The sequence below is a fragment of the Veillonella montpellierensis DSM 17217 genome, assembly GCF_000426745.1.
Lineage (GTDB): Bacteria > Bacillota > Negativicutes > Veillonellales > Veillonellaceae > Veillonella > Veillonella montpellierensis.
In genome coordinates this window covers 17,246-123,391 of sequence record NZ_KE384564.1, presented here as the reverse complement: position 1 = coordinate 123,391, position 106,146 = coordinate 17,246, and the positions used below count along the sequence as shown (strand labels likewise).

Below are 106,146 nucleotides of genomic sequence, written 5' to 3'. Positions count from 1 at the left end.
TGGATACGGTAGGACGATATGAAGGAGCAATAAAAGAGTATATTCGCAATCAACTACAAGAAGATATAGCACAAGATACATTAAACTTTAAAGAGTATACCGACCCGTTTACGGGTGAGCCAGTAAAATAGGCAAAAGAAAAGCCCCCGAGTAGGGGGCAGCCAGTGGTAATAGAGTGGTTGTCAGATCATTCAATGCCCTCTTTAGAGGGCTACCACTAGAGAAAGACCCTTATAGGGTCAGAGCAAACCACCCGTTCTACGGGTGGTTATGATTGAAAGAAATACTTAAGGTTATGCCGACCAATAAAAGTATCTTTGATATATATAATACCATGATTATACAATCCATGTTAGACAACTCGATCCCAACATGGGGAGATACCATTGTATGGCGTGATTTGAATAATTATGATTGTTCTTGTGTAGACGAAGATATGAATAGGATGATAATCAACTGCTACTGGTATATGCTGACTGGTATATTTTGACGGTTATTAGGGATAGGATCCCTCAGTCATTCGGCTTAATCATGGAATAGAATGTCCATAGGATGATGAACCATACGGGCGTAAAGAGTAGAGCGATACGTGTTTCCTCGCTGATAGCTAGAATGATGAGAATGCCCACAAAAAATGCTAGAATCAGATAATTCATAATCGGATAGAAAGGCATTTTGAACGGATTTGTCCGTGCTAATTCAGGGCGTTGCCATCGGTATTTGAGATGGCAAATTACCATCATGGCCCAAATGAACATAAAGCAGAACGTGGAAATACTAGTAATCATGACAAATACAGCTTCTGGCATGACGTAGTTTAATATGACGGTCATCAATAGAATGGAGGCAGAAAAAATAGTAGCTTGAAAAGGTACGTGACTATTCGTCAATCGTTGCATGCCACTAGGTGCATATCCTTTCTTTGCCAAGGCGTAAATCATGCGCCCTGTACTAAAAATACCGCTATTACAAGCCGATGCAGCCGATGTGAGAACTACAAAATTTACAATAGCTGCGGCGGATACGATGCCCACTGCTTTAAATACTTCTACAAAGGGACTTCTGGCAGGATCAACAGCCGTCCAAGGGTAGATACTCATAATGATCGCCAAGGAACCAATATAGAATAGGATGATACGTAGGGGAATGTTGTTGATCGCTTGTGGAATGACTTTCATAGGATCTTTGGTTTCCCCAGCGGTTAAGCCGACCAATTCGATGCCGGTGAAAGCAAATACGACCATTTGAAAGGATAAAATAAATCCTTCATACCCATTGGGAAACCATCCACCATAGCTCCATAGATTGACGAAAGAAGAAGGGCCAACATTGGTGGAAAAACCTTGACCAATCATAAGTAGGCCGATGACGATGAGGGCGATAATGGCAATGACCTTGATGAGGGCAAACCAGAATTCCATTTCTCCAAAATTTTTAACGGCGCGCAAGTTCATGGTTACCAATAGAATGAGTACGACTAAACTAGGGATCCATTGCGGTATGGACGGATACCAAAACTGAAAGTATAAACCGGTGGCGGTTAAATCGGCCATGGCGAGAGAAATCCAACAAAACCAATAGGTCCAACCAGTGATAAAGGCGGCCCGATCGCCTAAATACATTTCTACAAAGTCGATGAAAGAATGTTTACTCACATCGGATAGTAGAAGCTCGCCTAAGGCGCGCATGACAAAAAAACAGATAAGACCAGTTATGACATAGGCGAGTAAAATGGAAGGCCCTGCTAAGTGGATGGCGCGACCAGCACCTAAAAATAAACCAGTTCCGATGGCACCACCAATGGCGAGTAGTTGCACGTGCCGATTTTTTAAACCCCGTTGTAACGTTTCTTCTTCTGACATATTAGAGACCTCTCTTTACTATGAAGTATATGACTATATTGTTTTATGATAAAGTATCCACCGATAAAAGTCAAATGTATTTTTGAGAAATACAAATTTATATTTTCTCATAGGTATTACGGCGATAGGCCTTATAAGAAAATATCACCGCTTCGTGCTACTAATGGGTATAGTGGCACGGGGCGGTGATATGTAGTTCCTACATAGGCAATCAGACATGTACTATGATTGTAATGGATACGAGGCGGTCAGAGCCTATTTGACGATTCAATCGCGCCATAGGACATCACTCAATCATAACTTGTATCATAGCCTATGGTACGAGTATGTAAAAGTGTGAATAGGTGTGTGATACGTGCACTTGTCATAGATGATACTTGTATAAAGGGATGAACGGTAGCATCTATAACAGGAGAGTACGGTAGGCTCTATTGTGCTTTGATATCTAAGGCGTGTAATGCGTGAGCTTTTAAAAGGCAATATAACGAATTAACACCAAGATGGCGAGTACGTACATAATCCAGTTGACTTCCTTAGCGCGTCCAGTGATGAGCTTAACAAGTGGATAGATAACGAGCCCTGCAGAGATACCGTTAGCAATGCTGTAGGTGAATGGCATTAAGGTAATGACTAGGAATGCAGGGAACCCTTCTGTCCAATCGTCAAAGTCGATATCGCGAATGGCACCAATCATTAAGGCACCGACGATGATTAAAATTGGTGATGTAGCACAACTTGGTACGATGGTGATTAATGGGGTAAAGAAGAGACATAATAGAAATAGAATACCAGTAGTCACTGCGGTTAAACCCGTGCGTCCTCCGGCACCAACACCTGCCGTACTTTCCACAAAGGCGGTAATCGTACTAGCACCGAGTAAAGAACCGACACTGACACCGATAGCGTCTACGGTCATAGCTTTGCCAAGGCCTGGGAAAGAACCCGTTTTAGGATCGGCAATCTTCGCCTTGGTAGCGGTGCCGATTAATGTTCCCATGGAATCGAATAATTCCACAAAGGTGAAAGAAAAGATGATGGTGATTAAGCCCATATGAAAGGCGTTCGGTATATCCAATTCAAAAAACGCCGCTTTGCTCATGTCGGGGATAGCGAGGCAAGTAAAGTTGTCAGGAATGGTAGCATTTCCGGTTACATGCGCCACGATAGTGGTAACGATGACACCGATGAGTAAGGATCCTTGTACGTTGCGTGCCATTAATAAACCGGTAATAATAACGCCAAATAAGGATAGCAATGTATGAGGATCGTGAAAGTTACCGAGCGTTAGCAAGGTTTCAGACGCTGGTGGCACTAGGGAACCGTGGGATTGACTGAGTGCGGCCATTGATTCTGGACTTAACGATAGGGATACGGTCATCAGTCCTGATAATTTTAATCCAATAATCGTGATAAATAAGCCGATACCTACGGTGATGGCTATTTTCATGGAAGCGGGAATGCCTTTTACGATCATTTGTCGAATGGAAGTGAGCGTTAATACGAGAAAGACCATGCCCGATATAAAAACGGCACCTAGGGCAGTTTGCCATGGAATATGCATGCCTAATACTACGGTAAATGCGTAGAATGCTAATAGACCTACGCCAGGGGCTAAGGCGATGGGATAATTGACGATGAGTCCCATAGCGATGGTTACTAGACCGCCGCCGAGTGCAGTAGCGATTAAGACCGCATCTTTGTCCATGCCGGCAATACCTAAGATGTTAGGCGCTAAGAATAAAATATAGGCCATTGTGATAAATGTTGTTAATCCAGCAATGATTTCTGTTTTAACAGTCGTATTTCTTTCTCGTAACGAGAAAAGTTTTTCTAACATTTTTTACCCTCCTAGCAAAATTGTTCGTAAATATATCTTATTGTAGCATGCTTACCCTATTTCGTATATAGTAAATTATGGTTTACTAAGGATTCTTCGATACGACCCATACAGTGATGGAGGGGAATTTATTTTATAAATACATATCTAACTTGTTGGAATTTATGCTATAATAGAACAGTAACGAATGAATGATTGTATTGCGCATCGTTCAGGATATGGATGGGAATGATACCGATTCAGCCCCATATCGATATACTGTATATTAGCTGATTGTGAATAGAGGTTTAGATTATGAAGATTTCCACAAAGGGACGGTATGCATTGCGTGTCTTGGCGGACATCGCAGAGCATGGAACAGATAAAAATGTATCCATTCGTGAAATGGCAGAACGTCAAGAAATTTCAGATAAATATTTAGAAGGCATTGTAGCTCGGTTGAGTGCTGCGGGATTTGTAAAGAGTGGTCGCGGCAAGTATGGTGGCTATCGCTTAACGCGGGAACCAAAAGATTACAACGTTTACGAAATACTAAATGCGGCGGAAGACTCCATCGCCTTAGTGGCTTGTTTAGAAGATGATGCAGATATATGTCCTCGTGCAGATAGCTGTTTAACGATGCCACTTTGGACACATTTGCAGCTTCGTTTTCGTGAATGTATGGAAGAAATTAGTTTGCAAGATGTGATGGATCGCAAATTTTCTGTATAGTGCGAGTGCCTACAAATTAATATGTGAATAGGCCCTGTTGCAATCTATGCAATCTAGAGGAAGAAAGCAGTTTAACTGTTACCCTTGCAGGTTTCATGTGAATAGTGGTATACGTCTATAAGATAGTATATCACTGTTTTTTATTCACATATTCCTAGGATAGGTTATACATCTCTTATAGTGTAATGCGATTAGATAGAAATAAAGTGTGATAGATGTAGTGGATAGAAGGAGAGATTGTATGAACAAAGACTATTTAGAAGATAAAGAATTAGGGGGCATGAAAAACGTTTGGATATTAACCATTTCCATGTCGGCGTTGGCTGTGTGCTATACCATGCTAGTGCCATTTTTGCCAGTGTACTTGTTAGAATTAGGCGTATCACAAGGCAGTGTGGCCATGTGGTCAGGTGTTGTCTTTTCCATCACCTTTTTAATCGCTGGGATTATGGCACCGATTTGGGGCAAAATGGCGGATGCACGAGGCAAAAAAATGATGGCCATTCGTGCAGGCATTGCGATCGGTATTTCCTACGTACTCATCGGCCTCGTTACCAACCCATGGCAACTACTCTTGGGGCGTGCTTTTCAAGGATTTGCTAACGGATTCATGCCAGCGGCGATGACCCTCGTATCGCTTAGCGTTAGTGAAAGACGGGTAGGAAAGGCGCTCGGCATCTTTCAGACGGGGCTTATACTGGGGAATGTCATTGGCCCATTTCTAGGTGGTTTTGTAGAAAGTTTAGTGGGCATGCGCCCCGTATTTTATGTGTCGGGTGTTATTGTCATTCTATCCACCTTGGCGGTGGCGTTTTGGGTAAAGGAACCGAATGTGGCGTCGAAAGCGTTACAATCGAATCAGACTGATGAGGAAGCATCTGCCACTAAGAAACACTCCACATCCTTGTTAGACGACTGGAAACAGATTCGCAGTAACCATATACTGGTGCGGTTATTATGGGTATATTTTGCCATGCAATGTGCCATTTTGATGTTGCAACCAATTTTGGCCTTGTTCGTAGGCGAAATGGAAGGATCCATGGAACATGCGGCGATGATTTCCGGTACCATTTTGAGTGTTGGCGGTTTAGCAGGTTCTGTTACTACTAGTTTCTGGGTTCGTTTAGGAGAACATAAAGGCTATTTCCAAGTTATCTCTTGGTGCTTAGCTGGTACGGGGGTCGTACTTTTATTACAAGCGTTGCCACTAGGTATTTATTGGTTCGGCGCCTTACAAATTTTAGTAGGCTGTTGTATTGTAGGCATTAACCCATCCTTGAGTACGGCGGTTACGCTCCATACAGAGGCGAGTTTCCGCGGTCGTATGTTTGGCATGGCGACGATGGCACAACAATTTGGTAGCATGATAGGGCCATTATTTGCCAGCGTCATTACTACGTTGTTAGGATTTTCACCAATGTTCGCCATTACTGGGGCCTTATTGCTCTACATGTCGTTCATGACGAAACAATTAATTACCTATGAAACGTGTACTCGTGAAAGTAGTAGTCGCTAAATCATTGCTACGTAATGTATGTTAGACGTTTCTCGGCTAGACTCACGTTGTGACATGGTGGCACAGTAAGAGGCGCCACAAGAGAGAACATGCCTAGGCGTGTTCAAGTTTCCTCATTTGACGGTGATTATGATATAACCGTTTGCGATGTAAGAGTACAGACTTAGGTGAAGGGGCGTACTTTTAGAATCTAACGGTGGCCGTGATAGCACGTAAGGGTTAATCATAGGTCATAATAGAACATAAGGGCAATCATTAAGGAGAAAATTTCTAGGACCTAATGGCACGTTTCAGTAACCGGTATGCATGATGGCGATGGTGTGATGATGCATGGCAATCTATGCTTAGATTCATTCGTATATGCGTAGGTGAGCATGAAAGGGTGATAGGATGCGTGTTGTATGTATCGGCGACAGTTTAACGCATGGATATGGCGTTACATTTGGTTGTGGCTGGGTCGAATTATTAAGTGCAGCGTACGAGGGGAGGATACAATTCGTTAATGCCGGTATCGATGGAGATACCTTAGAAGGCATGTTGTATCGCGTTCATAGGCTCATAACTGATGCGGATATGGTCATTCTCATGGGCGGCACAAACAATGTGCTCATGGGGCGGGATGCGACGAGTTGTCTCACCCTATTAGACCGTATCATTCGAGTGGTACAAGAAGAAGAGATCCCATTGATGGTATGCTTAGCGCCGCCTATTGATGGGGAAATAGCAGAGGAAGACAGTGTGCTACGTGATTATAATGAATTAGTTAGAAACTATTGTGAGGACCGCCACATTCATACGATTGATTTCTATCATCTTATCGATACCCATAGAAAAAAAGGCGAAGCTCTATATGTGGGCGATGTGCATGTGAATGAGCGGGGCCATCAATACATGGCAAACCTAGCACAAGCGGCTATTGATGCCTATGGTGACCTACGTTAATAGAGACATCATCTGCACCTACTATCGTACTGTCTAGTACCTATAGAAACCTATTCGCCTAATTCTACAATATTATCAAATAGTAATCTACATTGTAAGGAATTAGAATTTTTATCGCCATGGTAATGACCGAAATACCACTTTTTATAGGTTAGACGATTGTGTAACTCTGTTAGATACGCCTGTGTGGGACAGGCGAGTAATAATTTATTGAAAGCTAGCTCTTGGTAGACGGAGAAAAATTGTTCTGGCGCCGTATGAGTAATCACATAATCTACGTGCCAATTAGCATGTTCTAACACGTCTATACCATGAGCTTTTTCCGAGGAAGAAGCATTTTCTTCGGGCCACCAAGAAATGTGTTCCGTGCGAGATGCTTTGTCGACACTCGTTGCACCGCCAAAGGCAAATATAGAATGCCCCCCTAAAGTGAATAATTCACCACGGCATAAGTGATAGATGTGGGGGGCAATTTTTTGTACCCTACCGCCCCATCGCTCCTCGTAGGGGAATGTTTGTAGCAAATCAAAATTTTCGTGATTACCATCGATAAAGCAAGTGGTAAATTCATAGTCTGACAATAGGCGGAGTAATTTAGTATCATTTTTAGATCGGTCGCTTCCCGGTTGCCACCAAGGGATTCCAAAATCGCCAGCTACAAGTAACACATCCCCTTTCCCTAATTGGGGACAACGCTCTGATATCGATGTAATCACAGGTTCTTCACCATGTAGATCGCCAGTTATAAAAATACGCATAAGACACCTCTCCTCTATGACGATGATTTAAAGAATATACATTATATAAGAAATACATTATGATACAATACTATGGCTACGCATACAATCATGAAACTATCGATAAGCTATATAGGCTATATCGAGTAACATACGTGGAATTGGTAAGACAATAGCGTGTATAGGCTAGTACCGACCAGTATCTATCGTTCGCTATAAGTTACGTATAGCATACTATAAGCGGACTATAAAGTATAGACAGAGGATAGGGTCTCATACGCTAGGATAGAATCTATAGATAAGGGATACAGCGATAACCTAGATACACAGGAGCATTCTTACTCTTGTATGGTCGTCATTTTCACCATTGTAGTTTATGCAATACTTATTAGATATACGATCGTGACGTGGTTGTTAGTAATGTATCATGTGGTGAGCAGTGTTTTAACGTCCACGTCATGTGCATGGCAATCCTTATGGGTGATTCGGACAATTTGATAGGGCTACTACGATTTTTGTTAGATGAACTATAGCAACTACGTTTGAAGGATTCACGCAATTTGATAGAAATCATAAGCAGATTCTTTTACATAGCGCCACCTTTCAGAATATAGGGAATGAAAGGAGGTGAGATGTATGAAAAAAGAAATGGAGTCTACGAAATTGATCCTTCGTTTAGAAAACGGTTTGAATACAGCAGGCAAGATGACGTATAAACAGGTTACGTTTTCACGTGTTGTAGATAGTGCTAGTGATGAAGCGGTGCAAGCTGTGGGCGCAGCCTTAGCCACATTGCAAGATAAAGCGTTACAGGCGGTGATTCGTTTGGATCAACAAAAATTATCTGCTGAGTAGCGGATAGGGTGTAGGACCTATGCTCGTGATGAGTGATAGGGTTTGATGATGATAGTAAGGGAGATGTTAGTATGGTAGAACGTCAAGTGTTATATTTAAAATTTGCCACACCGAGTGGTAAAGAGTCTTCGGTAACAGTAGCACATCCTAAAGCAGGGTTAACATTAGCCGATGTGACGAAGGTAGCCTCTGTGATTACCGATAAACAAGCATTAGAAAGTGCTAATAAAGAACCGTTGGTATCTTTTAAAAAGCATATATTGTAACGACCACCACACAAGAGTTGGTGTAATATATAGGGTAGATTAGTATAACGGACCAGGCAGTTCGTAATTGGTGAAAGCCCCTCACCATAGGCAATGAGTGTATTGCCTATATAAAAGCCCCTATCATAGCCGTAGTGCATTAGTAATGTATTGATTACTAACACGCCGTGACTATGATAGGGACTTTTTTTTGTCATAGGAACGTGATGTATATTCTTTATGCCTATGATGGCATAGGCGTCTTCGTTTATGGAAGAGGAAAGCTAAAATTATCAATCAAACGCGTTTGTCCGATGTATACGGCCATAGCGACTAGCACAGGGCGATCGATGACCGATACGGTTTCCATGGTGCATGCATCGACAACTTCTATGTATTCAGTACGGGCCAACGGTTCTTTGTCGATGATGGCATGCATGGCTTGTAGTAATTCGTCGGATTTCATTCCCTGGTGAATGATGTGTTGACCGTGAAAGATTGCTTTTGATAGACAAAGCGCCGCTGTTCGTTCCTCTGGCGATAAATAGGTATTACGAGATGATTTAGCTAATCCATCTGCTTCACGAACGATAGGGCAACCGATAATTTCTACGGGGGTGTTAAGATCTTCCACCATCTTTTTAATAATCGCTAATTGTTGTGCATCTTTTTGACCAAAATAGGCGCGGTCAGGGGTTACGATGTTGAATAGTTTAGTCACCACCGTACAGACACCGTGAAAGTGAATCGGGCGACTTAGGCCGCATAAATGCTCATTGAGGCCATTGACGATGACGGATACATGAGGGTCATGATACATGTCGCTAGGATCTGGGAAAAATACGATATCTGCCCCCAGACTTTCACAAAGAGCCTGATCACGTTCGGGATCACGAGGGTAGGTAGATAAGTCTTCCGTAGGTCCAAATTGAGTAGGATTGACAAAGACGGATACAACGGTATGATCATTATCGGCGACGGAGCGCTGAATCAAAGAAGCGTGACCTTCGTGTAAATACCCCATAGTGGGAACGAAACCAATGGAGCTGTTTTGGCGTTTCCATTCCCTTACGGCGTGGCGCATATCTTGAATCGTAGTTATTATTTGCATAGATGTCATCCTTTCTTGGTGTAGATAGAGAAGATAGCTCTGTTCTGACAAATAGATTACTTCATATCGGCTAATAAGCCATGTGTTTCATAATGAGTGAGTCTTGTAATATGGTTATTGTCATCTACAAATACGACAGATGGTGCATGATGCTTACATTCTGTGCTATCCACATGAGCGTAAGCCATAATAATTACTTTGTCGCCAGTGCAAGCACATCGAGCGGCAGCGCCATTTAAACAGATAACGCCGCTATGTGCCTTGCCGGCAATGGTATAGGTTTGAAAGCGTTCGCCATTATTGACATTGACAATGTCTACTTTTTGATATTCTTGTATACCGGCTGATTCTAGTAAGTGCGCATCAACTGTAATGCTACCTACATAATCGAGTTCGGCTTGTGTTACGGTGGCACGATGAATTTTGCCAGCTAATAATTCTATGGTCATAATAGATGGGTACCGATGATGATTACCGTGTAGAAAATTTCTACATGGTATGAAAGTACCGTAGACTCCTTTCTGGGATATGTACAAAAAAAGTCCGATGGAGATATTCCATCGGACACAGTAATATTACGATGATACAGAAGATGATATAGACTGGGCGGTCATTATATACTAAGCATGCTAGTTTCATAGGACTTCTCTTGCATAGAAGGCACATACGGCAGTACATGTGTGGAATCTAACATAGGCATCCATCAGCCAAGCATGTAGCAATCTAGTTAGTAAGAAGATGTTTCTGGTTCATCCTAGAAACACCTACAATCGACCTATCTATTGCCATGCCGTAGGTAACTATGACAGCATAGTGGCCTACGGCGGTGTGTATATCTTTGTATACTCTATGAGAGAAGCGATCTTGTTCACATCGTGTAGATTGTGCAAGGGCGACTCTGTTTGTAAATTGGTATAAAGTAATGTGTCAGATAGAGTATAGTTTCACAGAATACTATCTCCGCTAGTAGTATACCACAGATTCAGCGAGGGCGGTATAACAAGTAGCAGTTTTTATCAATGGGGCCTATGGTGAAAGCTAGCGATAGAGGGTTAGAAAATTAGTTTTTTATGAATGTTAGGATATACTTATACTACATGGTAAGGGGATAGGGAGTGACCACCTATGGGTTCAGCGAGGGCGGTATAACAACTAGAAATGTTTTAATCAATGGGGCCTATGGTGCAAGTTATCGATAAGGGGTTAGACATGGAGAGTTTTTATGCATGTAAGGATATCCTTGTAATCGATTCATGCGGTAGTTAACCGCATATCATGGTGGTGAGTTGAAGCCTCAACATTTTAAGCTACCTATGCGGTAGTTAACGGCGCATTTTATTTCTAAGCTACCTATGCGGTAGTTAACGATATAACGCGTACTGCTATAAATATGGCTTTTCTAAGTACCTTTGCGATACATGATACGGGTACACATCGAATGGTTACGTATGGATATAGGAACGTTAGCATAGAGCGTTCACTTTCACTTGTCTCTAGTGTATACTATAACTATATAGGGGTATAGGACAAAACGTGCTATACATCTAACCCCATGAATTGTTAAAAGAATAATCATATTATGCGCACCAATCCATACAATGGCATCTTTCCATGTGGGGTCGAGTTGTCTAACCTGGATTGTACAATCATGGTAATATATATAGCAGAGATAGTAGCATAGGTGTTCCTAAGGAGGTTCTTATGAGACAACCATTTTTATCGAAAAAATCGTTAGCTAATAGCCTTGCTGTTTGCGCTAGTACGGCGGTAGGGTATTGGGCGAAAGACAAGTCGCATCGCACAGTAGGCGATCATGTAGCACTCGGCGCCAGTGTGCTTGGTGTAGGTGTCACTGCTTTGGGGGCCGCGGCGTTGGTGCTTGGTAAGATTAAAAAAGTGGCGAAATAGTACGTGTGTGGGATGGACTTTCAATACGTGAGTAGCCATGATATACTATATGGACGTATGTAGTTAGTGTAAAAGGTGGAAATTATGAGAATTACCTATTGGTCAGATTTTGCAGATCCTTATTGTTATATTGGAAGAAAGCGTATGCTACAAGCAATCCGCGAGATTGGTGAAGAAGATCGTATTGAATTGGAAATGCGTTGTTTCGAAATTGATAAAGAATCGCCGATAGAAACTACGGAAACGATGGTAGAATCGTTGATGAGACGTTTTCATGCGTCGCAAGAGGAATGTGAAGCTAAGGTAGCAGAAATTGATGCGATGGGGCAAGGCGAAGATAGCCGTTTTAGTTATCGTAAGGCGACGCGCACCAATACGATGGATGCACATTGTTTGGTAAAGTATGCCTGGTTTATTCGTGATGAACAGCGATTTGAGCGCATGGAACGAATCGTAGATGCCTTATTTGAGGCTAATTATATTCATCATGAAAATCTAGCGGACCATGAAGTATTACTTCGCATTGCTCATGAGGTAGGTCTTGCGGTGGATGATGTTCGCCATATGTTGGAAACAGGCGACAATCAAGTTGATGTGCGTGATGATGAAGCGATTGCTAAGGATTTAGAAATCAGTCGTGTACCATTTTTTGTGCTAGATTATCAACAAGGGTTTTCTGGCGTAGGGACAGTAGAAGATTATAAAGAGGCGTTACAAAATTCTTTATGGGAACGAGAAGAACCACATCAATGATGTGTTCGATACGGCGTGTGTAACGATGTATTGCAGTGAACATGGGGACTTTACAAGAGAGGTAATAGGTGATGAGAATTTCAACGAAGGGGCGCTATGCATTGCGAATCTTGCTGGATTTAGCACAACAAGATACAAAGAAACCAGTTTCCTTGCAATCCATTGCAGATCGTCAACACATTTCAGAAAAATATTTAGAAGGCATTGTATCACGGTTGAGCGCGGCTCAATTGGTGCGTAGCATCCGCGGAAAATATGGGGGTTATACACTATCGAGAGCGCCATCAGACTATACCATATTGGATATTTTATTAGCTACGGAAGACTCGATGGCCATCATTGCTAGCCTCGATGAAGGCGTTGCCACAGAAACTGCCGTGACGGATATAGCCGTCGGCTTTTGGGCGGGCTTACAAAATTATATTCATGACTATTTACAAAGCGTTACCCTAGAAGATATATTACAAGGTACCTATGCAAAGCTAGATGACAAATACGATCACTACTATGGGTTAATTTAGATGGCACTAGCAGTGGTGATCTGGTCGATATCGTTGTTGGCAGTCATGCTCCCTATATAGTTGATTTATTACCGATTGGCAATGATTGTTTTTGGTATTGATATGAGCCATCTATTTTTTATAGCATATGTATACCTATATATCTATTACTCGCGATACCAGGTTGGGCAGTGTCCGTACGTCGGTTGCATGATATTAATAAATCGGGTTGGTGGGTATTAATTTCACTTATTCTATCTATTTTAGGAACCTTAGGGTTTATATACAATTTTATGCATGAAAATTGGTGGATGTTAACGCAATTCATGTCCGGTATTTTATCGTTATATTTGAGTTATTGTATTTTGCGTCGTGGCGATCCTCAAGCCAATCGATTTGGGCCGAATCCAGTTCCAGAGGAATAGCAAGATAGGATATGAGTGCCATCGTTGCGTTATTAGATGCTGAGTTACTATAGAAATACATGCATGTTGCTGATGTTGAAAGTCGGCAATGTGCATGTTTTTTATTGCTCTTTATTAGATTATAAATAGTCATAATTGTATATCATCATAGGTATAGTTTTTCATCCTATGATGGTGGAATAAAAAATCACCTACCGCATCGTGAGTATGTAATGTCACGATGCGGTAGGTGATTTTGGGGTTATAGGATACATGGCTATACATCTAATCCTATGACTGTTAGATAACTATAGGCGTATTATTTTTTATGATCCGGTACATAGTTATCAGTTTGGTTGTCGCCCCACCAAAAGATACCGCTTTGGTCGGGTAGTACGGATTTATTAAATTGTGGTTCTTTAATACCTGCGCGTTTTTGCGCGATATAATCGTTTAGAGCTACGACGGCTTGCTTACCAAGTAAGACGATAGCCGTTACGTTTGTCAATATGAGGCACGCCATGAATAAGTCGGCCATGTTCCATACGAGTTCTAACGATGAGATACAGCCAATGAATACCATGGCTACTACGAGAAGACGGAAAATGTTTAATACGTATTTTTTATCGGTCATATGAGTAATGTTTACTTCTCCATAGTAGTAGTTACCGATGAGAGAGCTAAAGCAGAACATCATGATGAACACGGCTAACGCGTAGGGAGCCCATGGTCCTAGTTCTTGGGCTAGGTTATGTTGTACGAGGGCCACACCAGTCAAACCAGTGGTGGAATAATCACCGATGACTAATACGATGAATGCGGAAGAGGTACAAATAAACATGGTATCCACGAATACGCCGAAAGCTTGTACGAGGCCTTGTTTTACTGGGTGGGATACATTGGCAGTAGCGGCCGCATTTGGCACAGACCCTTCACCGGCTTCGTTGGTAAATAAGCCACGCTTGATGCCGTTAATCATGGTAGCACCTAGGAAACCGCCACCAGCAGCGTAGGGATCGAGGGCGGAAGCGAAAATGCTATAAATGACATGCGGAAAATGATCGATGTTGGCAATGATGACATATAAAGCGGTGCCGATATAGAGCAAGGCCATGATAGGTACGATGACTTCACAGGCTTTGGCAACACGAGTGATACTACCAAATACGATGATGCCGGTTAAGATGGCCGCTATGATGCCAGTATAGGCTACGTCGATGTGGAATGTTTCGAGTGACAAGGCTAATGTATTGGCTTGTACGGAGTTATAGATAAGACCGTAGGTAATTGAAATGAGTACAGCGAACAATACGGCGAACCATTTGCTTTTAAGGCCATAGCGAATGTAGTAAGCTGGACCACCGTAGAAACCGCCATTAGGCAAAGGTTCTTTATAGATTTGGGCTAGCGTACTTTCAATAAAGCCAGTAGCCGCACCGATTAAGGCAATCACCCACATCCAAAATATCGCACCAGGACCGCCTAGCACTACGGCAATGGCGATGCCTGCAATGTTCCCTACCCCTACGCGAGAGGCGGTACTTACGCAAAAGGCTTGGAACGAGGATACGTGATTGTTTTTTGTTTTCGTACCGACCCCATCACCTAATAGACGAATCATTTCAGGAATTTGACGAAGTTGTACGAGTTTTGTGGTACAGGTAAACCAAAGACCGGCACCAATTAAAATAAAGATGATTAAATAATTCCATAGGTATCCGTTAATGTCGGATACAAGATTGTTGAGTGCAGATTCCAATGCAAACATTCCTTTCTCTTGAAAATATAACATAAAGCATATATAAAGGTATCTTTACCAATTATATCAATCTAAACTATATACGGTGAGTGACAGGATTGGTGAAGGTGTTGTCACTACTGATAATTATAAGGGTGTTGTGAATATATTCTAATAAGAGATTCACTATTGTCCCATGATTATAGTTGTAAGGACGCTTCTACATCATGGGCTGTTTCTCTATCTTCCATACCCGTTAATAGGGCTTGTTCGGAATGTTCCATGTGAATGCGAGCTATTTTTCTAGCTTGTAAGGCGTTGTGAGCACCGATGGCCTCTACAAGCTGGCGATGCTCTTCCCAGGTTTTTGCCAAACGCCCAGGCTGGTTCATGGATACAGAACGGAAACGAATGATTTGTTCGCGCAGATTATGCACAATTTCTGCTAATCGATCATTGCGCGATGCCTTGTATAAGACTTCGTGAAATTTTATGTCCGCGTCTACGATGCGGTCCATATCTTTGCTCTCTATATGGTCGCTAATTTCTACCAACATGCGCTCTAGTTCTTCAATTTCTTCTTCCGTAATGCGTTCGGCTGCGAGCCCTGCCGCCAATTCTTCTAGGGCCGATCGAATTTCAAAGACTTGTGTAATGTCTTTGAGGGAAATGTTGGCCACATAGGTGCCGCGGCGCGGAATCATAACGACGAAACCTTCCAGTTCAAGTTTGCGAATGGCCTCGCGAATCGGTGTGCGACTGACGCCGAGTTCTTCAGCCAAGGGGATTTCCATCAACCGTTCACCCGGTTGTAACACGCCATCTTGAATGGCTTGACGCAAGGTTTCGCTTACCACTTCACGCAGTGGTTTATAGGCATCTAATTTGATGGGTTGTAATCGTGTATCTTTCATGATTGCTCTAGATCCTCCTCTGTACAAGTTTTCGTAATGAGTGTTAGCCAATCGTGATTCGCGGCCTTAACTTCTTCTTGTAAGGCGAGGGCATCACGGGCCGTATCTAATAGAACGATCATCGTAGGTCCGCTACCCGTCATGATAGTATCATACCCTCTGGTGGTAAAGAATTCTTTACAAATTCGTAATTCATCATGAATGGGGAATAGCAACTCTTCAAAGGTATTGGCACTGGCTTTGAAAGCCCCTATAAAGTCTTGGTTTTGATAATGATTGACGACGGTGTCAATGGTGCCAGTAGAGATTTGACTGGACCCATCAAAGCGATGGTACGCTTGTGCCGTTGATACCGATAGAGTCGGTTTGACTACTAATAGCCAATGCGCCTTTGGTACGGGTAAGGCTTCTAGTACGTCGCCACGACTGGTGCCACGGGCCGCGCCACCTTTTACTAGGAAGGGTACGTCCGCCCCTAAGGTGCTAGCAATGGATAGCAATTCGTCGTCGGTAAGTCGTAGGTCCCAAAAGCGATTTAATCCGAGTAGCATTGCCGCCGCATCGGCGCTGCCACCGCCAAGACCAGCCGCAGGCGGTACTCGTTTTAGTAGATGAATGGCTGCACCCAATTGGCAACCTGTATAGTCTTGGATGGCACGGAGTGCTTTCATAGCCAGGTTGCTTTCATCATAGGGAATCATGTTTGCCATATAGGCAGGTAGTTCTGGGGCCATTCCTGAAAATACGACGGAATGGTGACGGGCAAAATAAATAGAATCGCCTAATCGTATGGATTGAAAGATGGTATCAATGGCGTGGTATCCATCATCGCGCTTGTGTAAGATGGCGAGACCAACATTAATTTTGCTATGGCTCAGTTGTTCCAAGACAATCTCCTTTACGTGTTCTTTATTGAAATAAAACATTAATTAGTATAAGATTAGCATATATAATGCCACATGTAAGGTGGCCGTATTGATGGAACCATAGTATATTGACTATGTTCTATAGAAAACAATGTGCATCTATGAATCTCGTGATGGTTCATACATTGACATATGTTATTAGTAGTATTATATAATATGGTAACGTATTAAGTATAGTCTATATGACATGTAAAATTCAATGTTTCTAGTAAAGTTATGTAACATAGATTGAAAAGAAAGGCGGTACGTATGGCACACGAATTAGCAGGTACAGTGGTGCGCGCAGAAGATATCATCGATGTGATGGCACTATACGAGGCCTATCAACAGAGAATGCCAGATGTGCATGATGCTTCGCAGTTGGTATCGTTTGGTACATCGGGTCATCGAGGAAAAGCCTTGGAGGGCAGTTTTAATGATTTACATGTGGCGGCGATTACACAAGCCATTTGTGATGGCCGTAATAAATTTGGTGCTACTGCTCAGTGCTTTGTGGGACAAGATACGCATGCTCTATCGCAAGTGGCACTAGTAACGGTGTTAGAAGTGTTAGCCGGTAATGGGGTAGTGGCGGCTGTCGATAAGGATGGCGGCTTTGTGCCAACTCCATCTATATCGCGTGCCATTCTTCGCTATAATGGAGCGCATGATGAAAAAGCGGATGGCATTATTATCACCCCTTCTCATAACTCGTCAGATTGTGGGGGCATTAAGTACAATCCGATTCATGGAGGCCCCGCTGATACGACGATTACACAATGGATTGAAACGCGTGCCAATGACTATTTACTAGCTGGCGGTGAAGGGATACAACGAATTTCCATCGATACTATGGCACCGTCTGTACAAATTCCTTATGACTATCAAGGATTATATGTGGAAGAGTTACAAGGGATTATTAATATGGACGCCATTAAAGCGGGCCAGTTACATATCCTCGTTAATGCGCTTGGTGGCAGTGGGAGCGCCTATTGGAAAGCAATTCGTGATCGCTATGGATTATCCTTAGACATCATTCACGACGAGTACGATCCTACATTTAGTTTTATGACCTATGACCATGATGGCGTGATTCGCATGGATTGCTCCTCTCCCTATGCGATGGCACCAGTGATTGCACAGATTGGTGACTATGACTTGGCAGTGGGAAATGATCCCGATTATGATCGATACGGTGTGGTAACCCATGAAGGGTTGCTAGCAGCCAATCATTTTTTAGTGGCCGCCAGTGCCTACTTGTTCACCACTCGCGGTTGGAAGGACAAAGGGATTGGAAAAACAGTAGTGGTTACATCTCTTGTAGATGCGTGGGCCACAAGTCATCATGTGCCAGTGTATGAAGTGCCTGTAGGGTTTAAATATTTTGCACCCCTATTGTTTGACGGGACCATTGGCATCGGCGGTGAAGAAAGTGCAGGCGCCAGTTTCTTACAAAAAGATGGCTCTGTGTGGACTACGGATAAAGATGGCATCGTGATGGCACTCTTGGCCATGGAAATGCTAGCCGTAACGGGCAAAACACCGGAACAAATGTATCGGTCACTAACAGAAGAATACGGGAAGCCGGTATATGGCCGTATGGATGCACCGTGCAGCAAAGAGGCTAAAACGCTATTACAATCCTTAGCACCTAGTGATGTAACCGCAACAGACCTAAATGGTGAACCAATTGTTACTATGCGCACCACATCCACCTATGATGATTTGCCGATTAAGGGACTCTACATTGCTACCAAACGAGGGTGGCTAGTGGCTAGACCGTCAGGTACGGAAGACCTTTATAAAGTGTACGGTGAAAGTCTAGATGGCAGAGAAGGCCTTACGGCCTTACTTCGGGCAGGGGAAGAACTTGTATCGACTGTGATTGGTGGATAGTGAAAGTAAAAGCGCCCCTGGTGATGGCGTGCATAATTATTTGTGAATAGTATGTGATAATGGGCAATCTATGCTATAATTAGAAAGAGTATTTTGAGAGACTAGGCTTAGAGAAAAGGTTGTGAAATCATGAAATTGGTAATTACGGTAGTCGGAATTGACCGCGTAGGCATTATTGCTGGCGTTAGCAATGTGTTGGCGGATAACAATATAAATATTGAGTCCATTAATCAAACAATTTTAGATGGATTTTTTAATATGATTATGATGTGCACCATGCAGGATACAGTGGACTTAGAAACGGTACAAACAAAATTAACTGAGTTAGGAACAACGTTAGGTGTAGAAATTCGTGCACAACATGCGGACATTTTTTTAAGCATGCATCGTGTAGGTTAGGTGGCAACTATGTTATCAATTGAGAATATTTTAGAAACGAACGCTATGATTCATGAGAATAAGTTAGACGTTCGTACGATTACTATGGGGATTAGCCTCTTAGAATGTGCCCATAGCGACGGGAAACAATTATGTGACCGCATCTATGACCGCATTACGAAAGAAGCAGAACAATTAGTGGCGACGGGCGAAGCGATTGAACGTGAGTTCGGGGTGCCCATCATCAATAAACGGGTATCCGTCACACCGATTTCGCTAGTAGCTGCTAGCAGTGATTTAACTACCTATGTACCAGTAGCACAGGCGCTAGATAGAGCGGCTAAAGCGGTGGGAATTAATTTTATCGGCGGCTTTTCTGCCTTAGTATCGAAAGGGTGTACGAAAGCGGATCGCATTTTGCTAGCCTCCATTCCAGAGACCTTGGCCTCTACCGATATCGTGTGCAGTTCTGTAGGCATCGGTTCTACGAAAGCGGGCATTAATATGAATGCTGTGCGCGACATGGGACAGATTGTAAAGCAAACGGCTGCATTAACAAAGGACAGCGATGCCCTAGGGTGCGCTAAATTAGTAGTCTTTTGTAACCCTGTAGAAGATAATCCATTTATGGCAGGCGCCTTTCACGGCGTAACAGAAGCGGATACTACGATTAGCGTCGGTGTTAGCGGGCCAGGGGTGGTAAAACACGCGTTAGAAAGTGTGCGTGGCGAAACCTTCGATGTCGTAGCGGAAACGATTAAGCGGACCGCTTTCAAAATTACCCGTGTGGGACAATTGGTGGCACAAGAGGCGTCACATCGCTTGGGTAAAAAGTTCGGTATCATCGATTTGTCCTTGGCACCAACGCCAGCAGTAGGCGATTCGGTGGCCCACGTACTCGAAGAAATGGGAATTACGTCCTGTGGGGCACATGGTACAACGGCGGCGCTAGCCTTATTAAATGATGCGGTGAAAAAAGGTGGCCTTATGGCGTCCTCTCATGTGGGCGGTTTGAGCGGTGCCTTTATTCCTGTCAGCGAAGACAGAGGTATGATTGACGCCGTATCGTGTGGTAGTTTATCACTCGAAAAATTGGAAGCCATGACCTGTGTATGCTCGGTAGGGCTTGATATGATTGCCGTACCAGGTGATACAACGGCAGAAACGATTTCGGCCATTATTGCCGATGAAGCAGCTATTGGCATGATTAATAATAAAACAACGGCGGTGCGCTTGATTCCAGTGCCAGGCAAAACGGTAGGTGATACCGTTGAATTTGGCGGTTTATTGGGATATTGTCCGATTGTGGAAGTCAGTCCATTCAGCTCGGAAGAATTTATTCGCCGCGGTGGTCGTATTCCAGCACCAATTCGCAGTTTGACAAATTGATGTATCCATTGCATCACAAGGAGGTGTGATAATGGCGATAACGGTGTATATAGTAGCGTTCTTAGTGGCATTGGCCATTACCTATGTGATCACACCGATAGTTAGTAAATTGGCCATAAAAATAGGTGCTATTGATAAACCAGATGCACGAAAAGTACATCACGGAGTGATTCCTCGACTAGGAGGATTGGCGATTTGTATCGGATATATGGCGTCGGTCCTATGGAATGTGCCGCATACGCATAGTTTATTCGGCTTACTGTTGGGGTCTACTATTTTGGTGGTTGTAGGTATTTGGGACGATGTGAAACAAATCGATCCGAAAACGAAATTGATGGGGCAAATCATTGCGGCCGCTGTACTGGTGGCCTATGGCATTCGCGTTGACTTCTTGGCAATTCCTTGGGGCGGCATGCTGTATCTGGAATATTGGTCGGTACCGCTTACCATTTTTTGGATTGTCGGATTTACCAATATTGTAAACCTCATCGATGGCCTTGATGGCTTGGCGGCTGGTATTTCTTTTATTGCCTGTATCGCTATCGGCATTGTAACGTTTCAAATGGGACAATATGAACTCACCTGTATTACGCTGGCCTTAGCAGGATCGGCGTGTGGATTTTTGCGATATAACTTTAATCCAGCAAAAATTTTTATGGGTGATACGGGGAGCATGTTGCTTGGTTATACGTTGGCAGCTATTTCTGTGATGGGCGCCGTGAAAACGGCGGCAGTAGCGGCATTGGTAGTGCCGGTTATCGTGTTGGGTTTACCTATATTGGATACTCTATTTGCCATCATTCGTCGTAAAATTAGTGGACGACCTATTTTCAAGCCTGATAAAAGTCATGTCCATCATAGATTGTTAGCACAAGGACTTACACAAAAGCAAACCGTACTATTGATGTATGTCATTACGGCACTGTTAGCCAGTGTAGCCGTTGTAACGGCGGAAGTAAATGCCATCGTTGGGACGATTCTCGTCATACTATTTATTGTGGTGGCGGTCATCGTGGCGCGACGCATCGGCGTTATTTCACGAACAGATGCGGCGGATAACCCCCTAGATACGAAAGGGCAGCCGATCGTTAACGTGCCGGCTACACCAAATTTACTAAAACCTAATGAATTTGAATTAACCCGTCCATTGCATACGATGGATGATATTGATGTATTAGATAAGCAGATTGATTCTGAACAAAAATAATACACACCTATAGGAGGAATGTAGGGTATGTTGAAAGTTATGACCATATTCGGTACACGGCCAGAGGCGATTAAAATGGCCCCTCTAGTGAAAGCATTAGAAGCAGCACCAGATATGGAATCGGTTGTAACCGTAACAGCACAACATCGTGACATGTTAGATCAGGTGTTACACGTATTTAAGATTACCCCTGATTATGATTTAAATATTATGAGTCAAGGACAAACCTTGTATGATGTAACAACGCGGGCTTTGATGGGCCTCAAAGATGTGTTAGAACAGGCACAGCCTGATGTGGTATTAGTCCATGGCGATACGACGACCACCTTTGCTGGTGCGTTAGCGGCATTCTATCAAGAAATTCCTGTAGGACATGTAGAAGCGGGACTTAGAACGGGTAATATTTACTCGCCTTTCCCAGAAGAAATGAATCGCAAATTAACAGGTTCCTTAGCAACCTACCATTTTGCACCAACTGATGGATCGAAGCAGAACTTGCTAACAGAAAATGTAAGCAACGAACATATCTATGTAACAGGTAATACCGTCATCGATGCGCTGCAAATGACGGTACAAGATGGATATCACTTTGAAGATGATGATCTGAATACCTTGGATTATGAAGGCAAACGCATTGTTCTTGTTACGACACATCGCCGAGAAAATTTAGGCGAACCAATGCGCCATGTGTACCGTGCGATTCGTCAATTGGTAGATGACTTTGACGATATTCAAGTCGTATTTCCAGTTCATAAAAATCCAAAAGTACGACAAGTGGTACAAGAAGAATTGGGATACGTCGATCGCGTTAGCTTAATTAATCCGTTAGATTATGAACCGTTTGCCAACTTGATGGCTCGTTCGTACTTGGTGTTAACTGATTCAGGAGGTATTCAAGAAGAAGCACCGTCCTTAGGTAAACCAGTGCTCGTATTGCGGAATACGACGGAGCGACCAGAAGCAGTCGTGGCAGGTACGGTACATTTAGTAGGAACCGATAGAGAACGCGTCTATGAAGAAGCCCACACCCTATTGGCGGACGAGAAGGCCTATAAACAGATGTCGAATGCAGTCAATCCGTATGGCGATGGCAAGGCGACACAGAGAATCTTACAAGCCTTGCGCCATGAGTTCTTAGGTACCGCTGCACGTCCCGACTATTTCGGAAATAATTGTAAGAAATAGGATAGGATACTATGAATAAAAGTTGCTACAACTACAACACTATTACATTTACTCATGACTTAATATTATGCGTATATTCTTAATTGAGATTATCCTTGATGGCCTAGAGACTGTAAAATTAGAAAAAATTGATACTGTTATTCATAGGATATATTAGAGTTTTTTTTCAAATGCGAGTATATTAAGCATGTAAGTATTACCTACGATAAGGGGGTGCTACTTGAGTGAATCAAAATGATACGCATGATGATACACGTGATGAACAAGTATCGCGCTTAAAAGCAATCGCCGTAGCCACGTCGGCAGGATTTACGATACTGTCCAGTATCGGTGGCTTTTTATGGCTCGGCTGGTGGTGTGATACAGAGTTTGATACGGCACCAGTAGGTATGTTAATAGGTGGGTTAGTAGGAGGATTCGGTGGACTCTATCTCATGTATAGACAACTGAATCAATAATATATAGCCTAAATTTACAGTGAAAAGAGGTCATATGAGAGAATATACACAATTTATGAAACATGTGCTATTGGCAACAATAGTCGTTACTCTCGCAGGTATGACCCTTTTTTTTATGACCCATCATATGACGTATATGGCTGGTTGGCTATGGGGATGCATGATTCATATCGTATACCTTGTGCTACTGGGCTTTCACATGAAACGCGTACAAGGTAGGCATACACGCGACATGGTGCGCCATGTGCGTGGACATATGGGCGTGCGTTTAGTGAGTGTTATGGCGCTAGTAGTAGTAGGCTTTCAATGGCCTATACTTGACCCAATAGGTATAGTACTAGGATTGGTAGTGAATCAGATTTTGTCATATGGTATATATTGGAAATTATCGTAAGGATACAACGGCTATTTATGAAAGGAGGTGAGATTGTGGAATTGCATGCAGGACACCATACAGTGGTACAATGGCTAGGATTGACATTTCATATGGATACCATCATTATGACGTGGATTACCATGGCGATTGTTATCATTATTACTGTAGCAGCCACAAGAAGGAGAGAATTGGTTCCATCTGGAATACAGAATGTTGTAGAATGGGCATTAGAAGAGCTAGAGGGACAATTAGCACCAGGATTAGGAAAACACTGGCCTCTAGTTAGCTCACTACTATTTACTTTCTTTTTCTTCATTCTGATTGGTAATGAGTTAGGCTTACTGCCAACGGGCGAGCTACTATTTTCACCAACGACTGACCTGAATACAACGTTAGGATTAGCGCTGGCCAGCTCCTTATCAGTGTGGGTTGTTAGTCTACGAGTGAAAGGATTATCCTATTTTAAACATTTCGTAGAACCATTTGCGGCTTTGTTCATACTCAACGTGTTTGAAGAAGTGGCAAAACCAATCACATTGAGTTTCCGTCTATTCGGTAATATATTAGCCGGAGAAATTTTATTAGAACTTATGTATAAATTATTACCTGGATATATCCCTCTTGAATGGGCATGGATTTTGTTTAGTTTATTTATCGGCCTTATTCAAGCCTTTGTTTTTACAGTCTTAACAGCTTCGTACTTAGGACAAGGTATTGGCGATAGTCACTAATATAGTTTTACATATAATGATTAATTATTATGGAGGTTTTAATTATGGAAGATGCAATTTTAAAAGGTTTATTAGGGATAGCAGCGGCGATTGCTATCGGTTTTGCAGCGATTGGTGCTGGTATCGGTGATGGTATGGTAGCTAGTAAATTATTGGAAGGTATGACTCGTCAACCTGAATTAGAAGGCAAATTGCGTTCTACTATGTTTATTGCCATTGGTTTGATCGAAGCGATGCCTATTATCGGTGCCGTTATTGCATTATATTTAGTATTTACAAAAATCTAATTAAGGGAGGGAGAACCGTTGGTAGATATAAACGGTACATTACTTGCTCAATTCCTTAACTTCTTCATCGTAGTGGCTATTTTAGCAAAATTTGCCTATAAACCATTAGTGTCGATTATGGAAGAACGTAAACAACGGATTGCCCATGATTTAGCAGCGGCAGAGGTTGCTAAAGAGGAAGCTCAAAAAGTACAAGAAGAATACAAAGCACAACTACTTGCAGCTCGTCAAGAAGCGCAAGATATCATTGATAAAGCAACGAAACAAGCGGAACGTACTACACAACAACAACTAGTAGAGTTACGAGCTCAAATTGCACGAGAAAAAGACAAAGCACAAAAAGAATTAGCTCAAGAACGTAAACGGGCTATGGAATCCTTGCGGAATGATGTGATTTCTTTGTCGGTGGCAATAGCTGGTAAAGTAGTTGCTAACGATATGAATAGCGAAATTAATGCCAAATTGATTGATGAAGCTATTGACAAGTTGAATAGTAAAACGATTGGGTTGTGATGATATGGGCGTAAGAATTGTAGCAGACAAATACAGTGAAGCCATGTTGGAACTAGCACAAGAATCAAATACCTTAGCACAACTAGAAGAAGAATTGACCTATGTGCAAGATGTGATGAAGGATCATGCAGAACTAACAATGGTATTAACACATCCTGTTATGGAAAATCATGTAAAAATTGAATTGATAGATAAAATTTTTTCACAAGCTATCAGTACAATGGCATTGAATTTTATGAAAGTTATGATACAGCGAAATCGTGCATCGTATATGCGAGAAGCCATTCAAGGCTTTATTACAAAGGCACGAGAGTTGCGTAATATTGTAGAGGCAGACGTGTTCGTAACAGAGCCACTTTCAGAGGCGGCGAAAGAGAAATTGCTAGCTAAATTGCAAGCTACATTGCAAAAAGAAGTGATTTTGAATGTAACGATACATCCTCATATTATGGGTGGTATGATCATTCAAATTGGGGATAAGCGCATTGATGCCAGTGTGGCACGTCGGTTAGAAGAATTAGAAAAAACGCTGCATAATGCAGGCTCTACACAGATAGGAGTGAATGGTTAAGTATGAAAATGAAGCCTGAAGAAATCACTGCCATTATTAAACAGCAGATTCAGGACTATGATGTACAACTTAACGTTGATGATGTAGGTACTGTCCTCGACGTAGGGGACGGAATTGCACATATATATGGTCTTGAAAAAGCGATGGCTGGTGAATTATTAGAATTGCCACATGGTGTATACGGCTTGGTACTCAATCTAGAATTAGATAATGTAGGGGCCGTATTACTAGGTGAAGGATCGCTTATCAAAGAAGGCGATGAAGTGCGCCGTACTGGTAAAATCATGCAAGTGCCAGTGGGTAATGAATTAATTGGTCGCGTTGTGAATGCCTTAGGACAACCGATTGATGGACAAGGGGCGATTAAAGCAGAAACCTATCGTCCTGTAGAATATCCAGCACCAGGTATTGCAGATCGAAAATCAGTATTTGAACCAATGCAAACGGGGCTTAAAGCGATTGATGCGATGGTACCGATTGGTCGTGGGCAACGTGAATTAATCATCGGCGACCGTGGTACGGGTAAAACGGCGATTGCCATTGATACAATTTTGAATCAAAAAGGGCAAGACGTGATTTGTATTTATGTAGCCATCGGTCAAAAAGAATCAACCGTAGCGCGTGTGGTACAACAATTGGAAAAAGCCGGCGCTATGGACTATACCATCGTCGTATCTGCCAGTGCATCTGAAGGGGCACCAATGCAATATATTGCACCGTATGCAGGGGTTGCTATGGGTGAACACTTTATGTACGAAGGCAAACATGTACTATGTGTCTATGATGATTTGACAAAGCAAGCGGCGGCGTATCGCGCGATGAGTTTGTTACTACGTCGTCCACCAGGACGTGAAGCGTATCCAGGGGACGTATTCTACTTACACTCTCGCTTACTTGAACGAGCAGCTAAACTATCCGATGAATTGGGTGGCGGTTCTATTACTGCCTTGCCTATCATTGAAACACAAGCGGGGGACGTATCCGCCTACATTCCAACCAATGTTATCTCCATTACAGATGGTCAAATTTTCTTGGGCACTGATATGTTCTATTCTGGCATTCGTCCTGCCATCGATGTTGGGTTATCCGTATCTCGTGTAGGTGGTAGTGCACAAATTAAAGCGATGAAACAAGTGGCTGGTAAATTGCGGTTGGACTTGGCGCAATATCGTGAATTGGCGGCGTTCTCTCAATTCGGTTCCGATTTAGATAAGTCGACGAAAGCACAATTAGATCGTGGGGAACGATTGACAGAAATGTTGAAACAACCACAATATTCTCCAATGCCCGTAGAAGAACAAGTCGTTTGTTTGTATGCCGGCATTAATGGTTATTTTGGGGCCATTCAAGTGGCGGATGTACCAGAGTTTCAAAATGCGTTGCTCCGTTTTGTAAAAGCTAGTTACAGCGAAGTGTTAACATCCATTCGAGATACGAAGAAATTAGAACCAGATACAGAAGAATTGTTGAAGAAGGCGATTACTGAATGTGTATCTGATTTTGGGGCTACTCATTCATTAGTCACAGAGGAGGCGTAACCTATGGCGAGTGCACAGGATTTGCGTAAGCGCATAAAAAGCGTTACCAATACACAGCAAATTACTAAAGCCATGAAAATGGTGGCTTCTGCTCGATTACGCCGTGCACAGTTGAAAGCACAGTCTACCCGTCCCTATGCATTGAAATTAGCGGATGTACTTCGTCATGTGGCAGGCAGTCCTACCTTTGAAAGAACGCATCCCATGTTGCGTCATGATACAGTGAAACGAACTGGGTATCTGATTATTGGCGCTGATAAAGGATTGGCTGGGGCCTATACAAGTAATCTCATCAAGTATATGGTCAATGAGCTAAGTGGTAAAACACCGGATCAATATACATTGGTAACGGTAGGGAGAAAACCACGGGATTACATGAAGAGTCGTGGCTATACTGTGAAGAAGTCATTTTATGGCTATTCTGATAAACCATCCTATGAACATGCCAAAGCATTGACAAAAGAAATCGCCCACGCTTTCTTACAGGAAGAAGTGGACGAAGTGATTATGGTATATACAGAATTTATCAATTCCTTAACGCAACAAGTACGCGAATGTCATTTGTTGCCATTCTCTACACCAGAAGCGCATGCCGCAGGAGAACGAGAATACTTCTTTATGCCTGATGGAGAAACTATTTTCAATGAATTGGTGCCTAAGTATTTGGAAATTACCATCTACAATGGGTTGTTACAATCTGCAGCGAGTGAGTTGGGCGCTAGAATGACGGCGATGACATCGTCTACGGATAATGCAGGAGAATTGATTAATAAGCTTAATTTGGAATACAATAAATTACGGCAAGCGGGCATTACTAACGAAATTTCTGAAATTGTTGGCGGTGCCAATGCGTTGCAATAGATAAGGAGGAGACATCTCTCCATGAATACTATAGGTAAAGTTGTTCAAGTTATCGGTCCAGTTATTGATGTGCAGTTTACACCTGGTTTCTTGCCAGCGATTTATAACGCCATTGAAATTGCTGTGACTGGTGAGGACAATAAAAAATCGAAAGTCGTGGCAGAAGTCATGCAACACTTAGGCGACGATACTGTTCGTTGCGTAGCGATGAGCTCCACAGATGGATTGACTCGTGGCATCGATGCAGTCGATACGGGTGCTGCGATTTCTGTACCTGTTGGGGATGGCGTATTAGGCCGTATTTTTAACGTTCTTGGTGAAACCGTGGATAACGATGATACACCTGTACAAGCAGATACAAAATGGCCAATTCATCGCGCTGCCCCTCAATTTGATGATTTAGCACCAGAAACAACCATTCTTGAAACAGGGATTAAGGTTGTTGATTTGATTGCCCCTTATGTAAAAGGCGGTAAAATTGGTTTGTTTGGTGGTGCCGGTGTAGGTAAAACCGTATTGATTATGGAATTGATCCATAACATTGCTACAGAACATGGTGGCTATTCTGTATTCTCCGGCGTAGGAGAACGTACCCGTGAAGGTAATGACCTTTGGAACGAAATGAAAGAATCGGGGGTTATCAACAAAACGGCCTTAGTCTATGGGCAAATGAATGAACCACCAGGAGCTCGTATGCGTGTGGCTTTAGCTGGATTAACCATGGCAGAATATTTCCGTGATGTGCAAAAACAAGACGTGTTGTTATTCGTAGATAATATTTTCCGCTTTATTCAAGCGGGATCGGAAGTATCCGCCTTGCTTGGTCGTATGCCATCAGCCGTAGGATACCAACCAACCTTGGCGAATGACGTAGGAGCGTTGCAAGAACGTATTACCTCTACCAAAGAAGGGTCCATTACATCGGTACAAGCCGTCTATGTGCCAGCCGATGACTTGACTGACCCAGCACCAGCGGCAACATTTGCCCATTTGGATGCGACCACCGTACTATCTCGCTCCATTGCAGAACTTGGGATTTATCCAGCGGTGGATCCATTGGACTCTACGAGCCGTATCCTAGACCCTAACGTATTAGGGGAAGAACATTACCACATTGCGCGTGGTGTACAAGAAGTGCTTCAAAAATATCGTGATTTACAAGATATTATCGCTATTTTAGGTATGGAAGAATTGTCGGAAGAAGATAAATTGACCGTAGCACGTGCGCGTAAAATTCAACGTTTCTTGAGCCAACCATTCTTCGTAGCCGAAGTATTTACTGGTTCACCTGGTAAATACGTTCCATTAGCAGAAACACTTCGCGGATTTAAGGAAATTTTAGAAGGCAAACATGATGACTTACCTGAAAGTGCTTTCTACATGGTAGGCACCATTGACGAAGCCATTGCAAAAGCAAAGGACATGGAAGAAAAGGGGGCATAATAAATGGACGGAGTTACATCCATGGACATAGAAGTTGTTACCCCTGATGCCATTGTCTATAGTGGTAAAGCTACCTTTCTTTCTGGTCGCGATAAAGACGGGTCATTTGGTATTTTACCAAATCATGCACCGGCTGTGATTGCCTTGGATATAGCGCCTATGCGGATTGATCGGCCTGATGAACCGCCGTACTATATTGCTGTCTTTGGCGGATTTATGGAAGTGTGTGATAATAAAGTAGATATTATTACACCAAACTGTGAACATCCCGATCAGATTGATGTGGGGCGAGCTACACGTGCAAAAGAACGGGCAGAACAGCGCTTGGCGGCCAATGACCCGGATATCGATATCGAACGGGCCCGACTCGCCTTGGCACGAGCTCTATTGCGTTTGCATGTGGTAAAAATTTGTAAATAATAGGACGTAACATGGATTGTAGATGACAGGCCTTAGTGGCGCCATTACGGATTCATTGAACGTGTAAGAATACATCCTGTTACATAGAGGAAAGTTGATTATGAATCAACTTTCCTCTATTTTATATGGTTACTCCGTAAAGGGGGACTTTTTATTGTTAGCTTGTAAGTATGGAAGTACTATATGATGCTTACAGCTAGGTAAATTGGAATGGAGGGGCCTATGTGTATGAACTACTATACGATGTCAACATCATGAGTCAATTAGAATGTTGGGTGTCTATTGGTATGAACGTAAGATCTGATGCTTAATGCGACTAGACTAAGCAGAAAAAAGAAACAAGAAAATTACAATAGACAATGCATGAGTAAGTGCGCCTATAGGGTAGTACATAGAAATACATGGAAGATTGAGCTTGTTTGATAGGAGCCATGCATATATTACTTTTAAGGGAGCGTTTACTAAGATATGTGGGAAGAAAATAAAACATTGAGCAAGTCGATTCGTCGGTTGTAGGTGCATGTGACTAGCGTAGATATCGCCCGTTGTAGAATTTACATAATTGGTATGGTATACTTAATCTGTATAATTATACGTGTAGTTATAGATGGTAGAGGAATATAGGATGTATCATTATTTTATTGTAGACGTAGATAATAAAGAAAGAATGGCGAATGTACAAAGAGAGGCAGAAAAAATACAATTAACACCACATATATTTCCAGCGATTATGGCTAAGACTATGAGCAAAGAAGAATTACAAAAGGTAACAATACCTAACAGTTATCTCATGCCAGGTGAAATTGGTTGTGCTTTAAGTCATTTAGCTATTTATAAAGAATTTCTTGCCACGGATGAACAATCAGTTATCATCTTTGAAGATGACGTTACATTTACACCAGATTGTTCCTTAAAGACCCTTCAAACATGTCGTGAGTTTGTAGAAAACCTTGCTAGACCGAGTGTATTGCTATTGAATCCAGTAGATACGTATTATAAAAAAGTACATCAAATAGATAGTATTTCTATTTATTCTTCTTTTCATGGATGGTGTACGTATGCGTATATTCTCAATCGAGAAGCAGCACGAAATATTTTGCAATACCAAACACCGATTCAAGATGTTATTGATCATTTTAGACATTATTACTATTTAGGAATTAGTGACTTATATTTTACCGACCCTTCATTGGCAATTTCTTCTACTGAAATTGAATCAACGATTGATATGACAGAAGGTAATAGATATGAGGAAGGTAGATATAAGAAAGAGAGAAATCGAAAAGAACGGGATAATTTTAAAAGTGCATTATGGCAGCTACCTATGTCTCAAAAAATCTGTTATATAAAACGTCGACTGTATAAACATATATTTGGTAAGTATGAGTTTAATAAACGATGTAAATAGTTAGCTCGTTCCTAGTACTTACAAAAAGAGGAAAGTTGATTATGAATCAACTTTCCTCTTTTTTATATACGCTCCGAGCAACATAGAGAACATTTTGACTCTAGTCTATGCGTATGAATTACTATACGATGTAAACATCATGAGTCAATTAGAATGTTGGGTGCTTATTAGTATGAACGTAAGATACGATGCTTAATGCAAATAGACTAAGCAGAAAAAAGAAACAAGAAAATTACAATAGACAATGCATGAGTAAGTGCGCCTATAGGTAGTACATAGAAATACATGGAAGACTGACTTGTTTGATAGAAGCCATGCATATATTACTTTTGAGGGAGCGTTTACTAAGATATGTGGGAAGAAAATAAAACATTGAGCAAGTCGATTCGTCGGTTGTAGGTGTGCGACATGTAGACAATGCCATAGACGTGTAGTATTTGCATAATGGGTATGGTATACTTAGTCTGTGTAGTTGTGCGTAGTGAGTATAGGTGACGTGTAAAAGGTGGAAAATAGACGATGTATCATTATTTTATTGTAAATGTAGATGATAAAAAAAGAATGGCAAATGTACAAAGAGAGGCAGAAAAAATACAATTAACACCCCACATATTCCCAGCGATTATGGCTAAGACTATGAGTAAAGAAGAATTAGAAAGGGCAACGATTCCTAACACCTATCTCGTGCCAGGTGAAATTGGTTGTGCCTTAAGCCATTTAGCGATTTATAAAGAATTTCTTGCTACAGATAAACAATCAGTTCTCATCTTTGAAGATGATGTTACATTTACACCAGACTGTTCCTTAAAGGCCCTGCAAGCATGTCGTGAGTTTGTAGAAAGTTTTGCTAGACCGAGCGTGTTATTGTTGAGTCCCGTAAATACATATTATAAAAAAGTACATCAAATCGATAGCATTTCTATTTACTCTTCCTTTCAAGGGTTTGGTGCGTATGCGTATATTCTTAATCGAGAAGCGGCAAAAAATATTCTGCAATATCAAACACCGATTTGTCATGTTATTGATCATTTTAAATATTATTACTATTTAGGAATTTGTGACGTATATTTTACTGATCCTTCATTAGCAATTTCTCACACTGAATGGGAATCAACGATTGATACAGTAGAAAATAGTAGATATAATAAGGAAGGTAGAGAACAACAAGAAAAGGATGCCTTTAAAAACATACTACAGCAAGCACCTATATCTCAAAAAATTTACTACCTAACACATCGACTCTATAAACATATATTTGGTAAGTATGGGTTTCATAAACGATGTAAATAGGTACCTTGCTTCTAGTGTTTTATACATAGAGGAAAGTTGAGTATGAATCAACGTTCCTCTATTTTTTTATGTTTCTATTTTTATAGGGTTACGCCGTAAAGAGAGGGACTTTTTATTGCTAGCTTGTTAGTACGAAAGTACTATATGATGCCCACAGCATAGGTAAATTGGCATGGATACATGTGTTAGTATGAAAGTTTTACACGATGCTAATACGATTGGGGTAAGTAGAAAACCGCAACAAGAGAATGGCAGTATCCGACGCATGAGTAAGTGCGCCTATAGGGTAGTACATAGAAATAACGTGAGAGATTGAACTTGTTTGATGGGTGCCGTACATGTATTACGTTTATGGGGTGGTTACTAAGATATGTGGAGAGAAAATAAAATGGTAAGCAAGTCGATTAGTCGGTTGTAGGTGCATGTGATTAGCGTAGATATCGCCCGTTATAGAATTTGCATACTTGGTATGGTATACTTAATCTGTATAATTGTGCGTGTAAAAAGTATATGAAACGAGGAGATAGGTATGGCAAAGATTTCAGCATTAATTTTGGCAAAAAATGAAGAAGAAAATATTAAAGACTGTATTACCAGTGTGTCCTTTGTGGATGAAGTACTCGTTATCGATGATTTTAGTACAGATAGAACAAAAGAAATTGCTGAACAGTTGGGGGCTCGTGTCATTCAACATAGTATGAATGGCGATTGGGGTGCACAACAGACGTTTGCCATTAAAGAAGCTACGTATGAATGGGTATTATTCATTGATGCAGATGAACGCATTTCCACACCACTAGCAGAAGAAATCCTTTCCGTAGTAGACAAAGGCGAAGAAAAAGCGTATTGGATTCGACGAGAAAATAAATTTCATAATAATCATGCTGTGCATGGCGTGTTGCGACCAGATTATGTGAATCGTTTATTCCCAGCGAAAGGATCCTATGTAACTGGTTTTGTCCATCCTCAAATTGTTACACCCTATACAAACAGCAAATTAAAACATGTTATGTATCATTATACGTACGACAATTGGAATCAATATTTTAATAAATTTAATAACTATACTACATTAGCGGCGGCCAAGTATAAAGAAAATCATAAGCCTTGTCATTTTGTCAGAGATATTATATTGCGACCACTATGGGCCTTTTTTAAAGTATATATCTTAAACGGTGGGTTTAAAGATGGAAAAATGGGATGGGTATTATCGGTGAACCATTATTTTTATACGATGACTAAATATGTTAAGTTGTATCATTTATATAAAGATAACGGTAAGTTGTAAGGAGTAATGGGCGCATGTATATTATTATATTTTTTATCATCTTTGCTTGTGTATATGGGTCATTTGTCTATTTGTCAAAATTAGATAGAGCCGACCGTAGAGCGTTTATCAATCGAATCGGTATTCCTCTTCTTATTATGATGGCAATTTTTTATTATCTGTTTGAGTATGTGAAGATTTCTTATGGTGCATGTATTCCTAATATTGTAGTAGCCAGCATAATAGGTTATACATATCCATTATTATATTATGTAACAAGTAAACGAGAAAATGGAACGCAATGCATATGTTCTTTTCCCTATGATGTAATAACAGGTATTCATATGGTATCTCTTTTGATGATACTTCAAGTGTTTTTTCAGAGTGTTATTACGAATACATATGTGTGGGCGATTATATTTGCTATCGTTGTCATTCTTTTTTTACTGCCAAGTATATTTCTGTGGATTTATTATGGCATATATAGAACGGTTCTTGATGTACCAACAATGCAAACGATTCTATATACTAATAAACAAGAAGTTATAGAATTTATTAACACCTGTTCGTTTAAACAAATAGTAGCGAGTAGTATTGGCGTCTTAGCCTTTTGTACAAGCGCTATATATGTATACTTACAAATACCTCAAGTCAGAATAGAAGGTAATGATTGGTATATATTAGCCCCTATATGTATCGTTCTTATTGTATTGTTATTTGTAGGGAAGAAAAGTTATCTTAAAAGAACTGCTTTTTTTAAAACGTTGTTGAATGTAGTAGAATTTCAGAAAGAATTAGCAGCATATCAAAATCATCATCACGAAGTGGTAGATACGGCTAGCATGACGAGTCCTTTACAAAATGAGGAATTTGGTACAGTGATAGTTGTTATTGGTGAATCGGCTAATCGTCAATATATGAATGCATTCTCGAACTATGAACGTGAAAATACGCCGTGGCTAACCAAACAGAGCAAACGGGATAATTTTATTTTGTTTAAGAATGCGTATGCTGCTTTCTTTCAAACGGCTAAAGTATTGGAACTGGCATTAACGAGTGCGAATCAATATAATGACGAACGGTATACAGAGGCCATATCGATTATTGATCTTGCTAAAGCGTGTGGGTTTGAAACGTATTGGTTTAGTAACCAAGGTATAGCAGGGATAGATAATACAAGTACATCCGTGTTAGCTAAATCCGCGGACGTTCATCGATGGATTGAGGAAGACTATGGAACTGAACAATATGATATACGGATACTTGAGTATATTAAACAGATTCCTCGTAATCGTAAGAACAAATTGATTGTATTGCATTTGATGGGAAGTCACGTACAATTTTCAGAACGATATCCTAAGGAGTTTAGCAAGTGGCCAGTAAAAATTGGTGAAGAGGTTAGTCAAAATGCCTATGATAACTCGTTGTTGTTTACAGATCATGTGTTGGAACAAGTATATACTATTGGTAAAGAAGACTTAAATTTGCAAGCGATGGTGTACTTCTCTGATCACGGTAGTGAAATTAATCAATCGAGAAAACCATATTTTACATCCTTTAACATGGTTACAATTCCGTTATTTGTATATCTATCCGATGTGTATAAACAACGCTATGAAGACACCTATCGTATATTGCGTGACCATGAAGATGCATATATTACTAATGATTTATTGTATAATTTAGTGGCTGGTATTTTACAAGTAAAAGGCGATGTAGTATGCGAAGAAGAGGATATATCTAGTGCCAACTATGGATATAATAAATTTAATTTGCGTACCGATTTAGGTCGTAGAGCGTTGACTGATGATGACAGTAGACAATAAGGAGCGATCATGCGAGTTGCGATTTTAGAAAGTATTGTTATGCCGGCAGGGCATGAAGTTGAATTTGATCGAATTTTAGTAGATGAGTTACGCCAGCAAGGTCACGAACCAATTATGTTTGTGCCAGAAAACTTTCCCTTTAAGGTGACCTATGATGCGGATGTTACCTATTTAGATGGGGGCGAAGCGATTAGTTATGCTGGTGTGGGACGGTTAAAAAAATTATATTTATCCCTACTCAGAGAAAAACGACGGAGAGCTTGGTTTAACTCAGCAACAGCTAAAGCTAATAATGGAATGTGTGATTCTATTATTATTCCAACAGCAAGTTGGCGTGTTTTGCATTCTATTAAAAAAAGTAATCTTGTTACTAGTAAGATACCTGTATTAGTTATGTTACATGGTATTATGCCTAAAGACAGGAAGCGTTTAATTAAAGGGGTTAGAAGTTTAGAACCGTTTAAAAATATTCATATCGGTGCTCTTGGGTTGCAAACAGATTTTCCAGAATTAGAGGGGTATCCTAATTTTCATACTATTCTACCACCTATTTATAAGCCTATGGACTTAGATGTTGATTTAAATTTTCAAGTACATCAACCACTTCGATTAGGTTTTTTTGGTCAATATAGAAAAGAAAAGAATTTAGAATTCTTTTTAGATGCTTTTGAAAACTGTCAATTTACGATACCCGTTACATTATTAATACAAGGGGCAACCGTTACTCAAGATGATGCAAATGACTTCAAACGATTGATGGAAAAATATAAACATAATAGGACGATGTCATTTTTACATAAAAATTTGTTAGGCATAGAATGGCAACAAGCACTAATGGAGTCAGATGTTTTATTATTGCCATATGGTGCATCACGATATCGATATCAGCCTAGTGCGATGTTATTTACAAGTATAGGCTATTATAAGCCAGTATTGCAGTCTCCAGAAATGAATCCAGAGATTTTAAAGGAGTTTACCATTGGAGAAGCTGTAGATCTATCATCTAAAGAAGCATTTGGCAAGCAATTAGAGAAATTTGTTAATAATTTTAACAGTAATAAAGAATTGTATCGAGTAGGGTTGATTGGAGCGAATCAAAAATATAGTCAAGCGAATCTAATTAAGCAAATTTGTAGTATTTTAGAATAGATACAATAAGAAATGCAAAAGTATATCTGATGGAAACGTTGATAATAGTGCTTAAAGGAGCTAAATAATTATGCTAATTTCTGTTATAGTGCCCGTGTATAACGTAGAGATCTATCTTGGTGAATGCATTGATTCACTCATCCATCAAACTTATGAAACATTAGAAATTATTCTAGTTGATGATGGATCTACGGATGCATCGGGGGCTATTTGTGATGACTATGCTAGGCGTGATGGGAGAATTAAGGTGATTCATCAACCAAATCAAGGGCAGAGTGTTGCACGTAATGCAGGTATAGAAGTCGCACAAGGAGCGTATATTAGCTTTGTTGATAGTGATGATTATGTAGAACTAGATACATATAGGTCGTTGATAGAGCAAATGCAGAGGTATGGATTAGATGTGATTTCTTTTCATAGCAAAGTATTAAAAGGGGAAACCTTTAAAAATGATTCAACTAATTCGGGAACGATGACTTTATTAGAAGGACGAGATATTATTCTTGACGTGTTAAAGACGGATGGTACTTGTATATGGAATAAGTTATATGCCCGTCATGTGATTGGTGATGAGCGCTTCCCAGTAGGACGGTTATTTGAGGATTCTGCTACCTTGTATCGGTTCATGAATCGAGCACAGCGCTTTGGTATGTATGATCAAACTTATTATATATATCGCAAGCGAGTAGGATCTACATGTTTTAATTCGTTTGACTATAGAAAACGATATGATTATTTTTTAGTATATCAAGAGGAATTGGAATTTGCTAAACAACATAGCTTACCTTGTGAAACTGAAATTATTTCGTATGGTGTAAAGGCCGCCTTATCGTGTTTAACCATGATTTATGCGATACCCCCTACGACGGATAGTGAAAGGGTGCGGCAAGAATTAGAATCTTGGGTTGTAGAACACAAAGATATGGTACTAGATAGCATTGTACGAGGTAAGTATAAACTATTTTTACTGTATCCAAGGATACATCGTTTAGGGGCAAAACTATCGGCCTTGGCAAAACGGTGGCAAGGGAAATAAATCAATAGAATCGATATCATAGGAAATGGTTATAGTAAATAGATGGTTACGATCTAGTTAGTATATGGGTAAGCATAGGATTATACTAGAAGTTACCAGAGTGTAGGTAGTAAAAGGTTATTATATGTATGGGTACAATAAAGATTTCATCAGAACAGGTTGCGCGTAGAATTAGTTGTATGCTGGGCATCTCGCCAGAGATGATTTACAATATATATGATATAAAAGCAGGCATGACGAATCAGTCCTTTGCTTTTACGGTAGATAATAAGAAGTATATTTTACGAACGCCTTGTAAAGAAACAAAGGACTTGATTAATCGAGATCATGAATATAGTGTTTATAAAGCGTTAGGCATGCATGGTGTCAGTGATGAGGTTATTTATTTTAATACCAAAACGGGAGAGAAAATTACGACATTCATTGAGGAAGCACATACATTAGATATACATAACCATAATGAATTGAATCTTTGTATGCAACGATTAAAAGAGTTTCATAATTTACATATCAGCGTATCGCATACATTTGATTTGCGAGAACGTTTAGTATATTATGAGTCATTGCGTGGACAGGTATCTGCCTATGCAGATTATGATGAAACAAGACAGCATGTGCTAGGCTTATTATCATATATTGAATCTCTACCTATAGAATATACACTATGTCATATTGATGCGGTGTGTGATAATTTTTTGATTGATAAGCATCGTACTGTGTATATCATAGATTTTGAATATGCAGGGATGCAAGATCCTGATTTAGATATTGCTATGTTTTGTGTATACTCTGGATTATCTAGGCATGAGGTTGATAGAATTATATCTCTGTATCATGGATGTCATGTTTCGAGAGAACTGGTGTATAAAATTTACTCTTATATAGCTATTGCAGGCTTGATATGGAGCAATTGGTGTGAGGTAAAAGAAGGACTCGCCGTGCGTACAAATCGGTATGCCCTTTCTCAGTATAATTGTGCGAAGCAATTCTATCATATTGTTCGTAGTGAATTTTTGATGAAATAGAGGGTACTATGATTAATGGTCTTTTATCTGGCTTTTTGTGGTCTATGGACACAGTTGTCACTTCGGCGGGATTAAGCACTGTATCTTTCATATTCTTTTTGCCATTAGTATGTGTATGTATTCATGATTTTGTCAGCGTCTTATTATTGAGTCTATATATGGTATATCATAAAAGGTATATAGAGGGTATTTTACATTCTTTAGGAACAAAGTATATGATACTAGCAGCTTTGTTAGGTGGGCCAGTAGGGTTGGTGTCCTATACTGCTGCAGTATACTATATGGGGCCTGGTCTCGTTGGTATTGTTACGTCCTTATATCCTGCAGTAGGTACAGCATTAGCAATTATATTTTTGAAAGAACGTCGACAAGCGTATCAATTGTTAGCCTTAGGCGTTTCATTAGTAGGCATTATGTTATTGGGGTTTAGTACAGACAGTCATATCGTGAGTGTATGTAAAGGAATGTTCTTTGCTATCATTTGTGTTCTCGCTTGGGGTAGCGAGGCGGTGATTAGTACTACGGTGTTAAGGAGATATCCTGTTCATGAAAGTATGGTACTGTTCGTGCGACAAACTACGTCTATGTGTGTTACCGGTCTTGCTGTGCTTTCTTGCATTGGCTTGTTGCATACTACCTATCAGCTAGAAGGAACATTATTTATTTCCTATATACCCATAGCATCTGTATTTGGCACATTGTCATATTTATTTTATTATCGGTCACTAAAACGGGTGGGTGCTAGTCGTACTATGGTTCTTAATAGTAGTTATAGTGCGTTTTCTATCATTATTTCCTATATGGTGTTAGGAATAGTGCCATCGTTATATAGTATTGTTTTGGGGTGTATCATTGTTATAGGAGGTATCATTTCGGCATATGATTTCAGAGAACGAGTACAATGAATATTGCAAGTTGAATGATATAGAAAAATTAGAACCGTTTAAAGTTGATAATGCAGTCATTTTGGCGGCGGGCAAGTCGAGTCGATTTTTGCCGCTTAGTAATATATGTCCTAAAGGACTATGTAAAATCAAGAATGAAGTGCTCATAGAACGGCAAATTAAACAACTTTATGAAGCAGGTATTCAAGATATTATTATCGTAGTAGGTTATAAAAAAGAGATGTTTCGTTATTTGTCGTCGGACTATAACGTTACATTAATCGAGAATCCTTATTTTGACACACAAGATAATATTGCTTCTCTGGAACTGGTTGCACCATATTTAGGTAACACGTATATTTGTTCTGTCGATAATTATTATCGGGACAATATCTTCTCTCTTTATAATTATTCAGGGCATTATGCAACTGTATTTTGCCAAGGTGCTACCGATGAATGGTGTGTTACGACGGATGAAGAAGGGTATATTAATCATGTAGAAATTGGTGGTTCTGATTCAGAAATTATGATGGGCTATGCCTATTTTGATCGAAATTTTAGTCGAGAGTTTGTTAACATTTTACATACGATTGGTCAAGACAGTGTGTATAGGCATAGGGTATGGGAATATGTCTATATGAATCATTTAGATGTGTTACGTTTACGACGTAAGTTATATGACAGAGGATGCATTTTAGAATTTGACTCCATTGAGGATGCCATTCAATTTGATAAAGATTTTTATAAATGGAATAGATGCGAGGAACAGTGATGAGGAAAATAGATTCCACAGAAGAAATACAAAAAATAATCTTACCTATTTTAGTATATGCCGATACGATTTGTAGAGAGTTTAATTTACGATACGCTTTATCCTATGGCACATTAATTGGAGCCATTCGTCATAAGGGTTTTATCCCTTGGGATGATGATATCGATATTATGATGCCACGACCAGATTTCAATCGATTTGTAGAAATTATGAGACAAAAACAGGTGTCTGGGGAGGATCAATTCGCGATGATGGATCCTTATGATATAGAATCATTTTATACAGTGTGGATGTTGAAGTTGTACAGAAAAGACACACTATTTTATGAATGTCCACGTAAGTATACCCTATCGTATGGAGCGTTTATTGATATATTCCCTGTAGACGCTTGGCCAGATACAATGGAGGCTACACAGCAGTTATTTAAACAACATCACTTCTATGATAAAATATTGCATGAATATGCTGCATCTAAATTTAGTACATCCCGTATGCGAGGGTTAGTAAAACCTATATGTAGACCAATAGCGAAATGGGGATTGAAGCGTTGGCAAGCTGTATGCAATCAAAGAGATTTTGAAAGTTCTACGTATGCAGGTGTTCTTATAGGAACTGATTGGCATAGGGAACGGCTGTATAAAGAAGAGTTTGATAACTTAATAGACGTGGAGTTTGAAGGGCATAGATTTAAAACGATTCCTTCTTATGATGCCTATTTACGAAGTATATATGGCGATTATATGCAGTTACCACCAGAAGATGAACGACGTAGGGGGCATATTGAACATTTATATATAAAATAAAACAAAATGTTATACACTACATAATGTTTTGTGTTGACATATCATTTTTTATCGGCTATACTAACTATATCGTCGTTACGACGACATAGTTGTGATACAACATGATATGACGTTGATCGGGTATAAAGGTATAATGGTTTACTTTCAGAGAGTTGCCGTGTGGTGCGAGGCAATAGAAACCATATATTGACACTCTCCCGTGAGTTTTGCTGATGAAATCAATAGTAGTTGGCAACGGTAGTTCCGTTATTGCTAATGAGACCCAACTAGGGTGGTACCGTGTTATAAGTATATGACGCCCCTTGCAACGATATTCGTTGTAAGGGGTTTTTTAGTATCTGTTATGGAGCACAAGAAAGTGATGTAGTGGTATAGGTATACGATACAGCTATATAGATTGTATGGATGCATGTGCAGTGATTCATTATGTGGACTTTCTTACGTGTGAGAGGCTTGGTGTATTCGTAGTAGATGCAATGTAAATGATATGCTTTGTGATATATACTTATGACGCCCCTGGACGATACGATGTATTCGTCTGGGGTTTTTTTATAGGAGCTACATGAGTTGTGACCTATGGCATGTGGATTCGCCATAGGCGATTGGGTATCCAAGTAGGCGATGGTTTCGAATCTAGTCATAACAGGTAGTATGTAGAAATGATAGCGATGGAGGGAACAGAGATGAACGGAGAACGCATTTATTTTTTTGATACCACACTTCGTGATGGGGAGCAAACACCGGGTGTATCGTTGCAAACGCCGGAAAAAGTTGAAATTGCGCAGAATTTGGCAAAGTTGGGCATCGATGTGATTGAAGCGGGTTTTCCAGCAGCGTCGCCGGGTGATTTTGAAGCGGTTAAAACGATTGCAGAACAAGTGACGGGCGCTACGATTTGTGGCCTAGCTCGTTGCAACACGGAGGATATTCAACAAGTGGCCCGTGCTTTACAAGGGGCTAAGCGGAGCCGATTGCATACATTTATCGCCACCAGTGATATCCATTTGGAGTATAAGTTGAAAATGACAAAAGAGGCTTGTTTGGATCGGGTAAAAGAGTGTTTGGCCTTTGCGGCGGGCAAATTTGATGAAATTGAATTCTCTGCCGAAGATGCATCACGGACGGATCTCGATTTTCTATGCCGCGTGTTTGAAGTGGCGATTGAAGGCGGCGCTACGATACTCAATGTACCCGATACGGTAGGCTATATGACGCCGATTGAGTTTGGAAACATCATTACGTACATCAAAGATCATGTTAAGGGCATTGAAAAAGCGATTATTTCAGTGCATTGCCATGATGATTTAGGCCTCGCCAATGCGAATACGCTGGCAGCTATTGAGGCAGGAGCACGGCAAGTGGAGTGTACGGTGAATGGCCTTGGCGAACGGGCTGGCAATGTGAGCGTGGAAGAGGTAACGATGGCGCTCATTACACGAAAGGATTGTTACGGAGATTTCAAGATTCCCATTAATACAAAACAATTGACACGGGTGAGTAAGATTGTGGCTAAATTAACGGGCGTCGCCGTGGCACCGAATAAGGCCATCGTGGGGGCCAATGCCTTTGCCCATGAATCGGGCATTCATCAACATGGCGTGTTGAGTCATCCAGGAACCTATGAAATTATGACACCTGAATCGGTAGGTGCTGGAGAAACGAATATCGTGCTAGGGAAACATTCGGGGCGACACGCCTTCGAAGACCATGTATCTCAATTGGGATTTACCTTGAGCGAAGAAAAAATAAATATGCTATTTACCAAGTTTAAAGAATTGGCAGATCGGAAAAAACATATTTACGATGAAGACGTGATGGCCCTCGTTATGGATACGTTGGATTACCACAAGGCGATTACGGTGGTGCATCATCACTACCATTCGAATGAAAGTGGCTACGCCTATGCAGACATTCGCTTGCATACGCCAACGGGACTTTCAGAGGACGCTGCTGTCGGTGATGGCCCTGTGGACGCATCCCTTAAGGCAGTGGAACGAGCCATCGGGATTCCTGTTAGTTTGAAAGATTACCACATTAGAGCGTTGACGGCTGGTAAGGATGCCTTGGGGGAAGCGATTGTAAAAGTGGAACATGAAGGCGTATTATATCACGGTCGTGGCGTGAGTACGGATATTATTACATCCAGTGTGAATGCCTATATTAATGCGGTAAATTCTATATACTTGACGAAAGAGTTAGAAGAGGGGGCACACTAGTATGGGAATGACGATTACAGAAAAAAATATGGCGCGCCATGCAGGTCTTGTATCGGTGAGACCAGGGCAGATTATCGAATGTAAACTCGATGCGGTGCTGATGAATGACATCACGTTTCCACCGGCCTTAAAAGAATTTAAAAAGATTGATAAGCCGGTGTTTGACCGCCATCGCATCTACTTGGTGCCCGATCATTTTACGCCGAATAAGGATATTAAATCGGCAGAGCAAGCCAAGATTATGCGCGATTTTGCTAGAAAGGAACAGATTACCTCTTATTTTGAAAGCGGCCGTGTCGGCATTGAGCATGTTATTTTACCAGATAATGGATTGGTAGGACCTGGGTTTATGATGATTGGTGCCGATTCGCATACGTGTACGTATGGGGCAGTGAATGCCTTTTCTACCGGCGTAGGGTCGACGGATGCGGGGGTCGCCATGGCGGAAGGTAAGACGTGGTTTAAAGTACCGGAAACGATACAAGTACGGTTGACAGGTAAACCGGCGAAATGGATTACGGGGAAAGATATTATTCTTGCGTTAATTGGTCGTATTGGCGTCGATGGAGCGAGGTATAAAGCGTTAGAATTTGCTGGTGATGGACTCGTACATTTGTCGATGACGGATCGCTTTACCATTTGCAATATGGCTATTGAAGCGGGCGCTAAATGTGGTGTATTCCCTTACGATGCAATTACTGAGGCCTATGTAAAAGATCGCTACCAATATGACATCATTCCTACGAATGCCGATAGCGATGCGGTATATGCGGAGGTCATTACCATCGATTTAGCATCATTACAACCGGTGGTGGCATTCCCTCATTTACCAGAAAATACGCACTATATTACGGAAGTGGCAGATGACATCTCGATTGATCAAGTCATTATCGGATCCTGTACAAATGGGCGCTATGATGATTTGGTGCAAGCGGCGTCGATTTTAAAAGGACGAAAAGTAGCCGATTTTACGCGATGCATTGTGATCCCTGGGTCGCAAGAAATTTATGAACAAGCCATGCATACGGGCCTATTCGATGTGTTTTTAGCAGCCGGGTGTGTCATCAGTACGCCTACTTGTGGACCTTGCTTAGGCGGTTATATGGGGATTATGGCGTCTGGTGAAAAGACCGTATCTACTACGAATCGTAATTTTATTGGTCGTATGGGGCCTGTGGATAGCGAAATCTACTTGGCCAGTCCCTATGTGGCGGCGGCTAGTGCTGTGTTAGGCCGACTTGCTGGACCCGATGATATTATGTAGGTTAGCATGCTAGTGATTATCTGGGTGAATCGAGTATGAATGCGTTGTTGATGAAAGTATGAGGAACGATAGATGGACTTTAGAAGTGAAAAAATATGGCGCTATGGGGATAATGTCGATACGGATGTGATTATCCCTGCACGCTATTTGGCGATTGCAGATTGGAAAGAATTGGCAAACCATGCCATGGAAGACATTGATACTACCTTTGCGAAGCATGTCAAAGCTGGTGATATTATGGTGGCTGGTAAGAATTTTGGTTGTGGATCGTCACGAGAACATGCACCAGGCGTCATCAAAGAAAAAGGGGTGCCCGTTATTGTGGCGCATAGCTTTGCACGGATTTTCTTTCGCAATGCCATTAATATTGGATTGCCGGTCATTGAAATCGGCGATCAGGTGGAGCGTATTCAGGCGGATCACGCCATCGGTATCGATATGACGAAAGGGATTGTCTATAATTTGACAACGGGAGAAACCTATAAGGGGACAGCGCTGCCACCGTTTATTCAAGAGATTGCTAAAGCAGGGGGACTCGTTAATTTTGCGAAACAACGTCAGTCTTAGAAGATTCATGATTGATAGAAAACGACGATTCCTAATCGATAGGATACGAAGCTTTTTATGATAAACCTAAAAGAAGTTTACCCCGATAGATGAGATAGAAGCTTTTGAGATAGACCGAGAAGAATTTTGAAACAGAAAGAAGAATTCTGCCATAGACAGAAAGAAGAGTTTTGAGATACCCATGGAAGGTAGAGGATAGAGTATGACTAAGAAAACACGACAGATTGTGCTGATTCCCGGTGATGGCATTGGCGCGGAAATTATCGATGTGACTCGATGTGTATGTGATGTAGCTTTTGCTAAGGCGAATATATCGGTAGAATGGATTGTAAAAGAGGCAGGAGGCGCCTCTATCGATGCCTATGGCGTACCTTTGACAGAGGATACTATTACTGCTTGCCAAAAGGCGGATGCCGTATTATTAGGCGCCGTAGGTGGCCCTAAATGGGATCATGTAGATCCAGCTATACGCCCAGAAAAAGCCATATTAGGGTTACGTAAGGCGCTTGGACTATTTTGCAATTTACGGCCCGTTAAGATTTTTCCAGCTCTTCGTGAGCAATCTCCTCTAAAACAAGAATGGGTAGAAGCGGTAGACTTTATGATTGTTCGTGAACTGACAGGGGGCATTTACTTTGGTGAACGATCAGAAGCATCGGGCACTGGCGCTGAAGAAGTAGCGTGGGATAAGGAAACCTATAGTCGCATGGAAATTGAAAGAATTATGGATGTGGCTATTGATATGGCCCGCAAGCGCCATGGAAAAGTGGCTTCTGTGGATAAAGCAAATGTGTTAGCATCGTCACGCTTATGGCGACGGATTGCCCAAGAAAAAGCAGCACAAGCGAAGGATGTGACCTTTGACTATTTGTATGTAGATAATGCGGCGCAACAAATTGTGGTGAATCCAGGTCAGTTTGATGTGATGGTAACAACCAATTTGTTCGGCGACATTTTGAGCGATGAAGGGGCTGTAGTGTCTGGCTCTATCGGATTATTGCCATCAGCATCGATTGGGACAGGAACGCCTTTGTTTGAGCCTATTCATGGATCGGCACCCGATATAATGGGTAAAGATATAGCCAATCCACTCGGTACAATCTTGGCAGCGGCTATGATGTGTCGGTACGCTCTTGATTGCCCTAACGTAGCCGATTCTATTGAACATGCCGTAAGCCGTGCATTAACTGACGGCTATCGCACAAGGGATATTGCTCGTGGCGATGATAGACCAGTAAAATGCCACGCCATGGCGCAAGCCGTTATAGAACGATTAGATGGATAGTAGGTCATTATTTTTTTAAATACAAGGAATATATAAATCTCATAGCCTCCTTCTTGCACAACTATGTTTAATCAGTGTATAATCGAATGATAGGTAGTCTAATGACAATCCTATCGTAAGATGAAGGAGGCTTATCATTGTGGCACAGGATGTGATGCATAGTTTCATAACGCCAGATGAAGTGGCAACGGCTGTAGCCGATGCGTTCGTTGATTTTGTGGCGCGTAGTATTTGTGAAACTGGTTCATGCATAGTGGCGATTACGGGCGGTACGATTCCTAATCGCTTATTTGAATTATTAAACACGCCAGTCTATATTGATCGAATCGATTGGGAACGTACGTTTTTCTTGTGGACAGACGAACGATTTATTTCACAGTCTGATCCAGATAATCATTTCTATCGAGCTAAAAAAAGGCTGTTTTCTAATATGTGTGGGGCATCGCACTTTTTCCCAATTCATACAGATAAGGGAACGGTACGAAATGCAGCGGATGAATATGATAAAGAAGTAAAAACGATTTTGCGCGCTCGCGATAAAAGAGGCGTAGACTTGGCGATTTTAGGACTTGGCCAAGATGGACATACGGCCGGATTGTTTCCTCGGTCGTTAGCACTACAGGAAGATGGGCGCTATGTGGTAGCGGTGGAAGATGGAAACGTTTGGGATCGTGTGACGATGACATTTTCATTTCTTTCACAAGCGCGGCATGTGTGGTATACCGTCGTAGGTGATGCGAAGCGAGCTGCCTTAGCAAAAGTGTTGCAGCAGCGGCTTGATTATGAAGACTCACCATGGCGAGAACGCATTGGGCATGTGTTGCCTGGGGCGGTTCTTTCACAGGTACCTATTGATTGGTTTGTAGACCAAGAGGCTTATCAGGTTAAAAACCGGTGATGGACTAATCGGTAACAGCAATCTGTACTTAGTCCTAGGATGATAGATGCGTAATAGTCAAATACTATGATAAAGGAGATAGATTATGTTTGGTATTGGAACTCCAGAATTAATTGTTATTTTAGTCATTGCCTTGATTATTTTTGGACCAGGCAAATTACCAGAAGTGGGGCGCGCTATTGGTAAGAGTATTCGTGAGTTTAAAGGCGCTATGAGTTCAGAAAAGAAAGCAATTCGTGAAGCGAAAGAGGATGTACAAGAGGTCGTTCATGCTGCGAAAGAAACCATTGACGTGACTTCTGGGTCTGTGAACGATAATAAACATAAAGATGCGTAGTGTGTACTAGCCTATTATAGCTATGCGCTAAAATGGCCTGGCATTGCAGGTCGGAATGTTCTTTACTAGGGCGCCACAAGTGCTGGCGGTACAACTTGAATAGCTCTAGGTTGTAGCGAAGGAATCGGTACTATATGGGAACGGAAAATTTGATAAATATAATGACTAAGTGTTGCTATCGTTGTATACTATAGATGTACCAATGGGTGAACATAAATTCACTTGTGGCGGTTATGATGTATACAATGTGTGACGGATAGATATATAGTCAGTAAGGAGGTCATCCTATGTGTAAAGAATGTGGTTGTGGTGAAAATGGTACTATGGTAACAAAAGTATTTACTGTGCCTGGTATGATGTGTGGTAACTGTCAAGAAACAGTAGAAGGTGCTACGATTGGATTAGATGGTGTTGTATCATCCCATGTTGATTTACCAGAAAAAACAGTAACCATTACCTATGATTCCACAAAAAATAATGTAGAAACCATTAGCAATGCTATTTTGGCAACTGGTTTTGAAGTAGCTGGTGTAGCAAATCATGTACACCATCATACAGGATTTTTGGGAACGATTAAAAAATTATTTAAATAAGCTAAGTTCTTAGTGCCTTTTGTGGAGCCTTTCGTGAACGTAATGGCTATCACAAAGGGTACTCTTTATATAGAGAGAGTTTGCTAGGTATATAGGCACGTTAAGAAGTAGATGTATCTTTCATACCTATCGGGTTGTGGAGAAAGGAATTACAGTGACGATGATTAAAAAGTTTGACAGTCAAACCTATACTTGGCATGATACAGATCTATTGGTGTATAAGCAAGATGGCAGTCCTTTTAAAGATGTAACACGACAGGTCTTGTTTGATGGGGCCTTTGATATTCCTTGTCAGTTTCGCTATTTTGAAGTCAAGCCTCATGGGTATAGTACCTTAGAGTATCATGAACACACACATATGGTAATGATATTTAGAGGTAAGGGGCAATGCTTATTAGGTCACGACATCGTGGATGTAGCGGTGGGCGATATGATTGAAATTCCTAGTGGCACAGTGCATCAATTTCGCGCGAATCAAGGTGACTATTTAGGATTTTTATGTTTAGTGAACCTTGATCGCGATAAAGTGACTGTGGTGGCCGATGAAAAACTAGAGGAATTACAAAAGGATCCAGCAATACGTGAGTTTTTACAAAGTTCTTGATAGGATGGCAGTCCTTATTGTCGATAGAGGGTAACGGAACATAGGCGGAGCTTTCTAGGTGCCTATGGATGGCACAAAATAAGTAGAACTGGATGGCGTATAGGTAGGCTTATGAAGCACTGAAAGTACGGTTCTTCTAGCTCCTTGTAGTGTAGCCTGTGATAGACGTGATGTATGAAGATTACGTAGATAAGCGGACTTGAAACTGCTAGTAGCCTATGATATACATGATGTATGAATGCCATACGAATACGCTATATGGCATTACAAATTATTATATGTGACATTACTAATGGATATATTTTTTTACATATCCATGTTGATTTATGTTGCTTAATAAAAAATATCGTGCTATGATAGAAACATATTTAGAAGGTATTGAAATTTTTGGAGGGAATTATGTTAGGTTTAGTCATTAGCTTATTGATTATTGTGATTATCACAATTATTAACAGCATTCGAATTATGAACAACAACTTAACAAGATTCTGTCTTAAAAGTTTCAGCGAATGTAGTTTAATTACAATCAATAAGAAAATGGCCACGACTAGCCTTTGCTGATTTGGTTGTAGGATAGCAACATAGCAGGCTACCTTTAGAAACTTTATAGAACACAATATATATGCATATATATACTGCGCTTATGACTTTTAAGACGATTCAAAGGAATCGTCTTTTTTTATTACTTGTGAAAGGATGTCTAGTATGAGCAGAAGTAGCAATTTAACAACAGGCGTGACAAGAGCACCCCATCGATCATTATTGAAGGCCTTAGGTTTTGTAGATGAAGAAATGCATCGCCCTATTATCGGGATTGCCAATTCTTTTAATGAAATCGTGCCAGGTCATATGCATTTGCGCAATTTGGTGCAAGCTGTGAAAGATGGTATTCGCAACGCCGGTGGGATTCCTATTGAATTTAATACCATCGGTATTTGTGATGGGTTAGCGATGAATCATATAGGCATGAAATATTCTTTGGTAACGCGTAACATTATCGCCGACTCCATTGAAGCGACGGCAATGGCCACACCATTTGATGCGATGGTATTCATTCCTAATTGTGATAAAGTTGTGCCAGGTATGTTGATTGCTGCAGCGCGATTGAATTTACCAAGTGTATTTGTGAGCGGTGGCGCAATGTTAGCCGGTGTTCATAAAGGCACAAAGATTGGCTTGAGCAATGTGTTTGAAGCAGTGGGACAACATCAAACAGGACAAATTGATGATGCGGAATTGGCAGAGATTGAAAATACGGCTTGTCCTACTTGTGGCTCTTGTTCTGGCATGTATACAGCCAATACAATGAATTGCTTAACCGAAGCATTGGGCATGGGATTACCAGGTAATGGTACAATTCCTGCAGTCTATGCGGAACGTATGCGCCTTGCTAAATTAGCGGGTATGCAAGTACTGAAAGTCTTAGCAGCAGACCTACGGCCTAAGGATATCATGACGCGAAAGGCTTTTGAAAATGCCGTAGCAGTAGATATGGCATTAGGCGGATCGTCTAATACGGCCCTACATTTACCAGCCATTGCCCATGAAGCGGGTGTGACATTAACACTGGATGATTTTAGTCGCATTGCACAAACCACACCACAGTTGGCTAAATTATCGCCATCAGGCAAATATTTCATTGAAGACTTATATAGGGCTGGTGGTATTCCAGCGGTGATGAAACGATTATTCATGAATGATCGCTTGCACGGGGATGCGAAAACCGTATCGCTTTCTACACAAGGGGACATTGCTAATGGGGTGGCCATTTTAGATGACGATGTGATTCATTCCTTTGATGACCCCGTTCATGAAACGGGAGGCATTGCCGTATTAAAGGGCAATTTGGCCGTCGATGGCTCGGTAGTGAAAGCAGGGGCCGTTGATCCTAGTATGCTCGTTCATAGTGGACCAGCGAAAGTATATAACAATGAAGAAGAAGCAGTGGAAGCCATTATGGGTGGCAAGGTTGTAAAAGGCGATGTGGTTGTCATTCGTTATGAAGGCCCAAAAGGCGGTCCTGGTATGCGTGAAATGTTGACACCGACTTCTGTCATTACAGGTATGGGATTAGGCGATTCGGTAGCGTTGATTACGGATGGTCGTTTCTCGGGTGCTACTCGAGGTGCCTCGATTGGTCACGTATCGCCAGAAGCGGCAGCTGGTGGTACGATTGCGATTGTGGAAGATGGGGATATGATTGATATCGACATTCCTGCTGGCTTGTTATCGGTACGGCTATCCGATGAAGAAATTGCAGCACGTAAAGCTAACTTAGCACCTTACCGCAGTCATGTGACAGGATATTTGAAAAAATATGCCATGCATGTATCCTCTGCGGATCGTGGGGCGATTGAATTATTGGATGAAGACTAATAGGAGCGCGGTCTAGGAGATATACAATGCGTTCTATGTGATTTCGTAGGAATGTGGAAAAAGTCGCTACCAAAGTATATAAAACGTATTCTATATGATTTCAGAGCGAATTTGAAACACTAAGGTATGGCGATACGTTTACGTATCCTATGTGATTTCATAGATGATAGGAATGTACGGGTGCATTGGTGACCGATTGAAGAAAGCGCCGTAGCGCTCAATGTGAGTGCGTAGTATAGCGCGATAGATACATATAAGAGAGGGATATTATGCATAAGTTATATGATTTTATAGAAGCCAGAGAGCGGCTAGGCACCGTTACTGTTACCACTAAATTGTTACATAGCGATGTATTTTCCGACGAATGTGGCAATGATGTATACATTAAACCAGAAAATTTACAGCGCACCGGATCGTTTAAAGTGCGTGGAGCGTATAACAAAATTTGTAAATTATCGGATGAAGAAAAGAAATGTGGCGTCATCGCTGCATCTGCAGGCAATCATGCACAAGGCGTCGCATTGGCAGCTCAGAAATTAGGAATTAAAGCAGTCATTGTGATGCCCAAACATACGCCATTGATCAAAATAGAATCTACGAAACGATGGGGCGCTGAAGTTGTTTTGCATGGTGAAGTATATGACGAAGCCTATCAAAAGGCATGTGAATTACAAGAAGAATACGGCTATACCTTTGTACATCCTTTTAATGATGAAGACGTGTTAGAAGGACAAGGAACGATTGCCTTAGAAGTGCTTGAAGAATTACCCGATGCAGATGTTATGTTAGTGCCAGTCGGAGGCGGTGGATTAGTGGCCGGCGTGGCGGCAGCGGCGAAACTGAAAAATCCGACCATCAAGATTATTGGTGTGGAACCAGAAGGGGCCGCTTGTGCTTTGGCGGGGCTTCGAGCAGGCAAGCCAGTGGAATTAAAAGAGGCGAGTACCATTGCTGATGGAGCGGCGGTTAAATTGGTGGGCGATCTTACGTTGCAATATATTAAGCAGTATGTGGATGAAATTGTAACTGTATCAGATTATGAACTGATGGAAGCCTTTTTGTTATTGGTGGAAAAACATAAACTAGTGGCGGAAAATGCAGGAATTTTATCCTTAGCAGGGTTGAAAAAATTATCCTGCCGTGGCAAAAAAGTCGTATCTATCGTCAGTGGCGGTAACATCGATGTATTGACGATTTCTTCGATGATTACGAAAGGCTTGATTGTACGGGGGCGTATTTTCAGTTTCTCCGTTAATTTACCGGATAAGCCGGGTCAATTGGTGGCAGTATCACAGATATTGGCGAAACAAGATGCGAATGTTATTAAACTGGATCACAATCAATTCAAAAATCTAGATCGCTTTCATGAAGTGGAACTACAAGTCACTGTAGAAACGAATGGGGAAGAACATATTGCTAACATTATTGAAGCCTTTACACAACAAGGCTATATGATTACACGATTAAACAGTTCTAGTTTGTTGGAAGAATAAGTAACAATGATAGGTTGATGATAGGTACATGTTGAAAAGGAGGCGTTTATGATGCGTGCGGACAAGATAAATGGAGCTCATATTGTATTAGAAACGTTATATCGTCTTGGTGTGCGACATATGTTTGGATATCCAGGAGGCGCGGTGATTCCGATTTATGACGAACTCTATAAGTATAACGAAGAAGAAGTGAAACTTCATCATTACTTTGTACGTCATGAACAAGGAGCCGCTCATGCTGCTGATGGGTATGCGCGTGTGTCTGGCAAGGTGGGCGTATGTTTAGCTACGTCTGGACCAGGAGCGACTAATTTAGTTACCGGGATTATGACGGCCTATGTGGATTCCATTCCTCTATTGGCGATTACGGGGCAAGTGGGGCGATCTTTACTGGGGAAAGATTCCTTTCAAGAAGCTGATACAGTAGGGATTACCATGCCGATTACTAAAAACAACTATTTAGTGAAAGACATTATGGACTTACCACGGATTATTAAGTCCGCCTATTTTATTGCTTCCACAGGACGTCCAGGGCCAGTCCTCATTGATATTCCTAAGGATATTCAATTACAGACAATTCCTATGGACGTATATGACAAGTTATATGATGAACCTATCACTGTTGAAGGCTATGATCCGACGTATAAAGGTCATATTGGTCAAATTAAAAAGGCGGCTGCCTTGTTAAAAACGGCTAAGAAACCACTTATCATTGCTGGTGGTGGCGTATTGAAAGCCTCCGCATGGCAGGAGTTGCGTGAACTGGCAGAACGGACACAGACGCCAGTTGCCAATACGTTGGTAGGATTAGGCTGTTTCCCAGAAGACCATCCATTGTCGCTAGGCATGCTAGGCATGCATGGTACGGTGACGGCGAACTATGCTACCGAGGCAGCCGATGTGGTTATAGCGGCAGGCATTCGCTTTCACGATCGTATTACAGGTGATCCTAATCATTTTTGCCCGCATGCCAAGATTATTCATATCGACATCGATCCAGCAGAAATCGATAAAAATGTAAAAATTCATGTGCCGATTGTAGGGGACTTGAAACATGTATTAACTGAATTAAACACTTGTATTGAAGATGCGACCCATGAAGAATGGTGGAACCAAATTCATGAATGGCAAGAAACGTACCCGATGGTCGTGCCACCTCATGATGAAAGTGTGTTATATCCACAGGAAGTATTGTCTGAAGTCGATAGGATCGTGAATGGAGAGGCGATTATCGTTACCGATGTAGGACAACATCAAATGTGGGCGGCTCAGTTTTTAACATTTAAACATCCTCATACGATGGTTACATCGGGCGGTGCTGGCACTATGGGGTATGGCGTACCGGCGGCCATGGGGGCTGCGATTGCAGCGCCTGATACAACCGTCGTTCTCGTAGTGGGCGATGGGGGCTTTCAAATGACCTTCGAAGAATTAATGATGATGAAACAATATCATTTGAATGTGAAAGTCCTTATCTTAAATAATCAATACTTAGGTATGGTGCGACAATGGCAAGAACTATTTAATCAACGGAGATATTCCTTTGTAGATTTACATGTAAGTCCTGACTTTGTTAAATTGGCAGAGGCCTTTGATTTGCCAGCCATGCGTATTAGTACGAGAAAGGAATTAGATGCCCATTTGCGTGATATACTCACATCGGATACAGGCATTGTTATCGATTGTCGCGTCGCCGAAGAAGTGAATGTGTTTCCGATGATTCCAGCAGGTGCTAGAGTGTCGAATATGGTTGGTAAGAAAGGGGTGTCCCTACATGACGAATGAACATCAGATTTTAGTAATCGCTAAGAATGCAAGTGGTATTGGTGCTAGAATTTTAAGTCTTTTTAATCGGCGAGGATTTTCCGTTCATAAAATGACATCGGGCGTGTCGAATCAACCAGGCTATGCGCGCATCACGTTGACCGTAGAAGCGGCAGACGATACTTCGTTGGATCAAATTCAAAAACAGATTTATAAATTGGTGGACGTGGTGAAAGTCAAAATTTTTGCCGCTAAAAATGTGGTGCGTCGGGAACTGATGTTGATAAAAGTGAGAGCCGATAATTCGACACGTTCTCAAATCGTGCAGATTGCTACTATTTATCGAGGCAATGTATTAGATGTGTCTCCTACGTCTCTCATCGTAGAATTGACGGGGGATGATGAAAAATTGCAAGGCTTCATTGATATTATGGAAACTTACGGTGTACTAGAAATCGCTAAAACAGGTGTTACCGCCATGAGTCGTGGTGAGAAAATGTAAGAACGTGATGTACTGTAGGCCATGTGTTTCAATGATAGCCTATGGACAGAGAGAGGATTTCGCGTAGAGCTCGTTGCCCATAATCGTGAGTTAGAGAGGGACGATTACGGTAAGCATAGGAACTTATGTGATATCGTTTATAGATTGATAGATATAACAGAATTTTCTCAAAGTGCTGTCACTTGCATGGTAATGCATTGTTTCCATGGCGGTATGGTAAAAAGAGTGTACGTTGTTTGTGCATGGTTACGATCAGATTATGTAGATTATAGTAAATTATGTATAACACTTGAGATATACAGGCACATCAGTTAGTGCAAGGCAAATATAGTACACTCTGTATAACACTTGAGATTTCATGTATAGCGGTACTGTGAGAGAATGCTGTGAAATAGTGCGAGAGATGCTATGAAACATAGCGGAGAGAGTGCTATGACAGATATGGTAAGAGAATGCTATGAGGGTTAGTGTGAGAGTGTGCTATGAAAGATAGGAGAGAGAATGGCATGAAAGATGGCGCGAGGGATTGTTAGATATGACTAAGAGAAAATCATATAGATTAGAAACCGTTGATACGATTCATAGAAAAGAGGATACGTCCATAAGAGAGGCTGATGCATCGGCACGAGAGTTGTTGCATTATGAAAATATTACGTTTCAACGAGAGGGACAAGAAATTTTACGCGGTGTCTATTGGGATGTCAAGGAAAGTGAAAATTGGGCCGTCGTAGGGTTAAATGGATCTGGTAAATCCACTATGCTCAGCATGATTCCCGTGATTCACATGCCTACTAGTGGCATCTTGCGTGTGTTTGGCAAGGAATTTGGCACGTGTTACTGGTCTTCTGTAAAAGAACGCATTGGATTTGTCAGTGCTAGCCTTGCACGATTTTATCAAACTTTATATAAACAAACGGTGGAAGAAATTATTATATCTGGACGGTATCATACGATTGGCACCTATTGCACACTGACGGCAGAAGACTATACAAGCGCAAACGTCTTGCTGGAAGACTTTCAATTATCCCATAGACGTCATCATACATTTGGCCTTTTGTCTACCGGGGAACAACGGAGGACCTTGTTGGCCCGAGCAGTTATGGGAGAGCCAGATCTTTTAATTCTCGATGAGCCTTGTGCAGGGTTAGATGTGAAACATCGAGAAGCATTTTTGACTACCTTGGTACAGATGAGCAAAAGGGGTATTCCCTTCGTCTATGTGACGCATCAAATTGAAGAAATTATGCCGCCTGTTACGCATGTGGCGATAGTAGCTGAGGGGCAAGTGGTGCAGAAAGGGCCTAAACGAGATATACTGACCGATGCGGTACTGTCAGAGTTGTATGGGGTGGCGGTGCACGTGCTTTGGCGAAAAGAGCGACCATTTATGATCGTTGAATCATAGCATAGTGAGTATGGGCGACGAATGGTGCGCTAGTTTTCTTTGAAAGGATTCATAATATGATAGTGTTGGTTGATACAAGTTAGCAAAGGTAGCATGTATGTATGATAGATATATAACATATAACAAAGAGTTATAATAAATGCAATATTTTGCTATGAAAAAGATTGTATTTTCTATAGAATTGATGTAGAGTAGATACAGTAATCTATAGATACACGTAGATGACTGTAAAATGAATGGAGGAAATAAAAATGGCAGGTAAGATTTTAGGTACAACAGTATATTATGATGCAGATTGCAATTTAAAAAAATTAGAAGGTAAAAAAATCACTGTATTAGGATATGGTTCACAAGGCCATGCGCATGCATTGAATCTTAAAGAAAATGGTTTCGATGTTACCATCGGTTTACGTGCAGGATCCAAATCGGCAGCAAAAGCGAAGGAAGCGGGTCTTCCTGTAAAAGATACTGCGGAAGCAGTAAAAGGTGCTGATATCGTTATGGTATTGATTCCAGACGAATTACAAGCTGAAGTCTATGCAAAAGATGTAGCACCAAACTTAAAAAAAGGCGCTTATTTAGCATTTGCTCATGGCTTTAATATTCATTTTGGTAAAATTGTGCCTCGTGAAGATATTAATATTTTCATGGTAGCTCCTAAAGGACCAGGTCATCTAGTTCGTAGAACGTATCAAGAAGGTTCCGGTGTGCCTTGCTTGTATGCCGTAGAAAAAGACCCATCTGGAGATACTACTGAAGTAGCACTAGCTTGGGCATCCGCTATCGGTGGTGGCCGCGCAGGCATTTTGGAAACTAATTTTAAATCAGAAACAGAAACTGATTTGTTCGGCGAACAGGCTGTGCTTTGCGGCGGTATTACAGAATTAATCAAAACTGGTTTTGAAGTATTGTGTGAAGCGGGCTATGAACCAGTTAATGCATATTTTGAATGCTTACATGAAATGAAATTGATTGTAGATTTAATCTATGAAGGTGGTTTTGGCAAAATGCGTCATTCCATCTCCAATACGGCAGAATATGGTGATTACTATGCAGGTCCTCGTGTTATCACTGCGGACACTAAACAAGCAATGAAAGACATCTTAAGAGATATTCAATCGGGCAAATTTGCCAATGAATTCTTAGAAGATTATAAAGCAGGACAACCATTCTTGAAAAATCATCGTAAAGCAGCCGCAGAACATCAAATTGAATCCGTCGGTTCTGAATTACGCGGTTTAATGTCTTGGTTGAAATAAGTGAGAGCGAAATAGCCATAGGTGAGTATACGTAGACAGATACTCTTAGTATGAGTAGAAGCTGTAACGAAATGGGGATGTCCCCTTTTGTTACAGCTTTTTTGTGTCTAGAAGAAAACGTATTGCCTTACTAAGGGAAGTCTAGCAAATACTTGGGTTATAGGACAAAAAGTGTTGCTGTTAATGCCGATAGAACTAGTTAAATACTAGCTCTATCGGTATTTTATCTTTTTGATGCGCGTTACTACTTTTATGACAGATAGAGCCATCTATGTGGTTTTATGAAGATAGAGATATGCCTATGATTTTATGATAGATAAGGAGGATAGTTTTATTATGAATAGCATTGGTATGAATGTTAGGAGGAGCGCCTTTCACGGAGAAAAGGTAACGGTTTATAAATTATATATATGGCACTGCGAGCATATTTCATAGGTGTAAAAATTTTTAACGGTCTATGAATTATATACATAGCACTGTATAGTATAATCATTTATGGCAAGAGTACTGTATTTACTATGATTATTGATTATATGCTCACAATTTTTTTCTTATATAGGGCGTATCGAGTCGATAGAGGGGAAGTATTATGCTAGATAATGCGTCAATTATGCATAATCATCATTATACAAAGGGCGTCATGCGATGTATGATAAAAGTATAGTTGAATTTTGTTAATTATTATCATTTAGGAGGTATTATATGAAGAAGCAATTGGCCTTAGGATTATGTTTAGCTACGTTAGTATCGAGTGCGGCTATGACTGCAGTTGATGCACATGGTGTATGGTTTGCAAATCGCCTTGATGAAAAAGCACTTGTATTAGGTGAAGGTCCATTGGATAATGCGTACTCACCTAGCTGTGTACAAAAAATTGATGGCTATACTACAATGGGGCAAGTGGCACCAGTTACTGTAGTTAATCATCATAAGAACGTATCTATTTTAACACCTGATAACTTAGGTGTGACTGCTACTTACTTTGATTATGGGTACTTTACTAAAACAACAGATGGCAAAATGGTCAACAAACCATTTAATCAAGTCCCTAACGCAGTGAAGACAACACATGCAATAAAATGGAATATTAACTACTGGGATGCATCAGCTAAACCTATGGTTATTAGTGATATGCCAATTCAAATCGTACCAATGGTAAATCCATTAACATTGAAAAAAGGTGATACTTTTGAAATTCAAGTGTTAAAAGATGGCAAACCAATGGCAAATGCACCATTAATTAAAGATGTGCTAAATGATTTGACAAATGAAAGTCAAGCAGATGCCAATGGTCGTGCTACCGTTACTGTTAACGCCAATGGTTTAAATGTTATCGGTGTAGAAATTGGCTATCCATCTGGTGATGCAGGTACACAAAATAAATACTTCTCATCCTTGTCCTTTACAATTTATCCTGAAGAATAATTAACAGATTATAGGAAGTCCTATCTTAGTATAGATGGTACATCTTCCTCGTATCCGTAGATAACTTATTTCTAGTTAGGTGTTCGGATATGTTGACTATGTACGCCTTTATCAAGAAGCATATGCTACTTATTGCTAGTAGCATATGCTTCTTTTACACTAGGGACAGGCAATCATTTTGTCATAGCGCGCCATAGGATACTAGAAAGAGGAAGAAATAGTACTATTATAATGTTGCCATATTCATGAGATGGAGTAATATGCTTGTAAGTAAGTAAGTAAGTAAGTAAGTAAGTAAGTAAGTAAGTAAGTAAGTAAGTAAGTAAGTAAGTAAATAAGTAAATAAGTAAGTAAATGAGTGAATGAGCATATAAGTGAGTAAAGCATGTTATACTGTGTAACGGTAATGATGGTGCGGTATAGTGGTAATTATGCGATTCATTCCGTTACCAGTACACGTCGGGGATATCCCTTTTAATTTATATTTATATGGTATAATACAATTTAATGAATCTATTAGATATGGCCATGTGTAGCACTATAGTGATAAGTGCTGCTATATGGCGATGGCATTGTTAGGACGATGATTGCTATGTAGCTATATTGCTTCCATCTGGTGAAGTGGTATGGGTATAGGAATAATCGCATTTGTTTCAGTGAGAAAGGCGTTAGATGAATCGAAATACTCTTATTAGTCGGCTGCAAGAATTACATGAAGGGGAAGTCAATCGCTGTCATATTGATCCTCATGCTCGGTACAAGGTAGCACTGGCGTATCCGAACACCTATTATGTAGGAATGAGCAATTTAGGCATCCAAATTGTATACCAAGAGATTAATGAGCGAAGCGACAGTGTATGTGAACGAATTTTTTTGCCAGAACGACAAGAACTAGAAGTGTATGAAAAAACTAAAACGCCACTTATGAGTGTGGAAACAAGGCGCTCCATGGATAGTTTCGATGTGATTGGTATCGATGTTACCTTTGAAATGGATTACTTTCATATTCCCCGCATGCTCCGATTAGGACGAGTACCGGTGATGGCAAAGGAGCGGACAGAATTTGATCCGATTGTGATTGCCGGAGGCCCTTGTTCGACATTTAATCCAGAACCATTTGCTGATTTCTTTGATGCTTGTATTATCGGGGAAGGGGAAGGCCTAATCAGTGATATGCTAGATTGTATCTATGAGGGCAAAGAAGAAGGATTGGCGCGCCAGGAGATTATGAAACGGTTAAGCCGATTGCCAGGCGTCTATGTGCCTATGTTATATACACCTCTTTATGATACAGAAGGGGAATTTGCTGGGTATGATGTGGCAGAAGGGGCACCGACTAAGATACAGCGCCATTGGCGACCATTACAGCGAGAGGGAGAAACCGTTGTAGCTACTGATTTTACAGAATTTGGTGCCATGTATATTGTGGAAGTGGCGCGTGGGTGTGGGCGTCATTGTCGCTTTTGTATGGCGGGTTATACATATCGTACACCGCGGGTGCGTGATTTAGATATGTTGAAAGCTGGCGTCGATCGGGCGGCCGCACTAGGGAAAAAAGTAGGCCTCATGGGTGCCGCTATTTCTGATTATCCAGAGATTGATGCATTGGTGAATTACATTCGCGCGAAAGGTTTGCGCTATTCTTGTGCATCCCTTCGTGCGGACTCGTTGACACAAGATGTAGTCAATGGTCTTGCTGATAGCGGGCAAAAGACGATTACTATCGCCCCCGAAACGGGAAGCGAACGATTGCGACGAGTGATTAATAAGGGGATTCGTGAAGAGGATTTACGAAAAGCGGCTATGTTGGCAGGTCAGGCTGGTATTCGCCATATTCGCTTGTATATTATGATTGGATTACCGACAGAACAAGATGAAGATATAGAGGCACTCATTGAATTAGCCAAGCGTACACAGACCTATATGAATACAGTGGGCTGTACGGGAAGGTTAACGTTGAGTATTAATCCTTTTATTCCTAAACCGTTTACACCGTTTCAATGGATGCCGATGGCGCATCAAAAAGATATTGAAAAGAAGCTGCAATATATTAAAAAATCGTTGCAAAAAAATAGGCGCATTGAAGTGCTCATAGAATCGCCTAAAGAAGCATATGTGCAAGGCGTGTTGGCTCGTGGCGATCGACGCCTAGGATCTGTTATAGCCGCTTGTGCATTGGAACGGGGCAGTAAAGACTTTAAGCGTATATGTAAAGCACAAGGCATTGACATGGAACATGAACTTTATAAAGAGCGATCCTTTTCTGATCCACAACCGTGGGATGTATTGGACATGCAACTGAAAGATGGCTATTTACAGATGGAGTGGGAGCGGTGTTTACAAGAAATCTATACGCCGCCTTGTAGGTCTGGTTGTAAGCGATGTGGTGTATGTAAATAACCTTTTAGCTAGGGAAAGATCGTATGATGATACTACATTACTGTGTTAGATAGTTAAAGATAGGATGCTCACTTATTGTACAGATAGTAATAGAGAAGGGACGTTATGAAAGAAGGAAAGAAAATAGATGCGATGGTTTTACCAACGAATTTTGATGATAGGACAACGATAGAAGAAGTGGTAACGGAGAAAGGTACATCGTGGTACTTTCAGCACCCTCTTTCGTTTACACCATTTCCACTGATTCTTGGTTCTACGTTTCGCATGGGTGGTGCGTCGATAGCACCGTATGAGTCGTTTAATTTGGCGCTGCATGTGGGTGATGAACCGGCTCATGTGATTGAAAATCGCCGCAGTGTGGCCGCCTATTTAGGTGTTTCGGTGGAACGCTTAACCTGTGCCAATCAGGTGCATGGTCTTAGGGTGGCACGTGTTGATGAAAGTCACATAGGGGCAGGGGCCTTATCACAGGAAACGGCATTGGCTGATTGTGATGCGATGATGACGAATCTACCTTCTGTGCCATTGTTATTATTTACAGCTGACTGTGTACCTCTATGCATTTACGATACAAAACATCGAGCCGTAGCGGTGATTCATGCAGGGTGGAAAGGGACCATTGGCATGTTGCCGACGATTACGTTAGAAGCTATGCACGAAGCGTATGGCACGCAAGCGGCTGATTGTTATGTATTTTTAGGTCCTTCTATTGGACCGACTTCCTTTGAAGTGAATGAAGCATTGGCCCATAGATTTATGGAAAAGGCGATGCACCACGATGCGATAGTTCGGTATATAACGCGTCCCGGTGCCTCTAACGCAACACCGCATGTCGACTTATGGAGCTTTATTATTCATAGTTTAGTAGATAAGGGTGTGCCGACCAATCAAATTATGAAAAGCGGTATCGATAGTATGACGTGTGATGCTTGTTTTTCCTATCGCCGTGAACAAGGCCGTACGGGACGGATGGCTTTGTTTACCATGCTACAAGATGAGAATTGATGAAAACGACGAGAACGATTAAAATTCCTATACATTATGAGCTAAATAGTATATAATAAAATCGCCTATAGTGTATGAGTCTGTAGGCAAAGGGCATTTTATTTGTAATTGTATAGGAGCGATGACGATGATTGAAACATCATTACAGACGGTTCGTGATCGTATACAGCAGTGTATGAAACGTGCTGGCCGTGTTGATGAAGTGACGTTGGTAGCGGTGACTAAAAATCATCCAGTCCAAGCGGTAGAAACCGTAGCATCCTTAGGAGTCACTGATGTAGGCGAAAACCGTGTACAAGAAGCAAAAGAAAAGCAATTAACATATAAGGGACCCACGGTGCGATGGCATTTGTTGGGTCATTTGCAAATGAATAAGGTTAGGCAAGCAGTGCCTATGTTTGATTTGATTCATTCCGTAGACAGTAAAAAGTTATTGGATGAAATTGAGCGAGTCGCAGCAAAACACGACATAATACAAGATGTTTTATTGCAAGTGAATGTAGCTCGTGAAGCAAGTAAAACAGGTTTGACTGTAGAGGAATTTCCAGAGGTAAGAACGTATGCGAGTACATTGCCCCACGTTTGTGTGCGCGGTTTGATGTGCATAGCACCTTATTTTGAAAATCCAGAAGATACACGACCTATCTTTAGAGTCGCACATGCCTTATATGAAGATATGAAGCAATACTTTCAACCAGAACAAATACAGTATTTATCGATGGGGATGACCCATGATTTTGAAATTGCAATAGAAGAAGGTGCCAATGTTGTTCGTGTAGGCACGGCCATTTTCGGCGAGCGTGTATATTTCTAGGCATACATTGAGGAGGATTAATATGGCTTTTACAGACAAATTTGCAGGGATAAAAAACTTCTTGGGAATGAATGATGATCGGTATGATGAATACGATGAGTACGATGACTATGATGATGCAGAGTATGGACAACCAAATGCACCACAACCTAAGGAAACATCTGAATTTCGTCCTAACAAAGTGAGTGGTCATTCACCAGTAAGTCAACGTCCTACGGCGATGAAAGTAATCGTAATTGAACCAAAGGTGTTTGAAGATTCTGAAGCCATTACGAATCAATTACGCGATATGCGTCCTGTATTGATCAATTTTGAAAATACAGATCCTCATGAAGCGGCACGCATCGTTGACTTTGTAAGTGGTGCCACCTTTGCTTTGGACGGTAAATTAGAAAAAGTGGGTAAGGACATATTTATGTGTGTGCCTATGAATATATCCATTGATTATAATGATAAAACATATACAGAATTAAATGAAAAATTTGCATGGAAAGAGCCTCAATTATAATAGTATAAGGTGGTGGTATATGTGCTAGGTCGAATCCTATGCATCGGTGCTGGTGCTATGGGTGGAGCTATCCTTAGAGGTGCGCTAGAAAAAGGCGTTATCACGAGAAACGAGCTGCTTGTTACGGTGCGTACAGAGGAGCATGCTCGTGCATTAGAAGAGGAATTAGGAATTTCGGTAACTACGTCGTTACCAGATTGGAAAACGGATGGCTTCGATACGATTCTGTTAGCCGTTAAACCACAGGTATTGCCTCACGTACTAGTAGAACTGAAAGAAATTCCACCACATACTACATGCATTTCTATTGCCGCAGGCATCACGCTACATACATTAGAAAGTGCCTTACCTCAGGCCGATTGGTATCGTGCTATGCCGAATATGCCGGCTGCTGTAGGGGCGGGGATGACTGCCATCGCAGCGGGACAAAACGCATCGCTAGCAGTAACGGAACAGGTACAAGCTCTGTTTTCTGCTATAGGTCAGGTCGAAGTAGTATCGGAAATGGATCTTGATCGACTAGGCGCCTTGTCTGGCGCTGGTCCAGGTTATGCATTTTTGATGATGGACGCCTTGGCCGATGCAGGTGTACGTATTGGATTGCCACGAGCATTGGCGATTAAGGCGGCTGCACAGACTTTATTAGGCGCTGGTATGATGGCTACAAAAACAGGAACACATCCTGCTATCTTGCGTGACCAAGTAACATCGCCAGGTGGAACTACCATTGCTGGCATTTTAGCTATGGAGAAAGGTGGCTTGCGATCTGCCATTCACGATGGCATTATTGCTTGCTATGAGCGCTCAAATGAATTGGGGAAATCGTAGTGAATGAAAAAGAAAAATTAATACGCTATTTTGAAGCTAGTGGTAATGGCGAAGAAGCACGGCGTATGTTAGATTTAGCAAAGCAAGTCGTTAAGGGTAAGCCCTTTCGCGTAACTGAGTTTATGACACCTTCTGGGTGCGTCATTGCCGATGCGATTCGCGCTAATTATCCACAATTACAGATTGTCACCGATGGTGGCTATACAGGGGCAGAACGATTGCGCATTGCCTTTGTAGATAGTGATTTTAAAGGTACTGTAGATTTTGGAATCCTCGCATTACAGTTGTCCTGGGATCCGCGATTTCGCTTGTTAACCCATCGCGATGTATTAGGATCACTTATGGCGCTAGGTATTGATCGAGCTAAATTTGGCGATATTATTATGCAACAAGGCGGCGCACAGATATTGGTTGACCATACGGTGGCTGAATTTATTGTACAGAACTTTACAAAAATTGCCATGGTTACCATTGAAGTGACACAGATACCGTTAACATCTATTTTGCCAAAGGAAGAAAAGGTAAAAGAAATAAGAACGACTGTGCCGTCCTTTCGGTTAGATGCGGTAGCATCGTCCGGATTTAGTATGTCGCGTACTAAATTGGTGGATGCCATTCGGGCTGGTTTATTGCAAGTCAATTGGCAACCAGCAAAAGGGCCTTCCCAAGAAGTTAAAGAAGGCGATATTATTTCTATGCGTGGCCGAGGCCGTATGCAAGTCGATTCCATTACGGGAACCACAAAAAAAGGTCGTATGGGCGTATATCTCAAACGATTTATATAATAGGAGGTCAATATATGATTACACCAATGGATATTCATAATAAAGAGTTTGAAACGGGATTTCGTGGATATAGTAAAGAGTCTGTCGATGCCTTTATGGACGAATTAAAAGGTGATTATGAAGAATTATATCGGAGTAATCGTGAAATGACGGATCGTATGGAGCAATTAGAAAAACGCATTGCTCAATATGAACAAATGGAAGCAACCATGAATAATACATTGGCTCTTGCGAAAGAAACGGGAGAAAATGTAAAAGAGTCGGCACGTAAGGAAGCAGAACTCATTATTCAAGAAGCAAGCGCGCAAAAACAGACGATGCTAGAAGAAGCAGATACATCGCTTCGAGAAGCTAGAGAAAAGTACGCCACCATTCAACATGAAATTGCTGTGTTTAAAGCGAAAATTGAATCGATGTTATATTCGCAAATTAAAATGCTAGATAGCATCGTACTAGAAGATAGTAAAGTTGAAACATCGGCAGAAGCAGATAGAGAAGCGGCACTAGACAATCAAGTCGCATCATCTGTAGACGTAGTAGAAGAAACAACACCTGTAGAATCTACAGACGTGTAACTATATGAACATTACAAATCGGCTTGATGTAAGTCAAGCCGTTTTTAACATTGATAATCTAAGAAAGATGAGTGAATCATATGCTTGCAATGTCAATTAATATGTTACATAAGCGGTGTGTAGTAATCGGGGGAGGCTCTGTGGCAGAGCGAAGAATTAAGACCCTATTACAAGCACAAGCAAAGGTTGAAATTATTAGCCCTCGCGTGACGGATACCATTCGGACATGGAGCGAGGAACAATTACTTACTTGGCATCAACAAGCATATGTTCCAGGATGTATAGGCGTAGCCTCGTTTGTATTCATTGCTACGAATGAACATAGTGTTAATGAACAAGCGGCTAAGGAAGCGCGATTACAAGGCGCTTTGGTGAATCGAGCAGATGATTATAGGGATTGTGATTTTACGATGCCTTCTGTGGTGACACTAGGCGATTTGCATATGACGATTAGTACAGGACGTAGTAGTCCACGGATGAATGCACTGATTCGTTGTGACTTGGAACAACGCTACCAGCAGGTAGCTAGTATATTACCTATATTAAATACGTATCGACAAGAAGTTAAACAGCTGTTACTGACGGCATCAGAGAGAGAAGCATTTTGGCGAGCCCAATTGGGACATCGAGAGTTTAACGAAATTTTAGCAGGAAACTGGCAACAAGTGGAGGAAACATTGAACCATGCAATTAGTGGTATTAGGACTAAATCATAAATCGGCCCCCATCAATGTGCGAGAACAATTCTCTTTTGATAAAAGTGAAGTAAGTACAGCCCTCGATGAGGTATATCATTATGATAATATCAGCGAATGCGTTGTGTTATCGACCTGTAACCGTACAGAAATTTACGCCGTACTAGAGGATGTAAACGATCCACATCAGTATATGCTGACCTTAATGAAAGAGTTAAAGCATACAGATTCCATTGATGAAGAGGCATTCTTCTTATTAGAAGGGGAAGATTGTATTGAACATTTATTTCGCGTAGCGGCTAGCCTTGATTCCTTGGTATTAGGAGAAGGGCAAATTTTGAGCCAATTAAAAACGGCCTATTTATCTGCTGCCACAGCGGGCTTTACGGGAGCGGTTTTTAATATTTTATTTCAAAAAGCCATCCATGTGGGCAAACTGATTCGCACCCAAACGGGTATTGCCAATACCCCTGTATCCGTTAGTTATACGGCGGTTAATTTAGCGGAAGATAGTTTGGATAAACCACTTTCAGAGGCAACCGTATTAATTTTAGGGGCAGGCAAAATGAGTGAGCTGACGGCCACACATTTGCAGGCGAAAGGGGTCAAAACGATCTTTGTGTCGAACAGGACCTTTTCTAAAGCGGAACTGTTGGCTCGACGATTCAACGGCCAAGCCATTAAACTAGACGATTTTGTAGAGCAGGCTAAGTTGGCAGATATTATTATTACCTCCACTGGATCGCCACATTACATTGTAAAAGCAGAGCATGCTCGCGATATTATAAAAGCACGCCATGGCAAGCCGATCGTGATGATCGACATTGCCGTGCCACGTGATATAGACCCGATGGTGGCACAAATGGACGGTATTTACTTGTTTAATATTGACGCCTTGGAAAGCGTGGTAGAGGCCAATAAGCACATTCGTCAAGCAGAGGCTAAGAAGGCGGAGCCAATGATTCAATTGGCGATGGATGAAATTAATGAAAAGTTAAATTATTTGTCAGTCCGTCCCATGATGGTGCAACTGTCCGATAAAGGGGAAACGATTCGTCGTCGTGAGTTGCATCGTGCCTTAGTGAAGTTGCCTCATGCTACAGAGCACGACATAAAAATGATGGACTCCATGTCTCGCATGATTGTTCGCAAACTATTACGAGAACCAATGATTCGGCTTAGCGAGATTGCTGGTACCGAAGAGGAAGGACTATATTGGGAATTGTTTAGGGACATATTTAACTTAAAGGTGGAAACTGACCATGAGAAATAGTATTAAAATTGGTACACGACAAAGTGCGTTGGCTGTATGGCAAGCTACGTATATTCGCGATGAATTACAGAGGCTATATCCAACTTGTACGATTGAATTGGTACATTTTACGACGAAGGGCGATGCCATTTTAGAAAAACCGTTGGCGGATATTGGCGGTAAAGGTTTGTTTACGGCTGAATTAGAGGCAGCTATGCATAGGGGAGACATCGATATAGCTGTACATAGTTTGAAAGATATGCCTACAGAGTTACCAGATGGATTGATCTTAGGGGCGATTAGCAAACGAGAAGCGCCTTATGATGCGTTGGTGGCACCGGTGTATAAAACGCTTGATCAGTTGCCACAAGGGGCTAAAGTAGGCACTAGTAGTTTGAGACGTCAAGCACAATTGTTGCATGCACGGCCTGATTTAGATATTCATGTGTTGCGTGGTAATGTGCAGACGCGACTTCGCAAGTTAGAGGATGAACAGTTTGATGCCATCGTATTAGCACAAGCTGGTTTAAAACGATTGGGACTCGATCATTTGATTACCCAAGTGTTTAGCGTTGATGATATGATTCCCGCTGTAGGACAAGGCGCATTAGCAATCGAATGTCGAGACGATGATGAAGAAATGCTTTCTATGTTAGTACCGATTAATCATGAGGAAACGCGATGTGCTGTTGAAGGCGAACGCAGTTTCTTGCGGCAATTACAAGGCAATTGTCAAGTGCCGATGGGCGTTCATGGGATGATTGATAATCATCAATTAACACTACAAGGATTAATTGCTTCCATTGATGGTAAAGATGTATATGAAGGCAGTATTTCTGGCCCTCTTTGCAAAGCGAATATGTTGGGTAAAAACTTGGCAAAAGCATTGTATGAAGAGGGGGGCAAGCAGATTATAGAAACATTGATTAAAGAAGGGATCATAAAATAATGGCAGGCATAGTATATTTAATTGGTGCAGGTCCTGGAGACAGCAAGCTCATTACCGTTAAAGGAAAAGAATGCATCGAACGAGCAGATGTTATCGTCTATGATTATCTGGCAGATAGTAAATTATTACAATGGGCTAGAGACGATGCTGAGATCATTTATGCAGGGAAACAATGTCGGGACCATACTATGCATCAATATGAAATCAATGAATTATTGGTAAAAAAAGGACTTGAAGGCAAGGTGGTAGCTCGCTTAAAAGGGGGCGATCCTCTTGTATTTGGTCGTGGCGGCGAGGAAGCCTTAGCCTTACATGAGGCTGGCGTAGCCTTTGAATTTGTACCGGGCGTTACTTCCGCTATTTCTGCACCGGCCTATGCAGGGATTCCTGTAACACATCGTGCAGTTGCTACGTCTTTTGCAGTGATTACTGGTCATGAAGATCCTACAAAACGAGAATCGGGCATGCATTGGAAGGGTCTTGCGACCGCTGTGGATACACTTACCTTTGTCATGGGAATTGGACATTTACCGATGATTGTGAAAGAACTTATGGCGCATGGTCGCGCACCGTCTACACCAGTAGCCTTAGTGCGATGGGGTACGAAACCAATTCAAGAAACCTTGGTGTCTACTTTGGAACATGTGGTAGATGATGTGGCGAAAGCGGGACTCACATCACCAGCAATCATCGTCGTTGGCGATGTAGTAAACTTACGTGACCAATTGCGGTGGTTTGATAATAAACCGCTATTTGGTAAGACCGTGTTAGTCACTCGCGCAAGACGTCAGGCCAGTGCTTTGTCGGAAGCGTTATTAAACTTAGGGGCCAATGTAATTGAGGCGGCGGCGATTAAGACACAGGCGTTGGCATTGGATGAAGTAACGCGCGCAATGTTAGAAAATTTACGGGCTTATTCGTATATTACGTTTACATCTGCCGAAGGGGTACGCTACTTTTTCAAAGCCTTAGCCGATAGAGGGTTAGATACACGGGCTCTAGGTAATCATAAAATCTGTGCCATCGGTGTAGCGACAGGAAAAGCGTTACATGCCTATGGCATTCGTCCAGATTGTATACCTCTTAATTATCAAGCTGAATCAGTGGTAGAAACCTTACAAGCTGTGGTAGGTGATAGGGATAAAGTATTGTTAGTACAACCTAAAGTGGCCCGATCGGTCATTTCCGATGGCTTACGCGCTAGTGGCATCGATGTAGATGTGATTCGTTTATATGAAACCGTACAAGATATGAGTCAACGTGAAGTGTTACAAGAGGCGTTAGCTAGCAAAACCGTAGATTATATTACATTTACTAGTTCATCTACAGTGACAAACACATTGGCCTTAGTAGGCGACGCGTCGCTATTGAGCGATACTCATATCGCTTGCATTGGGCCGATTACGGCAGCTACAGCGGTGAAAGCAGGATTAGAGCCTACTGTTATTAGTGAAGAATATACGATTGATGGTTTAGTAGCAGCGCTTGTAGCACATGCTACAGGCAATAAGGAGTGATAGCTATGATCGATTTAACCTATCGTCCCCGTCGTCTGCGTACAACTGCAGCGATGAGAGATTTAGTAAGAGAAACTACATTAGATGTTACTGATTTAATCTATCCTATTTTTGTGGTTGCTGGTACAGGTATTCGCGAAGAAATCTCCTCTTTACCAGGCCAATATCACTTGTCGGTAGATGAGGCTGTAAAAGTGGCAAAAGAGGCACATCAGTTAGGTATTCGAGGAGTAGAAATATTCGGAGAACCAACCTATAAAGATGAATTGGGCTCTTCTGCATGGGATATGTCACAACCAGTACAACAAGCGATTCAAGCAATTCGACAAGAAGTGCCAGAGTTGATTGTCGTAGGTGATGTATGTTTATGCCAATATACGAACCATGGCCATTGTGGTTGCATTGAACATCATGAAATTTTAAATGATGAAACATTGCCTTTATTGGTAAAAGTAGCGGTCAGTCAAGCACGGGCCGGGGCACATATTGTAGCACCATCAGATATGATGGATGGTCGTGTGGCAGCGATTCGAGAAGGATTAGATGCGGCGAACTTTAAGAATGTATCGATTATGAGCTATGCGGCGAAATATGCTTCTGCCTATTATGGACCTTTTAGAGATGCGGTTCATTCGGCACCGCAATTTGGCGATCGCAAGTCCTATCAAATGGATCCAGCCAATCGTTATGAAGCGATGCGTGAAATTGAAGGCGATATCGCTGAAGGAGCTGATATCATCATGATTAAACCGGCTCTATCCTATTTAGATGTGGTTCGTGAAGCCAGGGATCGGTATAATTACCCACTAGCCGTATATAATGTAAGCGGTGAATATGCCATGGTGAAAACAGCAGCACAGGCCAATCTCATCAATGAGAAACAATTGGTATTAGAAACCTTGTTATCGATGAAACGAGCTGGCGCTAAGATTATTATTACATATCATGCATTAGATGTAGCACGTTGGCTACAAGCATAAGGGGATCGTATGTGGACACTAGACAAATCTAAACAAGCTTTTACAGAAGCAAAAGAATATATGCCAGGCGGTGTTAATAGTCCAGTTCGCTCCTATCGTAGCGTAGGAAGTACACCACCGTTTATCAGTGCTGCCTCGGGCAGTCGCATTTACGACATCGACAATAATGAATACATTGACTATGTTTTATCTTGGGGACCTATGATTTTAGGTCATGCCCATCCAGAAGTGGTGGCGGCCTTACAGGAAGCTATCCCTCGTGGCACTAGCTATGGCGCGCCTACGTTGTTAGAAACAGAAGTGGCGAAAAAGATCCAAGCATTTATGCCGTCTATGGAAATGATGCGCATGGTTAACTCTGGTACAGAAGCCACTATGAGTGCTATACGCGTAGCTCGTGGCGTGACAGGTCGTGATTGCATTGTGAAATTCATCGGTTGCTATCATGGACATAGTGATTCCTTATTAGTAAAAGCTGGGTCTGGATTGGCTACCTTCGGCGTACCCGATAGTCCCGGTGTGCCACAAGGCGTGGCGGCCAATACCATTACCATTCCCTACAATGATATAGAAAGGGTACGCGCTTTATTTAAAGAAAAAGGCCATGATATAGCTGGTGTTATTGTAGAACCAGTGGCAGGTAATATGGGATGTGTACCACCAGTACCAGGCTTTTTAGAATGCTTGCGTGAAGAAACGCGTAACGCAGGCGCCCTACTTATTTTTGATGAAGTGATGTGTGGGTTCCGTGCTAGTGCCGGAGGGGCCCAAAAGTATTATCATATTGATCCAGATTTAACTTGCTTAGGCAAAATTGTAGGCGGTGGAATGCCTATGGCAGTCTTCGGCGGTAAAGCAGAATATATGAGTCAAGTCGCACCAAGTGGCCCTATTTATCAAGCGGGCACATTGAGTGGTAACCCATTAGCCATGACAGCTGGATTAGCAACCTTATCTATTTTGCAACGCAACCCAACTGTATTTAAACAAGTGGAAACGGCGACAGATATGCTCTGTGAAGGTTTGTTAGATGCGGCACATGCAGCAGAAGTGCCAGTACAAGTGCAACATGTGGGATCCATGTTTACTCTATTTTTCTCAGAGAAACCAGTCACTAATTTTGAAGAGGCAAATGCATGTAACATGGAACAATTTAAACAATTTTTCCACTATAATTTGTCACATGGCATTTATTATGCGCCAAGTCAATTTGAAAGTAATTTCATGTCCCTATCGCATCGTGAGTCAGATATTAAGACTACACTTCAAATTGCTAAGGAGGCGTTCTGTGCCATAGCACAACAGAAGAACATGTAATAATCTATAGAAAATGCACGATGATTGCTTTATACAAATAGGGAAATCTGTAATACGTATGTATATAGTAATTGATTGGTGTCAGATGGGTGCAAAATACTTACACGTCATAGTACTAGGCCAATACGAATCTAGAAATAATCTTCTTAGTCGACATATGTAGTAGGTGTATTAAATTATAAGTATACCTAGCTAGATGGACTTTCAACTAGAGCTATACTCGAGGCGCTGGACTATAGTGGACCATGATGGACATGTAGTATCCGATATGAAACAAGTGTTAGCGATGAATGGACCCATTGGTAGTACGTGACAAACCAGATAGACATATACATAGATGAGTAGGTCGTTGATGGAGTAACTATGGGGGTAGTAGCTATGCAATTGCATAAAAATTTAAAACAAGCACGATTGCGTATAGGACAAAGTCAAATTAAAGTATCTAAAAATATTGGGATTAGTAATGCGGCGTTGTCTAACTATGAAACGGGATACCGTGAACCAGACGTAGACACCTTATATCAATTGGCTAAATATTACAATGTGTCCTTAGATGACTTAATCGGCATTACTACAGATGGCGATTTACCGCCTTGTGATTTATATGCAGTGGTTAAAAGTAAACACATTGCTTTTAAAGGTGAAGTATATGTATTGAAGGAATCACAAAAACAACTATTGATGAAAGAATTAGAAACCATTTTTTCAAAGTTTGATCGATGTAAAGTTAAATAGACGTGAGCATAAAAAAGAGAAGTTTCTCGCTAGCATAGGATGAGAAACTTCTCTTTTGTGTGATAGGTTGGGAATACCTATCATGATGTGTACTTACTAGATACCTAGAGCTAGTAAGTGTACGGCCTATTAGCCTAATTCGATGGTAGATCCTGGTTCTACGACAAGACCCGCCTTATTATACTTGCTTTCAATGAGTGCTGTATATACCGCTGGTTCTTTATCAATTACGGGCCATGTTTTGTAGTGAATTGGAATTGTTACATTCGCGTTGACCCAGGAGGCTGCGAGTGCTGCATCTTCGATACCCATCGTATAGTTATCGCCAATCGGTAATAGGGCATAGTCGATTTCGCCAAATCGATTTAGTAATTTCATGTCGCTAAATAGGGCTGTATCGCCAGCAAAATAGAGACGAGTATCGTAGAATTCTACAAGACAACCACAAGCGTGACCACCAGGAACACCAGAACCATGGAATGCTGGCACAAGGCGAATGGATCCAAAGTCAAAATTATATTTGCCCCCTAAGTGCATGGCATGAGTGCGACAACCAGCATCGGCCGCTTTTTTGGCTACTTCGGCAGTAGAAATTACTAGTGCATCATTTGCTTTAGCGATGGTATTCGTATCGCCGTAATGATCGTCGTGACCATGAGATATAAAAATATATTGGCATGAAATATCTTCAGGACGAGCAGTATCCCATGTGTTGCCGGTTAAAAATGGATCAAATATGATAGATGTAGTCTCATGTGTTAGCATGAAACAGGCATGACCGAAATACGTTAATTGATTAGACATACTTATACCTCCCACGTCATTGAATCCCTAGTGTATGATGATAGCAACCATACGGTTAGTGCCTATGTATATTATATTCTAGATAGATAGGAAAAATCCTATCTGGTATAATGAATTTTATAGACTATAGTTACATAGGATATTTAGATAAGTATATCACATGTGGTGATGATTAGAATAGAGGCACAGTATGGAATTGACACATTTTGATAAAGACGGCAATGCACGCATGGTTGATGTGGGCCATAAGGCAATCACGGATCGTATGGCGGTAGCAGAAGGATTCATTACGGTGAATGAAACAATTTATAAACGAATAGAAGAGGGGACCATGAAAAAGGGCGACGTTTTATCCGTAGCACAATTGGCGGCGATTATGGGGGCTAAACAAACGAGTCAGTTAATCCCCTTATGTCATCCGTTGGCATTGACGAAGGTAGACGTGCATTGTCAGCTAGTGCCTGATACATGGCAGATAAAGATTACTGCTATGGTTAAGACCAGAGGGCAAACGGGCGTTGAAATGGAAGCGCTCACGGCGGTTCATGTAGGACTGTTAACGATATATGATATGTGCAAAGCTGTCGATAAAGGTATGGTGATAGGCCCCATTTACTTGGTAGAAAAAGACGGTGGCAAGAGTGGACATTTTATACGGCGCGAAGCGGTAGATAGAAACATACATAGGTAGAAGCCTTAAAATGGTGTAACAGAGTGCGCTCTATGGATAGAAAGTTATAAGTTTAGATGTAGTATACATCACGGTACAGATATCCATCGAACGTGACGATTAGACTATGATATCTAGGATATTGAGAGAATACGTCTTTTGTAGTACAATGAACTCATCATATAGGATAAAGGATAGATATATGGAAATAGTATTAGTAGAACCAGAAATTCCCGGAAATACGGGCAATATTGTACGATTGTGTGCCGCCAATCACATGACGTTGCACTTAGTCAAGCCATTAGGGTTTTCCATTGAGGATAAATATCTGAAACGGGCAGGCCTTGATTATTGGCATTTAGTGGATATTCGTATTCATGAAAATTTACAAGAAGTGTTTGATGCCTATCCAGATAGGACATTTTATTTTACATCTTCTAAGGCAAAGCATGTGCATAGTGATGTGCAGTATAAAATGGGCGATATGCTTGTGTTTGGAAAGGAAACAAAAGGATTACCAGAAGAACTACTTAAAGCGCATGAGGAAACGAGTATTCGCATTCCTATGAAAGAGGAGGCACGATGCTTGAATCTTTCTAATGCAGTGGCAATTGTTTCTTATGAAGCTATGCGTCAATTGGGGTATCCCGATTTAAAAAAGATAAAATAGATATATACAAGATATGATAGTCTATATAGAGATGTATAGGCTGTGACAGTGAGTATTGTAGTAGGAGGAACATATGAATTACGATAAAGCAAATGACTTAGCAAAAGCTATGCGAGATAGTGAAGAGTACAAAGCGTTAATGGAAGCACAACAACGAGTAGAAGGCGATGCAACTGCTACTGGGCTAGTACGGACTTTCATGGCCCAACAAATGGAATGGGAATATGCTAAATTGGCGAAGGCGCCGAATGAAGCAGAATTGTTGAAAAAGCAAGAGGATTTAATGCCTATGATTCAAGCGAATGAAGCGGCACAAGCCTATTTGCAAGCACATGTTCGATGGAGCCAAATTTCCAATGACATTTATCGCATCATTAGCGCACCAATTACGGAAGGAATGAAGATTCTTGATCATGGCGATGAACAACCAAAACATTAAGGATTTTATACAAGCAGTTGCTAGTAAATTGCCTGCGGAACTGGTACGTGAAAAAGAGCCACTAGCAGATCATACGACCTTTAAAATCGGTGGACCAGTAGATGTATTCGTTACACCTCGTACGATTGAGGAACTGAGCTTTGTCATGCAAATGATAGACCGCTATCAAATACCACTGACTATATTGGGCCTAGGTTCCAATGTGCTTGTCCGTGATGGTGGCATACGTGGCGCTGTGGTGAGCCTAGCGCGTATGACGACCGTTAAATCTTGTAAAGAGGGCGTTATGACTATGGGGTCAGGCTTTTTGTTAAAAGAAGTATCTGAATTTGCCTTAGCGAATTCCCTAACAGGTCTTGAGTTTGCCGTAGGTATTCCTGGCAGCTTGGGCGGTGCTGTATTTATGAATGCAGGCGCTTACATTAGCGAAATGAGTCGTGTCGTCACTGCCGTCTGGACAGTTGATGCGAAAGGAGCTTGTAGAAAATATACAACTGGTGAATTTGATTTCGCTTACCGCCATAGTGTTTTTCAACATACGGGAGAAGTGATTGCCCAAGTGGAAATGACATTAGAAACAGGCGATGCGCGTGAGATACAAGCACTTATGGAGGATTTAACAAGGCGTCGTGAATCCAAGCAACCATTGGAATATGCTAGCGCAGGATCTACTTTCAAACGACCAGAAGGCTATTTTGCAGGGACCTTGATTGAAGAAACGGGTCTGAAAGGCTTGTCAGTAGGTGATGCACAAGTTTCTGAAAAACATGCGGGTTTTGTTATCAACAAAGGTCATGCATCTGCATGTGATGTATTGACACTGATTGGACAAATTCAAGATAAAGTCTATGAAGCGCATGGTGTGCAATTAGAACCAGAGGTGCGGTTACTAGGCATTGATAAATAGATGGTGCTAGTTGGTAGACATTATTAGACGATGGACGTTAGAAATTTATGCGGTAGCATCTGTTTATATGAAGTGATGGTAGGCATGTTTATGTAGTATCAGACCAATGCGTAGGGCGTGATGATTTCATGCTTACTAGGAAAGTCGATAAATAGGTGGCATAGTTTTATAATATGTGATAAAATAAAGTGTTCATTGCTATGGACACTTTATTTTAGTATATGAGAACCACATATAAATTTACATTACCTGTAAGGGAGGATATTTATGATTCGCGAAGATCTTCGTAATGTCGCTATTATTGCTCACGTTGACCATGGTAAAACAACGTTGGTGGATGCCATGTTGAAACAAAGCCATATTTTCCGGGACAATGAAAAAGTCGCAGAACGTGTGATGGATTCTAATGATTTGGAACGAGAAAGAGGGATTACCATTCTTTCTAAAAATACGGCTGTCATGCATGATGGCATTAAAATTAATATTGTAGATACCCCAGGCCATGCTGATTTTGGCGGCGAAGTAGAACGCGTATTGAATATGGTTGATGGCGTATTGTTATTGGTGGATGCCTATGAAGGCCCTATGCCACAAACTAAATATGTATTGCGTAAAGCCTTAGAACAAGGATTGAAACCAATTGTGGTTATCAATAAAATTGACCGTCCAGATCAACGTGTGCATGATGTGGAAGATGAAGTGCTTGAGTTATTTATGGAATTAGAAGCGAATGATGATCAACTTGATTTCCCTGTAGTCTATGCATCGGCTCGTGCAGGTATTGCCAAAACGAATATGGACGATGAAGCTACAGACTTAACACCATTGTTTAAGGTATTAATTGATGAAATTCCAGCACCAGAAGCTGATGCAGATGGGCCATTACAATTTATGGTAACTACCTTAGACTATGATGAATATGTAGGTAAAATCGCAGTAGGTCGTATTGTTCGCGGTAAAATGAGACCAAATCAACCAGTGGTTGTTATGAATGGGGAAGACACACGGAGAGCTAAAATTGGTCGTGTGTACACCTATAATGGGTTAAATCGCGTAGAAACTGAAGAAGCAACAGTAGGCGATATTATTGCTTTCATCGGCATTGAAGATATTAATATTGGTGAAACAGTGGCGGATGCAGAAAATCCAGAAGCGTTGCCAACCATTACTATTGATGAACCAACATTATCCATGATGTTTATGGTTAATAACTCTCCTTTTGCAGGTCGTGAAGGTGAATTTGTCACAAGTCGTCATTTACGCGATCGCTTGTATCGAGAAATTCAAACGAATGTGTCTATGAAAGTAGAAGATACTGACTCGGCGGATGCTTTTAAAGTATCTGGTCGTGGAGAATTACATTTGGCCGTATTAATTGAAACAATGCGTCGTGAAGGCTATGAATTGCAAGTAGGGAAACCAAAAGTAATTTTTAAACGCATTCAGGATCAAATGTGTGAACCATTAGAATATTTAACAATTGATGTGCCACAAGAATTTATGGGTACAGTTATGGAATCCTTAGGGGTTCGTAAAGCGGAACTTATCAATATGGTTGAATTAGCTGGCTATTTGCGCATGGAATTTGTTATTCCGGCTCGTGGCTTGATTGGCTTTAGATCACAATTCTTAACCAATACAAAAGGGACTGGTATTATGAACCATGTGTTCCATGGATATGCACCATACAAAGGTGATATTCCTGGTCGTACTCGTGGTGCACTTGTAGCATTTGAAACTGGGGAAACGACTCCATACGGTTTAAACTCTGTACAGGATCGAGGCGTCTTATTCTTAGGGGCCAATGAAAATGTATATGCTGGTCAAGTTATCGGTGAAAATTCTCGTGAATTAGATATGGAAGTCAACCCATGTAAGAAAAAACATGTTACGAATATGCGCTCTAGTTCTTCTGATGAAGCGGTTCGTTTAACACCACCTCGTATTTTGAGTTTGGAACAAGCATTAGAATGGGTTAATGATGATGAATTGGTTGAAATTACACCAAAATCCATTCGTTTGCGCAAAGCAATTCTAGATAGATCGGCTCGTGCAAAAGCGGCTAAGAATGCAAAATAATGATTATACTTGTAGCATCATGTAGTAAGTTGTCACAGCTCTTACTACGCATGCATACATAGACGTAGGCCTCCTTGTCATACTTTGGTGTGATAAGGAGGTTTTTGTGCTAGTAATGGGTGAGTTAATAAGTGCGCTTGGATACATCGATTAGGATGATTGTATGGAAAATAGTAGTGAGCCTAGGGTATGCTAGACGAATGTGATATGATGAATATACATGAAGTGATACGTAGCATATTAGTATATATGGGATGTATATACTTAGGATGCATAGGTGTATGGTAGTATACATCTACGATGGGTAGAGTAGTAGAGGATGAATGATGAATAGACTATGGGATAGGATAAGAAGATTGCCTTTTATAGGCGGCGTAAGTCAGCCATCATCAGCAGTAACGACTTTGGAACGGGTAATCGAAGAGGATGGGGAATGCCTTTCCTATGAGCTGACGAGAAAGCCTGTAAAACGTATTAATTTACGAGTACTTGCGGATGGTTCGGTGCGTGTGTCGGCGCCACGGTCTGTACCGGTAGAACAAATCGATGATTTTGTAGTATCTCATCTATCGTTTATTGAGCGAGCTAGAAAAGAGTGGCGCTTGCGACAAGCGGATGATAGACGCTTTAGGCCTTCCTATACAGAAGGGGAAGACATCATTTTGCTAGGCCGTCCCGTTTCGCTAGTGGTGAATAGGGCTCCTAGTAAACGACAATCACGGATGGTGTACGATGGACAATCGACCCTTACTTTGTATGCTTTACCAGAGGCAACCTGTGAAGAACGACAGGCGATGGGTGAAAAATTTTTAAAAACGTGGGGTCATGCCGTCTTTGTTCGATGGTCTAATCTGGTACAAGAACGATTTTTAGCGGCCTCTTATGATGTGCCTTTGGCTCAGATTAAAGAGCAACGCATGCGTAGCCGCTGGGGATCGTGTATGCCGAGCAAAGGCATCATTAAAATGAATTTGACTTTGCTTCATGGGCCAGAGTCATTTATTGAATATGTTATGGTTCATGAATATGCCCATTTTATTCATCCCAATCACTCTCCAGCGTTTCATGCCGTAGTAGAAAGCATCTTGCCAGATTGGCGTATGCGTAAGGCACAGATGAGGGCTTACTTTCACCCGTCACACCATAGATAATCGACTGTTACTAGTGGTAGGGATGGTATTGACAAGAGAAATCTACTAGTTAGATTCGTAAAGATAATCGATATATATGGTATAATATAGTTGGATTATTATGTGAGAAAGGCGGACATACTATGCGACCATTTGTACATCTTCATGGACATACTGAATTTAGTTTGCTTGATGGCATTTCGCGTTTACCAGATGTCATCAGTAAAGCAAAAGAATGCAATATGCCTGCAGTAGCCATTACTGACCATGGGAATATGTATGCAGCCATTTACTTTTATAAACAAGCCGTAGCCGCAGGTATTAAACCAATCATTGGTTGTGAAATCTATGTGACGGCTGAGAGTCGCTTCGATAAACCAGAAGGGCGACGGAGAGAACGACTTAAGCATTTGGTATTGTTAGCGGAAACGATGGAAGGCTATCGCAATTTAGTTAAAATTGTTTCCAAAGCCTCTACAGAAGGGTATTATTTTAAGCCACGAGCGGATCATGACTTGATTGCAAAGCATAGTAAAGGCCTTATTGCGTTGAGTGCGTGTATACAAGGAGAAATACCTCAATATATTCTGCAAGACAATATGGATGCGGCGAAGCGCACCATAGAATGGTATATTGATGTGTTCGGTAAGGATAACTTTTTCTTAGAAATTCAAAATCACGGTATTCCAGAAGAACTCACCGTACAAGAGGCATTGATTCAGTTAAGCAAAGAGTATGGGGTGGGCTTAGTTTGCTCCAATGACTTTCACTATGTGAATCGTGATGATGCGGATGCACAAGATATTAAGGTGTGCATATCGACAGGGGCCAAGCGAGCTGATGTGGATCGCATGAAATTTCCCAATGACGAGTTTTATATGAAAACGGGCGATGAAATGGCGGAACTGTTTTCGCATGTTCCCGAGGTCTTGGATACTACGTTATGCATTGCTGAGCGGTGTAACGTGACATTTTCCTTCGATGAGCATCATTTGCCCCATTACGATGTGCCAGAAGGAGAAACGGCACATAGTTATTTGCGAAACCTATGCGAGTCCATGATTCCTCATCGCTATGAAAGCACGACAGAAGAATTGATGGAGCGCCTTGATTATGAGCTGCGTATTATTGGAGATATGGGCTTTGATGATTATTTTCTTATCGTGTGGGACTACGTGAAATATTCTCGGGATCATCATATCCCAGTCGGTCCTGGTCGTGGTAGTGCCGCTGGTTCTGTAGTGGCCTATCTGTTGGGAATTACTGGATTAGACCCGTTGCGATATAATCTTTTGTTCGAACGATTTTTGAACCCTGAACGGGTGAGCATGCCCGATATTGATATGGACTTTTGCTATGAACGGCGCGACGATGTCATTCGCTATGTAACCGCTAAATATGGACAAGAACGGGTGTCGCAAATTATTACGTTCGGTACAGAGGCGGCACGGGCGGTTATTCGCGATGTAGGGCGCGTCTTAGACATGCCATTAGCCGAAGTAAACCGCATTGCTAAAATGATTCCTAACGAACTCGGCATCACCTTAGAAAAGGCTTTGAAAAGTAAAGAATTAAAAGTGCTCTATGAAAGTGATAGGGCTGTACAGGAACTTATTAATTTTTGCCTAAAGCTAGAAGGCATTGCTCGTAATACGTCAACCCATGCAGCAGGCATCGTGATTTCTGCAGATCCTTTAGACGATCACGTGCCTGTGCAAAATGCCAATGAAGAAGGATTTGTGACGCAATATGACAAGGATAATATTGAAGAGTTAGGTCTGTTAAAAATGGACTTTTTAGGGTTGCGCACGTTGACAGTTATAGAAGATGCGTTGGCACTCATTCAAAAAAATCGCGGCCTTACGATTGATATAAATCGCATTCCCTTGGATGATAAAAAGGCGTGTGAAATTTTAAGTCGTGGCGATACGGCAGGGGTATTTCAACTAGAGTCAGAGGGGATTACAAAACTTGTAATGGCCTTAGGACCAGAACATTTTGAAGATTTAATCCCCCTTGTGGCCCTATATCGGCCAGGTCCATTGGGCAGTGGCATGGTAGATGATTTTATTAAAAGTCGTCATGGACAGCGCGAAGTAACTTATTTGCATCCTTTGTTAGAGCCTATTTTAAAAGATACATTCGGTGTTATTTTGTATCAAGAACAAGTTATGCAAATTGCCTCTGTTATGGGTGGCTTTTCACTGGGGCAAGCTGATTTATTGCGTCGTGCTATGGGTAAGAAAAAAGAATCTGTCTTAAAAGCACAGCGCGAATCTTTTATCGCTGGCACCCGTAAGAATCAGATTGACGATGCCATTGCTAATGAAGTCTTTGATTTGCTTGTGTATTTTGCAGGGTATGGATTTAATAAATCACATAGTGCTGCCTATGCGTATATTGCCTATCAAACGGCTTATTTAAAAGCACATTATTTCCCTGAATTTATGGCAGCTACCATGACGAGCTTTATGACGAACATGGATAAACTTACCTATTATATTAATGAATGTAAGAAACATGATGTCACTGTATTGGGCCCCGATGTGAATTACAGTGAACATGGATTTGTGGTACAAGATAAGGCGATTCGCTTTGGATTAGGGGGCATTAAAAATGTAGGGGATAATGCCATTGATCAGCTTATTGTAGAGCGCCAAAGAGCGGGACAATATGTGTCACTTCTTGATTTTTGTAAACGGGTGAATGCGAAAGTGGTGAATAAACGGTTATTAGAAAGTTTAATTCGCTGTGGTGCTATGGATAGCTTTGGTGAAAATCGCAATCAGTTGTTGCATATGTATGAAGCGGCTCAGGCTGTGGGCAGTAAACAACAAAAAGATCAAGCCTTAGGAACGATGAATTTGTTTGGTGGGTTAGAAGAAGATATAGATTATATTAAGACGCCTCATATAGAGGATTTATCGGAAGAGGAAAAGTTAAAGGATGAAAAAGAATATACAGGATTCTATATTACGGGACATCCGTTAAGTAGCTATGCCAATGAATTATCGTCCTTGTTTGAATTGGGGCGCTTGCGAGATAATCCAGAAGCCTATGATGGCAAGCAAGTGACAGTGGGAGGTTTGATTGCGAGTAAAACAGATCGCATGACACGACGCAATGAGTTGATGTCCATTGTGCGGTTGGAAGATTTTACTGGCGCTAGTGATGTAGTTTTGTTTCCACAAACCTATCAAAAAGCACAACCTTATATAGCGGTAGATATGATTGTTAAAATTAAAGGTCGTGTTGATGCAGATGAAAAAGGCGTTCAAATCATCGCTGAGTCCGTCATGCCTTTGAAAGTTAATTATCATACAGTGCGACGGATGGTGATTCATATTCCTATAGAGTGTGATACACCAGAAGTGAGCCAACAATTAAAAACATTACTTACGAAGGCGACGGGCAATGTACCGGTTAGCTTTTATTTAGAGAAGCAACGTAAATCTATTCCGTTGCATCCAAGTTTTTACTTTACACCGACAGACGAGATGTGCCACCAGTTGGTGACGATCTTAGGTGAAGATTGTATAGAGTTTTATTAATGGTTTAGTAAAGGTAATACCTGATTCCACCAGTGATTTCTATTATGTAATAGAGATGGAATGTGTATGCCTATAGAGGTATAGTATGAATAAGCGAACTAAAATTGTATGTACCATAGGCCCAGGTACCGACCAACCGGGTATATTAGAAAACATGTTGAAATCTGGCATGAATGTGGCGCGGTTTAATTTTTCTCATGGTACGCATGAACAGCAAGAAGAACGAATGAACATGGTGCGTGATGCAGCACTTATTGTGCGGCAACCAGTGGCATTGATGTTGGATACGAAAGGACCAGAAGTACGACTAGGTCTATTTGAAGAGGGAACAGTATATTTACAAGCAGGACAAACGTTTACATTGACGACGCAAGCGGTTATGGGGAATCAAGAACGTAGCACCGTTAGTTATGCGGGCCTTATTCATGATGTATCCATAGGAGATCGTATTTTGTTAGCCGATGGACTTGTGGAGGTATCGGTGGTAGAAATTACCGATACGGATATTGTGACCTATGTGAATAACAGTGGAGAAATTGGCGATCGTAAGCGTGTGGCGGTGCCAGGCGTGCCATTACATTTGCCAGCCGTATCCGCTCAGGATGAAGCAGACTTACGATTTGGCTGCCAACAGTATGTGGATTACATCGCCGCTTCTTTTATACAACGCGGTGAAGATGTGGTGGCCATTCGTCGCATCTTAGAAAGTGAAGGCAAGGGAAAAGATATAAAAATTATTGCAAAAATTGAAAATGCAGAAGGTCTTAACAACCTCGATGATATTTTAAAAATGGCGGACGGCATAATGGTAGCTCGTGGCGATTTAGGCGTGGAAATTCCAGCGGAAGAAGTGCCTGTATTGCAGAAAATGATTATTAGAAAATGCAATGAAGCGGGGAAAGTCGTCATTACGGCGACGCAGATGTTAGAATCTATGATTCATCAACCGAGACCAACACGAGCAGAAGCAAGCGATGTGGCGAATGCGATTTTAGATGGCACAGATGCTATTATGCTGAGTGGGGAAACGGCAAATGGTGCCTATCCTGTGGAAGCGGTACAAACGATGACACGAATTGCAGAAGTAACAGAACAAGCGAGTATTTATGACAATGCGGGACGGCAAATTAGAACAGGCTCCATGAATACGACGGAATCGATTTGTGCGGCCAGTGTAGACGTGGCTAACAACTTAGGGGCCAGTGCGATTATTACCTGTACAGAAACGGGCGCTACGGCGATTGGCGTGGCACGCCATCGGCCTAGCTGTCAAGTGGTAGCGGTAACACCTCATGCGGCTACGATTCGACGTATGCAACTGTATTGGGGCGTTCAGGCGATTAAAGGACCTGCATGTACTAATTCTGACGACATGGTAACCCAGTCCATACACCAAGCCTTAGCGGATAATTGTATCTCTTCTGGCGACTTAGTCGTCGTTACAGCCGGTGTACAATCTGGTTCACATGGCACAACGAATATGATTCGCGTGCACGTGGCGGGCAATGTGTTAATTGATAGTAATAGCCTTGGCAGTACGTCTGCTACGGGGCGTATATACATAGCCAGTCGCCATGAAAGTCATGAACACTTTCAACCAGGGGATATCCTTGTTATAGGAACTATGGAGCCTAACTATATGGCATTAGCAAAACAGGCAGGTGCCTTAATTACGGTAGAAGATGGATTTACATCGGATGGAGCCATTATAGGTATTAACTTAGGCATACCAGTTATTTTGGGAGCAAAAGAGGCAGAACGTGTTTTGGAGGATGGTCAAATTGTTACTGTTGATGGCGTACGGGGAAAAGTATTTGAAGGAACCGTTAATGCTCGTTAACATAGATGTGTTGGTGTTGTAGGGCATCGTGTATGCCGATAGATAGGAGCAATCTATGGATGAAAGAGAATGGAAAACGTTTACTACGGTAGTTGAAGAAGGGAATATTACGAAAGCAGCTGGTAAATTGTTTATATCGCAACCGGCTCTTAGCTATCGATTGCGTCATATGGAACGTGAGTTAGATATATCTTTATTATTGCGAACCAATGAAGGGATTATCCTTACGCCAGAGGGCGAAGTGTTTTATGAATATTGCCGCCACATGCTAGGCGAACAAGAGTCATTGCGACAAAAATTAAGCTCCGTATCGGGCAAAATTAGTGGCACCTTAAAAATTTCCTCTTCCATTAATTTTGCTGATTATGAATTGCCGCGCTTGTTACGACTGTTTAGGGAACAGTATCCAGACATTACGGTGCATGTAAAAACAGGATTTAGCCACCAAGCAATTAAATCTTTTAATTCTGGCGAATGCATGATTGCCTTTGCACGAGGTGACTATAATGGTGTAGGTCAAGCTACTACCTTATTAGAGGAACCGTACTGTGTTGTCTATAAAGACCCCGTTCCATTTCACGAATTAGGGGACATTCCATATATTCGATATCAAACAGATCCAACCGTAGCCAATGTGATTGAAACTTGGTGTGGAGAACATATTCCACAAATGTTAACATTAGGGATGGAAGTGAATTCCATGGTAACCTGTCGCCACTTTGTACGGGAAGGACTAGGCTGGTCAATCCTTACTTATATGGGACTTGGTTCTTGCAAGGATCGAGATATTGTGGTGCGCCCCGTATGTGATAAACAGGGAAATTTCGTGACAAGAAGCACAAAGATGTTTTATAATGAAAGCATATTAAATTTATCAGCTGCTAAAATTTTTATAGAATTTGTGACAGCGTATTATAAGGAACACGAAGTAGTAGACACATCGTTCTTTTACAAAGAATGAGTGTCCTTATATGGATAATGAAAGTTCATGTCTATGTATTATATAGACGTGAACTTTTTTTGTTAAGTAACAAGAGTTACGTAGTTGTTGTTCAATAGGTATAAAAGTTTTATACCCCCCTATAAGAGGCTTCTATTTTTCTTCTTCTACTAGACCATATATAATGAATGTATGGAATGATATGTATTCCATATACACATATTATAAGGATATTGTTATAGACTTAGTGTATAGAAATAGATATGTTGTGTAGTTTTGTATAGTATAGATTCTAGGTGGAATATATACAGAGTAGTAAGTCGATAGAAGGGATTTGTATGAATAACAAAATTTGGAAATTAGCTATCATGATAGCCATTCCATTATATACATGGTTTTCAGGGGCCCCAGACGGGTTGAGTCAAGAAGGTTGGCGCCTATTAGGTTTTTATTTATCAGCGATTGTAGGGCTTATGTTAAAACCCTATTCCGTACAGATTATATTTTTAGCCATTATTGCCGCATCTTCTATTTTTATGGATAATGCCAAAATATTATTGGCTGGCTATGGCTCCACATCCTTATGGATGATTATTGCAGCCTTTTCGCTAAGTGTTGCGTTTGGTAAGACGGGACTGGGACATCGATTGGCGTATCATTTAGTGAGTCTATTTGGTAGCAGCGTATTGCGCTTGGGATATGTAACGGCATTGATTGATTTTATACTTTCTCCAGCTACACCATCGAATACGGCTCGTGCAGCAGGCATTGTATATCCAATCAATTTATCCATTGCAGAATCTATTCACTCATTTCCTGGTGAAACAGCCCGTAAAGGTGGTTCCTATATTTTGATGAATGGTTATTTTGTTACAAAAATAACATCCTTTATTTTCATGACCGCCATGGCGCCCAATCTACTTGCCTTAGACTTTGTGAATAAAATTTTAGGCATCTCATTGACGTGGGGTGAATGGGCATTAGCCATGATCGTTCCTGGTTTGTTAATGCTAATCATCACACCGTTGATTGCGTACTATGTGGATCGACCTACAGTGACAACCATTGATAATAAAGCGTTAGCCGCTAAGGGGTTAGCAGAACTAGGCGATATGAAGAGTAGTGAAAAAATCCTCTGTGTGATTTTCGTCTTAGCCCTTATCGGTTGGGCCTTGCCATCTATCGGTATTGCCGTAAATGCCACTGCAGTAGCACTGGTAGCGATGGCATTCACCTTATTGACTAAGATTATTACATGGAATGATATTGTAGAAACCAAAGCGGTGTGGAACACATTCATTTGGTTTGGTGGCTTACTCGGTATTTCGACAGCCTTATCAAAAGCGAAATTCTTTGACTGGTTGGCTATATTCATGGAAAGTCATATGGCATTCGACCTTTCCCCACTTATGGTGGCAGTTATATTGGCGGTTATCAGCTGCGCTATTCGGTATTTATTTGCCTCCAGTACAGCCTATATCGCATCTATGATGCCCGTATTCTTGACAGTGGGTAAGGCGACAGGCGTAGATCCTGCGCTATTCGGCTTATTAATGTTGACGACGAATGCGTTTGGCGGCTCCTTAACACACTATGGTGCGTCCCCAGGACCAATTATTTTCTCCGCTGGATATAACACCGTAAAAACTTGGTGGACTGTGGGAGCGTTACTGGTTATTGTGTATTTGATTATTGATTTTACGATTAGCCCGTTATGGTGGTCCCTTACAGGCTATATCGGTTAACAAGGTAAAGACATTGCACAATGTTTTTTATAGACCTATTGTATTTTATGTTGTAGGGAAAGTTACTACGATGTAGTAACTTTCAGATGTACCTAAGAAAGGATATACTATGAAGCATTTAGTGAAAACTGCTACGGCTGGTTTTGATGAAAAGCAAGATGTTCTCGTTACAGTGGAACCAATTAGTGCAGGTATTGAAGTGGAATTAACTTCAAAAGTGATGCGTCAATATGGCAAACATATTGAAGAATTGATTATTAACACAGTGAAAGAACAAGGCTTTGACGGTGTGAAAGTAATTTGTGATGATAAAGCAGCTTGGGACTATGCGATTAAAGCCCGTGTTATGGGTGCCTTAGAAAGGGGGAGCCAAGAATAATGAGTGCATTAACAGAAGCAGCAAAAGCTCGTATTTCTCGGTCGATGATGTTCGTACCGGGCAATTCACCTAAAATGATTAACAGTGCGGATATTCACGGTTCAGATAGTTTGATGTTTGATATAGAAGATTCCATTCCTGTTACAGAAAAAGATACGGCTCGATTAATGACCGCAGAAGCATTAAAGTCTATGAAATTCCGTGCAGAAACAGTGGTTCGTATCAATCATCCTACACAAACACCATATGGTATTAAAGATATGGAAGTAATTATTCCTGCTAAACCTGATTTGATTCGCTTACCAAAAACAGAAGACGTATCAGAAGTGGAATTAGTAGCTCGTAAGATTGAAGAAGTGGAAAAAGAAAATGGATGGGAAGAAGGCACTATTAATATCATCGTTGCCATTGAATCCGTAAAAGGTTTATATAATGTGCGAGAAATTTGCCATGGCCCTCGCGTGGTAGGCATTGCTCTTGGTGCAGAAGATTATCGCGCTGATCTTCGTACAGGTAAATCGAAACCAGCCGTAGAATTGGCGTTTGCGCGTCAATCGATTTTATTGGCTGCCCGTGAAGCGGGTATCCGTTGCGTAGATACAGTCTTCTCTGATGTGAAAGATCCTGAAGGCTTTGTAGAAGAAGTAACCTATATTAAAGCCCTTGGCTTTGATGGAAAATCGTGTATTCATCCTAGCCAAATTAAATTGGCTCATCAAGTATTTACACCAGATGAAAAAGAAATTGCTCATTCTGTTAAAGTATTGAATAGCTATGCGAATGCATTGAAAAATAATTTAGGCGTTATTGCAGTAGACGGAAAAATGATTGATGGACCTATCGTAGTCCGTGCACAACGCATTATTGATAAAGCACGGGCAGCAGGTATTAAAGTAGAAGTAGATGAAGGAGCTGAAATTAATGTTAAATAAAGCAGGTCGTGACATCCCAACAAACTTGCCGTACCTTAGCGGTAAAGAAGTATATCAAGGCGAATTTGCGATTACACCAAACACACATCGTGTAGGCCGTACAGTACGTGCGTATGGACAACAGCCTAATAAAATTGTAGCTTCCATTGATGAAGCAATTGAAAAAGCAGGCTTAAAAGATGGTATGACAGTGTCCTTTCACCATCATTTACGTAATGGCGACTATATATGCCAAATGGTGATGGAACGCATTCAAGCGAAAGGCATTAAAGACATTACCGTTGCATCTAGCTCCTTAAGCCCTTGCCATGACTTCTTAGTGGATATGATTAAAGATGGTACCGTTACAGCCATTGAAACATCAGGCTTGCGTTCTGCCCTTGGTAAATTTCTTACTAACAATCCAGGCGTATTAAAACGTCCTGTAGTCATTCGTTCTCATGGTGGCCGTGCAAGAGCTATTGAATCTGGAGAAGTTCATATTGACGTAGCATTTATGGGGGCTCCTACTTGTGACCGTCGCGGTAATTTTACTGGTTCTGAAGGTAAATCAGCATGTGGTGCCTTAGGCTATGCTATGGTAGATTCACATTATGCAGATGTAACCGTGGCTATTACTGATAATTTAGTAGATTATGTATATCCTTACTCTGTACCACAAACCGATGTAGATTATATCGTAGAAGTAGAATCCATTGGGGACCCAGAAGGCATTGCGTCAGGGGCAGTAGGATTTACTAAAAACCCAATACAAATTAAAATCGCTGAAATGGCGGCAGCCTTTTTAGATGAAGCAGGGATTATTAAAGAAGGCTTTGCATTCCAATTAGGCGCTGGCGGTGCTCCATTGACAGTGGCTAAGTTCATCGGTGAAAAATTGAAAGCGAAAGGTATCAAAGCTGGTTTTGGTATTGGCGGTGCTACTGGTATCTTGGCAGGCATGTTAGAAGACAATCTAATCGATGCAGTCTATGATACACAAACATTTGATATAACAGCGGCAGCTTCATTACATACAAATCCTAATCATATTGAAATGAGTGCGTCCATGTATGCTAATCCTTGGACTGATTGCATGACGAATTATCTTGACGTAGTATTCTTGGGTGCTACAGAAGTAGATGTTGATTTCAATGTCAACTGCATGACGGACTCAAATGGCGTGTTGATGGGTGCTTCTGGCGGCCATAGTGATACAGCAGCAGGCGCTAAATGCACTGTCATTACATGTCCATTAGTACGTGGTCGATTGCCAATGATTTTAGATCGCGTACAAACCATTATCACACCAGGTACATCTGTAGATGTGATTGTTACAGAACGAGGCATTGCTATCAATCCAAATCGCAAAGATTTAATCGATGCCTTAAGAGATAGCAACTTGCCAATTTATACAATTGAAGAATTACAACAAATTGCTTTTGATTTAGTCGGCAAACCAGAATCAGTTACCGTATCTGATAAAGATGAAGATATTGTAGCTGTCGTAGAATATCGTGACGGCTCTGTGATTGACGTGGTTCGCAAACCATTAGTATAGTACGCATGAGTACATGGTTACTGGAATAGACTAGAGAGCATTTGATTGATAAGCTATCATACAGCTGTAGTAGTTAATACAGTATGGTAATAATAGTTATATCGGTATAGAACATCGAGTCGTGCCATATTAATAGATATGGTATCGGCTCGATATCAATAGTATGTTATAGTTAGTTTTCTAAGTATAACGAATGAGTGTTAGTAAGTCATGTACTTGTATGTATAATTATTATTTTCTCTGTGTTGTTACCAATGAGCACATTGTTATAAGTTAGAACCCACTTTTTGTTATTATATACATGGAGGATTTGCTTATGTATGGAGAAACACTTCTTGGTGTAATGGGAATTTTGATGATTGTAACCATCGTTTGGGCGTTGATTCAATCAAAAACAAATCCTGTTCCTATTTTTGTTATTGTGCCTATTGTAGCGGCTGTGATTGTAGGTTTTGGACCACACGAAATCTTTGCGTTCGTGAAAGCTGGCGTATCCAAAACTTGGTCTACAGCGGTATTATTTATCTTTTCAATCGTATTCTTTGCTCTCATGGGGGATGTAGGGTTATTTGATCCTATGGTTAATTGGCTATCCAAAAAAGCGGGCAATAATATTATGGCGGTTACGATTGCCACTTCCTTGATTGCCGTTATTGCGCATATGGATGGTTCCTTAGCTTCTACATTATTAATTACCATTCCAGCCATGTTGCCAGTGTATAAGAAGTTACATATTCGACCAGTTACGTTGCTAGTTATTATCGGGGCAGCGATGAGTATTATGAACTTGGTGCCATGGGGCGGTCCTGTAGCGCGTACAGGTGTTGTACTCAATGCAGATGTAAATGCATTGTGGCAACAATTAATCCCGTTACAAGGCGTAGGACTTGTCATTGTCGTTCTATTTGCGGCCTATATGGGATGGGTTGAAAAACGTCGCGGTGCTGGTCTACATGCCACTGGTAAAGCTGCTTTACTTGATAGCACCGTTGAGGATAGTGATATAGGTCATTCTCAAGCAGAATTTGACGCTATGAAACGACCTAAGTTAATCTGGATTAACTTGTTGATTACCCTTGGTGTTATTGGCCTTCTTTGCTTTACAAAAGTACCATTATATGGCGCATTTATGCTAGGGTTGGCCATAGCTTTAATTATTAATTTCCCTGGGGCGAAAGCGCAATCCAAGGCGATTAAAATGCATGCAGATACAGCCTTGACCATGCCTATGATCCTATTGGCATCCGGTATCTTCTTAGGTGTTTTAGACGGAACAGGTATGATGAAATCCATGGCATCCTTGTTAATCGGCTTAGTGCCAGATGCTATTGGTGGACATTTGCAAACTGTATTCGGTATTTTTGGTGTGCCAATCGGTATGTTATTAGGTACTGACTCCTACTTCTTTGGTCTTGTACCACTCGCTATTAGCGTAGGACAACAATTTGGTATTGATGGACATAATATGGCGATGGCTATGTTGATTTCCAAAAACTATGGCGTATTAGTAACACCTCATGCGGCAACAACATTCTTGGCTTGTGGCTTGGCAGGCGTAGAAATTAAAGACATGTTAAAATTCTGTGCACCACGATTATTTGTACTTTCTTTAATTTCTCTTACTTTTGGTGCCTTATTAGGTCTATTTACTATCTAATGATTTTCATATGTAACAGACAGAGTTATAAAAAAGAGCTGAAAGAAATGACATGTCATTTCTTTCAGCCTTTCTCATATAATATGAATCATTTCATAGCTAATCATGGAGTCAATTAATTGATAGTCTTCCCACTTTGCTTTGAAACGCGGTAGAATCATAAAGTAACCAAGCAATTAGAAGAATAGGGTGCTATTTTTACTGTTACACGTAATGTAGGGATAGCGTACTCAGAGCAAGATATTTCTTTATAGGATATGATTTGTAATGAGTCGTGCTACCGAAGCAGTGTATATACCAATTACTGCACTAGGATACGATTACCAGTGGTGTATGGTTATTAATCGTGCGATTCGCTCTTTGGGCAATCTAACTTGCTAGCAGGTTCAAGTTAGAGAATAAAAAGGCGTTGTTTATTTGATCAAAATGCCATAATCCCATGGTAAAACTAGTGAGTGAGGCCTTACCAATTTGGTATAAGTATGTGCATTGCTAGTAGGTTTGTTCATAATTACATTATACCAATGCAAAGGGCCTTCGGGCCCTTTGGCCTATTAAAATATAAAAATAGAGGAACGTTGATGCTTTTTGTTCAACTTTCCTCTATTTTATTTATGGGTTATTTTGTTACAGTCCCTTTTTATTCTTTGTAGAGCAATGAGTCTTTCTTAGTGCCCTATGATAGACATCGATATGGAGATGCTTGTTAAATAGTCATGGGAAGCTCTGTTTCAAATACAATTTCTGCAGGGCCTCTCATGAGGACGGTGCCGTCTGGTAGATAGGTAATGTGTAATGTGCCTAGTGCAAGTTCTACATCTACTTCACGAGTGGTTAATCCTTTTTCGTGACTCATAACAGCACACGCACAGGAACCAGTACCACAGGCTAAGGTAGCCCCAGCGCCACGTTCCCACGTGCATACTTTTATATGATGGTCATTGATAATTTGTACAAAGTTAACATTGGTATGACGTGGAAATAGAGGATGCGTTTCAATTAGGGGACCTAAGGTAGTGAGTGGAACGGTCATTACATCGTCCACATAGACCTCTGTGTGGGGCACACCTAACAAGCAGGAGCTGATATGCATTTCTTGGCCTGCTACAGTTATGGGATAATCAATGACTTTGTGAGCGCTTATATTCATAGGAATATCCTTAGCATCAAAGAAAGGATGTCCCATATCAACGGTTACTTCTGTTACAATTCCATCTTGTATCGTTAAGGTTGGTTTCATAATACCCGCTAATGTTTCGATGGAAAATGTTGTTTTTGGCATCGCCCCTGTTTCATAGGCATATTTGGCAAAGCAACGAATGCCGTTGCCACACATTTCTGCCTCGCTACCATCAGCATTTATGATGCGCATACGAATATCGGCTATTTCAGAGGGAATGACCACAATGATACCATCGGCGCCAATCCCCGTATGACGATCGCACAAGGTAATGGCAGCCTGTGTATAATCCTTATGGGCACCGTTAGGATCTGTGAACATGACAAAATCATTGCCCAAACCATGCATTTTAGTAAATTTCATAGGAAATACCTCGTTTCTAGTCGGTTACTTGCCCATATTGGCAAATCGTTCGACTGCTTTTGTAAAATCAGAAATTGTTTTATCTACGTCGCCATGTTCAATGCCATCGCGTACACAGTGATTGATATGGCCTTCCAGTACGACTTGGCCTACCTTATGTAAGGCTGATTTAGCGGCATTAATTTGGCTGAGAATATCTTCGCAAGGCACATCCTCTTCAATCATACGATCGATGGCTTGTACTTGACCAATAATTTTACTAATACGACGATGTAAATTGGGGGCATCCATACATTGTTTCATAATTTTTACTCCTTTATATATACTTATCTATATTATACATGAAAAATCGATACAATAGAATTAGCATATATATAAATGTCAATTCTCACTTAAATGTGATATGATAAGTATATGATGATTTTAATAAAATGTATATGTCGTATAGTGATTGGCGCGGTTATTGCCTTATTTCTCGTGGTAGGCGGTTTAATTGCCTATGATGAATATATAGCAAGCCATACGGACACTATAGAGACGGAAGAAACAAGTAGTACACTACCTGAAGATGAGCGCAGTACGGCCTCGGAAGATCAATTGACTGTGTTAGATCGTTTGTATCGTTTATTTCACATTGAAGATGCTGTAGCCGAAGCTATCAATCGACGTGTTAGCCCGGATAACCAAGTGAGGGAGGGAAATATTAGTGATTTCGCTAAGAAAGCGTTAATAGCAGCAGAGGATAAACGATTTTATGATCATGGCGCCATTGATGTACAAGGCATAGGACGTGCCCTATATATGAATACCATGGCAGGACAAACGGTTGAAGGGGGTAGCACGATTACCCAGCAACTGGTAAAGAATATTTTTTTGTCGAGTCATCGTACATTTTCTCGTAAATTAGAAGAAATGGTGTTAGCCTTTCTAGTAGAACGGCATTATTCAAAGGATGAGATTATTACCATGTATCTTAACTCCGTTTATTTTGGTAATAATTATACGGGGATTAAGGCGGCGGCACAAGGCTATTTTGACACCACGCCAGCTCGCCTATCTTTAGCGCAATCAGCTATGCTAGCGGGATTACCACAAGCGCCTACCTATTATAATCCACGAGATAACTATCAGGCCGCTAAGGAACGACAATATACGGTGCTTATGCAGATGGTAGCACAGGATATGATTAGTCCAGCAGAAGCAAAATCAGCGTTTCATGATCCCCTTGGTATGGAGGATGAGCCAGAATTTGATGATACTGTGTTACCTAAGGATGGAGCAAGCATTTCTCTTGATTCAGTAGTAGAAGCGGTAACGGGGCACAAGGCGACGGAATTGTTAACGCCAAAGAAAGACAAGTCCTCTGCTGATAAGAATTCCTCAAAGGATACGGACAATCCTGTTCGTACAAAGGATAATGCATCATCTGAAGAGGCTAAGCGCGGTGATAGAGCGCCAGGGTATATTGGAAATTAACTAGAGATTCGTTCATAGTAGACAGGTGTATTCCTTTATGCAAACTAACTATGTATGCTGGTGAGCGGTATGATTCTAGGTACTAGTACAAGCCGTATTAGGATATGGATGATGGATCCTTTGCATCCATTTATCATTGGTAACTAGAATAGGACTTAGATTTGTGCCGTAGACACATCTACGTTTCTGGCGTATAGGCTATGATATTGCTTACGCATACAAAGTATAGACACTACTATCAATATAAATACACTGAAAGAATAATTTCTTTCAGTGTATTTTTTGTAACTTGGATGTATAAGACTCTAGGGGGAGATAGAAAATTATGATGCGTCACTTGGAGAATAAAGGCATATGACTATGAGAATCTACAAGTTTGCCGATATATAGGGACTTTTTCTAAGTTATCTATTTCGGCAATTAGTATGCATAATAAATAGCTAAATGACAACTAGAGGATTTACTTCTTTTTCTACGTTATTTATTTTGTAATCAGTATACATCGCTTGTAGGCTAATTACGTAAGCCTCGTTCATAGTGAATGAATCATAGAATTAGCAATCCGCAGACCTCGTAAACGAATAGACACAGCAAAATCAGCGGCACTTAGTAGATGATAGTATGACTTCATCATCATTTTGCTGTAACACAGACTACTATGAGGTAAGTCATGTTTATTAGATAGAGTTTCGAATAGATGAATCGTAGTATGGGGCGTGCTTTCATAGAAACGATGTTATGCATTATGTACAATCTGATGACATGGATACACTGATTACATGTAGTGTAGCCGTTTGAAAGTGATATGAATGGAGTATATTTATAATGACTGCATAAAGAAATATACATATAAGTAGTAGAGTAAAAGTTGACAAAAGACGAACTAATTAATCATTATCTGCTGTGCAAAGCGGTGTAGATAGTTTATCAAATTGTGATTGTAAGAATTTTTATAAAAAATACTTGCATAAAAATTCTTACGGTTGTATAATGAAAACCGTAGTTATAGAGTATATATGTGCATGAATAGGAGCAAACGGATAGGTAAGTGATATTGCCATGGTCGTGTTAGCTGCATATAAGTCTTGCCGATGGTTTGCTTTTACTTAGTTGAACAAGTTTTATACTCCAACAGTAGATTATGCATATGATAAATTAATACGTAGTAATGGGGTTAAGAGGTGTCTACCATGAGTGATGTAAAAAAAGTAGTATTAGCGTATTCAGGCGGATTAGATACATCGGTTATCATTCCGTGGTTAAAAGAAAATTATGGTTGTGAAGTGATTGCTTGTTGTGTTAATTTAGGGCAACCAGAAGATTATGCCGCCGTAGAAAAGAAGGCCATCGCTTCTGGTGCTTCTAAAGCGTATATTGTGGATGCACAAGAAGAATTTGTGAAAGATTATATTTGGCCTACTGTAAAAGCTGGTGCCGTATATGAAGGGAAATACTTATTAGGTACTTCTTTCGCACGACCATTAATCGCTAAAATTCTTGTCGATGTGGCACAACAAGAAGGAGCTGATGCCATCGCTCATGGTGCTACTGGCAAAGGGAATGACCAAGTTCGCTTTGAATTGGCAATCAAAGCATTAGCACCAAATACTAAGATTATCGCTCCTTGGAGAGAATGGGAATTCAAGGGCCGTGAAGATTGTATGGAATATGCAGCTAAGCATAATATCCCTGTAGTGGCTACGAAATCACATCCATATAGTATGGACCAAAACGTATGGCATTTATCTCATGAGGGCGGTCATTTAGAAGATCCTGCTAACGCACCAAAAGATGATGTATTATTAGTATGTAAATCACAAATGGAAGCGCCAGATGCCGTAACAGAGGTGACCATCGATTTTAAAGAAGGTGTACCAGTAGCGGTGAATGGAAAACAAGCAAGCCCACTTGTTTTATTACAAATGCTTAATGATATAGGTGCAAAAAATGGTATCGGCATTGTAGATATTGTAGAAAATAGATTGGTAGGCATGAAATCTCGTGGGGTTTATGAAAATCCAGGGGGAGCGATTATTATGTATGCCCACAGAGAACTAGAATATCTTTGCCTCGATAGAGCTACGTACCACTATAAAGAACAAATCGCCAATAAATATGCTGAATTAGTATATGATGGCATGTGGTTTGCTCCATTGCGAGATGCACTTCAAGCCTTTGTAGACACTACACAACAAACAGTGACAGGAAGAGTTACATTACATTTATACAAAGGCAACATTATGAGTGCTGGTGCCACTAGTCCATATTCTTTATACAGTCAAGAATTTGTTACTTTTGAAGAAGATGATGTATATAACCAAGCAGATGCAGAAGGCTTTATCAATCTATTTGGATTGCCATTAAAAATTAATGCATTAATGAAAGAAAAATCTCATCAATAATTAGTATGTACCATACATAGACGATACTATATACCTATGGACTACCTATCACCGATGCATTGGTACATAGGCGTGTAAAGAACCTCAGCCACATCGGTATATGTGACTGAGGTTCTTCTTGCTAGGTATGGTAAGAAAAGGAGTATTACATGGCAAAATTATGGGGTGGCCGATTTACAAAGGGAACCGATAAAGCGGTAGAAGATTTCACATCTTCCATCGCCTTTGATCAACGAATGTATGCAGAGGATATTGCAGGCAGTAAAGCACATGCCAAGATGTTAGCAAAACAAGGCATTATTTCACAAGCTGATTGTGATGCTATTGTAGAGGGATTAACCGCCATTCGAGAACAAATTGAAAGCGGGTCCTTCGACTTTTCCGTAGCCTTAGAAGATATTCATATGAATATTGAAAAACGATTAACCGATGCTATCGGTGAAGCTGGAGGGCGACTTCATACGGGACGTAGTCGCAATGACCAATGCGCCGTAGATTTGCATATGCTAGTACGTAAAGAAGTAGTTCATATGGCGACGTTATTAGTAGATATGCAAAAAGCTATTTTAGAAGTGGCTAGCAAGTATGAAGATGTTATCATGCCTGGCTATACCCATTTACAACGGGCGCAGCCTGTATTGTTTTCACACCACATGATGGCCTACTTTTCCATGATGCAACGGGACTTTGAACGATTGCCTTTAGTGTTTACTCATGCGGATAGCATGCCTTTAGGTGCGGGGGCTCTAGCTGGGAGTACCTACGGCATTGATCAATCATATACGCAACAACTATTAGGATTTTCTTCCATCTATGAAAATAGTATGGATGCAGTGAGTGATCGTGATTATGTAGTAGAATTTTTGAGCTTTGCTTCCTTATGTATGATGCACTTGAGTCGTCTTAGTGAAGAATTGATCCTATGGTCCACTACCGAATTTGGATTTATCGAATTAGATGATGCCCACTGTACGGGGTCTAGCATTATGCCACAAAAGAAAAATCCTGACGTATGCGAATTAGTACGTGGTAAAACGGGTCGTATTTACGGTCACTTGCTAGGATTATTGACCACATTAAAAGGACTGCCATTAACCTATAATAAAGATATGCAAGAAGATAAAGAAGGTATTTTTGATGCGATAGATACCGTTCATTTTGGCTTATCCATCAATGCGGCTATGCTTCGTGGTATGAAAGTAAACGGCAAGCGGATGCATGATGTATTAGACGATGATTTTTCCAATGCTACGGATATGGCAGATTATTTGGCTAAAAAGGGCGTACCTTTTAGAGAAGCTCATGAAATCGTAGGCGCTGCGGTGCAACATTGTATTCAAAATCATTGCGTATTACTAGATTTGACCGTAGAAGACTTTAAAGCTATTTCGCCCCATTTTGAAGCGGATATTTTAGATGCGATTACGATAGAATCTTGCGTGAAAGGTAGAAATAATTATAGTGGCACTGCACCAGAATGCGTAGCTCGGCAGCGGCAGGTTGGACAAGCGGTAATTCACCGTGAAGAAGCCCAAATACAAGAATGGTTACGCATCATTCAACAAGTTGAACCTTAATATCTCTATCGATAGGATCAGGTGACACTCTTCTATCGCTATATGTCTATGTATCATGGACATATGGCGATAGCTTTTTTTATACAGACGATTTAGGTTAGGTAAGCCGTAAAATTTTACAAACTATAAGCGGAGAAATGGGTAAAATATGCAGCTAAGGTAGTTAAAATAGAAAATATTAGAGATATATGGCTAAAATATCCGTTTTTATTCAATGTGTGTAACTTTTGATGTCCTCTATTGGAGCATAGTAGAGCGTAGTAGCGTGGAAAGTGTAGGTAATAAGCCATATATGACAATCTCATTCGTATAGAGCCTTGCCATTATAGATAATAACTAGGTTGGTAAGCATTTTTTATTGTAAAAAAACACTTTCATTCTCATGAAAATGATGGTATTATAAATCAGTACTAAGAAACAGATACTGATGCATTTGTTTATAGATAATTATAATTATATAAGAGTTTTGAACATGAATAGTATCATATGATTGTAATTATGTATAAATGATACTAGCAAGTATACTGACAATAGAATACACAATTTTAACGTCATCACATTCTTGCCCATTTCCGCGAGAACTGATGTACGTGTAGGCGGTATTAAACCATTACAGTGAATTATGGACGAGAAAAAATTCACCACCGGAGAAAGGGGATTGATACATGAAAACAACCGCTAGAAAAATGTCTGTATTCCAGCTTACCACTTTGGTAGCCGCTAATATGTTTGGCGCAGGAATTATTATGTTACCTACACAACTTGCACAGGTAGGGACAATTTCGATTTTATCATGGTTAGTAACGGCTTTGGGCTCGTTAGTATTAGCATACATTTTTGCACAATGCGGTATGTTCTCTACTAAACGGGGTGGCATGGGCGGTTACTCGGAGTATACTTTTGGTAGAACCGGGCATTTTATGGCGAACTACGCATATGCCGTATCGCTTGTCATTGCTAATGTAGCGATTGCTATTTCTGCAGTCGGCTACGCAGCTGTATTATTTGATGTCACATTGAATCCGTGGCAAATTAGTGAAGCCACCATTGTTTTACTTTGGTTAGCGGCGATTCTTAATTTTGGAGGCAATCGTCGGACAGGAAGAATTGGTAATATTACCGTATGGGGATCCGTACTACCCGTTATTTTCATCAGTACCGTTGGTTGGTACTACTTTAGTGCGGATATGTATGTATCCGTCTGGAACCCTAATGGAATGCCATTCTTTGATGCAGTTAGTGAATCCATCGCATTGACGCTTTGGAGTTTCTTAGGCTTTGAATCAGCAGCAGCTAATGCAGATGCAGTAGAAAATCCGAAAAAGAATGTACCAATTGCTACATTCTTTGGTACATTAATCGTAGCGGTTATTTATATTTTTTCCACGAATGTTATGGCAGGGATTGTGCCACATGTAGACTTATTACACTCTACCGCACCATTTGGACTTACCTTTGCCTATATGTTTAATGATACAATCGGCAAGATTGTTATGGCCATGATGGTCATATCTTGTTGTGGTGCCATTCTTTGTTGGCAATTTACATTATCTCGCGTATTTAAATCTTGTGCAGAAGAAGGACTATTCCCTAAGATTTTTGCTCGAGTTAATCGTGCCGACGCACCTGTACGTGGACTCGTTATTATTTTAACGGTGCAAACGGGGATGGCGTTAATGACGACGGATGAAAGTTTAAATCGTCAGTTTGTTAACTTAGTTAATCTAGCAGTTGTTACCAATGTATTCCCTTATATTTTGACATTGTTAGCAGCTAGTAAATTATTAAAAAAGGAACATGCACCACTAGCGATGCGCTCGCGCATTAAACCGTTCCTAGTGATTGCGTTAGTATATTGTCTATATGCTATGTATGCAGCAGGCGATATAGCTGTTATTGGCGGGTTAAGTGTGGTTCTTATAGGCTTTGTGATTTATCAAGTAGCCTTTCGCTTAGTACCTTATTTCCGTCGCGCTATCAGCCGTTCTGTGACAATTAAAGATTAATCTATAAGATTTTATAGACACATAGAAAAGACGTATCGTAAAGAGACTATGGCTCATTACGGTACGTCTTTTCTATGCTTTGGGAAGGATTGAATTTTGTTGCTAGGAGAACTATACATTGTCTACTCTGTGCCTAATGAAATAGCATATAACTATATTTTGCCTCTTATATCGTAGTATATACATTAAGAAGGTGATTATCGGCTCAGTACGTATTGTCATATATCGATTCCATACAGATATACTTATTTTGACATAGCGGTATCTCTTATGTATAGTACACTACCTATACGCATACTAGTAGTTTTTGTATATACTTTCATTATTTGGGGGTCAAAAGAAAGTGTTGTTTATCTGAGAAAAATGCCATAATTTAATGGGATACTAGTCGGCTAGATTTTTCCGATTTGATGTAACTGTATGCATTGGTACTAGATTTGACCATGACCACACTAGAGTAATGAAAAGGATATGTTGAGATACTTTTTCCTATTAACATATAAATACAGAGGAACGTTGCTATTGAACGGCACCCCAAATTTGAACATCATTTTGAAGGGGGTAGTTCATATTTTTTATCAACGTTCCTCTGTGTTAGTGGAGGATATTTTGTTATAACCTCCTAGTATGTTAGGTATAGGTACCTATTGTGTGATAGATGCCATAGTATATCGATTATACGATATGACATGTGTATACTATATGTACTGTAAGATAGAACCTACATCAGTTAAGTGACGAGAGGTCATACCCATTTCTTTAGGACTGATGCCAAGCGCCAAGCCGATTAATTGTGACATGTGCAAGATTGGCATGTCTTTTCCTTTCGATACAGTTTGTTCTGCTTCTTTTTGGAACATATCCAATTGCATTTGGCAAAGAGGGCAAGGAGTTACCACGCAATCCGCCCCTTCTTTGACAGCATCTGCATTGATGGAACCAGTCATTTGCATAACTGAATCATGCGCAGGATATACGGCATGGAAACCGCAGCAATCTAATTTGCGAGAGAAGTCGATTGGTGTCGCACCAATGGCGGTAATTAAATCAAATAAGCTAGTTGGCAATTGGTAATCTTCAAAGTCCATTGTTTCTTGCGGACGAAGAATATGGCAACCATAATATTCAGCCACCCGTAAACCAGTTAGTGGTTTTATCACTTGTGTACGGAGTTTATCTAATCCATAATCGCGAATTAAGACCCATAAGAAATGAGTGATGTTTGAAGTACCTTTATACTCTTTGCCAATTTGTGCGAGCATATTGTTGACCTCTGTCCGTTTAGTGGCATTTTCATCTAATTCTTTTTTGGCTTCTCGAAGCATAAGGGTACATGTATTACATACAGTCAATACATCTAATCCTTGTTCTTCTGCTAAAGCAATGTTACGAGCGTTGGTAGCCAAGGTTGTCAATGGCTCGATGTCTTGCACATGGGAAGCACCACAACAGGTCCAGCCATTAATCTCTTCAATTTGAATACCTAAGCGTTTAGCAACCGCTTTGGTTGCCATATAGTCTTCTTTTGCTGCACTTTCAAGTACGCAGCCAGGGAAAAATGCGTATTTCATTATTTGCTAGCCTCCTCTGCCATTTTGATAAGCTTACGAACGCCGTCAATACCATTTACTGGTTGTTGCGGTACGATTAATTCCAATGGATTGATTTTAGCATGTTTCATTAATCGTAATGCGTAAAACATTTGTTTAGAGGAGTCCACGATACCATCGGATTTCAAACTCATGGATACTTCTTTCAAGCGCCCTGTTTTCTTCAAGTCGTCTTTGAAAGCTAACGCATGACGTGGCCCTTTTTGGTCAATGCCTGTACCAAAATTACCATCTTTTGTTGCTTCTCTACGCATATTGGAAATATCGTGAGCTGGTTTCAAATGTTTAGGACAACGGGAGATACAGTTCATGCAGTGTACGCATTTCCATAAGCCATGGGCTAAGGCAGGATTGATATGAGCAAATGGGGCTTCGTCACGGCTATCCAATACAAAGCGATTGGCCTTAGTAAATACATATGGTTCTAAGAAGTCTTCTTCGTTGGCAGTCAATTTATTACATTCTGAGGCACAGCAACCACAAAGAATACATTCTGTGCCGGCTACGAATTTTTTGAAATCGGCTGGTGTTTGACGCACGTTGCCTTTGGCAAATTCCGCCTTCATATAAATCCAAGGAGCTACTGTACGTAAGCGATCTACTTTGGCTTCCCAATCAACGACCAAGTCGCGAATCACACGGAAATTACCGATAGGAGCAATGTCGATCGTATCGCTATGGAATCGTTCTGTTACTTCATCAATTTTAGCTTCGCAACCCAACATAGCTTGACCGTTAACTCTTACGGAACAAGCACCACATACAGCGGAACGACACGCTGCTAAGAATGTTAACGTAGGATCTTGGGTATCTTTGATTTTTTGTAGGCCCCAAAGGATAGTGCGATCTGGCTCGTAATCAAATGTAAAGGATTGTACATAAGAACGGCCTTCATTATAACGGGTGATATTATAAGTAATTTGTCTCATCTTAGTACTTCCTTTCTTGTGGTTCATATTTAGTGAATACTACATCACGGGTTGTCAATTTGTACTCTCCGTCATCTTGTAAGTATTGTAAACTATGTTTTAAGAAGTTTACATCATCACGCTTCGTAAAGTCTTCACGTAAGTGGGCACCACGCGATTCTTTACGATATAAAGCACCAGATACGATTGCTTTTGCTACTGTCAACATGGAGTTGATTTCACAGTAGTTAACAAACGCCATATTGTACGTACGTTCTGCATCACCAACGTAGCAAGTTTTATAGTCTTCAATTAATTGATTGATTTCGTTTAACGCTTCTGTCATACCTTCTTCATTACGGAAGATGCCGCATTTATTCCACATCGCATTTGCTAGAGCATCACGAATTTCTACAACAGGACGACCAGTTTTGCGAGCAGTGACTTCTTTGAACTTAGCTTCCCATTCAGCTGCTTTTTCTTCTAATTGTGTTGTGCATTCCACTTGTTCATGAGTGGTAGCGTAATTAGCCGCACCAGTACCAGCTACACGACCAAATACGACACCGTCGGCTAAGGAGTTACCGCCAAGGCGATTGGCACCGTGAATCGAGATACAGGAACATTCGCCAGCGGCGAACAAGCCTGGTAATTCAGTAGCACATGTTTTGTAGTCTACTACGTCGATACCACCCATAATATAGTGGCAAGTAGGACGAATTGGCACAGGTTGTACTAATGGATCCGCATGTTCGAAGGAAATCGCTAAGTCGCGAATACCATGTAATTTTTCGATGATTACTTCTGGTCCTAAGTGGCGTAAGTCAGCTACTACATAAGCGTCTAGACCAGATCCACCAAGGCCACGACCTTCAGCGATTTCCACTTCGATAGCTTTCGCTACTACGTCACGAGACGCTAATTCCATTTTATTCGGTGCATATTTTTTCATGAACCGTTCGCCTTCGGAGTTTAATAAGTAACCACCTTCGCCACGAACAGCTTCAGACATTAAGATACCAGTTTTACCTAAACCGGTTGGATGGAATTGGACCATTTCCATATCTTTCAAGGCAGCCCCTGCACGGAATGCAGCTGCCATACCATCGCCGGTAGACAAGAATGGATTTGTGGTACGAGTCCAGAAAATACGGCCAGAACCACCAGTGGCTAATACGATTGCCTTCGTTTTGATGGTTTCTACTTTACCTTCTTTCATGTTCCAGATAACGGCACCACAGATATGGCCATCTACTTTTACAAGATCAAGTAAATACCATTCTTGTAAGAAGTGAACGCCTTCTTTTAAGCATTGTTCATATGTGGTATGCAAAATAACATG

Annotated in this window: 95 protein-coding genes, 2 pseudogenes and 1 other annotated feature; of the genes and pseudogenes, 83 read left to right on the top strand and 14 right to left on the bottom strand. The window is 41.0% G+C overall.

Going from position 1 to position 106,146, the window contains the following annotated elements:
* Both K357_RS09995 and K357_RS09990 read left to right on the top strand, forming a co-directional pair.
* Nucleotides 1-131, top strand: a pseudogene (locus K357_RS09995) (IS200/IS605 family transposase); the annotation flags it as partial.
* 149 nt (nucleotides 132-280) lie between these two features.
* Nucleotides 281-490, top strand: a pseudogene (locus K357_RS09990) (hypothetical protein); the annotation flags it as partial.
* A gap of 22 nt (nucleotides 491-512) precedes the next feature.
* On the opposite strand, the gene K357_RS0108290 reads toward K357_RS09990, so the two are convergent.
* A complete protein-coding gene (locus K357_RS0108290) occupies nucleotides 513-1,862 on the bottom strand; it encodes an amino acid permease (protein WP_028258275.1) in 1,350 nt (449 codons plus the stop codon).
* 469 nt (nucleotides 1,863-2,331) lie between these two features.
* Entirely contained in the window at nucleotides 2,332-3,699 is a 1,368-nt protein-coding gene (locus K357_RS0108285; protein WP_028258274.1) for an NCS2 family permease, read from the bottom strand.
* A gap of 294 nt (nucleotides 3,700-3,993) precedes the next feature.
* Here K357_RS0108285 and K357_RS0108280 point away from each other — a divergent pair, with 294 nt between their 5' ends.
* The 3 genes from K357_RS0108280 (at nucleotide 3,994) to K357_RS0108270 (ending at nucleotide 6,868) form a co-directional block, all read left to right on the top strand.
* Nucleotides 3,994-4,410 carry an RrF2 family transcriptional regulator gene (locus K357_RS0108280; protein WP_028258273.1) on the top strand — a complete coding sequence of 139 codons (417 nt, stop codon included), beginning with the start codon at nucleotides 3,994-3,996 and terminating at the stop codon, nucleotides 4,408-4,410.
* 241 nt (nucleotides 4,411-4,651) lie between these two features.
* Nucleotides 4,652-5,926, top strand: a complete 1,275-nt coding sequence (locus K357_RS09255; RefSeq protein ID WP_051212181.1) for an MFS transporter — start codon at nucleotides 4,652-4,654, stop codon at nucleotides 5,924-5,926.
* A gap of 390 nt (nucleotides 5,927-6,316) precedes the next feature.
* Nucleotides 6,317-6,868 carry an SGNH/GDSL hydrolase family protein gene (locus K357_RS0108270; protein WP_028258272.1) on the top strand — a complete coding sequence of 184 codons (552 nt, stop codon included), beginning with the start codon at nucleotides 6,317-6,319 and terminating at the stop codon, nucleotides 6,866-6,868.
* A 50-nt stretch (nucleotides 6,869-6,918) separates the two neighbouring features.
* On the opposite strand, the gene K357_RS0108265 is transcribed toward K357_RS0108270, so the two are convergent.
* On the bottom strand, nucleotides 6,919-7,626 hold the full coding sequence (locus K357_RS0108265; protein WP_038114035.1) for a metallophosphoesterase family protein: 708 nt from the start codon (nucleotides 7,624-7,626) through the stop codon (nucleotides 6,919-6,921).
* Nucleotides 7,627-8,241: 615 nt separating this feature from the next.
* Here K357_RS0108265 and K357_RS0108260 point away from each other — a divergent pair.
* Both K357_RS0108260 and K357_RS09250 read left to right on the top strand, forming a co-directional pair.
* On the top strand, nucleotides 8,242-8,460 hold the full coding sequence (locus K357_RS0108260) for a DUF1659 domain-containing protein (protein WP_028258270.1): 219 nt from the start codon (nucleotides 8,242-8,244) through the stop codon (nucleotides 8,458-8,460).
* A gap of 71 nt (nucleotides 8,461-8,531) precedes the next feature.
* Nucleotides 8,532-8,726, top strand: a complete 195-nt coding sequence (locus K357_RS09250) for a DUF2922 family protein (RefSeq protein ID WP_038114033.1) — start codon at nucleotides 8,532-8,534, stop codon at nucleotides 8,724-8,726.
* Between the two features lie 247 nt (nucleotides 8,727-8,973).
* Here the strand turns inward: K357_RS09250 and panC are convergent, their stop codons facing one another.
* Nucleotides 8,974-9,816: a pantoate--beta-alanine ligase gene (gene panC, locus K357_RS0108250; protein ID WP_028258269.1), complete on the bottom strand. Its 843-nt coding sequence runs from the start codon at nucleotides 9,814-9,816 to the stop codon at nucleotides 8,974-8,976.
* 56 nt (nucleotides 9,817-9,872) lie between these two features.
* Nucleotides 9,873-10,265 (bottom strand): aspartate 1-decarboxylase, encoded by a 393-nt coding sequence (gene panD / locus K357_RS0108245; RefSeq protein ID WP_028258268.1) that lies wholly within the window; start codon nucleotides 10,263-10,265, stop codon nucleotides 9,873-9,875.
* Nucleotides 10,266-11,517: 1,252 nt separating this feature from the next.
* Here panD and K357_RS0108240 point away from each other — a divergent pair.
* The 4 genes from K357_RS0108240 to K357_RS0108225 all read left to right on the top strand — a co-directional run bounded on the left by K357_RS0108240 (nucleotide 11,518) and on the right by K357_RS0108225 (nucleotide 13,402).
* Entirely contained in the window at nucleotides 11,518-11,724 is a 207-nt protein-coding gene (locus K357_RS0108240; RefSeq protein WP_028258267.1) for a hypothetical protein, read from the top strand.
* Between the two features lie 84 nt (nucleotides 11,725-11,808).
* Nucleotides 11,809-12,477 (top strand): DsbA family oxidoreductase, encoded by a 669-nt coding sequence (locus K357_RS0108235; RefSeq protein WP_028258266.1) that lies wholly within the window; start codon nucleotides 11,809-11,811, stop codon nucleotides 12,475-12,477.
* Between the two features lie 71 nt (nucleotides 12,478-12,548).
* Entirely contained in the window at nucleotides 12,549-12,998 is a 450-nt protein-coding gene (locus K357_RS0108230) for an RrF2 family transcriptional regulator (protein WP_028258265.1), read from the top strand.
* Nucleotides 12,999-13,111: 113 nt separating this feature from the next.
* Nucleotides 13,112-13,402, top strand: a complete 291-nt coding sequence (locus tag K357_RS0108225) for a DUF805 domain-containing protein (protein ID WP_081658440.1) — start codon at nucleotides 13,112-13,114, stop codon at nucleotides 13,400-13,402.
* Nucleotides 13,403-13,700: 298 nt separating this feature from the next.
* Here K357_RS0108225 and K357_RS0108220 read toward each other — a convergent pair whose 3' ends face one another.
* The 3 genes from K357_RS0108220 to ispE all read right to left on the bottom strand — a co-directional run bounded on the left by K357_RS0108220 (nucleotide 13,701) and on the right by ispE (nucleotide 16,920).
* Nucleotides 13,701-15,140 carry an alanine/glycine:cation symporter family protein gene (locus K357_RS0108220; protein ID WP_028258263.1) on the bottom strand — a complete coding sequence of 480 codons (1,440 nt, stop codon included), beginning with the start codon at nucleotides 15,138-15,140 and terminating at the stop codon, nucleotides 13,701-13,703.
* A 179-nt stretch (nucleotides 15,141-15,319) separates the two neighbouring features.
* Nucleotides 15,320-16,033, bottom strand: coding sequence for a GntR family transcriptional regulator (locus K357_RS0108215; protein WP_038114028.1), 714 nt, complete (start codon nucleotides 16,031-16,033; stop codon nucleotides 15,320-15,322).
* Nucleotides 16,030-16,920, bottom strand: coding sequence for a 4-(cytidine 5'-diphospho)-2-C-methyl-D-erythritol kinase (ispE, locus tag K357_RS0108210; RefSeq protein ID WP_028258261.1), 891 nt, complete (start codon nucleotides 16,918-16,920; stop codon nucleotides 16,030-16,032). The genes K357_RS0108215 and ispE overlap by 4 nt, the downstream gene beginning before the upstream one ends.
* A gap of 288 nt (nucleotides 16,921-17,208) precedes the next feature.
* Between ispE and K357_RS0108205 the strand changes: the two genes are divergently transcribed.
* The 54 genes from K357_RS0108205 (at nucleotide 17,209) to K357_RS09220 (ending at nucleotide 73,999) form a co-directional block, all read left to right on the top strand.
* Nucleotides 17,209-18,834, top strand: coding sequence for a phosphoglucomutase (locus K357_RS0108205; RefSeq protein ID WP_028258260.1), 1,626 nt, complete (start codon nucleotides 17,209-17,211; stop codon nucleotides 18,832-18,834).
* A gap of 129 nt (nucleotides 18,835-18,963) precedes the next feature.
* Nucleotides 18,964-19,233 carry an ACT domain-containing protein gene (locus tag K357_RS0108200; protein WP_028258259.1) on the top strand — a complete coding sequence of 90 codons (270 nt, stop codon included), beginning with the start codon at nucleotides 18,964-18,966 and terminating at the stop codon, nucleotides 19,231-19,233.
* A 9-nt stretch (nucleotides 19,234-19,242) separates the two neighbouring features.
* Complete coding sequence (locus tag K357_RS0108195; RefSeq protein WP_028258258.1) at nucleotides 19,243-20,601, top strand: PFL family protein; 1,359 nt, start codon at nucleotides 19,243-19,245, stop codon at nucleotides 20,599-20,601.
* A gap of 31 nt (nucleotides 20,602-20,632) precedes the next feature.
* Nucleotides 20,633-21,808, top strand: coding sequence for a glycosyltransferase family 4 protein (locus K357_RS09245; protein ID WP_081658439.1), 1,176 nt, complete (start codon nucleotides 20,633-20,635; stop codon nucleotides 21,806-21,808).
* Between the two features lie 27 nt (nucleotides 21,809-21,835).
* Complete coding sequence (wecB, locus tag K357_RS0108185) at nucleotides 21,836-22,993, top strand: non-hydrolyzing UDP-N-acetylglucosamine 2-epimerase (protein WP_028258257.1); 1,158 nt, start codon at nucleotides 21,836-21,838, stop codon at nucleotides 22,991-22,993.
* A gap of 224 nt (nucleotides 22,994-23,217) precedes the next feature.
* Nucleotides 23,218-23,451, top strand: coding sequence for an AtpZ/AtpI family protein (locus tag K357_RS09240; RefSeq protein WP_038114025.1), 234 nt, complete (start codon nucleotides 23,218-23,220; stop codon nucleotides 23,449-23,451).
* A 34-nt stretch (nucleotides 23,452-23,485) separates the two neighbouring features.
* Nucleotides 23,486-23,845, top strand: coding sequence for an ATP synthase subunit I (locus K357_RS0108175; RefSeq protein WP_028258256.1), 360 nt, complete (start codon nucleotides 23,486-23,488; stop codon nucleotides 23,843-23,845).
* Nucleotides 23,846-23,880: 35 nt separating this feature from the next.
* A complete protein-coding gene (atpB, locus tag K357_RS0108170; RefSeq protein WP_028258255.1) occupies nucleotides 23,881-24,558 on the top strand; it encodes a F0F1 ATP synthase subunit A in 678 nt (225 codons plus the stop codon).
* Nucleotides 24,559-24,602: 44 nt separating this feature from the next.
* Complete coding sequence (gene atpE, locus K357_RS0108165) at nucleotides 24,603-24,845, top strand: F0F1 ATP synthase subunit C (protein ID WP_028258254.1); 243 nt, start codon at nucleotides 24,603-24,605, stop codon at nucleotides 24,843-24,845.
* An 18-nt stretch (nucleotides 24,846-24,863) separates the two neighbouring features.
* Nucleotides 24,864-25,358 (top strand): F0F1 ATP synthase subunit B, encoded by a 495-nt coding sequence (atpF, locus tag K357_RS0108160; RefSeq protein WP_028258253.1) that lies wholly within the window; start codon nucleotides 24,864-24,866, stop codon nucleotides 25,356-25,358.
* Between the two features lie 4 nt (nucleotides 25,359-25,362).
* A complete protein-coding gene (gene atpH / locus K357_RS0108155) occupies nucleotides 25,363-25,929 on the top strand; it encodes an ATP synthase F1 subunit delta (RefSeq protein WP_028258252.1) in 567 nt (188 codons plus the stop codon).
* Nucleotides 25,930-25,931: 2 nt separating this feature from the next.
* The gene (gene atpA / locus K357_RS0108150) at nucleotides 25,932-27,467 is read left to right on the top strand and encodes a F0F1 ATP synthase subunit alpha (protein WP_028258251.1); all 1,536 of its coding nucleotides are present in this window, start codon (nucleotides 25,932-25,934) and stop codon (nucleotides 27,465-27,467) included.
* Nucleotides 27,468-27,470: 3 nt separating this feature from the next.
* A complete protein-coding gene (gene atpG / locus K357_RS0108145) occupies nucleotides 27,471-28,328 on the top strand; it encodes an ATP synthase F1 subunit gamma (protein WP_028258250.1) in 858 nt (285 codons plus the stop codon).
* A 21-nt stretch (nucleotides 28,329-28,349) separates the two neighbouring features.
* Nucleotides 28,350-29,771 carry a F0F1 ATP synthase subunit beta gene (gene atpD / locus K357_RS0108140; RefSeq protein WP_028258249.1) on the top strand — a complete coding sequence of 474 codons (1,422 nt, stop codon included), beginning with the start codon at nucleotides 28,350-28,352 and terminating at the stop codon, nucleotides 29,769-29,771.
* A 3-nt stretch (nucleotides 29,772-29,774) separates the two neighbouring features.
* Nucleotides 29,775-30,191 (top strand): ATP synthase F1 subunit epsilon, encoded by a 417-nt coding sequence (gene atpC / locus K357_RS0108135; protein WP_038114020.1) that lies wholly within the window; start codon nucleotides 29,775-29,777, stop codon nucleotides 30,189-30,191.
* Nucleotides 30,192-30,816: 625 nt separating this feature from the next.
* On the top strand, nucleotides 30,817-31,599 hold the full coding sequence (locus K357_RS0108130; protein WP_028258247.1) for a glycosyltransferase family 25 protein: 783 nt from the start codon (nucleotides 30,817-30,819) through the stop codon (nucleotides 31,597-31,599).
* 519 nt (nucleotides 31,600-32,118) lie between these two features.
* Nucleotides 32,119-32,889: a glycosyltransferase family 25 protein gene (locus K357_RS0108125; RefSeq protein WP_028258246.1), complete on the top strand. Its 771-nt coding sequence runs from the start codon at nucleotides 32,119-32,121 to the stop codon at nucleotides 32,887-32,889.
* Nucleotides 32,890-33,418: 529 nt separating this feature from the next.
* Nucleotides 33,419-34,177, top strand: a complete 759-nt coding sequence (locus K357_RS0108120; RefSeq protein WP_028258245.1) for a glycosyltransferase family 2 protein — start codon at nucleotides 33,419-33,421, stop codon at nucleotides 34,175-34,177.
* Nucleotides 34,178-34,191: 14 nt separating this feature from the next.
* A complete protein-coding gene (locus K357_RS09435) occupies nucleotides 34,192-35,982 on the top strand; it encodes a phosphoethanolamine transferase (protein WP_051212179.1) in 1,791 nt (596 codons plus the stop codon).
* Nucleotides 35,983-35,991: 9 nt separating this feature from the next.
* A complete protein-coding gene (locus K357_RS0108110) occupies nucleotides 35,992-37,131 on the top strand; it encodes a glycosyltransferase family protein (RefSeq protein ID WP_028258244.1) in 1,140 nt (379 codons plus the stop codon).
* Nucleotides 37,132-37,201: 70 nt separating this feature from the next.
* Entirely contained in the window at nucleotides 37,202-38,167 is a 966-nt protein-coding gene (locus K357_RS0108105; protein ID WP_051212178.1) for a glycosyltransferase family 2 protein, read from the top strand.
* A 128-nt stretch (nucleotides 38,168-38,295) separates the two neighbouring features.
* A complete protein-coding gene (locus K357_RS09230) occupies nucleotides 38,296-39,192 on the top strand; it encodes a choline kinase family protein (RefSeq protein WP_051212177.1) in 897 nt (298 codons plus the stop codon).
* Between the two features lie 8 nt (nucleotides 39,193-39,200).
* Nucleotides 39,201-40,097, top strand: coding sequence for a DMT family transporter (locus tag K357_RS0108095; RefSeq protein WP_028258242.1), 897 nt, complete (start codon nucleotides 39,201-39,203; stop codon nucleotides 40,095-40,097).
* Nucleotides 40,072-40,848, top strand: a complete 777-nt coding sequence (locus K357_RS0108090) for an NTP transferase domain-containing protein (RefSeq protein WP_028258241.1) — start codon at nucleotides 40,072-40,074, stop codon at nucleotides 40,846-40,848. Before K357_RS0108095 ends, K357_RS0108090 begins: the two co-directional genes overlap by 26 nt.
* Nucleotides 40,848-41,651, top strand: a complete 804-nt coding sequence (locus K357_RS0108085) for a LicD family protein (protein WP_028258240.1) — start codon at nucleotides 40,848-40,850, stop codon at nucleotides 41,649-41,651. The genes K357_RS0108090 and K357_RS0108085 overlap by 1 nt, the downstream gene beginning before the upstream one ends.
* Nucleotides 41,652-41,754: 103 nt before the next feature.
* Nucleotides 41,755-41,957, top strand: a binding site (T-box leader).
* 377 nt (nucleotides 41,958-42,334) lie between these two features.
* Nucleotides 42,335-43,867: a 2-isopropylmalate synthase gene (locus K357_RS0108080; protein WP_028258239.1), complete on the top strand. Its 1,533-nt coding sequence runs from the start codon at nucleotides 42,335-42,337 to the stop codon at nucleotides 43,865-43,867.
* 1 nt (nucleotide 43,868) lies between these two features.
* Nucleotides 43,869-45,131 (top strand): 3-isopropylmalate dehydratase large subunit, encoded by a 1,263-nt coding sequence (gene leuC / locus K357_RS0108075; RefSeq protein WP_028258238.1) that lies wholly within the window; start codon nucleotides 43,869-43,871, stop codon nucleotides 45,129-45,131.
* A 72-nt stretch (nucleotides 45,132-45,203) separates the two neighbouring features.
* A complete protein-coding gene (locus tag K357_RS0108070; RefSeq protein ID WP_028258237.1) occupies nucleotides 45,204-45,698 on the top strand; it encodes a 3-isopropylmalate dehydratase small subunit in 495 nt (164 codons plus the stop codon).
* A 202-nt stretch (nucleotides 45,699-45,900) separates the two neighbouring features.
* A complete protein-coding gene (gene leuB, locus K357_RS0108065) occupies nucleotides 45,901-46,983 on the top strand; it encodes a 3-isopropylmalate dehydrogenase (RefSeq protein ID WP_028258236.1) in 1,083 nt (360 codons plus the stop codon).
* Nucleotides 46,984-47,122: 139 nt separating this feature from the next.
* Nucleotides 47,123-47,881 (top strand): 6-phosphogluconolactonase, encoded by a 759-nt coding sequence (gene pgl / locus K357_RS0108060; protein WP_028258235.1) that lies wholly within the window; start codon nucleotides 47,123-47,125, stop codon nucleotides 47,879-47,881.
* 85 nt (nucleotides 47,882-47,966) lie between these two features.
* Nucleotides 47,967-48,218: a twin-arginine translocase TatA/TatE family subunit gene (gene tatA / locus K357_RS0108055; RefSeq protein ID WP_028258234.1), complete on the top strand. Its 252-nt coding sequence runs from the start codon at nucleotides 47,967-47,969 to the stop codon at nucleotides 48,216-48,218.
* A 287-nt stretch (nucleotides 48,219-48,505) separates the two neighbouring features.
* Entirely contained in the window at nucleotides 48,506-48,811 is a 306-nt protein-coding gene (locus tag K357_RS0108050) for a heavy-metal-associated domain-containing protein (protein ID WP_028258233.1), read from the top strand.
* A gap of 160 nt (nucleotides 48,812-48,971) precedes the next feature.
* Nucleotides 48,972-49,415: a cupin domain-containing protein gene (locus K357_RS0108045; protein WP_028258232.1), complete on the top strand. Its 444-nt coding sequence runs from the start codon at nucleotides 48,972-48,974 to the stop codon at nucleotides 49,413-49,415.
* A 705-nt stretch (nucleotides 49,416-50,120) separates the two neighbouring features.
* Complete coding sequence (gene ilvD, locus K357_RS0108040) at nucleotides 50,121-51,791, top strand: dihydroxy-acid dehydratase (protein WP_028258231.1); 1,671 nt, start codon at nucleotides 50,121-50,123, stop codon at nucleotides 51,789-51,791.
* 269 nt (nucleotides 51,792-52,060) lie between these two features.
* Complete coding sequence (gene ilvA, locus K357_RS0108035; RefSeq protein WP_028258230.1) at nucleotides 52,061-53,284, top strand: threonine ammonia-lyase; 1,224 nt, start codon at nucleotides 52,061-52,063, stop codon at nucleotides 53,282-53,284.
* A gap of 51 nt (nucleotides 53,285-53,335) precedes the next feature.
* Nucleotides 53,336-55,069, top strand: a complete 1,734-nt coding sequence (gene ilvB / locus K357_RS0108030; protein WP_028258229.1) for a biosynthetic-type acetolactate synthase large subunit — start codon at nucleotides 53,336-53,338, stop codon at nucleotides 55,067-55,069.
* On the top strand, nucleotides 55,059-55,550 hold the full coding sequence (gene ilvN, locus K357_RS0108025) for an acetolactate synthase small subunit (protein ID WP_028258228.1): 492 nt from the start codon (nucleotides 55,059-55,061) through the stop codon (nucleotides 55,548-55,550). The genes ilvB and ilvN overlap by 11 nt, the downstream gene beginning before the upstream one ends.
* Before the next feature lie 535 nt (nucleotides 55,551-56,085).
* Nucleotides 56,086-56,955, top strand: a complete 870-nt coding sequence (locus tag K357_RS0108020; RefSeq protein WP_081658442.1) for an ABC transporter ATP-binding protein — start codon at nucleotides 56,086-56,088, stop codon at nucleotides 56,953-56,955.
* 251 nt (nucleotides 56,956-57,206) lie between these two features.
* Nucleotides 57,207-58,214 carry a ketol-acid reductoisomerase gene (gene ilvC / locus K357_RS0108015; RefSeq protein ID WP_028258226.1) on the top strand — a complete coding sequence of 336 codons (1,008 nt, stop codon included), beginning with the start codon at nucleotides 57,207-57,209 and terminating at the stop codon, nucleotides 58,212-58,214.
* Between the two features lie 702 nt (nucleotides 58,215-58,916).
* Nucleotides 58,917-59,639 carry a DUF4198 domain-containing protein gene (locus K357_RS0108010; protein ID WP_028258225.1) on the top strand — a complete coding sequence of 241 codons (723 nt, stop codon included), beginning with the start codon at nucleotides 58,917-58,919 and terminating at the stop codon, nucleotides 59,637-59,639.
* Nucleotides 59,640-60,311: 672 nt separating this feature from the next.
* Nucleotides 60,312-62,039: a radical SAM protein gene (locus tag K357_RS0108005; RefSeq protein WP_028258224.1), complete on the top strand. Its 1,728-nt coding sequence runs from the start codon at nucleotides 60,312-60,314 to the stop codon at nucleotides 62,037-62,039.
* A 105-nt stretch (nucleotides 62,040-62,144) separates the two neighbouring features.
* Nucleotides 62,145-63,044 (top strand): peptidoglycan editing factor PgeF, encoded by a 900-nt coding sequence (gene pgeF, locus K357_RS0108000; protein WP_244869397.1) that lies wholly within the window; start codon nucleotides 62,145-62,147, stop codon nucleotides 63,042-63,044.
* Between the two features lie 127 nt (nucleotides 63,045-63,171).
* Nucleotides 63,172-63,858, top strand: a complete 687-nt coding sequence (locus K357_RS0107995; protein ID WP_028258222.1) for a YggS family pyridoxal phosphate-dependent enzyme — start codon at nucleotides 63,172-63,174, stop codon at nucleotides 63,856-63,858.
* Nucleotides 63,859-63,880: 22 nt separating this feature from the next.
* Nucleotides 63,881-64,366, top strand: a complete 486-nt coding sequence (locus K357_RS0107990; protein ID WP_028258221.1) for a cell division protein SepF — start codon at nucleotides 63,881-63,883, stop codon at nucleotides 64,364-64,366.
* A 21-nt stretch (nucleotides 64,367-64,387) separates the two neighbouring features.
* Nucleotides 64,388-65,194, top strand: a complete 807-nt coding sequence (gene proC, locus K357_RS0107985) for a pyrroline-5-carboxylate reductase (protein WP_028258220.1) — start codon at nucleotides 64,388-64,390, stop codon at nucleotides 65,192-65,194.
* Complete coding sequence (locus K357_RS0107980) at nucleotides 65,194-65,979, top strand: YlmH family RNA-binding protein (RefSeq protein WP_028258219.1); 786 nt, start codon at nucleotides 65,194-65,196, stop codon at nucleotides 65,977-65,979. The genes proC and K357_RS0107980 overlap by 1 nt, the downstream gene beginning before the upstream one ends.
* A 14-nt stretch (nucleotides 65,980-65,993) precedes the next feature.
* Nucleotides 65,994-66,554, top strand: coding sequence for a DivIVA domain-containing protein (locus K357_RS09225; protein WP_071838058.1), 561 nt, complete (start codon nucleotides 65,994-65,996; stop codon nucleotides 66,552-66,554).
* An 80-nt stretch (nucleotides 66,555-66,634) separates the two neighbouring features.
* A complete protein-coding gene (locus K357_RS0107970) occupies nucleotides 66,635-67,270 on the top strand; it encodes an NAD(P)-dependent oxidoreductase (RefSeq protein WP_038114015.1) in 636 nt (211 codons plus the stop codon).
* The gene (gene hemA, locus K357_RS0107965; protein ID WP_028258217.1) at nucleotides 67,239-68,522 is read left to right on the top strand and encodes a glutamyl-tRNA reductase; all 1,284 of its coding nucleotides are present in this window, start codon (nucleotides 67,239-67,241) and stop codon (nucleotides 68,520-68,522) included. The genes K357_RS0107970 and hemA overlap by 32 nt, the downstream gene beginning before the upstream one ends.
* Complete coding sequence (gene hemC / locus K357_RS0107960) at nucleotides 68,512-69,450, top strand: hydroxymethylbilane synthase (RefSeq protein WP_028258216.1); 939 nt, start codon at nucleotides 68,512-68,514, stop codon at nucleotides 69,448-69,450. Before hemA ends, hemC begins: the two co-directional genes overlap by 11 nt.
* Nucleotides 69,450-70,967, top strand: a complete 1,518-nt coding sequence (cobA, locus tag K357_RS0107955; RefSeq protein WP_028258215.1) for a uroporphyrinogen-III C-methyltransferase — start codon at nucleotides 69,450-69,452, stop codon at nucleotides 70,965-70,967. Before hemC ends, cobA begins: the two co-directional genes overlap by 1 nt.
* Before the next feature lie 5 nt (nucleotides 70,968-70,972).
* On the top strand, nucleotides 70,973-71,947 hold the full coding sequence (hemB, locus tag K357_RS0107950) for a porphobilinogen synthase (RefSeq protein ID WP_028258214.1): 975 nt from the start codon (nucleotides 70,973-70,975) through the stop codon (nucleotides 71,945-71,947).
* A 9-nt stretch (nucleotides 71,948-71,956) separates the two neighbouring features.
* Entirely contained in the window at nucleotides 71,957-73,264 is a 1,308-nt protein-coding gene (gene hemL / locus K357_RS0107945) for a glutamate-1-semialdehyde 2,1-aminomutase (protein WP_028258213.1), read from the top strand.
* 363 nt (nucleotides 73,265-73,627) lie between these two features.
* Nucleotides 73,628-73,999, top strand: coding sequence for a helix-turn-helix domain-containing protein (locus tag K357_RS09220; protein WP_231562193.1), 372 nt, complete (start codon nucleotides 73,628-73,630; stop codon nucleotides 73,997-73,999).
* A gap of 129 nt (nucleotides 74,000-74,128) precedes the next feature.
* On the opposite strand, the gene K357_RS0107935 is transcribed toward K357_RS09220, so the two are convergent.
* Complete coding sequence (locus tag K357_RS0107935) at nucleotides 74,129-74,803, bottom strand: metal-dependent hydrolase (RefSeq protein ID WP_028258212.1); 675 nt, start codon at nucleotides 74,801-74,803, stop codon at nucleotides 74,129-74,131.
* Between the two features lie 190 nt (nucleotides 74,804-74,993).
* Here K357_RS0107935 and moaC point away from each other — a divergent pair, with 190 nt between their 5' ends.
* The 14 genes from moaC to K357_RS0107865 all read left to right on the top strand — a co-directional run bounded on the left by moaC (nucleotide 74,994) and on the right by K357_RS0107865 (nucleotide 93,282).
* Complete coding sequence (moaC, locus tag K357_RS0107930; RefSeq protein WP_028258211.1) at nucleotides 74,994-75,494, top strand: cyclic pyranopterin monophosphate synthase MoaC; 501 nt, start codon at nucleotides 74,994-74,996, stop codon at nucleotides 75,492-75,494.
* Between the two features lie 181 nt (nucleotides 75,495-75,675).
* Complete coding sequence (trmL, locus tag K357_RS0107925) at nucleotides 75,676-76,143, top strand: tRNA (uridine(34)/cytosine(34)/5-carboxymethylaminomethyluridine(34)-2'-O)-methyltransferase TrmL (RefSeq protein WP_028258210.1); 468 nt, start codon at nucleotides 75,676-75,678, stop codon at nucleotides 76,141-76,143.
* A 73-nt stretch (nucleotides 76,144-76,216) separates the two neighbouring features.
* Complete coding sequence (locus tag K357_RS0107920; RefSeq protein WP_028258209.1) at nucleotides 76,217-76,582, top strand: YlbF/YmcA family competence regulator; 366 nt, start codon at nucleotides 76,217-76,219, stop codon at nucleotides 76,580-76,582.
* The gene (murB, locus tag K357_RS0107915; protein WP_028258208.1) at nucleotides 76,557-77,489 is read left to right on the top strand and encodes a UDP-N-acetylmuramate dehydrogenase; all 933 of its coding nucleotides are present in this window, start codon (nucleotides 76,557-76,559) and stop codon (nucleotides 77,487-77,489) included. The genes K357_RS0107920 and murB overlap by 26 nt, the downstream gene beginning before the upstream one ends.
* A 267-nt stretch (nucleotides 77,490-77,756) precedes the next feature.
* Nucleotides 77,757-79,568, top strand: a complete 1,812-nt coding sequence (gene typA, locus K357_RS0107910) for a translational GTPase TypA (RefSeq protein WP_028258207.1) — start codon at nucleotides 77,757-77,759, stop codon at nucleotides 79,566-79,568.
* Nucleotides 79,569-79,894: 326 nt separating this feature from the next.
* Nucleotides 79,895-80,719 (top strand): M48 family metallopeptidase, encoded by an 825-nt coding sequence (locus tag K357_RS0107905; RefSeq protein ID WP_038114011.1) that lies wholly within the window; start codon nucleotides 79,895-79,897, stop codon nucleotides 80,717-80,719.
* Between the two features lie 122 nt (nucleotides 80,720-80,841).
* Complete coding sequence (locus K357_RS0107900; protein WP_028258205.1) at nucleotides 80,842-84,249, top strand: DNA polymerase III subunit alpha; 3,408 nt, start codon at nucleotides 80,842-80,844, stop codon at nucleotides 84,247-84,249.
* 85 nt (nucleotides 84,250-84,334) lie between these two features.
* On the top strand, nucleotides 84,335-86,089 hold the full coding sequence (gene pyk, locus K357_RS0107895) for a pyruvate kinase (RefSeq protein WP_028258204.1): 1,755 nt from the start codon (nucleotides 84,335-84,337) through the stop codon (nucleotides 86,087-86,089).
* 55 nt (nucleotides 86,090-86,144) lie between these two features.
* Nucleotides 86,145-87,050: a LysR family transcriptional regulator gene (locus K357_RS0107890; protein WP_028258203.1), complete on the top strand. Its 906-nt coding sequence runs from the start codon at nucleotides 86,145-86,147 to the stop codon at nucleotides 87,048-87,050.
* Nucleotides 87,051-87,367: 317 nt separating this feature from the next.
* Complete coding sequence (locus K357_RS0107885; protein WP_028258202.1) at nucleotides 87,368-88,774, top strand: DASS family sodium-coupled anion symporter; 1,407 nt, start codon at nucleotides 87,368-87,370, stop codon at nucleotides 88,772-88,774.
* A 109-nt stretch (nucleotides 88,775-88,883) separates the two neighbouring features.
* On the top strand, nucleotides 88,884-89,153 hold the full coding sequence (gene citD / locus K357_RS0107880; RefSeq protein ID WP_028258201.1) for a citrate lyase acyl carrier protein: 270 nt from the start codon (nucleotides 88,884-88,886) through the stop codon (nucleotides 89,151-89,153).
* On the top strand, nucleotides 89,153-90,085 hold the full coding sequence (locus K357_RS0107875) for an aldolase/citrate lyase family protein (protein ID WP_028258200.1): 933 nt from the start codon (nucleotides 89,153-89,155) through the stop codon (nucleotides 90,083-90,085). Before citD ends, K357_RS0107875 begins: the two co-directional genes overlap by 1 nt.
* The gene (gene citF / locus K357_RS0107870; RefSeq protein WP_028258199.1) at nucleotides 90,075-91,625 is read left to right on the top strand and encodes a citrate lyase subunit alpha; all 1,551 of its coding nucleotides are present in this window, start codon (nucleotides 90,075-90,077) and stop codon (nucleotides 91,623-91,625) included. Before K357_RS0107875 ends, citF begins: the two co-directional genes overlap by 11 nt.
* A 316-nt stretch (nucleotides 91,626-91,941) precedes the next feature.
* The gene (locus tag K357_RS0107865) at nucleotides 91,942-93,282 is read left to right on the top strand and encodes a CitMHS family transporter (RefSeq protein ID WP_038114006.1); all 1,341 of its coding nucleotides are present in this window, start codon (nucleotides 91,942-91,944) and stop codon (nucleotides 93,280-93,282) included.
* A gap of 706 nt (nucleotides 93,283-93,988) precedes the next feature.
* Here the strand turns inward: K357_RS0107865 and dapF are convergent.
* Both dapF and K357_RS0107855 read right to left on the bottom strand, forming a co-directional pair.
* A complete protein-coding gene (gene dapF / locus K357_RS0107860; protein WP_028258197.1) occupies nucleotides 93,989-94,825 on the bottom strand; it encodes a diaminopimelate epimerase in 837 nt (278 codons plus the stop codon).
* A gap of 24 nt (nucleotides 94,826-94,849) precedes the next feature.
* On the bottom strand, nucleotides 94,850-95,128 hold the full coding sequence (locus tag K357_RS0107855) for a metal-sensing transcriptional repressor (RefSeq protein WP_028258196.1): 279 nt from the start codon (nucleotides 95,126-95,128) through the stop codon (nucleotides 94,850-94,852).
* Nucleotides 95,129-95,239: 111 nt separating this feature from the next.
* On the opposite strand from K357_RS0107855, the gene K357_RS09215 reads away from it, so the two are divergent.
* The 4 genes from K357_RS09215 (at nucleotide 95,240) to potE (ending at nucleotide 102,286) form a co-directional block, all read left to right on the top strand.
* On the top strand, nucleotides 95,240-96,301 hold the full coding sequence (locus tag K357_RS09215) for a transglycosylase domain-containing protein (RefSeq protein WP_071838057.1): 1,062 nt from the start codon (nucleotides 95,240-95,242) through the stop codon (nucleotides 96,299-96,301).
* Between the two features lie 1,190 nt (nucleotides 96,302-97,491).
* A complete protein-coding gene (locus K357_RS0107845; RefSeq protein ID WP_028258195.1) occupies nucleotides 97,492-98,703 on the top strand; it encodes an argininosuccinate synthase in 1,212 nt (403 codons plus the stop codon).
* Nucleotides 98,704-98,852: 149 nt separating this feature from the next.
* Entirely contained in the window at nucleotides 98,853-100,280 is a 1,428-nt protein-coding gene (gene argH / locus K357_RS0107840) for an argininosuccinate lyase (RefSeq protein WP_028258194.1), read from the top strand.
* Nucleotides 100,281-100,945: 665 nt separating this feature from the next.
* A complete protein-coding gene (potE, locus tag K357_RS0107835; protein WP_028258193.1) occupies nucleotides 100,946-102,286 on the top strand; it encodes a putrescine-ornithine antiporter in 1,341 nt (446 codons plus the stop codon).
* A 698-nt stretch (nucleotides 102,287-102,984) separates the two neighbouring features.
* Here the strand turns inward: potE and K357_RS0107830 are convergent.
* The 3 genes from K357_RS0107830 to K357_RS09210 form a co-directional block, all read right to left on the bottom strand.
* Nucleotides 102,985-103,857 (bottom strand): CoB--CoM heterodisulfide reductase iron-sulfur subunit B family protein, encoded by an 873-nt coding sequence (locus K357_RS0107830; protein WP_028258192.1) that lies wholly within the window; start codon nucleotides 103,855-103,857, stop codon nucleotides 102,985-102,987.
* Nucleotides 103,857-104,825: a succinate dehydrogenase/fumarate reductase iron-sulfur subunit gene (locus K357_RS0107825; protein WP_028258191.1), complete on the bottom strand. Its 969-nt coding sequence runs from the start codon at nucleotides 104,823-104,825 to the stop codon at nucleotides 103,857-103,859. The genes K357_RS0107830 and K357_RS0107825 overlap by 1 nt, the downstream gene beginning before the upstream one ends.
* A gap of 1 nt (nucleotide 104,826) precedes the next feature.
* A partial coding sequence (locus tag K357_RS09210; protein ID WP_038114001.1) for an FAD-binding protein occupies nucleotides 104,827-106,146 on the bottom strand: 1,320 nt, incomplete at its 5' end.

Coding starts and splice junctions, on each gene's coding strand:
- leuC (WP_028258238.1), top strand. CDS start 43,869: ATGGGAATGACGATTACAGAAAAAAATATGGCGCGCCATGCAGGTCTT.
- K357_RS0108130 (WP_028258247.1), top strand. CDS start 30,817: ATGTATCATTATTTTATTGTAGACGTAGATAATAAAGAAAGAATGGCG.
- K357_RS09245 (WP_081658439.1), top strand. CDS start 20,633: ATGGCGATAACGGTGTATATAGTAGCGTTCTTAGTGGCATTGGCCATT.
- K357_RS0108240 (WP_028258267.1), top strand. CDS start 11,518: ATGAGACAACCATTTTTATCGAAAAAATCGTTAGCTAATAGCCTTGCT.
- typA (WP_028258207.1), top strand. CDS start 77,757: ATGATTCGCGAAGATCTTCGTAATGTCGCTATTATTGCTCACGTTGAC.
- K357_RS0107905 (WP_038114011.1), top strand. CDS start 79,895: ATGAATAGACTATGGGATAGGATAAGAAGATTGCCTTTTATAGGCGGC.
- K357_RS09220 (WP_231562193.1), top strand. CDS start 73,628: ATGGGGGTAGTAGCTATGCAATTGCATAAAAATTTAAAACAAGCACGA.
- potE (WP_028258193.1), top strand. CDS start 100,946: ATGAAAACAACCGCTAGAAAAATGTCTGTATTCCAGCTTACCACTTTG.
- K357_RS0108175 (WP_028258256.1), top strand. CDS start 23,486: ATGAGAGAATATACACAATTTATGAAACATGTGCTATTGGCAACAATA.
- leuB (WP_028258236.1), top strand. CDS start 45,901: ATGACTAAGAAAACACGACAGATTGTGCTGATTCCCGGTGATGGCATT.
- panC (WP_028258269.1), bottom strand. CDS start 9,816: ATGCAAATAATAACTACGATTCAAGATATGCGCCACGCCGTAAGGGAA.
- K357_RS09225 (WP_071838058.1), top strand. CDS start 65,994: ATGATTACACCAATGGATATTCATAATAAAGAGTTTGAAACGGGATTT.
- hemC (WP_028258216.1), top strand. CDS start 68,512: ATGAGAAATAGTATTAAAATTGGTACACGACAAAGTGCGTTGGCTGTA.
- ilvB (WP_028258229.1), top strand. CDS start 53,336: ATGCGTGCGGACAAGATAAATGGAGCTCATATTGTATTAGAAACGTTA.
- K357_RS0107900 (WP_028258205.1), top strand. CDS start 80,842: ATGCGACCATTTGTACATCTTCATGGACATACTGAATTTAGTTTGCTT.
- K357_RS0108095 (WP_028258242.1), top strand. CDS start 39,201: ATGATTAATGGTCTTTTATCTGGCTTTTTGTGGTCTATGGACACAGTT.
- cobA (WP_028258215.1), top strand. CDS start 69,450: ATGGCAGGCATAGTATATTTAATTGGTGCAGGTCCTGGAGACAGCAAG.
- K357_RS0107855 (WP_028258196.1), bottom strand. CDS start 95,128: ATGAAACAATGTATGGATGCCCCCAATTTACATCGTCGTATTAGTAAA.
- K357_RS0108270 (WP_028258272.1), top strand. CDS start 6,317: ATGCGTGTTGTATGTATCGGCGACAGTTTAACGCATGGATATGGCGTT.
- K357_RS0108215 (WP_038114028.1), bottom strand. CDS start 16,033: ATGAAAGATACACGATTACAACCCATCAAATTAGATGCCTATAAACCA.
- citD (WP_028258201.1), top strand. CDS start 88,884: ATGAAGCATTTAGTGAAAACTGCTACGGCTGGTTTTGATGAAAAGCAA.
- moaC (WP_028258211.1), top strand. CDS start 74,994: ATGGAATTGACACATTTTGATAAAGACGGCAATGCACGCATGGTTGAT.
- atpH (WP_028258252.1), top strand. CDS start 25,363: ATGGGCGTAAGAATTGTAGCAGACAAATACAGTGAAGCCATGTTGGAA.
- K357_RS09255 (WP_051212181.1), top strand. CDS start 4,652: ATGAACAAAGACTATTTAGAAGATAAAGAATTAGGGGGCATGAAAAAC.
- pyk (WP_028258204.1), top strand. CDS start 84,335: ATGAATAAGCGAACTAAAATTGTATGTACCATAGGCCCAGGTACCGAC.
- dapF (WP_028258197.1), bottom strand. CDS start 94,825: ATGAAATTTACTAAAATGCATGGTTTGGGCAATGATTTTGTCATGTTC.
- K357_RS0107970 (WP_038114015.1), top strand. CDS start 66,635: ATGCTTGCAATGTCAATTAATATGTTACATAAGCGGTGTGTAGTAATC.
- K357_RS0107990 (WP_028258221.1), top strand. CDS start 63,881: ATGGCTTTTACAGACAAATTTGCAGGGATAAAAAACTTCTTGGGAATG.
- K357_RS0107890 (WP_028258203.1), top strand. CDS start 86,145: ATGGATGAAAGAGAATGGAAAACGTTTACTACGGTAGTTGAAGAAGGG.
- K357_RS0108010 (WP_028258225.1), top strand. CDS start 58,917: ATGAAGAAGCAATTGGCCTTAGGATTATGTTTAGCTACGTTAGTATCG.
- hemL (WP_028258213.1), top strand. CDS start 71,957: ATGTGGACACTAGACAAATCTAAACAAGCTTTTACAGAAGCAAAAGAA.
- ilvC (WP_028258226.1), top strand. CDS start 57,207: ATGGCAGGTAAGATTTTAGGTACAACAGTATATTATGATGCAGATTGC.
- K357_RS0108070 (WP_028258237.1), top strand. CDS start 45,204: ATGGACTTTAGAAGTGAAAAAATATGGCGCTATGGGGATAATGTCGAT.
- argH (WP_028258194.1), top strand. CDS start 98,853: ATGGCAAAATTATGGGGTGGCCGATTTACAAAGGGAACCGATAAAGCG.
- K357_RS0108020 (WP_081658442.1), top strand. CDS start 56,086: ATGACTAAGAGAAAATCATATAGATTAGAAACCGTTGATACGATTCAT.
- atpC (WP_038114020.1), top strand. CDS start 29,775: ATGGACGGAGTTACATCCATGGACATAGAAGTTGTTACCCCTGATGCC.
- atpA (WP_028258251.1), top strand. CDS start 25,932: ATGAAAATGAAGCCTGAAGAAATCACTGCCATTATTAAACAGCAGATT.
- K357_RS0107935 (WP_028258212.1), bottom strand. CDS start 74,803: ATGTCTAATCAATTAACGTATTTCGGTCATGCCTGTTTCATGCTAACA.
- K357_RS0108230 (WP_028258265.1), top strand. CDS start 12,549: ATGAGAATTTCAACGAAGGGGCGCTATGCATTGCGAATCTTGCTGGAT.
- K357_RS0108280 (WP_028258273.1), top strand. CDS start 3,994: ATGAAGATTTCCACAAAGGGACGGTATGCATTGCGTGTCTTGGCGGAC.
- K357_RS0108105 (WP_051212178.1), top strand. CDS start 37,202: ATGCTAATTTCTGTTATAGTGCCCGTGTATAACGTAGAGATCTATCTT.
- K357_RS0108195 (WP_028258258.1), top strand. CDS start 19,243: ATGTTATCAATTGAGAATATTTTAGAAACGAACGCTATGATTCATGAG.
- K357_RS0107885 (WP_028258202.1), top strand. CDS start 87,368: ATGAATAACAAAATTTGGAAATTAGCTATCATGATAGCCATTCCATTA.
- pgeF (WP_244869397.1), top strand. CDS start 62,145: ATGAAAGAAGGAAAGAAAATAGATGCGATGGTTTTACCAACGAATTTT.
- hemA (WP_028258217.1), top strand. CDS start 67,239: ATGCAATTAGTGGTATTAGGACTAAATCATAAATCGGCCCCCATCAAT.
- citF (WP_028258199.1), top strand. CDS start 90,075: ATGTTAAATAAAGCAGGTCGTGACATCCCAACAAACTTGCCGTACCTT.
- atpG (WP_028258250.1), top strand. CDS start 27,471: ATGGCGAGTGCACAGGATTTGCGTAAGCGCATAAAAAGCGTTACCAAT.
- K357_RS0108290 (WP_028258275.1), bottom strand. CDS start 1,862: ATGTCAGAAGAAGAAACGTTACAACGGGGTTTAAAAAATCGGCACGTG.
- K357_RS0107845 (WP_028258195.1), top strand. CDS start 97,492: ATGAGTGATGTAAAAAAAGTAGTATTAGCGTATTCAGGCGGATTAGAT.
- K357_RS0107920 (WP_028258209.1), top strand. CDS start 76,217: ATGAATTACGATAAAGCAAATGACTTAGCAAAAGCTATGCGAGATAGT.
- K357_RS0107875 (WP_028258200.1), top strand. CDS start 89,153: ATGAGTGCATTAACAGAAGCAGCAAAAGCTCGTATTTCTCGGTCGATG.
- K357_RS0108110 (WP_028258244.1), top strand. CDS start 35,992: ATGCGAGTTGCGATTTTAGAAAGTATTGTTATGCCGGCAGGGCATGAA.
- tatA (WP_028258234.1), top strand. CDS start 47,967: ATGTTTGGTATTGGAACTCCAGAATTAATTGTTATTTTAGTCATTGCC.
- K357_RS0108200 (WP_028258259.1), top strand. CDS start 18,964: ATGAAATTGGTAATTACGGTAGTCGGAATTGACCGCGTAGGCATTATT.
- atpD (WP_028258249.1), top strand. CDS start 28,350: ATGAATACTATAGGTAAAGTTGTTCAAGTTATCGGTCCAGTTATTGAT.
- K357_RS0108045 (WP_028258232.1), top strand. CDS start 48,972: ATGATTAAAAAGTTTGACAGTCAAACCTATACTTGGCATGATACAGAT.
- K357_RS0108125 (WP_028258246.1), top strand. CDS start 32,119: ATGTATCATTATTTTATTGTAAATGTAGATGATAAAAAAAGAATGGCA.
- K357_RS0108080 (WP_028258239.1), top strand. CDS start 42,335: ATGAACGGAGAACGCATTTATTTTTTTGATACCACACTTCGTGATGGG.
- K357_RS0107865 (WP_038114006.1), top strand. CDS start 91,942: ATGTATGGAGAAACACTTCTTGGTGTAATGGGAATTTTGATGATTGTA.
- K357_RS0108260 (WP_028258270.1), top strand. CDS start 8,242: ATGAAAAAAGAAATGGAGTCTACGAAATTGATCCTTCGTTTAGAAAAC.
- wecB (WP_028258257.1), top strand. CDS start 21,836: ATGTTGAAAGTTATGACCATATTCGGTACACGGCCAGAGGCGATTAAA.
- K357_RS09215 (WP_071838057.1), top strand. CDS start 95,240: ATGATGATTTTAATAAAATGTATATGTCGTATAGTGATTGGCGCGGTT.
- ilvN (WP_028258228.1), top strand. CDS start 55,059: ATGACGAATGAACATCAGATTTTAGTAATCGCTAAGAATGCAAGTGGT.
- K357_RS09435 (WP_051212179.1), top strand. CDS start 34,192: ATGTATATTATTATATTTTTTATCATCTTTGCTTGTGTATATGGGTCA.
- K357_RS0108090 (WP_028258241.1), top strand. CDS start 40,072: ATGATTTCAGAGAACGAGTACAATGAATATTGCAAGTTGAATGATATA.
- K357_RS09230 (WP_051212177.1), top strand. CDS start 38,296: ATGGGTACAATAAAGATTTCATCAGAACAGGTTGCGCGTAGAATTAGT.
- K357_RS0107995 (WP_028258222.1), top strand. CDS start 63,172: ATGATTGAAACATCATTACAGACGGTTCGTGATCGTATACAGCAGTGT.
- atpE (WP_028258254.1), top strand. CDS start 24,603: ATGGAAGATGCAATTTTAAAAGGTTTATTAGGGATAGCAGCGGCGATT.
- K357_RS0108205 (WP_028258260.1), top strand. CDS start 17,209: ATGGCACACGAATTAGCAGGTACAGTGGTGCGCGCAGAAGATATCATC.
- K357_RS0108085 (WP_028258240.1), top strand. CDS start 40,848: ATGAGGAAAATAGATTCCACAGAAGAAATACAAAAAATAATCTTACCT.
- K357_RS0108005 (WP_028258224.1), top strand. CDS start 60,312: ATGAATCGAAATACTCTTATTAGTCGGCTGCAAGAATTACATGAAGGG.
- K357_RS0107830 (WP_028258192.1), bottom strand. CDS start 103,857: ATGAAATACGCATTTTTCCCTGGCTGCGTACTTGAAAGTGCAGCAAAA.
- K357_RS0108285 (WP_028258274.1), bottom strand. CDS start 3,699: ATGTTAGAAAAACTTTTCTCGTTACGAGAAAGAAATACGACTGTTAAA.
- ilvA (WP_028258230.1), top strand. CDS start 52,061: ATGCATAAGTTATATGATTTTATAGAAGCCAGAGAGCGGCTAGGCACC.
- murB (WP_028258208.1), top strand. CDS start 76,557: ATGGCGATGAACAACCAAAACATTAAGGATTTTATACAAGCAGTTGCT.
- K357_RS0108120 (WP_028258245.1), top strand. CDS start 33,419: ATGGCAAAGATTTCAGCATTAATTTTGGCAAAAAATGAAGAAGAAAAT.
- K357_RS0108235 (WP_028258266.1), top strand. CDS start 11,809: ATGAGAATTACCTATTGGTCAGATTTTGCAGATCCTTATTGTTATATT.
- K357_RS0107825 (WP_028258191.1), bottom strand. CDS start 104,825: ATGAGACAAATTACTTATAATATCACCCGTTATAATGAAGGCCGTTCT.
- K357_RS0108050 (WP_028258233.1), top strand. CDS start 48,506: ATGTGTAAAGAATGTGGTTGTGGTGAAAATGGTACTATGGTAACAAAA.
- panD (WP_028258268.1), bottom strand. CDS start 10,265: ATGACCATAGAATTATTAGCTGGCAAAATTCATCGTGCCACCGTAACA.
- K357_RS0108265 (WP_038114035.1), bottom strand. CDS start 7,626: ATGCGTATTTTTATAACTGGCGATCTACATGGTGAAGAACCTGTGATT.
- ilvD (WP_028258231.1), top strand. CDS start 50,121: ATGAGCAGAAGTAGCAATTTAACAACAGGCGTGACAAGAGCACCCCAT.
- hemB (WP_028258214.1), top strand. CDS start 70,973: ATGATCGATTTAACCTATCGTCCCCGTCGTCTGCGTACAACTGCAGCG.
- K357_RS09250 (WP_038114033.1), top strand. CDS start 8,532: ATGGTAGAACGTCAAGTGTTATATTTAAAATTTGCCACACCGAGTGGT.
- trmL (WP_028258210.1), top strand. CDS start 75,676: ATGGAAATAGTATTAGTAGAACCAGAAATTCCCGGAAATACGGGCAAT.